The sequence below is a fragment of the Microlunatus phosphovorus NM-1 genome (assembly GCF_000270245.1).
GTDB classification, from domain to species: domain Bacteria; phylum Actinomycetota; class Actinomycetes; order Propionibacteriales; family Propionibacteriaceae; genus Microlunatus; species Microlunatus phosphovorus.
This window is the reverse complement of sequence record NC_015635.1, coordinates 3,629,827-3,745,169: the sequence shown is the minus strand read 5'-3', so window position 1 is coordinate 3,745,169 and position 115,343 is coordinate 3,629,827. Positions and strand designations below refer to the sequence as shown.

The window sequence follows — 115,343 nt, the reverse complement described above, 5'->3', positions numbered from 1 at the left end:
CGACGTCGTTGCCGAAGGCGAACGAGTAGCCGTACAGGACCCAGAGGATGGCGATGATGGCCATGGCGCCGAAGCTCATCATCATCATGTTGAGGACGCTCTTGGCGCGGACCATGCCGCCGTAGAAGAGCGCAAGGCCTGGTGTCATCAAGAGCACCAGAGCCGCCGAGGTCAGCATCCAGGCGGTATCGCCCGAATTCAGTTCGAGTGGACTCATGCTTGTGACTTTCGGTGAGAGGAGTTGGAGCTGGACATGAGGGGTTGTGGCTGGACAACTGGAGTGTGCGCGCCCGGATCCGTGAACACGCGCGGTTGTGCCAACTCTGCTAGCCCTGTGTTGCGCCGAGGTCGCTGCAGGTTACGAGCGGGTGACACCTTCGGCTGGCATGTGACAGCTCTGTTTCCTGCGGTTCCGGTCCGATTTCAGCGGCGTCTTATTCAGGTCTTGCTTATATAAGTCATAACGAATATAGTGACCTGAAACCAACTCCTGCACTCCCGAGAGGTTTCACTCATGACCACACCCACCGAGGATCCGATCGCGCTGGTCGGTGCGATCGAGCGTCGCGTCGTCCCCACCGAGGTCAGCGGCCAGCCGGCCCGCGTCGTCACTGCCCGCCGGACCTACCGTGGCGCGGCCGTCGACGATGTCTGGGACGCGCTGACCAACCCCGAACGGCTGCCGCGCTGGTTCCTGCCGATCAGCGGTGAACTGGCCGTCGGGGGCCGCTACCAGCTGGAAGGCAATGCCGGTGGAGAGGTCCGCAGCTGCGATCCGCCGCGGGAGTTTCAGGTCACCTGGGAGGCGATGGGTGCGATCAGCTGGCTGGCTGTCGAACTCTGCGAGGTCGCCGACGGGACGCAGGTGGAACTGCGGCACACCCAGCACAGCGACCATGATTTCTGGCGGCAATACGGTCCGGGCGCGACCGGCGTGGGATGGGACCTCAGCCTGATCGGGCTCGGGTTGCATCTGGCCGGTGCGGCCCAGCTCGATCCAGCCGAGTTCGAGGCCTGGTCGATTTCTGAGGCCGGCAAGGTCTTCGTCACCGGCAGTGCCGAGGGTTGGGCCGAGGCCGACATCGCCGGCGGTGCCGACGAGGATGCGGCTCGGGCGGCGGGGCGCAACACGGGTGCCTTCTATCGCGGCGAGTCGGGGGAGTCGCACTGACGTGCAGGCGCTCGACGCACTGGGCGAGCCCGTACGCCGGCGCATCCTCGAGATCATCGCCGACACAGAGGTGGCGGCCGGCGTGATCGCCGACGCCCTGCGCGACGAACTCGGGCTGTCGCAGCCCGGATGTTCCCAGCACCTGAAAGTGCTACGCGAGTCCGGGCTGCTGCAGATGCGAGCTGTGGGCACGTCGCGCCTGTATCGGATCGATGCCGAACGACTCGCCGACGCGGCAGCCTGGTTCGATCAGTTCAACCGGTTCGGAGACCAGTGGCGGCAGCCCCTCGACGCGCTGGAAACCGAGCTCGCCCGTGGCCGCCGGGAGCGCCGTCGATCGACTGGTGATGCTGCGGGCGGTGACCCGCCGCGGGCCGCGCGTACGTCCTGCGCCGCCGGGCCATAGCTGATCGCGGGGCAGGCGGGCGGCGGGAACGTTTCGCGCCCCCGGGCCACACATGGACGCGAGCCAGTCGGGCCGCGCGTACGTCCTGCGCCGCCGGGCCATAGCTGATCGCGGGGCAGGCGGGCGGCGGGCACGTTTCGCGCCCCCGGGCCACATATGGACGCGAGCCAGTCGGGCCGCCGGTACGTTTCGCGCCGGCGGGCCACACATGATCGCGGGGCAGGCGTGCAGCGGGCACGTTTCGCGACCCCGGGGCCACAGACGATCGCGACACATGCGGGCTGTGGGTACGTTTCGCGCCCGCGGGCCACAAACGATCGCGTGCCAGGCGGGCCGCCGGTACGTTTCGCACCCACGGGCCACAGACGACCGCGAGCGGATCCAGCATCCCACGGGAACCCGCCGACTTGCCCAGGCGGATGACAAGTGTTTTCCGTGTGTGGACAGGAAAAACGTGGGCTCAAACACTAGTCATCGTACACTTGTTCGACTAGAATGGGTGACATGTTCGAGGATCGGTTGGAGGCGGCGCTCGGGGACCGGCGCGTCCTGGCCGACCTCGCCGCCCGGGCCGAGCAGCAGTCGAAACGGTGGGGGTGTCGCAAGCTTGTGGTCGCCGCCGCGTGGGCCGATGCGCATTCGGAGGTGGATCATCTCGAGGGTGGGGTGTTGGTCGAACGGCTCGTCAAGATCGGGCCGGTCGGGACACCGCCGGTGGCGGAGTTCGCCCCTGAGGGATTGATCGGCCCGTTCGGCACCTCGACCGGCTCCGCCCGGTCTTGGATGTCTGATGCCTTGACGGTCCGGCACCGACTCCCCAGGTTGTGGGAACGCGTCCAGGCGGGTGAGATCCATGCGTGGCAGGCCCGGAAGGTCGCGAATCTGACCGCCCACCTGTCGATCGCGATCGTGGGGATGGTGGATGAGCAGACCGCCGGCTGGGTCACCCAGTTGCCGTGGCAGACGTTCCTGAAGAACTTGGATGCCACCATGCTCGAGGTGGATGAAACCTCCTATCGGGAGCGGGAGAAGATCATCGCCGCGAAACGTGAGGTTCGCGCCACCCAATCCGAAGACGGGCTCCGCACCCTGATTGCTCGGGGTGAGGCCGGGGATGTGGCGATGCTCCTCGCCCTGCATCAACGTGTCGCGGAATGCTTAGCCGACGAGGGTGATGAGGACCCGTTGCCGGTGCGGATGTCGAAGGCGATGGGTTGGATCGCGCATCCCGCCCGGGTCCTGGACCTGTTGGCTCGGCACGCGACCGATCCGGACCCGCACCGGGATCCGTGGGAACAGACTGCTGCGCACGCCGCCGACGACACTGATCCGTGGGCGGATGACCTTCCGGCTGCAGGCTGGGAGACCGCCCAACACGGCAACTATCATCAGCCCGCCTTTGATGAGGATGAGTGGTGGACCCAACCCCGCCCCGGCCAGCCCGGACCCGGCCCCGACGGCGAGCCTGACTATTGGCCGGCGGATCCGCCGCCCGATCCCGACGACCTGGCCTGGTTTCAGCACCAGCACGACGGCACCAGTGACGGTGATGCCGGCCGCGACAGTGCCAGCCGTGACAGTGCCAGCCGTGACAGTGCCGGCCGTGACAGTGCCAGCGACGACACCCCCGCGGTCGACCAGCCGAGCAGTGGCGCCGATTCCGGCCAAGCAGACCCCAGTCGAAGTGGCGGTGGTCCAGGCGACACCGGACCGAACAATGCCGGCCAAAGTGGTCCCGGCAGCGTCGGCACCAGTCCGAACGGCGGGGATCGCCCTAGCACCAAGCAGACCAGTCGCGACTGGACGGGCGCCACAACGGCAGGCGACCAGAACACCACCGGTCACGACAACCCGCGACGCAGCGATCCCGATGATCCCGACACCAGCGACACCGACCCGACCGGCCCGGCACGGACCGGCCCAGTGCGACCACCGCTACCGGAGGGGTTCCGGCCACCCGGTTGGCGACCCTTGACCCCGGCCCAGTTGGCCGCGTGCGCGCCCACGGTGGTGTTGCACGTCCACCTCAGTGAGCAGACCCTGCGGGATGGTCACGGGGTGGTGCGGACCGACTGGGGACCGATCCTGATCGAACAACTGCAACGGTTCCTGGTCCAGCACGAAGCCCACCTCACGGTGTATCCCGTCGTGGATCCGGCCGAGACCGCGTCCGCCGACGGATATGAGACGCCGCTCCGGCTGCGTCGTGCCATGCAGATTCGGCATCCCCGATCGGTGTTCCCGCACTCACCCACCACCGGACGTACCGATCTCGATCACACCCCCGCCTACCTCCACAACGGGCCACCCGGACAAACCGGCATGCACACCCTCGGACCCCTCGCCCGATGTGAACACCGGGCCAAAACGATCGGGAACTGGCGGTCGAAACAACCCGAACCAGGCACCTACCTGTGGCAATCACCCCAAGGCTGGATCATGATCACCACCAACCAAGGCACCCTCACCCTCGGCCACACCGACTGGGCCACCCACCTCTGGGAAACCACTGCCTAGATCAGTGGGCGATCCGAGCTGACCGCGATTGCTAGGTCGGCGCAGCCAGCCGCTGGCGGAGGATCGGCCAGGTCTTGGCGAAACCTGGATGCAGGTCCAGCGAAGCCACCTCCGGCACGGGCACCCAGCGCAGTTCTGCGGACTCCTCCTGCGGCACCAGGGTCACCGGTGCCGCCAGCTCGGCGAGCACGGTCGTATAGGACCAGCTCCCGTGGTCGTCGAGCAGCTCGCCGCCGATCCGGATCCGGACGGCTGCCGAGCCGATCCCGGTCTCTTCGTGGGCCTCGCGAAGGGCGCCCTCGGCAGGAGTCTCATGGGAATCGCGGGCGCCGCCGGGAATGCCCCAGGTGTCCCCGTTGGCCGTCCACGCCGCGCGGTGTTGCAGCAACACGAGTGGCTCGCCGGCGGGCGTTCGCCGGTCGACGAGCAACAGCCCGGCCGCGCCGTAGCGTCCCCAGTGCCGGTGACCCAGATCGCAACGAACCCAGCCGTTGCCGTCATGCTCCACGGGATGAGTGTGCCTGCCGTCACCGATGCCGACCAACGCGACCAGACGGACGTCTCACATCAGGTGACCCGGACCGCGTGAATCTCAAGATCCAGCACGGCTGCGAGGGCGGCAACCGCGTCGTCGAACGCTGCCTCGCGCAGTGGCCGATGCGGTGGCAGCATCGTCACCTCGATCCGGACGCGGCGTCCGGTTCCGACAGTCTTCCAGCGGGCTACGATTCGACCGTCATGCAGCACGGTCGGGGCGCAGACCGCGTTCTTTGCATTCCAGACCAACGCCAACTGTTCGGGGGTGCAGAAGCGCAGCCGCCCCGGGCCGGCATAGCCCAGCAGGCAGCCGTCGAAGTCCGCGAGCAGCCGCACCCCACTGGCAGCCTCCGGATCACCAGTCGACTCAGAGAGATCATCGGCCCAGTCGCACATCAGCCGGCCGTCCGGTCCCTCGCCGACCAGCACTCGGTCGCCCAAGGCGGCCAAGGCTTGGTTGAGCGGGGTCTTGCGGATACCCAGATAGAAGCAGCTGTCGTCCTTGGTCACCGGCCCGTACGCCCTGAGGTGCTGCCCCACCATCGCGACCACCGACTCGTCGAACCCGACGGTCGGCAGCTCCGGCAGCGCCACCCGAGCCGCGCGGCGGAGCACGTCAGTGCGTTTGTGCCACGCCGCATCGGGCGGTCGGCGGATCAGCCCGGCCTGACCCCACAGCAAGAACCTGACCTGATCGACCCGGGAGGCCAGTTCGGGCGGGCCCGCGGTCATCAGCCCGCGGGCATGGTCGAGCAGATCCTCCCAAGCTCGCCAGTCCGCGGCCTGCTCCTCGACCGCGGTCAGCAGCTCACCGACGTGCTCGACCGGCACCTTCGTCAGCGCAGCCAGCAGTTGTTGTCGACCTTCTCGCGCGATCCGCTGCGACCAGGCGAACTGCTGGAGATCGCTGGTGAACACCGTGCCGCGCAGGGTGCTGGCCTTGATCAGCTGGTGCGCCTCGAACAGGGTGACCAGCTCCGCGTCCGTGGTGCCCGGGCGGCGCGAGGCCATGGTCAGGAACGGCGCCCGCGGCACCTGGGATTGAATCGGCGCCAGATCGGCCATCAAGTCGAGCACGCTGGTGGACTCGGGGAACTGGCGCCGAAGCGTCGCCCGCCGCAGATCGTCGCTACTCCACCGCCGCATGCCGGGCAGCGTAGACGGCCGGGGCCCGATAGGTTCTCGACCATGACTGGTGTCCTCGACACGTTCTCGCTGGCCGGCAAGAAGGCTCTGGTGACCGGCGGCAACCGCGGCATCGGGTTCGCCTTGACCCAGGGGCTGGCCGAAGCAGGCGCCTCGGTCGCCTTCGCGTCCCGTAGTGCGGAGGCAAATCAGGCGGCTCAGCAGACGCTCGGCGACGCCGGACTCGAGACCGTCGCTCTCGTCGGTGACGTCACCACCTCCGCGAACGATGTCGTGCAGCACGCGGTCGATGCGCTCGGCGGTCTCGACATCGTGGTCAACAACGCCGGGATCTGCTATCACCGGCCGGCGTTGGAGGTGCCGGACAGCGAGTGGGACGACGTCTTCGATCTCAACGTCAAGGCGCTGTGGCAGGTGTCCCGCGCGGCGGCGCGGCACTTCAAGGACCACGGTGGCGGCGCCATCGTCAACATCGGATCGATCTCGGCGATCATCGTCAACCGACCGCAGTGGCAGCCGGCATACAACGCATCGAAGGCGGCGGTGCATCAACTCACCAAGTCGTTGGCCGCCGAGTGGGCGCCGTACGACATCCGGGTCAACGCGCTGGCACCCGGCTACATCAAGACCGAGATGGCGCCGGTCGACCGACCTGAGTTCAAGGCCCGTTGGCTCGACGACGCTCCGCAGCAGCGGTTTGCGCTGCCGCAGGAGTTGGCGCCGGCCGTGGTGTTCCTGGCCTCGGAGGCGTCGGCGTTCATGACCGGCTCGGTGCTGGTGATGGACGGCGGCTACACCGTCTACTAAGCCTACGAGGCGGTGTTTGTCCAGGGTCGAACGGCCCGCAGAAACATAGTGTGCAAACATGGCCCCGGTGTGCTGCCAGCGGCGTTAGCACGGCACGACACGGAGGTCAAGATGTCGGATTTCTCGGCACAGGCATACAACGCCTGGTGGCAGGCACGCCTCGATGCGTGGTCACAGGTCGAGGAGGAAGCCGATCGACGCGTGAGATCGGTCGATCCGGCCCGTGCCGCGGCCATGACCGCCGCGATCGAGAAGGACCTCGACCTGCTGGCGACCATCGAGCGCTACTGGGCCTACCCGGGCAAGGATGGGTTCCTGCGGATCCAGGAGCTCTTCCGGACCGGTGGCCCGGTCGAGTTCGCGCGGGCGGTGGCCCAGGTCAAGCGGATGCTCAGCGCGGACTATTCCTATGGCGCCACGGAGGTCCGCACCTCCACCGACGCAGTGTCGGATCCCGTGGGCGCCGAGCAGAACGAGGCCGGGAGCGGGCGTCAGCGCTACTTCGAGGTACTGGTCGTCGAGCGGATGACCGTGGAGCAGGAGCGCGCGCTCCGCGAAGACCTGCGCCGTTGGCGCCGGCCGGATGACGAGTTCATCTACGACATCGTCGTGGTCGGCAGCGGCGAAGAGGCTGTCGTCGCAATGTGGATCAACCCGACGATCCAGGCCTGTGTCATCCGGCGCCGGTTCGGCCATGCCTCGGCCAACGATCTGAGCCGGCTCGCGCAGTTCCTGGATCCATCCGTACGCGAGCGCCTGGACCGGCACTCGCCGCACGAGCGAGCGGAGATCCTGGCCAACGAACTGGCCAGGATCCGCCCCGAGATCGACCTCTACCTGATGACCGAGGTCGCTGTCGAAGAGGTTGCCGGCAGTCTCAGCCCGAACTTCCGTCGGGTCTTCCATGCTCGGGAGGGGCTGCTGGAGTTGCATCTCAGCATCCTCGATGGGGTGGCGCACCGCTATCGCACGCCGTTCTTCGACGCGCTGCGCTCCTATGCGCATCGACCCACCGGCTCGTTCCACGCACTGCCGATCGGCCAGGGCAAGTCGGTGGTCACCTCGCACTGGATCAAAGACATGGTCGACTTCTACGGCCTCAACATCTTTCTCGCCGAGACCTCGGCCACGGGCGGCGGGCTCGACTCGCTGCTGGAGCCGACCGGACCGCTGCGTGATGCCCAACAGCTGGCGTCGGAGGCGTTCGGCTCGGCGCGGTCGTACTTCGTCACCAATGGCACCTCGACCGCGAACAAGATCGTCGGCCAGGCCAATGTGGCGCCCAACGACATCGTGCTCGTCGACCGCAACTGTCACCAGTCGCATCACTACGGACTGATGCTCGCCGGTGCGCAGGTCAGCTACCTCGACGCGTACCCGCTCAACGAATACGCAATGTATGGAGCGGTGCCGCTGTCGGAGATCAAGGGCAAGCTGCTGGACCTGAGGCGGGCGGGCAAGCTCGACCGGGTCAAGATGTTGATGCTCACCAACTGCACCTTCGACGGGATCCTCTACGACGTGCAGCGGGTGATGGAGGAGTGCCTCGCCATCAAGCCCGACCTGATCTTCCTCTGGGACGAGGCGTGGTTCGCGTTCGGCCGCTTCCACCCCGTGTATCGCACCCGGACGGCCATGTACTCGGCGGAGCGGCTCGTCGATGATCTGCGCAGTCCCGAGTTGCGGGCGCGCTTCGAGCAGCAGTCCGCGGCGCTCGGCGACGACGCCGACGACGAGACCCTGTTGAACACCCGACTGCTGCCCGATCCCGATCGTGCTCGCGTGCGGGTGTATGCCACGCAGTCGACCCACAAGACGCTCACCTCGCTGCGGCAGGGGTCGATGATCCATGTGTTCGACCAGGACTTCAGCGGCAAGGTCTCCGAGGCCTTCCATGAGGCGTACATGGCGCACACCTCCACGTCGCCGAACTACCAGATCCTGGCCTCGCTGGACATCGGCCGTCGGCAGGCGGCGCTGGAGGGTTACGAGCTGGTGCAGAAGCAGCTCGAGTTCGCGATGCGGTTGCGCGATGCGATCGACCACCATCCGCTGCTCAGCAAATACATGCGGTGCCTCTCCACGGCGGATCTGATCCCGGAGGTCTACCGTCCGTCCGGCATCGCGCAGCCGCTGCGGAGTGGTCTGCGGAACATGATCAACGCCTGGGATCACGACGAGTTCGTGTTGGACCCGTCCCGGATCACGCTCTTCATCGCGGCCACCGGCATCGACGGCGCCACCTTCAAGAGCCAGCAGTTGATGGACCGGTTCGGCATCCAGATCAACAAGACCTCGCGCAACACGGTGCTCTTCATGACCAATATCGGCACCTCGCGCAGCTCGGTCGCGTACCTGATCGAGGCGCTGGTCGCGATCGCCCGGGATCTGGAGCGCAAGTTCGACGAGATGAGCCCCTGGGAGTTCGATGCCTACCGCCGCGCGGTGACTCGACTCACCACCGCGTCGGCGCCGCTGCCCAACTTCGGCGGCTTCCACGAGGCGTTCCGTAGCTACTCCGACCCCCAGACCCCCGAGGGCGATATGCGCAAGGCCTTCTTCGGGACCTATGTCGACGGCTCGTGCGAGTACGTGCTGCAGGCCGATGTCGAGAAGCGGGTCGCGGCGGGCGAGAAGCTGGTCTCGGCCACCTTCGTCACCCCGTACCCGCCCGGATTCCCGGTGCTGGTGCCCGGCCAGGTGATCACCGAGGACGTGCTCGAGTTCATGGCGCGCCTCGACACTCCGGAGGTGCACGGCTACGAGGCTGAGGTCGGCTACCGCGTGTACCGTCCCTCGGCGCTGCCCGGTGCGCAGGCGCCGGCTGAGTCGACTTCGGTGTCCGCTCCGGCCGCGACCAACGGCGACGCCGGCGGGGCATCGGATGCCGATGGTGCGGGAGCCGCGCCTGCGGCAGCGCCGAAGCCCGCGCGTTCGGGTCGAGCCCGTGCCGGCGCTGGAGCCAAAGCCGGCAACGACGGGAAGTAGCGCGGGGTCTACCGGTCCGACTCGTTGGTGTCGACGGGCCTGGCTGGTGGCGTGCCAGCGGGCTCGTCGGCTCCCGGGACGGCCTGGTGTTCCAGGGCCGTCTGCTCCCGTACGGCTTGCTCGGCCGCCCAGGTCAGGTACGCCTTCTCCATGACGGGCAGCGTCGGGAACATCATGTCCTCGCCGATCAGCTCGACCAGCCCGGCCCGCTCCAGCGGAGTCCGGAGATCCTGCTTGACTCGGGCCAGACCGAACCGGATACCACGCTCCGACAGGTCGTCGTGGAGTGCCTTCAACCCGTCGGTGGCAGAGATGTCGATCTCCACGTTCGCCTCGGCGTTGAGGATGAACCAGCGGACCGGATGGTCAGGGTCGCCCTCGTTCTCCTTCTCCACGGCCAGCAGGGCCCGGCGGCGCAGATCGCCCACGTTGATGAAGAACAGCGGCGCGTCGTAGCGGTAGACCACCAACCCGGGCAGCGTGGTGGCCTGGTCGTAGTCGTCGACGTCGTGCATGCCGGCTATGCCTTCGACCCGACCGAGCACACCTTCGTGCGGGCGAGCCAGTCGCTGCACCATCTCCAGGATCGACAATGCGATGGCGATCCCCACGCCGGCCAGGATGCCGATCAGCACGGTGCCGAGGCAGGCGACGATGGCCAGCACCAGCTCGGAGGTACGGAACCTGGCCAGTCGCTTGATGTCGGGGATGGAGACCAGCTTGCTGGCCGCGTAGATGACCACCGCGCCCAGGGCGGCCGACGGCAGAGGCTCCAGCAGCGGGCCGGCAAAGAACAGCACGGCGATGATGCAGACGGCGGCAACCAGGGAATAGACCTGAGTTCTGGCGCCCGAGGCGATGGCCAGTGCGGTCCGCGAGCCCGACGATGACATCGGGAAGCCGCCGAACAGCCCGGCAGCGACGTGGACACCGCTCATCGCGACCAGCTCCTGCTGGGGATCGACGTCGGGCACCGACTTCTCGCCGGGCTCGGTCTTGGGCTTGAAGGCCCGGCCGATCAGGGTGTTGTCGCTGTAGGCGACCACCGCGACGCCGAGACCAGCCAGTAGCAGGGTCTGCAGGTCCGCCCAGCTGATGATCGGCAGGTGCGGCAGCGGCAGGCCGACCGGCACCGGTCCGGTCTCCGCAACGCCGTACGCCGGCAGATCGAGCACCACCGCGGCGATGGTGGCCGCGGCGACCGCGATGAGCGGCCCAGGCCAACGCGGCCGCAGGATCACGATTGCCAGCAACAGGGTCAGCGTGCCGGCCGCCACGGCGAGGGTAGGCAAGTGGGTGTCGCCCACCACAGAGAAGAAGGACCGCAGCTGGGCGACGATGGTCTCGCCCTCGACGTCGGTGCCGGTCACGCGGCCGAGCTGGCCGACGACCATCAGCACGGCACCGCCGGCCAGATAGCCGACCAGCAGCGGCTGGGACAGCAGATCGGCGATGATGCCGAGCCGGAAGAGCCGGGCGAGCAGGCACCAGCCGGCGACCACCAGACACAGCGCGGAGCTGAGCACGATGGCGCGCTCCGGGTCGCCGCCGGCCAGCGGCGCGATGGCGGCGCCGGCCATCAGCGCCACCGTCGACTCCGGCCCCACCGACAGCACCCGCGATCCGCCGATGATCGCGTAGACCACGCAGGCGGCGAGGGCAGTCCACAGGCCGACCACAGGTGGGACGTTGACGATGGCCGTGTACGCCATCACCTGCGGCACCATGTAGGCGACGACGGCGATGCCGGCGAAACCGTCCAGCCGGAGCCAGCGGCGTTCGTAGTGTCGCAGCACGCCGAGACCGGGGGTGAGCGTGGGAAGGGTCTGCCACAACGAGCGGCGACCGCCCGCATCCAACTCGTAGTCGATATGGGGTCGTCGGCGGATAGGGTTCATGCGCTGTTAACGTCCTCGTGGTTGGGAACGGCCACTGACGTCAAATGCTGATGGTAGGCGTGCGCTCGGGTCAAGGACAGCAGGCCCAAGACGCGCGGGCCAGAAGTCCCTTTACGGGCTTACGAGCGGCAGGAAGATCTCATCCACGATCGCGATGATGGTGGCGTCCTGGACCGGCTCCAGGGTCATCAGCAACTCGTGCCGGATCAGGTCGAAGGCGACGGTTCGGACCCGCGGGGTCAGCCGGTCCGGGTCGATCTCGCCGCGGGCCACGGCGCGATCCAAGATCTCGTCCATCGCGCCGCGGGGCTGCTCGCCGAACGCCTTCTGTCGCAGGTCGGCGAAGCTGCGGCCGGACTCGGCGAAATAGCTGCCGACGAACACACTCATCAGCGGGGCGAGGGGGGCACGCGTGGCGTTCGAGCGACGTAGCACCTCGAGCACATCGCCGCGCAGGCTACCGGTGTCCGGCGCCGTGACCCGATCGCGTCGCAGACCGTAGCCGAGGGCGGCCTCGAGCAGGTCGTTACGGTCGGTCCAGCGGCGATAGAGAACGGATCTGCTGGTGCCGGCGCGTTCGGCGATGGCGTCGATGGTGAAGCTGCCGTAGCCGCCGTCGATCAGCTGCTGCCAGGCCGCTTCGAGGATCGCTTCCTCCAGGGCGGCTCCTCGGCGACGACGTACGCCGTCATGACGAGCATCCTCCGTAAGATCCACTTGCGTATCTTAACACGGCGACGTACCCTCTCAATTAGATACAGATGCGTCTCTTAAGGAAGTGAATGATGTCTACGACGTCGGCGCCTGCCGTTCCTCGGCAGGCGGTGGTGACAGCGCTCGTGCTGTTGGTCGGCGGTCTGGCGGTGATCTTCGACAGCACGATCATGAGCATCGCGCTCAAGACTCTCGCGATCGAGCTGCAGGTGTCGGTCAGCACGATTCAGTGGGTCGTGACGGGCTATCTGCTCGCGCTCGCGGTAGCCATTCCGGTGGTCGGCTGGGCACAGGCGCGATTCGGCGGCAAACGGCTGTGGTTGGTCGCGCTGACCGTCTTCGGCCTGGCCTCGATCGCCTGCAGCCTCGCCTGGGATGCCCCCAGCCTGATCGCCTTCCGAGTGGTGCAGGGGCTCGGCGGCGGTCTGATGATGCCGCTGATGGCGACGCTGGCGATCCAGCAGGTGCCAGGTGGCGTCGGACTCGGCCGGCTGATGGCCGTGGTCAGCCTGCCTGCCGCGCTGGGGCCGATTCTCGGGCCGACCATCGGCGGCCTCATCTTGACCTGGCTGGATTGGCGGTGGCTGTTCTGGGTGAACGTGCCGCTGTGCCTGATCGGCTTCCTGCTCGCCTGGAAGGTGCTGCCTGCCGACGAGCCACGCGGCAAGTCGGTGCTGGATTGGACCGGGCTCGCGTTGATCTCGCCGGCGCTCGTCGGGATCTTGTACGGGTTGTCCAACGTCAGTCGGGTCGGTGGGCTGGGCTCGATGCAGGTCTGGCTGCCCGTGGCCCTGGGACTGGTGCTGCTGACCTTGTTCGCTCTCACCCAGCTGCGCCGCCCGGCTGCTGCTCTGGTGGATCTGGGTCTGCTGAAGCGTCGCCCGGTGGCGTCCTCGTCGGCGGTGCTGTTCCTCTCCGGTGCCTCGCTGTATGGCGCGATGCTGCTGCTGCCGTTGTTCTTCCAGGTCGTCCGGGGGACCGATGCCCTGACCGCGGCCTTGTTGCTGATTCCGCAAGGCGTTGGTGCGCTGCTCAGCCGGACGCTGGCCGGTCGGCTCACCGACTCCATTGGTGCTCGGGTGGTCGCCATCGGTGGCTTCCTGGTGATGGGGCTGGCGACCATCCCGTTCGCCCTCGCCGGTGCCGGCACCAATCAGTGGTGGCTGATGAGCGTGCTGCTCGTCCGCGGCCTCGGCCAGGGCGCGGTGATGATCCCGGTCATGTCCGTCGCCTATCTCGGGCTCGAGCGCGACGAGGTGCCGCATGCGAGCATCATCACCCGGCTTGCGCAACAGCTCGGCGGTGCCTTCGGTACGGCGATCCTGGCCGTGATTCTGGAGCGGGCGACGTCCGGCGCGACCGGGTTGGCCGACCTGGCGTACGGCTTCGACATCGCCTTCTGGTGGGCCGTCGGCTTCACCGTCGTCGCCATCGCCGTGTGTCTGATGTTGCCCGCTCGTCCGAAGAAGGTGGCCGAAGCCAAGGAGCCGGCTGAAACGTAGCGGCGCGGGAAGCACACCCTGCGCTAAGGTGAGGGCATGCATCGCCGAGTGCTCCTTACCTAGCCGCGCAGTCGCAGTTCTGCGCGGCAGCCCCTCACGCCGAAAGTCGGCCGGAGGGGTTTTTTCATGCCCGATGACCCCAGGGCGGGGGAGCACGACGTACGAGGAGAGAGATGACGGAGCAGAGCGTGGTAGAGCCAGTCACGGAAGCACGGCGTTACGACCCGGTCGCCGCGCAGCAGCGTTGGCAGGAGTATTGGGCCGCCGAGCAGACGTTCGTGCCGGCCGACGACGGCAGCCGTGAGCGGCGCTATGTGCTGGACATGTTCCCGTACCCGTCGGGCGATCTGCACATGGGCCATGCCGAGGCCTTCGTGATGGGCGACATCGTGGCCCGGCACCTGAAGCTGCGCGGCTACGACGTGCTGCACCCGATCGGCTGGGACTCCTTCGGGCTGCCGGCGGAGAACGCCGCGATCAAGAACGACACCCACCCGGCCGAGTGGACCGATCGCAACATCGAGACCCAGGCGACCTCCTTCAAGCGCTACGGGCTGAGCTTCGACTGGAGCCGTCGGCTGCACACCTCCGATCCCGAGTACTACCGCTGGACCCAGTGGCTGTTCCTGCGGTTCCGGGAGCGGGGGCTGGCGTACCGCAAGGGCAGCTATGTGAACTGGTGTCCGGTCGATCAGACGGTGCTGGCCAACGAGCAGGTGGTCAACGGAGCCTGCGAGCGGTGCGGTGCGACGGTCACCAAGCGGCAGTTGACCCAGTGGTATTTCAAGACCACCGAGTACGCGCAACGGCTGCTGGACGACATGGCCGACCTGGAGGGCGGCTGGCCGGAGCGGGTGCTGGCCATGCAGCGCAACTGGATCGGCCGGTCCGAGGGGGCCTACGTCGACTTCGAGATCGACGGTGTCGACGAGCCGGTAACGGTGTTCACCACGCGTCCCGACACCCTGTATGGCGCCACCTTCTTCGTGGTCGCTCCGGAGGGCGAACTGGCGTCGGCCATCGTCGCGGACGGTCAGCGGGCGGAGTTCGAGGCCTACCTGGAGCGGGTGAAGCTGGAGACCGAGATCGAGCGTCAGTCGACTGACCGGCCGAAGACCGGGGTGTTCCTGGGCGTCTATGCGACCAATCCGGTGAACAACGAGCGGATCCCGGTGTACGCCGCCGACTACGTGCTGGCCGACTACGGCACCGGCGCGGTGATGGCCGTTCCGGCGCATGATCAGCGCGACCTGGACTTCGCCCGGACGTACGATCTGCCGGTGGTCGAGGTTGTCTCGACCGGCGAGCCGGATCCGGCGGACTCCGGGATCGCGACGCCCGGCGACGGTACGTATATCAACTCGGGCCCATTGGACGGGTTGACCGACAAGGCGACCGGGGTGTCGACCATCATCGGCCAGCTGGAGGAGGCCGGGGTCGGCAAGGGTGCGGTCACCTACCGCCTGCGCGACTGGCTGCTGAGCCGGCAGCGCTATTGGGGCGCGCCGATCCCGATCGTCCACTGTGTCTCGTGCGGTGAGGTGGCCGTACCGGACGATCAGCTGCCGGTCGAGTTGCCGCCGCTGACCGGAGCGGCACTGGCGCCGAAGGGGATCTCCCCGTTGGCGTCGGCAACCGAGTGGGTGAACGTCGACTGCCCGTCCTGCGGCGGCCCGGCGACCCGGGACACCGACACGATGGACACCTTCGTCGACTCCTCCTGGTACTTCTTCCGCTATTGCTCGCCGGGCGATGTCGAGGGCCCGTTCGATCCCGAGGACGTACGCCGCTGGATGCCGGTGGCGCAGTACGTCGGCGGCGTCGAGCACGCGATCCTGCATCTGCTGTACATGCGGTTCTTCACCAAGGTGCTGCACGACATGGGCATGGTCGACTTCGACGAGCCGATGCGCCGGCTGTTGAACCAGGGCCAGGTGATCAACCAGGGCAAGTCGATGAGCAAGTCGCTGGGCAACGGGGTCGACCTGGGCGAGCAGATCGACCTGTACGGCGTCGACGCGGTCCGGCTGACTGTGGTGTTCGCCGGCCCGCCGGAGGACGACATCGATTGGGCCGACGTGTCACCGGGAGGGTCGGCGAAGTTCCTGCAGCGCGCGTACCGGCTGGCCAGTGAGGTGACCTCGTTGCCCGGTGTCGACTTTGCCGGCGGCGACGCTGCGCTGCGGTCGACCACGCACAAGCTGCTGACCGAGATCGACGACTGCCTGGCCGGGCAACGCTTCAATGTGATGGTGGCCCGGGTGATGGAGCTGGTGAACGCTGCCCGCAAGGTCGTCGACACTGGTGCCGGTCCCGCGGATCCCGCCGTGCGTGAGGCGGCCGAGGTGGTCACCATCGTGCTGAGTCTGGTGGCGCCCTACATCGCGGAAGAGATGTGGGAGGCCCTGGGGCACGCTCCTTCGGTGGCCGATGCGTCGTGGCCGATCGTGGATCCGTCGCTGCTGATCACCGAAGCGGTCACCTGCGTTGTCCAGGTGCAGGGCAAGGTCCGCGCCAGGTTGGAGGTGTCGCCCGACATCTCCGACGGCGAGTTGAAGGAGCTGGCCCTGTCGGCGGACGGCGTCGTACGCAGCCTGGCCGGCCGGGACATCGCCAAGGTGATCATCCGCGCGCCCAAGCTGGTCTCGATCGTGCCTGCGTGATTCGTCCCTCGCTGGCGCTCGTGACGGCGTTGGTTCAGTAAGTTTGTCTTGTGACGCGCACTTTGCTCCTGCTGCGACATGCCGAGGCCGAGACGACCCGGCCTGGGTTTCGGGACCGGGATCGGCGGCTGACGGAGCGCGGGCGTGAGCAGGCCAAGGCGGTAGGTGACGCGATCCGCGCCGAGGGCTGGACGGTCGATCAGGTGCTGTGCTCGCCGGCCGTACGCACTCGGGAGACCCTTGGCGGCCTGGCGCTGACAGGAGATCCGGTGGTCGAGGTCGTCGACAGCCTGTACAACGCGGGCAGCGACAGCATCGTCGAGTTGATCGAGACGCTGCCGGACAGGGTCCATTGCGTGCTCGTGGTCGGTCACGCGCCAGGGATCCCCAGTGTGCTGTGGGAACTGGTCGAACAGACAGCGGCGGACCCCTCTGCCTCGTCGGTGGTCTCGACCCGTTTCCCGCCCGCGACACTCGCTGCGCTCACCGTTGATGACTGGTCTGAGCTGAGGGGCGCGCGGCTGGCTCGTGCGTTAACCGCTGCCGGCGATCACGGCACGGACGCCGAGGTGATCAGTGCCGGGCACATTGAAGGTCTCGAATGACGTCGCGGTGAGCTTGCTGTTGAGCAGCACATGGTCGATGCCGATCAGCGGTGGAATCCGTCGGTTGGCTGGATAGGTCCGGATGAACCCGGCGCCGGCCAGATCGGCGGCGCTGCGCCACCCTTCGGCATAGAGGGTGCGCATCGGCCCGTGGTCGTCGACGGCATTGAAGTCGCCGGCTACGACGGTCGCCAGGTCATCTTGCCGCTCCAGCCAGTTGCGCAGCTCGGTGTGCTCGGCGGTCCACAGCCCGGGTCCGCAGTAGGGGTTGCACGGATGCACCGAGACCATTCGCAGCGGGCCCAGCTGTGGCGTGTCGACGATCGCCGACCACTGCTGGAACGAGCTGGCGGGCAGCGCCTCCGACGACGTGATGGGATAGCGCGAGAAGATCACGGATCCGTTGTCGTACTGCAGCGGCGCCCCGACGGCGTGCGGAAACTCATGACCAAAGCTCTCCGGGAGTGACTGCACCCAATCGGGGGTCGCCTCGACGAACATCACCACATCAGCGCTGACGGTGCCGGCAGCTGTCGCCTCGGGATCGGCACCGCCGTGCCGGACATTCAGACTGACCACGGTCACGGATTCCGTGCTCGTCGCGCCGCCGTTGGGGATGAACGCGGGCACTTCCCAGGCTGCTGAGGCAAGCAGGCCGACGATCGTGACCAGTGCGAGCAGCAGCAGGCTCACTCTGGCGAACGCGCGACTACGACGAGCGCGTACTGCTGCGATGGTCAGGAACAATGCGGCGGGCAGCCAGAACACCAGCCCGTACGGGACGAAGGACGCCAGCAGGGCAGGGAGCGCGTCGGTCGGTGGGAAAGTCCGCAGGCCGGTGGCCACGGCTGCCGGGATCAGCGAGAGGAGCCCGAGAACGACCAGCAGCCCCTGACCGGCACGCACCCGCGGCGGTGCATCCCACGTCCCGCCGGGCCGCCCGGTCCGGGCGGTCTGCGACTGGTGGCTCACGCGCTTCGCCTCGGCGCCTTGGGATTCGTGTGCACCATCTTGATCTGAGACGGATGCGGTGGATACTCGCTCTCCGAACGCTCCTCGGTGTCACGCCACCCACGACTGCGATAGAACCCTCGCGCCGCGAGATTGTCTTCGAGCACCCACAGCGAGAGTTCAGGCGCGCCGCCGAACATCAGCTCCTCGGTGGCGTACTGCAGCAGCAGGGAACCGTGCCCCTGATGGGCGTACTGCGGGGGAACTGCCAGCTGCCGCAGATGACCGTCGCCGTCCCAGACCACCAGACCAGCCGGTTTGCCGTACTCCTCCAGGATGCGGATGTGCGTCCGCCGATCGCGGAGCAGTCGGCGCCAGCGGCGCCGGACCTCGTCGGTGGGGTACGGGTGCTTCGCCGGATCGAAGATGTGCTTCAGCGCGGCTTCGCTGGCGGCGCGCTCGATCGAGGTCAGCAGGTCGAGATCGGCCTGTCGTCCCCGGCGGATCGTGATGCCGGTCTGCTCGTCCTCCAGCGGCGGATCGAAGCGGTCCTGCAGCTGCTCGAGTTCGGCGACGACGGCGTCCGCCCGGGTGCTTCGCCCTTTCCGGGCGGCCGACCTGGACTTCTGGATGCACCAGGCCTCGCTGCGGATGTCTTCGGTGCCGAGGATCAGCCCGTTCTCGCCAGGAGCGATGACGGTCAGCTCGTTCCAGTCGATGTGGGCCGGACGACCCGGGTTGACGACCTCGATGCCGTTGGGGCTGGCGACGAGGCGCGGATGCAGGCCGAACCGCCAGCCGTAGATCACTGCTCCGGCACCGAGCAGCACGAGAAAGACGGCAATGAACGGTTCGTCGGCCCGGAGCCAGGCCAGGACCGCCAACAAGGGGACGCCAACGCCGGCGGCCACGACAAAGATCCAGACCACGGTGAGAGTCGTCGGCGACACGCGCCAGACGCGCCGGGTCCGGACGGCCATGCCTGTGTCTCCTCGTGTCCGTGCCTGACTGATACCGCTCCGCTGGCCTAGGGTTGCGCCATGTCCGGCGTAGCGGTGGTCACAGACTCTACGTCGTCTTTGGTGCCATCGGCCGCAAACGAGGCGGGGCTGGTGGTCGTCCCGCTCCAGGTGATCGTCGACGGCAGGAGCCGACCCGAGTCCTTTCGTCCGGACCACGGATCGATCACGCCCGGTGCGGTTGCGGCCGCGCTACGGGAGGGCCGCTCGGTGTCGACCTCGCGGCCGGCACCCGAGGCGTTCACCAGCGCGTACGAGTCTGTTGCGGCTGCCGGTGCTTCGGCGATCGTCTCGGTGCACCTGAGCGCGGGGATCTCCGGTACGTGCGATGCGGCCATGACGGCGGCGCGGTCAGCATCGGTGCCGGTGATCGTGGTGGATTCGAGGACGGTCGCGCCGGCGTGCGGCTTTGCTGCCTTGGAGGCTGCCCGGGTGGCTCGTGCCGGCGGATCACCGGATGAGGTGGCGGAGACGGCTCGACGTCGAGCGGCTGCGGCGTCGACCTGGTTCTGTGTGGAGAATCTGGACTACCTGCGGCGGGGTGGACGGATCGGTGCCGCGCAGGCGATGCTCGGCTCAGCGCTGGCGGTGAAGCCCCTCTTGACGGTGACCGACGGCAAGATCGCGCCGTTCGAGCGGGTACGGACCATGTCGCGAGCGCTCGGCAGGCTCGAGCAGTTGGCGATGAGCGTGCTGGACGAGTTGGAGGGTGTTGGCGCGGATGTCGCGGCGGTGCACCTGGACAATCGATCGGCCGCGGATCGGCTTGCTCGGGCACTGACCGGGCACACTGCGCTGGTTCCGGGGGCTGTCACCGTGTCAGAGGTCAGCGCGGTGCTCGGTGTGCACTGCGGGCCGGGAACGGTCGGCCTGGTGGTGTCGCCGCGGACCTGACCCCTTATCCACAAGCTGAAAGGCGACCTCGAGCCTCGTCCACAGGTCTGTGATCGGCCCGTACGAGATGGTGTCGACGTCCTTAGTGTCCGGGCATGGTGCGTCGCGAGCGGATAGACCCTGACACCGCCCGAGTGGTGGAGCAGCGGCTCCAACGGCTGCTGCAGGAGAACGGCCCGGGGCCAGCGGCCGAGGCTGACGAAACCCCGATCCCGCCCAGGCGGGTTCCCCGGACCACGTCATCGCCGAGCACGAGAGCCGATCGGGCCGGTGCCGCCGTGGTGAGCGTCTTCGGGTCGTTTCGTCGACCGCATGTGATCATCGTGGCCGCGATCGTGGTGCTCGGCATCCTGCTGGCTGGGTGGGCGGTGCTGCGGGCGAGACCGGTCGCCGTCGCGGTCACCCCGCCCACGGCGGGGCCGACAGCATCCGCGTCCAGCGCTCCGAGCGATCCTGCCCCCTCGGCGAACACCGCCGAGTTGTTCGTGCACGTGCTAGGAGCGGTGAAGAAGCCCGGTGTCGTCAAGCTGGCCACCGGGAGCAGAGTCCAGGACGCACTGCAAAAGGCAGGTGGGCTGACCGGGAAGGCCGATCCTGGCGAACTTAACCTCGCCCAGCCCGTGTCGGACGGCCAGCAGATCGTGGTGGGCACGAAGGGTAAACCCAACGGCGAAGTGCGTGACGGTACGAGCGGCGGTGGTTCGAGCGGCACGACTGGATCGAGTGGCTCGTCGGGCGGCGCCGCCGGTCCGCAGCCGGTGAACCTGAACACGGCCACCCAGGCCCAACTGGAGGAGCTACCCGGTGTCGGCCCGGTGATGGCGGGCAAGATCATCGCCTGGCGCACGGAGAACGGCCGCTTCAGCCGGGTCGAGGAGCTGCAAGAGATCTCCGGTGTGGGTCCGAAGACATACGCCAAGCTGGCGCCGCTGTGTCGAGTCTGACCATGTCGCCTCCGACCAACGCAGACAGCCCGGCCCATGATCTCCGTCTGGTCCCGATCGCTGCGGCAGCCTGGGCCGGTGCCTGGTTCGGCACGAGTCTCTCGAGCGCTGATCGCTGGTCTGCTCTCGTCCTGCTCGGTGTACTGGTTGGCGTAGTCGTGCTCATGGTCTTCGCGGTCCGGCGCCGCGTGCTGATCGCCGGTGCGGTCGCGGTGGCGCTGGTCGGCACGGTCACGGTGGGCACGCTCGCTGCCTGGCGGGTGGGATCGGGGCCCGTTGCGGATCTGGCGCCGACTCGGGCCGTGGTGACCGTCGACGCGGTGGTGCGCACTGATCCGCAGGTCCGTACGGGACAGTTCGGTGACTACGCAACTGTCAGGGTGCGTGCCAGCGAGGTCTCCGGACGTGGCCAGACGTGGCAGGTTCGGACTCCGTTGCTCATCATCGTCAGCGGGGACAAGACGGTCGGGGCCTGGCGGCGGGTGATCGTGGGGAGCACCGTGCGGGTGACCGGCCGGCTGGAGACCACAGAGCGAGGCTCCGATGTCGCGGCCGTGCTCCGGGTCCGCGCCGGACCGGACATCCGCGCCCCGCCCGGTCGCTCCCTGCTACTGGTCGAGCGGGTGCGCACCGGACTCCGGGCAGCCGTGGCCGGCCGTCCGGCGGAGCCGCGTGCTCTGGTGCCGGCGCTGGTGCTCGGCGACACCTCGGCGATCACCGACGACCTGCGGCAGAGCTTTCAGACCACCGGTCTGACTCATTTGACTGCTGTCTCGGGTGCCAATCTCTCGCTGCTGTTGGCGTTTGTGCTGTTTGGTGCCAAGTGGCTCGGTGTGCGGGGTCGCTGGTTGCGGGTCGTGGGATTGGCCGGGGTAGTCGTGTTCGTGGCGCTGTGCCGGACTGAGCCGAGTGTGCTGCGCGCGGCGGCGATGGGCCTGGTGACCTTGGCCGCGCTGGGTGCTGGTGGCGGGCGCAAGGGTCTGCTGGACTTCCCCCCGTTTGACGGACACCTGACCTGAGGTGGCCACTGGTCACCAGGGAGGATGTCGTTGTGCCTGCTCCTCACCCGCCTGAGTTCCGCCGTCGTGCGGTCGAGCTTGCTCGTGAGCGGTCCAAGCCAGTTGCTGAGTTGGCGAAAGATCTGGGAATTTCCGAATCGTGTCTGCGTCGCTGGATGGAGCAGTCCGAGACCGACGCTGCCGGTGGTAGCGAGACGGCGTTGACCAGTCGGGAGAAGAAGGAGCTGGTCGAGCTGCGCCGGGATAAACGGCGCCTGGAGATGGAAGTCGAGATCTTGAAAAGGGCGGCCGCCTATTTTGCCCAGGAGAATGTTCTCCCAAAATAGTGTACGGGCTGGTCCATGAAATGGCCGATGACGGGATTGATGTCGCGGTGGCTTGCCGGGTGCTGAATGTGTCGCGGTCGGGATACTACGACTGGCGCGGCCGGCCTGCATCGGCACGGGAACAGGAGAACACGCTGCTGTTGAAGCTGATCGAGGAGATCCATGCCGATGAGGACATGAAGACGTACGGGGCGCCGCGGGTGCACGCCGAGCTGGTCTTGGGGCACGACCTGCAGGTGAACCAGAAGCGGGTCGCCCGGCTGATGCGCCAGGCCGGCATCCAGGGCCTGTACCGGCGGCGTCGGTCGTGGACCACGATCCGGGACCCGCACGCCATCCCCGCCAAGGACCTCGTCAACCGCCGGTTCACGGTGGACGGTCCGAACCGGTTGTGGCTGACCGACATCACCGAGCACCCGACGGTGGAGGGCAAGGTGTACTGCGCCGCGGTCATGGACGCCTGGTCCCGCCGGGTCCTGGGCTGGTCCATCGACGACAACATGCGGAAGGAGCTCGTGGTCGACGCGCTCGGGATGGCGGTGCTGCGGCGCAACCCGATGGACGTCGACAATAACACGATCATGCATTCCGATCACGGGTCGCAATTCACATCGTGGGCATTCAGTCAGAAAGTCTATGATGCCGGGCTGGTGCCGTCGATGGGCAGTGTGGGCGACTGCTACGACAATGCGATGATGGAGTCCTTCTGGGAGAGAATGCAACTCGAGCTGCTCGATTCGCAGGTATGGTTCACCCGGGACGAGCTTGCCAACGCGATGTTTCGATGGATAGAATCATGGTATAATCGGAGACGTCGGCATTCGAGTATTGGAATGCTGTCGCCGATAGAGTTTGAAACCCGTTCCACAGGGTCAGACCGTCCGGGCTGACCCTCAACCCCGAGTGTCCGTGGAACAGGGGGAACCTCACTGCGGCATCTGGCGGTGGCGGTGTTGCTCTTGGTGCTGGTGGATCCGTTCCTGGCTCGGACGATCGGGTTCGCGCTGTCGGTGCTGGCCAGTGCCGGCATCGTGTGGTGGGCGTCTGCCTGGGCGGCGGTGGCGACCTGGTGTCCGCGGCCATTGGCGGAGGCGATCGCGGTGCCGTTGGCGGCGCATTTGGCCACGTTGCCGGTGGTGGCAGCCATCTCGGGTGCGGTGAGTGTGTCCGGCCTGCTGGCGAACGCGCTGGCCGGACCGTTCGTCGGTCCGGCAACGGTGCTGGGGTTCGCCGCGGCAGGGCTGTCGCTGGTGAGTCCCTGGCTGGCCGGGATCGCGGGATGGGGTGCCTCGTGGTGTGCCCAGCTGATCATCTGGGTCGCCCACGCGGGTGCGGCGTTGCCGGGGGCCGCTTGGAAGTGGCCAGCGACCCCGATCGCGCTGGGAGTTCTCGCGCTGGCGGCGATCGTGCTGGGCATGTCGGTACGGCTGCTGGCCCAGCATCGCTGGCTGGCGGTCGGCGCCTCGGTGCTGCTGGTGGCATCGATGCTGACCGGCCCGGTACGACCGGGCTGGCCGCCGCGGGACTGGCGGATCGTTGCCTGCGATGTGGGGCAGGGCGACGGTCTGTTCCTGCGGGCCGGCCCGCGGCAGGCGGTGGTGGTGGATGTCGGGCCGGACCCGGCTGTGATCCGACGCTGTCTGGCTGAGCTGCGGATCCGTTCGGTTCCGGTGGTGGTGTTGACCCACTTCCATGCCGACCATGTCGGCGGGCTGTCGGGGGTGGTGGGTCGGGTGCCGGTGGGTCAGGTGTGGGTGAGCCCTCATGCGTCTCCGGTTGCGGAGGCTGCGGAGGTTCGTGAGCTGACCCTGGCGGCGGGCGTTGCGCTCCGGTCGCCGGCATTGGGGGAGACCGGCAGAGCGGGCGAGGTCTGGTGGCAGGTGCTGGGACCAGTGGGCGCGGTGTCGGGGGAGACTGCCGAGGTCGGGGAGTCGGCGGAGTCCGGCGCGGAGAACGATGCGAGTCTGGTGCTGCGAGTCGGCGTCGCTGGACTGACGGTGTTGTTGACCGGGGATGTGGAACCGGCCGGGCAGGCGCGGATCCTGGCGACCGGTGTCGATCTGCACGCGGACGTGTTGAAGCTGCCACATCACGGCTCGAGTCGGCAGGATCCGAGGTTCTTCGCCGCGACCGGTGCGAGAGTGGCGATCGCCAGTGCCGGGAAGGACAACTTGTACGGGCATCCGGCGCCGAGCACGGTGCGGCTGGCCACCGGCCTGGGGATGAGCGTGCTGCGCACCGACCAGCAAGGCAGCGTCGCGATCACCGAGCGTGACGGCCAGCTCGGCGCGGTCACCACGATCAACGCCAGATAGTCCACGTAAAGCTGTTGTCACGATCAACTCTGATGCGACAACCTGATCGGATGATGACTCGCCGAGCCCAGCTGGCGCAGTTGCGCCGCGTAGCTGTGGCTGCGATCGAGCAGTATCCGTTGCCGGCTGGGCGGCTCGAGTTCGTGTCGCACGGCGAGAACACCACCTATCGCCACGACAGCGCGGCAGGTCGCCATCTCATCCGGGTCCACCGGCCGCAGCGACATGGCCGGGGTGTCGATTCCGCTGCAGCTATTCGCTCCGAGCTGGCCTGGCTTCGTGCGATCCGGGCCGACACTGAGCTTGCCGTCCCTCAACCGCTCGACGCACTCGACGGCTCAGCGACCGTCGAGGCATCCGCGGACGGAGCGACCCGGACCTGCTCCGTGCTCCGCTGGATGGACGGCCGCATCCACGAGTCGTCCCCGCGTCCGGTGCATCTGCGCCGTCTCGGCGAGGCCATGGCCCAGTTGCATGAGCAGGCTGATGCGTGGACGTTGCCGGCAGAGTTCATCCGGATGCGATGGGATCAGGAGACCTTCTTCGGATCGGTCATGGTGTACGGCAACATCACGGCCGGACGCTGTTGGGAACTGCTCCCGGCCGAGGTCCGGGTCCGGTTCGAAGGCGTGGGGCGTCGGGCCTCGACCCTGTTGGAGCAAGCTGGTGACGTCGGGCTGATTCATGCCGACCTGCACCTTGGCAACGCCCTGTTCGCTCGGCGTCAGGTCAAGCTGATCGATTTCGATGACTGCGGAATCGGGCCACGCCCGTACGAGCTCGCGGTGGCTCTCTGGGAGTTGCGAGAGCGTCCCGACTATCCGGCGTACCGAGATGCCCTCCTGGGCGGCTATCGCTCGCGGCGGGACATCGACGTCGCCGATCTGGACGAGTTCATCGCCATCAGGCAGGTGGCCTTCGATCTCTGGTACACCGGCACTGCGCAGGTCAACCCGGCCTTCGCGGCGCGACTCGACCAGGTCCATCGCTGGTCCCTGTCGATGCTGGACTTGCTGGAACGCCGCTGAAGCGGTGCCGCCGGCCAAAGGTACGCCCGGCAGCACCGCACTCGAATCGAGTCAGCGAGCCGCGTCGTCGTCCCGCCTCAGGGCGTCGCCGGCGTCCTGAGCGGCGTCCTTGATGTGCTCTCCGGCCTGCTTGGCTTGGGCAGCCGCCTGCTCACGCTGGCCCTCGGCCTGCAGCCGCTCGTTGTCGGTGGCATCGCCGACCTTCTCCTTCGCCTGACCGGCGATGTCCTCGGCCTTGTTGCGAACCTTGTCACCGAATCCCATCGGGTCCTCCCTCTGTTGGTGGCTCCGGAGAACGATTCCCCGGTATTCGCTGGAGGTCGTACCCCGTCTGGACGACACGCAAACTTCGCTGCGTGTGACATAGACCCCACCCTCTGACGAGGCGAGAACCACTAGCGCGTGAGTTCCTTGCCTGTCTGGGGATCGAGGCTCACGGTGCCGTTACTGCAGGCCGCGACGACCGATGGCGGTTCGGCCAGGTCGGTGACTCGTCCCGTTGCTGGGTCGTCGCCACCGTCAGCCTCGGCGAACCGCAGGCGCAGACCGCCGTCGTCGTCGCAGCGGAAGGTCCACAGGCGCTGTCCGTCGGCGATCCGGATGCCTTGGAGTTGGTCAGGTCCGGCTTGGAAGCCCTTGCCGTCAGTGCTGGCGACGACCACGACCGCGCCGTACTGCGCGCCGACCACCCGCCCGGAGATGGCCGCCTCATCGGGGGTCTCGGCGCGCAGCGGGGAGAGCTTCTGCTTCAGTGTGTGCTGGCCGACCTGGGCGAATCCGCTGAATGCGGTCACGGTGTTGCAGCTGGTGCCCGAGAAGGCGACCGTCTGCGTCGGCTTGTTGCTGAGCTGCTGCTCCCACGACGCGCAGGTCAGGGCGAGATCGGCTGCCGGGCTGCCGACCTCGATCTGCTGCGCGCGGGCCTGACCGGCGTACGAGGCAGTCGCTCCGGTGAGCGCCAGGAACACCACGCTGACCGCGAGGAGCACCAGTCGTGGCCCGAGCACACCCGGTGACTCCGAGCTGGATGACGGACGCTTCCACGGTGTGCGGATCGGTTGCCACGGCGGCACCATCATGTACCAGGCCCAGGCGACCAGCACGACCGCGACGCCGCTGAGATAGATCGGGATCGTCGCCGGAGCGATCAAAGCCGCGTTCAGCAGCGCGTCCTGGCCGCTGGTCTGCAGTTCGGAGACGGCGGTACGCAACTCAGGCGCGAAGACCCGCCGACCGATCGCGATCGCCAGCGGATGCAGCAGCGCGACGAGCACCACGATCCACAGCACCTTCGTCGGCCGGCGAGGCAGGTCGTCGGTGTTCACCCAGAACAACCGGCGGATGGTGATCCCGATGGCGGTGACCCAGGCCGCGATCAGCAGCAGGCCGATGAAGGTCGCTGGCAGCTGGCGCCGCGCCAGCAGGCTGAGGAAGTTGATCAGCAGACCCATGGCGCCGACATAGCCCAGCAGGGCGGGCACGGCGAGCCGCAGCTGCCAGGAGCGCGCCCGGAAAAGTGCCGGCAGCGGCAGTGAGGCCACCAGCAGGAAGGTCGCGATCACGGACCCTCGGGTGGCCTGCACGGCCGAGACGGGCTGCCCTTGGCTGGTGAGCGATGCCGAGGCCAGTGGGGTGAGCTGGTTGTAGAGCCACTCGTGGCCGGGGAAGCGAGCGAACTCCGGCACCCACCAGGCGACGAAGAAGATCGCGTTCACCGACAAGGTGATGACCATCGGCAGATAGGCCCAGCGCAGGGCGCCGCGGGGATCGCTGTGCTTCCGATTGTCGGGCGTCCGGCCGGTGTAGTCGATATCCGGCAGGTCGTGGGCGTCGAAGCTGAGTGTGCTGCTCATCGCCGGTGTCCTCAGTCGCTGATGAGCTCGAGGTGCCGATGGGGGAGCAGTCGCCGCAACGCCTCGACCTCGGACCCGGTCTGGCTCGGCCGGCCCGGGTGCGCCTGCTCGGGGCTGGCCAGCGGCCGGTCGAGCGTGATCCGCAGCAGGTCCCCGTCGCGGAGCGACTCGACGTTGCGGAGCACCACGTTGTCGTCGTCGACCTGTTCCAACCAACTGGCGATGAGATTCTCGTAGTCTCGTGCGTCGCTGACCACCAGACAGGTGGAACGTTCGCCGTACAGCTCGGTGAATGCACCGCGCAGTCGGACCAGCTCGTGCTCGGCAGGCGGTCTGTTGCAGACCGCCACGACGGTCGCCTCGGCGCCGACGGTGGCCCCGGAGATGCCGATCAGCGGCGCCATCGAGCCGGACCGCCAGACTCGGCGCAACCGCGCGTCAAGCGACAGCTCGAGCTGTTCGGACACGGGGTCGGCGCTGGACGCGGCCGACCGGGGCTGAGCCGGAAGACTGCTACGTGGACTCGCGGTGGATCGGCTGCTGTCCGGGCGCGGCTCCGTACGGGTCGGGGCGGTGGTCTCGGCAGTCTCGGGCCAGGCGACGTCGATGACGGTCAACCCGCGGCGAATCAAGGTGCCGTTCGCGAAGGACACCGGGATCCAGCGATCCTCCAGCACCGCGGCAACGGTGTGTCGGCGGAGATCGGCCAGCCGGTTCATCCGGAAGGCGCCTCGTACGCTGCTCTCGATCTTGGATTGCAGTTGCTGCAGCAGATAGGTGCCGAAGGTGTCGCCGAACTCCGCCGCAAGATCGGCCACCGCCGCGAACTCCTCGACGTCGGCCAGCTGCACCATGATCTTCAGCGTCACCTGATCGATCGTGTGATGGTCCAGTGTGGTGAGCTCGTTGATCGTCATAGTCAGCGGCACGACACCAGTCGTCACCGGCAGGGCAAGAGATGCGTACTGGAAAGGATTCCAGGTAGGCAGCACCGTCTCGCCCGGGTGGCGCACCTTCGGGCGCTCCCCGGGAGGGAACACGACTAGCACGGTGCCAGGCTGCACCCGGATGAGACGGTTCAACTCGCGGGTCTGACCGGTGAACGGCTGCTCCACGGGAGCGTCGGTGGTCATGACGGGATGCCTGTCCCTTCGGTGTTGGAACTTGGGGCATGTATACCAACGCGACCCCCGGAATCGCCGTAGGTCACGGGCAATCTGCGAGTGTCGTGACCGACTGGCATGCTGAGCGTGTGGTGAGCCCGAAACGCAGTTCTGCGCCGATGTCCCCGTACGGGGCCGTGACGCTCGTGCTCGGTCCTGAGCGGCTGCTGGCCGAGCGGGCCGTCTCCGCGGTCCTCGATCGGGCACGCGAGGAGTGTCCCGAGGTCGAGATCGACCGAGCCTCCGGACTGCAGCTCGATGCCGGCCGGCTGGCCGAGCTGACCGGCCCGTCATTGTTCTCGGCCAAGCGCGCGGTCGTGTTGGACGATCTCGCCGAGCTGCCCGGCGATCTCGTGGCGCAGGTCTCTGGGTTGGCGAAGGCTGTCGACGCCGACCTCGGACTGATCCTGGTGCACTCGGGTGCGGCCCGGAACAAGAAGCTGGTCGATGCGATCAAAGCCATCAGACCCGAGCTGGTCGATTGTCCGGCGATCAAGACCTGGGAGTTGCCACAGTTCGTCAGCCGCGAGATCCGCCAGCTCGGTGGTTCCGCCGATCCGGAGTCGCCGCAACTGCTGGTCGAGGCTGTCGGTCACGACTTGCGGGCGCTGGCGGCCGCGGTCTCCCAACTGCTCGCCGACAGCGAGCACGGTGCGATCACGGCGGCTCAGGTCCGCCGCTACTTCGGTGGCCGCGCAGAGGTGACCAGCTTCGCCGTGGCCGATGCGACTCTGTCCGGCCGGACAGGGGTGGCGATGGAACAGCTGCGATGGGCACTCTCCACCGGGGTCGCGCCGGTGCTGGTGACCAGCGCATTTGCCTCCGGCGTACGTGGTCTGGGCAAGCTGATCGGGGCCCCCTCCGGGATGCGCGAAGGTGACCTGGCGCGCGAGGTCGGCGTGCCGCCGTGGAAACTGAAGTCCATGCGGTCCCAGGCCCGCGGCTGGGATCAGCGCGGACTCGCGCGAGCACTGCAAGCGGTGGCGACCGCCGACGCCGCGGTGAAGGGTGCGGCGGATGATGCCGAGTTCGCCCTGGAACAGCTCGTCCTCGCCGTCGCCAACAGCCGTCGCTCCTGATCTGTGGCAACGACGAGATCCTCGGGCCGTCGCCCCGATTCCGGCTCATCCGTGGATTGCGCACCAGTGCGTGATCTCGGCCAGGGCGCGCTCTCGGACGTCTGCACCGGAGAGCAGGAGATCGTGCATGGCGCCCGGCAGCCGGACCACTGTCACGTGGTCGCCGAGCTGGAGGGCGCGGCGGGCGACATGGTCGACGTCGATCACGGTGTCGACGGTCCGCAGGTCCGCGCGCCACCGGCGGGCGATCGTATGCCGGGCGGCCAGCAGTGCGAGCACCGGCATGGGCAGCCCGAGCCCGGCCGCGACGCGGGCATGACCGGCGCGCATCGCGCGGAGCCAGCCCAGCCGGAGCGGTGGCGACGGTGATGCCTTGAGGCTCAGGTCGTAGTCCCACTCGCCGCCGAAGCTGCGATGCACGCTGCGGATCGACAGCTCGGCGTCTGGCAGGCGGAGCGCGCGAGTCGGGATCCGCGTGGCGGCCAGGTCGACGAGCCGGGTGGCAGCCGCTGCCACCGCAACCGGGCGGTGCAGATCCAGCCACGGTGAGGTCAGGACGAGCGCGTGGACCTGCTCGGGCCGGCGGGCTGCCCAGAGCGCGGCAACCAGCCCGCCGGCGGATTGGCCGAAGACGGTCAGCCGGTCGTGGTCAGCGCTGATGATATTGGCGGCCTGGCTGAGTTCGTCGTCGTAGTCGTCGAGATCCTCGATATAGCCGCGTAGTTGTCCGGTGCGCAGACTCCTCCCGCAGCGCCGCAGATCGATGGTGAAGAAGTCGTATCCCAGCTCTGCCAGGCGATCGGCCAGGTGGGTGAGGAAGAAGTAGTCGTTCCAGCCAGGCAGATACAGCACCGCTGCCCGCGCCGCTGACGCAGGCAGCCGCCGCACGAGGGTGGCGACCAGTGGGTCAGTCGTGGGCTCGCCAGGCGCCGGTGCAACCCCAGGCAGCGGCAGGTCGGTGGCCTCGTAGCCGTCGAGGATGTCGGGCCGCCAATGCTGATTGGTCATGGGCGGAGCGCGAGGGATATCTCGGTCATCGACGTGGCTCAGACGAGTCGGCCCAGGGGAGTGTGCGAGACGAGGACCGAGCCGAGACCGAAGGAGCAGACGATCGCGAGGATGCCGACCGCGGCGGCCTTCACCGTGATCGGCACCGGCAACGGTCGAGCGGCGATCTCCAACGAGAGCAGTACCGGCACCTGGAGCATGAACGCCGCGTACGCCGCCCGGGCGATCCGCCGAGCCAACGGGGTCTGCCACGTGAGGTGACGCTGGGCGAGCCACAACATCCCGACGGACCCGGCGACGACCAAGGTCGCTTCGACGACATCGAACGAGACCGCCTGCAAGCGCCAGCCGCCGAGGAATGTCGGCTCCGCCTGCACGAAGCTGGTGATGCCGAGAGCCCAGACAGCGATGGGTGCCAGGATGAACGTGGCGGCGACGACGATCCAGCATCGCCGAGCGAGCGACGCCGGAACGGTGGCCGCCCAGCCCTGGTTGGCGACCATGGCACCGAGCGCGAACATGCAGATCAGCTGCGGCCACTGCCAAAGGTGGAGGTCGAGGATCTGCTGGCTGCGGGCCGGGAACTCGAGTCTGAGCACGAACGAGCTGGCGGCAACAAGGATCCCCAGGAGCACCAGGTGCCGTCCTCGGACGACGGTCGGTGTCAGCCGAGAGCCCCAACCGAGTCGATGCCACAGCGCGTAGCCGAGTGAGGTGTACATCAGCACCTGGATGAACCAGATCGGTCCGGAGTCCAGGAAGGGCGTCCGACCGAGGAACGCCTGCCAGAAGGTGAGGTGGTAGCCGGCCGAGAGATAGGCGAGCCACATGAAGAACGGCCAGATGAGCAACATGAAGACGAGCCAGGGAATCCCGAGCCGGATCAGCCGACTGATTGCGTATTCGCCGGGGCCGGCCTTGGCGATGGCTCGTGGTGCAAACAGTCCGGAGATGAAGAAGAAGGTCCCCATCGCGAACAGCGCGCCTGGACCGAGCAGCACCGACAGCACGAACTCGAGGATCGGCGGCAGCGTGCCCTCCTGGACCTCGTCATACGGCCAGCCGCCGATGGCCGCGTAGCCGGCCAGCGTGTGCCCACCGATCACCCAAGCGACCAGCAGGGCCTTGAGGTTGTCGACGGCGACGAGTCGGCCCTGTGTGGTCGACTCGATCGGGTCCGGGTCACCCAGCGTGGAGTCGCGCGCCGGGTTGAGCTTCGCTCTCGACATAGGCGGTCACCCCCTGGTGATGACTCCGCCCCCAGGCTAGGTCGCTTTTCTGGTGACGCAGAACGTCCCGACCACCAGAGGTGATCGGGACGTGATACGGACTTGCCGCGGCGGGTCAGCCCAGCTTGGCAGCCTGGGCAGCGATGGCCGACTTGCGGTTTGCCGCCTGGTTCTTGTGGATGACGCCCTTGGACGCGGCCTTGTCCAGCGCGCGGTTGGCGGCCCGGGCGTACTCCTGCGCCTTCTCGACGTCGCCTGCGGCAGCAGCCTCGCGGAACCGACGAGTGTGCGTGCGCAGCGAGGACTTGACCGCCTTGTTGCGCTGACGCGCCTTCTCGTTGGTGTTGATCCGCTTGATCTGGGACTTGATATTCGCCACGGGGTTAGCCTCGGAAGATCTCTCGTGTGTGTTGACTCAAAGGCACCCGCGTGTGGGCGCGACCGCCAACTCTAGCAGCCACGTCGGAGCGGCCAAAATCGTCGTTGGGTCAGCCTCTGCAGCTCCGCGGATTTGTTGAGAGAACCCTGAAACGTGATCGGAACTAATTCGACACCGGTTGGAGATCGGGCCGCTTGAGGATGGCGCCGAGGACCGCAGCCCAGCGGTTCGGGAGGAGCCCGCCATGTCCGAGATCACGGCCGACGCAGCCGTCGTCTCCAGCGTCATCACCGATGCGCCCGAGACCATCCACCAGCATCATGTCCTGGTCGGCAAGGAGGCGACCAAGGAGACGTTGGAGGACTACACACTCCGCTTCGCTCCGCGGCACTACCGCCGCTGGACGCCGGGCGTGGTGGCGATCTCGGCGTTGGGCGGCATCGCGTACCTCGCCGACTTCGCCATCGGCGCCAACATCGGGATGGCGTACGGCACCACGAACGCGCTGTGGGGGATCGCCGTTTTCGCCGTGGTGATCTTCCTGACGTCGTTCCCGCTGGCCTACTACGCGGCGCGCTACAACCTGGACCTCGACCTGATCACTCGAGGCGCCGGCTTCGGCTACTACGGTTCGGTCGTCACCAACGTCATCTTCGCGACGTTCACCTTCATCTTCTTCGCGCTCGAAGGCTCGATCATGGCCCAGGGCCTCTACCTCGGTCTCGGAGTGCCGCTGTGGGCCGGGTACGCGGTCTCGACGATCATCATCTTCCCGCTGGTGATCTATGGGATGAAGGTGCTCTCGAAGCTGCAGTTGTGGACCACTCCGCTGTGGCTGGTATTGATGGTGCTGCCGTTCGCGTACCTGCTGATCTCCCACCCGGCGTCGATCGAGACCTTCTTTGCCTACGAGGGTGAGAAGGGCAATGGCGCGACCAGCCTCGGCTCGGTCATGCTGGCCGCGGGCGTGTGTCTGTCGCTGATCGCCCAGATCGCCGAGCAGATCGACTACCTCCGCTTCATGCCGCCACGGACTGCGGAGAACAAGCGACGCTGGTGGACTGCGATGGTGCTGGCAGGCCCGGGCTGGGTGATCTTCGGCGCGATCAAGCAGGTCATCGGTCTCTTTCTGGCCGTCTACATCATCGCGAACGTGGCCGACGGGGCGACGGTGGCGAACGAGCCGGTGCACCAGTTCCTGGAGATCTACCGCGACTTCCTGCCGGCGCCGGTGGCACTGGGTCTGGCGGTGGTGCTGGTCGTGATCAGCCAGGTCAAGATCAATGTCACCAACGCCTACTCCGGCTCGCTGGCCTGGACGAACTCCTACACCCGGATCACCAAGCGCTACCCGGGCCGGGTCGTGTTCCTCGCCTTCAACCTGCTGCTGGCGTTGATCTTGATGGAGGCGAACATGTTCGACTTCCTCAACACGATCCTCGGCTTCTACGCCAACTGCGGCATGTCTTGGATCGTGGTGGTGGCCACCGACATCGCGATCAACAAGTACGTGCTGAAGCTGTCGCCGAAGAAACCGGAGTTCCGGCGCGGCATGCTGTATGCGATCAACCCGGTCGGCTTCGTGTCCATGCTGGTCTCCGCCGGGGTGTCCATCGCGGTGTTCTTCGGTCTGCTGGGTGCCACCATCCAGCCGTACTCGCCGCTGGTCGCCATCGGTCTCGCCTTCGTGCTGCCGCCGATCATCGCAGTGGCAACGCAGGGCCGTTACTACCTGCGTCGCACCGATGACGGCATCGACCTGCCGATGTACGACGCGGACGGCAACCCGTCCGATGCGATCCTCACCTGCCACGTCTGCCGACAGGAGTTCGAGCGTCCCGACATGGTGGCCTGCGCGACCCACGACGATGTCGTGTGTTCGCTGTGCCTCAGCACCGACAAGGTCGCCGATCACGTCCTGCCCGCTCAGTGAGGTAACGGAGGCATACGGGCGCTAGGGCGGCGCGGGATGGAATGATGGGCGCTTGACCCGTCTGACCCATCCGATGGACCTGGAGACCAACCTCGTGACCTCGATCTCGCCCGGCCGCGGCCGTACCGGCGCACCTCAGCCCGGACGGACCGACCCGGCGATCATCCGCAACTTCTGCATCATCGCTCACATCGACCACGGCAAGTCCACGTTGGCCGACCGGATGCTTCAGCTGACCGGGGTGGTCGACGCCCGCTCCATGCGCGCGCAGTATCTGGACCGGATGGACATCGAACGCGAGCGCGGCATCACCATCAAGTCCCAAGCCGTCCGGATGCCCTGGCAGCCACCTGGGGACGACAACACCTACATCCTGAACATGATCGACACCCCTGGCCACGTCGACTTCACCTACGAGGTGTCGCGGTCGCTGGCCGCCTGCGAGGGCGCCATCTTGCTGGTCGACGCGGCGCAGGGGATCGAGGCGCAGACGCTGGCCAACCTCTATCTGGCCATCGACGCCGACCTGCACATCATCCCGGTGCTCAACAAGATCGATCTGCCGAGCGCGCAACCGGAGAAGTACGCCGCCGAACTGGCTCACATCATCGGCTGCGACCCGTCCGACGTGCTCAAGGTCAGCGCGAAGACCGGCGAGGGCGTGGCCGACCTGCTGGACGAGATCGTCGCCCAGATCCCGCCGCCGGAGGGCAACGCTGACGCCCCTGCCCGGGCGCTGATCTTCGACTCCGTGTACGACACCTACCGCGGCGTGGTCACCTACGTGCGTGTGGTCGACGGCGAGCTGTCGCACCGCGAGCGGGTGCTGATGATGTCGACCAAGGCCACCCACGAGACCCTCGAGGTCGGAGTCATCTCCCCGGAGCCCACCAAGGCCGGGGCGCTCGGGGTCGGCGAGGTGGGCTATCTGATCACGGGGGTGAAGGAGGTCCGGCAGTCCCGGGTGGGTGACACGGTCACCTCGGCCGCCAAGCCGGCCACTCGCGATCTCGGCGGCTATCGGCACCCGAACCCGATGGTCTACGCCGGGCTCTACCCGATCGACGGCGCCGACTATCCCGATCTGCGCGAGGCGCTGGACAAGCTGCAGCTCAACGACGCTGCGCTGGTCTACGAGCCCGAGACGTCCGGGGCGCTGGGCTTCGGATTCCGGATCGGATTCCTCGGACTGCTGCACATGGAGATCGTTCGGGAGCGGCTGGAGCGGGAGTTCAACCTCGACCTGATCTCCACCGCGCCGAACGTGGTCTACCGGCTGCAGATGGAGGACGGCCGCGAGCTGACCGTCACCAACCCGAGCGAATACCCGACCGACGGCAAGATCGCCGCCGTCTACGAGCCCACGGTGAAGGCAACGATCCTCAGCCCGGCGGAGTACATCGGCACCATCCTCGAGCTGTGCCAGAACCGGCGGGGCATCCAGCAAGGCCTCGACTATCTGTCCGAGGACCGGGTCGAGATCCGCTACACCCTGCCGCTGGCCGAGATCGTCTTCGACTTCTTCGACGCGCTGAAGTCGCGGACCAAGGGGTACGCCAGCCTCGACTACGAGCCCTCCGGAGAGGAGCAGGCCGACCTGGTCAAGGTCGACATCCTGCTGCACGGCGACCCGGTCGATGCGTTCTCCGCGATCGTGCACAAGGACAAGGCGTACTCCTATGGGCTGCTGATGGTCGGCAAGCTCAAGGAGCTGATTCCGCGGCAGCAGTTCGAGGTGCCCGTGCAGGCCGCGATCGGCTCCCGGGTGATCGCGCGGGAGACCATTCGCGCCATCCGCAAGGACGTGCTCGCCAAGTGCTACGGCGGCGACATCACCCGCAAGCGCAAGCTGATCGAGAAGCAGAAGGAGGGCAAGAAGCGGATGAAGATGGTCGGCCGCGTCGAGGTCCCCCAGGAGGCCTTCGTCGCCGCGCTGTCCACCGCTGAGCCCACCAAGGCCGACAAGAAGTAGTACTGCGGTGCCGGCCAGGGTCTGTGTCCTCGGTCCGGTCGAGTTGCTCGCTGCCGACGGGACAACCGTCGTGCTGGCGCCCCGCGTACGCCGGCTGCTGGCCGCGTTGGCCGCCCATGCCGGTGGGGTGTCTTCGGCCGACCGGTTGGCCGGCATCGTCTGGGGCGACGACCTCCCCGATCACCTGGGCAACGCGGTACAGACCTTGATCTCCCGCCTGCGGCGAGCCATCCGGGGTGCGGGTGGGGGACCGGAGGTGCTCACTCATCCGGAGGGGTACGCCCTGCGCGTGACCGCGGAGTCCCTCGACGCGTCGGCCTTCCGTGGCCTGTTGTCCCGGGCACGAGCCACCGCTGTCGCCGAGGATCGAGTCGCGGTGCTGATCGAGGCGCTCGGTCTCTGGCGCGGCGACGCGTACGGTCTGTTGGCCGACGAGGGCTTCGTCCGCGAGGAGGCTGTGGCGCTGACCGAGCTGAGGGCCGGCGCGGTCGCCGACCTGGCCGAGGCCGAACTGGCGGCGGGCCAGCCCAGCACGGCGCAGGAACGGCTGACGGTGCTGATCGTCGATCGCCCGTACGACGAGCGTCCCGTCGTGCTGCTGATGCGGTGTCTCGACGTTTCCGGCCGCACCGGTGAGGCGTTGGCCGTCTACGCCGACCTGCGTCGGAGGCTCCGCGACGACCTCGGCTTGGAGCCGTCTCCTGGAGCAGCCGCGGCGCAGCGTGCGCTGCTGCGAACCGGTTCGTCACCGCGGACGATCGGTCTGCCGCCGGTCACGGAGGTGCTCGGTCGGGGCGCGGATGAGCGTGCTCTCGCCGCGCTGCTGGCGACCGCGCGATTGGTCACCGTCCTGGGTCCTGGTGGTATCGGCAAGACGACCCTGGCGAACCGGGTCGCACGCCAGGTTGCCGACGGGTACGCCGACGGGGTGGTGGTGAGCGAGCTCGCCCGACTGGAGCCAGGTGACGACCTGGCGGCGGCGATCTGCACCGTGCTGCAACTGCCGGTCGGCCGGGCCGGACCACGGTCACAGCTGTTCGACCGGTTCCGCGCCCAGGAGGTGCTGCTGGTGCTGGACAACTGTGAGCACCTGGCCGTCGAGATCGCCGACCTGGTCGATCGGCTGCTGGCGGAATGTCCGGGCCTGCGGGTGCTGGCCACGTCCCGCGTGGCGCTGCGGCTCTCGGCCGAGCATGTGCTGCGCTTGGGCCCACTGGCGCCAGGGGCGGCGGCCGAGCTGTTCCGCCGCCGGGCACGTCGGCGGCAGCCCGACTTCGCCACGGCCGACGATGTGGTGGAGGAGTTGTGTCGCCGGCTGGATGGGCTGCCATTGGCCGTCGAGCTGGCGGCCAGCCGAGTCGATGTGATCAGCCCGGCCGAGCTGCTGGAGCGCTGGTCGTGGCATCAATCCGTGTTGCGTGGGGGTCCGGGCGGCGATCCACGGCACCGGAGCCTCGCCGCGTTGATCGACTGGTCGTACCTCCGGCTGGCGCCCGAGGCGCAGCGGGTCTTCGAGGCGGTGAGCGTGTTCGCCGGAGAGTTCTCCCTCGGCGACGCGACCGACCTGCTCACCCGGCTCGGCGAGACCAGTGATCCGGGCTGGTCGCTGGCCACCCTGGTCGACTCGTCGATGGTCGCCCGCGCGCCGGCCACCGGTCGGCTGCAGCTGCTGGAAACCGTCCGCGAGTACGGCCGGACGCGGCTCGCCGCTCGGCCTGACGAGGAGGCTGTCCATGCCGCGCACGCGACGTTGTATGCCGACCGGGCGGTTGCCGGACGAGCCGAGCTGTACGGCCCGGGTCACCCTCGAGAGGTTCGGCGCTTGCTGGCGGCGGTGGACGAGCTGCGAGCCGCTTTCGGCTGGGCTGTGGAGCATCGACCCGAGCTGGTGTCCCGGATCGCCGGCGGCGCTGTGCTGCTCGTCGAGCATGCCTTGCTCGGCGAGGCGGTCGGCTGGGCGGAACTCGTTCTGGCCCATCCGGATCCACCCCGGGACCCCTGGGTGGTGGCGGTTGCGGCCGCGGGCGCCCGTTTCACCAGCCACCTGCCGCGTGCGGCCGCATTGGCCGACGAGGCGATCGTGCTGGCCGGTGCCGACGCATCCTGCCTGGCGTACGGGTTGGCGGTCCGGGCCGACGTGGCCTTGTTCGCCGGCGAGCTGTCGACCGTGCTGGAGTGCCGGGATCGGGTGACCGAGCTGGTGACCGCACATCCCGAGGTGGTCGGGACGGCGCAGATGATGGAGTGCACCGCGCTGCTTGCGCGGCGCTACGGCGGGGGCACGGTGCCGCTCGGCGAGGTGGTGCAGTTGCGCGTCGCCGCCGAGCGCGCCGGTCGGGCGAGTGTCGCGGACTGGGCCAGATATGTCGAGGGCGAACTGCTGCTGTCCGACGACCCGTCTCGGGCGTACGGCGTGCTGGACGATGCCCTGGGACGGGCCCGCGCCTCCGGTGACGAGTATCTGACCGGGGTCACGCTCGTCTCCGCAGCCTCCGCCGCACACCGGTCCGGCCGGCTCGATGTCGCTCGCCGACTGTTCGCCGAGGTGATCCGGCACTGGCGGCTGCGCGGCGACCTGACTCACCAGTGGACGACGCTGCGCAACGTGGTGCAGGTCCTGCGTGCCGACCAACGGGCGGATGCCCTCGTCCTGGCCGCCGCACTGCTGGTCACCGAGCGCGGCGCGGCCGGATACGGCGACGACGCGGCGCTGTTGACGGTGACCGCTCGGCGCCTGAGTGAGGAGCTGGGAGCGGCGGCACGCGACCGGTTGACCGACGGCCGCGGGCTGCGCGACGAGCAGGTCATCGACTTCGCCCTGCACGCTCTCGCTGCTCCTCCCGACTCAACTCAGCTCAGCCGATAGAACCGGAAGAACCCGAAGTCGCTGATCGGCAGCACCGTCACTGCGCTGAAGCCGGCGTGCCGGGCATAGTCCGCCAGCGTCGATGGCCGCATCACGGTGCCCGTGCCTGCCGAGGGAGACGATGACAGGCCGTCCGGCAGGCAGATGAACAGGCTGAAGGCATACATGCACTGGTCGATCTCGCCGGCCGGTGCGCGGAACTCGTCGTCGACGGCCTCGTCCATGATCACCACCGGTCCGCCCGGTCGCACCGCGTCCCGGATCGCCGTCAGCACCTCCACCGGTCGCGGCATGTCGTGCAGGCACTCGAAGGCGAAGGCCGCGTCGAACGGTCCGAGCTCGGTCAGGGTCGCGCCGTTGGCCAGCACGAAGCTGACTCGGTCGGCCAGTCCCTCCGCCTCGGCGGCGGACCGGGCGGCGCTGATCGACGGCTCGTCGACGTCGAGTCCGATCACGGTGGCGTCGGGATAGGCGCGGGCCAGGGCGAGAGCCGACCAGCCACCCCCGCAGCCGACATCGGCGATCCGGGCGCCCGCCCGGCCGAGCTCAGCGTGCAGGTCCGGCACGTCGGCCAGCGCTGGTCCGAGGCGCCGGGTGAACCAGGGACGGTTCAAAGCCGCCTGAGATTCGCGAGCATCGTTGCCCAGGTCGGCCCAACTGACCCCGCCGCCGGTTCGGTAGGCGTCCAGCAGATCGTCGATCCGGCGGCCCGCCGCGACCGCCATCCGCCCCAGCGGCCCGAGATAGTTGAGGCTCTGCTCGTCCAGCAGCACCTCCGCCGGTCCGGGCGGCAGTGCGAACCGTCGGCTCGTCGGTGAGCCGGTGGTGACGGTCAGTGTCCCCAGGCTGGCCATGAACTCGCAGAACTCCCGGCAGTAGCGCTCCTGGGTGCTGGTGCGCTCGGCGAGCTCAGTGCTGGTCAGCGACTCGTCGGCCAGTGCCGCGAACCAGCCCAGCCGCAGCCCGGCGTACACGCCGAACGTCTCGTACGTGCTCATGCTCGCGGCGAACAGCCGCTCGGCGTAGGTCTCGGCATCACTCATGAGCAGACCGTACGACTGACCGCTGTCAGATCGCTGTCACTCGCGTTGAGGTTGAGGATGTCTCGGCGGCAGCAAACCGGCAGATTTCTTCACTGTCACAGCGCTACTCCGTTCAGAATAGGGTAGTCGCCCTATGCAATAATGCAGACCTCGCGGAGGTCGTCTTGTCGGCGATCTCGACGGGCGTCGAGATCGCCAAGAATAACTATTGAATAAGTGGCTCGAAGCTCGATATGGTGCTCTCCGTATCACCGTTCTTCGACGGTTAGGACAAGCTGATGCTGAGTTCACAGGTGCTGGAAACGGGCATTGGCATAGCATTCCTGCTGTTTGTGTTGGCGACGGCAGCATCGGCTTTTCTGGAACTTGTACGCCGGCTACTGAACTCTCGGTCAAAAGATCTCGAGGCGGCACTCAAGTCCTTCCTCGCGGGCAGTCCAGGGGAGGGAGGGGTGAAGCGTGCCCTCACGCATCTGGTGCAGACCGTAGGGGCGCCGAAGCTTGATGATTCCGCGGCCCGGGCCTGGGACTCGTTTAAGGAGACATCGGTCTACCAGGGAGCCGTCGCGGCACGAGGGCAGGTTCGACCGGCCTACATGTCGGCCAAGTCGTTTGCTGAAGCGGTCGAGGAGCAGCTGCGGGGAGGTGCCCAGCTGACCGGGCCGCTGGGCAAACGGGTGGCTGTGTTGGAAGAAAGTGTCGGGAATGACGCTGTGGCATTCCGAGCGGGACTGGAACGATGGTTCGACGAGGCGATGGCGGGTCTGTCATCGCGCTACCGCAAACGCAGTGCTGTCTGGCTCTTCGTCCTGGGCCTGGTTCTCTGCGGAGCTCTCAACGCATCCGTTCCGCATGTAGCACAAGAGTTGTGGCGCAACAGCGCAACTCGTACGGCGGTCGTTGCCGCCGCCGAGGGGTCTGGCCAATCGACGACCACAGGCACTGACGAGACATTGGCAGAGACCATCGAATCGGTCGCTGACAAGGCCGATCAGCTGTCCCAGTTGGGTATCCCGATCGGGTGGGGTGAAGAATCGTCCGGCGACGCGGTTTGGGCGCTTCGCATCTTGGGGTGGATCCTCACGGCCGCGCTGATCTCACTCGGTGCACCCTTCTGGTTCGATCTGCTCGGGCGAATGACAGCCATGCGCTCACCAAAGCCGACGCTCGCAGCAGACGACAAGACCTCCGCTACGGTGCTCTCCGCCGACATTGCGAGCCGGAACCAGGCCGCCAACTCGGGACAGCCGTACCCATGAAGAGATCAGACCGGACGGGTGACGAGCATGGCTGAGGCTAAGGGAACTCGGTCAAGGACGTCGGGTGGGGCAACTATCCAGCCAGCGGCCGTGGCGGTACTCAGATGGCAGGTGGCGGCGGCGAAACAGTCGTCCTTCGGTTCGGAGTTGCAGAAGGTGCTGCCGAAGATCGCAGAGCGGGGACTCGTCGCGGTCCTAATGCAACCGGTCAACTCGACGGAAGACCCGGTCTGGGAACTGCGGATCGAGGCTCCGAGTTTCGCGTCGCTGGCGTCGCTGCTTGACGACAGTATCGCGACCGCCGATGTTGACAAGTCGTCACTGTTGGACGCGATTGGCGTTGCCGCGCGAGATCGAACCACCGGTCCAGAACCCAATCGATCTGGCGGTGCTGACCTGTTCAGGGCGTGGGTGTCTGAGCCAGTCCAAGGACGGACAAAGGGTGTCAACGATCAATCGGTCCCCGGATAGCGCCTCGCGACCCACGTGGTGGGCTCGGGTAGGGGATGCGCTCCGAGGTGAACTCAGTGATGTGGTGCAGTTCGTGTCGGGGTCATTCTCGATCGTTGCCTCTGTCGCAGGCATCATCTTGACACTCTGGGCATTCGTGAGGTTGGTCGCCTTCGCCGGCTTCGATCCGACGATCATGCTCGAGGTCGTGCGACACCAGACATTGGGCGACTTGGGGGTCGCACTCATTGTCTCGACCTTGCAGCCCCTGGCGATCCTCAGCGTCGTGGCCATGGGTCTCTTCTTCCTGGCGGGCCCGGGCCGGGCAAGCACGAGACGTCACCGGTGGATCGGCTGGGTCATGTTCCCCACGGCAGTCTTGCTCGGCATGGTGTTTCTGCCAATCGGACTCGTATTGGTTGCGGTCCTGTTTGTGGTCCTTGTCCTGCTTAGCCTAGTCCTTCAGGAAAAGCAGAGACTCGCAGTCATGGTTGGCGTGATCGCCGGGCTGGCACTGGTGGGGGTGACGATAGGGGTGCTTCTTGTGATCCAGTTGTTCTCGGCGTCGTGGTTGCCGCGGGAGCAGATCGAGCGCATCAATCCAGAAGGGCTGATGAGCGGATGGGTCCTTGGAGAGACGGGTGACTTCACCTCGTTCTTGGCGGACGGCGAAGTGACGAACCAGAACGAGGATGATCAGAAGGAGGACAAGCAACCAGACCGCTCAATCCACCTCATTCGCACCGAAAGGATAGTCAGCCGGCAGATCTGCGCACCAAGCCCGTCTGCATTGTGGTTCCTGCCTGCCGGCGTTGTCGGTTTTCTTCAACCAACTCCAGCCGCCCTGTTCTTCGGCACGACAACGAAGCCATGTATGAACAATCCCGCTGACCTCCCAGTCCAATCTGGTGCGATCATCCTGTGCGTCGCGAAGGACACGGCCACCGTCAAGGTCGGTGCCACCAAGGAGGAGTGTGCGTCCGAAGGCTCGGAGCCCATCGTGGTGATGCAGCAGGGACCAACTGGCAGGACGGGCGAGAAGGGAGAGAAGGGCGACCAGGGAGACCCCGGAACGAATGGGACCAATGGCACGGACGGGACCAATGGCACGGACGGGACCAACGGTAAGGACGGGACCAACGGTATCGACGGAACCAACGGGAAAGACGGCCAACCCGGCAAAGATGGGGTTGACGGCAAATTGGGCCAACCCGGCAAGGACGGGACCAATGGTAAGGACGGGCGGGATGGTAGTCCCCAGGTCTGGGCGGTGGTCAGCGCATCCGGCAAGGTCGTCGACTCGTCCACCAAGGTGAAGATCCGCCGGCCATCGGACTCGGCCGGTCGTTACATCGTCAAGACCAATGCCGTGAAGTTGCCCAACTGCGGTGTGGCCGTACAGTCCATGCGCCTCGGCTCAGAGGGACCGCGCAAGTTCCTGGTTTCTACCGAGTCGCGCTCTACCGGTCCGCGGCTGCGTTCGGGCGAGATCCTTGTCGAGGGTTTCCAACATGGTCAGCGGCGGGACGGCGGTTTCGCTCTCCTCGCGACTTGCGACTAGCTGTTGCCAGCCGCTCAGTGCACCCCCTCCATCAGCCGCGAGATCGCCTTCCGGAAGACCAGCAGGGCCACGCCGACCACGATCGAAGCGCCGCCGAGGAAGGCGAAGTACGGCACCTCGTTGGACGAGTCATAGAACTCGGCCAACGAGCCGGCGCCGGCGGTGCCGACCGCGATGGACAAGAAGAACAGCGCGATCATCTGGGTGTGGAACGCCTTCGGTGCCAGCTTGGTGGACAGCGACTGGCCGACCGGTGACAGACACAACTCGGCCATCGTGAAGAAGAACAGGATCAGCACCATCCACAGCAGCGGAGTGCTGCCTGGGCCCCCGTCGGCGTACGGCAGGAAGAGCAGGAACGCGACGCCCATGATGATGGTGCCGAGTGCGAACTTGACCGGGGTGCTCGGCTGCCGGTCTCCGAGCTTGGTCCACATCCCGGCGAACACGCCGGCGAAGATGATGATGAAGACGGGATTGATCGACTGCACGACGCTCGGCGGCAGCGTCATGCCGAACACGTTCAGATCGAGGCGCTGGTCGGCGTAGAGCGCCACCACGGTGAACTGCTGTTGGAACAACGACCAGAAGATCGCCGAGGCGATGAACATCGGGATGAACGACTGCACCCGATGGCGTTCCACGGTGTCGATGTTCTTGCTGGTGAGCATGATCGCGAAGAGGGCGATGGCGGCGGCGAACGTGATCATGACGACAATGCCGGACAGTCGGGCCGCCGTGATCACCCCGACCAGCGCCAGAATCACGATCACCGCGAGTACGCCCAAGGCAATCAGACCATAGCGGACCCGGCCGGCGCGATCGAGCGGGTTGGTCACCTCGTGTCCCGCATCGCCGAGGGTGGAGCGGCGCATCAGCAGATACTGGGCGAGACCGAGCGCCATGCCGATCGCCGCGAGCCCGAAGCCCCAGTGGAAGCCCTTCCAACCCCACGCCGCGCTGGTCAGCAGCGGCCCGAAGAAGGCACCCAGATTCACTCCCATGTAGTAGATCGAGAACCCGCCATCGCGACGGGCGTCGGTCGGTGCGTACATATCGCCCAACACCGAGCTCGTGGTCGCCTTCAGGGTGCCTGACCCGACCGCAACACAGATCAGACCGATCCCGACGCCGGTGATGCCGGGGAAGACGGCCAGCGCGATGTGCCCGATCATGATCAGCGTGGCGGCGTAGGTGAGGGTCCGCTCGGCGCCGAACAGTCGGTCGGCGACCCAGGCGCCGAGGATGGCGCTCAGATAGACCAAGCCGCCGTACGCGCCGACGATGGAGGTCGCCGTCGGTTCGGGCAGGCCGAGCCCTCCGTCGGTGAGGGAGTAGTAGAGGTAGTAGACGAGGATCGCCTGCATCCCGTAGAAGCTGAATCGCTCCCACATCTCGACACCGGCGAGGTTGGCCAGCCCCCAGGGGTGGCCGAAGAACGTCCGGTGCCGGTCGGCGCTGGTCGTGCTCAGCCCCCATCAGAACTCCTTCGGATCGTGGCACAGTTCGATGCCGTGGCACAGTTCGATGCTGAGGGTTAGTTTGGCCCTGCGAGGAGCCAACCGGGAGGACGACATGCGGGCATTGCGGATCCATGCGTACGGCGGACCAGAGCAGCTGAGGATCGACGACGTGCCCGAGCCGCACGCCGGGCCGGGAGAGATCCGGATCAAGGTCGGCGCGGCGAGCATCAACCCGTTCGACGGAAAGGTGCTGCGTGGTCTGACGTCCGGCGGTCGGCCACTCGCCCAGCCGATCGGCTTGGGGCTGGACGGCGCCGGTGTGGTCGACGAGATCGGTGATGGTGTGACCGGCGTCGCGATCGGCGACGACGTCTTCGGGTTGGGTCGCCAGACTCAGGCGGAGCATGCCGTGCTGACCAGTTGGGCACCGAAGCCGGCTTCGCTCGACTGGGGTGTGGCGGGTGCCGCGGGCACAGTGGTCGAGACGGCTACGCGCGGTCTGGAGCTGCTTGGCGTCGGTCCGGGGTCGACCGTGTTGATCGATGGAGCCTCCGGTGGGGTCGGTGCGGTGGCGGTGCAGATCGCCAAGGCTCGGGGCGCGACGGTGCTCGGCAGCGCCAGCGAACGGAACGCCGACTATCTGCGTGAGATCGGCGCCATCCCGATCACGTACGGCGATGGGCTGGCGGCGCGGCTTGCCGATGCCGGCTATTCGAGGCTCGATGCGGTTTTCGATGTGGCCGGCAAGACGCCGATCGCTGATCTCACCGGTCTGGTGAGTGACCCGGCCCAGGTGGTCTCGATCGCCAATTTCTCCGCTGGGGATGCCGGGGCACGGGTCACCGGCGGAGGGGAGATCGACAAGGCGGCGGCGCTCGCCGAGTCGGCTCGGCTGCTCGCGGAGAGTCGGGTGGTGATCAAGGTCCAGACGTTCCCGCTGGAGCGGGCTGCGGAGGGGTACGCGGCGGTGTTGTCCGGGCACACTCGCGGCAAGATCGTGCTGCTGCCCTGAGGCTCACCTATTCTGAGTCGTCATGCCCTCTGCACTGCCTCCCGGTGACCCGGCGCCCGTCAACGGAGCGCTTCCCGGAGCGTCGCTGCTGGAGGTCGGGGACCGGCCGCTGGGCATCTATCTGCACGTGCCGTTCTGCCGAACGCGCTGCGGCTATTGCGACTTCAACACCTATACGCCGAGTGAACTGAGAACCGGCTCCGCCGTGGCAGAGCTGCAGGTCTCGTCAGATCTCGGTGAGACGGGTGATGCGTACCTCGATGCGGCACTGGCCGAGATCGATCTCGCGGCACGAGTGCTGGGGTCGTACGCACCCGAAGTGTCGACCGTGTTCGTCGGTGGCGGGACGCCGACGCTGCTGGCGGCCTCGGACCTGGTCAAGCTGCTCGCCCGGATCCGCGTCGTGTTCGGGCTGGCCACCGACGCCGAGGTGACCACCGAGGCGAATCCCGAGTCGGTCACGCCGGCCTCCCTGGCGGAACTGCGGGCGGGCGGGTTTACGCGGATCTCGTATGGCATGCAGTCCGCCGTCTCGCACGTGCTCGCCACCTTGGACCGGGTGCACTCGCCGGGCCGGCCGATCGCCGCGGTGGCGGAGGCGCGGGCCGCGGGCTTCGACCAGGTCAGCCTGGATCTGATCTACGGCACACCGGGGGAGACACTGACCGACTGGCGGCACAGTCTGGACGTGGCGCTCGGCGCCGATCCTGACCACGTGAGCGCGTACGCCCTGGTGGTGGAGGAGGGCACCAAGCTGGCGGCCCGGGTGCGGCGTGGTGAGCTGCCGTTGCCGGATGACGACGACCTCGCCGACAAGTACCTGTTGGCTGAGGAAGTGTTGACTGGCGAGGGTTTTCACGCGTACGAGGTGTCGAACTGGGCGGCCCGGGCCGACGCGGTCTGCCGGCACAACCTGGGCTACTGGCGTGGTGATCACTGGTGGGGCATCGGACCCGGCGCCCACAGCCATGTCGGCGGCACCCGGTGGTGGAACGTCAAGCATCCGGCCGCGTACGCGACTCGGCTGGGGGCAGGGGAGTCCCCGGCCCAGGCGCGGGAGATCTTGACCGCTGACGACCGCCGGCTGGAGCAGGTGCTGCTGGAGATCCGGCTGGCGGAGGGGATGCCGCTGGATCGCCTTTCGGCACGCGGCCGGGGACGGGTTGGTGATCTCGGCGTGCGTGGGCTGGTGACAGTGGCTGACGATCGGCTCAAATTGACGCTGACTGGGCGGCTGCTGGCCGATGCCGTCGTACGCGAGTTGGTGGACTGACTCTGCCTTTGCCTTGCCTGGTTCGCGGTCGTTTGTGGCCCGTGGGCGCGAAACGTACCCGGGTGCCGCCTGGTTCGCGGTCGTTTGTGGCCCGTGGGCGCGAAACGTACCCGGGTGCCGCCTGGTTCGCGGTGGTTTGTGGCCCGTGGGCGCAAGGCGTACGCGTTGCACGCTTGGTTCGCGGTGGTTTGTGGCCCGTGGGCGCAAGACGTACGCGGCGCCCGCCTGGCCCGCGGTCGTTTGTGGCCCGTGGGCGCAAGACGTACGCGGCGCCCGCCTGGTTTGTGGTCGTTTGTGGACCGTGGGCGCAAGACGTAGGTGGGCGACACCTGACTCGCGAACGTTGGTGGCCCGTGGGCGTCAGATGCGCGGGCCGGCAGGGAGGCCGTGGCCGGATCTGTACAGCAGGTCTCGCGGAGTCGAATCTCATAGCGAATCCTCAGGTCAGATGAGGCGTTTGAGTCGAACATAGAGCCGAAATTGTCAGTGGTCTGCTCTACCGTCATGGGTATGAGTGCAGCGGCGGTGTTGGAGGCGGTCGAGGGGATCGACCTGCCCGACACTGCTGCGCCTGACGATACTGCTGCGCCCGACGATGCCGCTGCCACCGAGGACACGCCAACGACTGCGGCGGCGGCTGATGGTGTGACGGTTCGGTTGGATGAGACGTTGGACTGGCTGCACGGCCTGGTGTCGGCCCGGGGTATGGATCAGGGTCTGGCCGGGGATGCGGCGCGGATTGATCGGATCGCGGTGTGTGAACGCTTGCAGGCGAGTCTGGAGGCGGTGAAGGCGGTGGAGATGGTCGCCTTCGCGCAGTCCCAGTCGGCTGAGCAGCTGCGTCTTGGGGTGCATCCGAGCAAGATCGGTGCCGGGATCGGTGAGCAGATCGCGTTGGCGTGCAAAGTGTCGCCGTCGGAGGGATCCCGCAGGTTGCATGTCGCCCGGGATCTGGTGCTCGATATGCCCCTCCTGCTGGACCTGCTCGCTGTCGGGGAGATCGGCGGCTGGACGGCCCGCCTGATCGTCGGCCAGTTCTCGCATCTCGATCGGGCCACCCGGAGCAGGTTGGATGCTGAGTTGGCGGGCAAGGAGTTGGGGTCGATGGGATCCCGGCGAGCCGAAACCACGGCGAAGCGACTCGCCTATCAGGCGGATCCGGTCGCCGCGACCGAACGAGCGAGGAAAGCACGCAAGGACCGCCGGGTGACGTTGCGGCCGGCGCCGGACACGATGAGTCTGCTCACCGGCCTGCTGCCGGTGGAGCAAGGGGTCGCCTGCTACGCCGCCCTGGATGCCGCCGCCAAATCGGCGAAAGCGGCTGGTGATCAACGGTCGCGGGGTCAGATCATGGCCGACACCCTGGTCGCCCGGTTGACCGGCCAAGAAGCCGCCGACGACACCGGCTTCGAGGTCGGGGTGATCATGCCGCTGGGCACCCTGCTCGATCCGAACGATCCACGACCCGCCGAGATCATCGGCACCGACGTGCTCCCTGCCGACCTGATCCGTCAGTTGATCAAAGATGCCGAGGCGAGGTGCTGGTGGCGCCGGTTGTTCACCCGACCCACCCCCGATGGCGGCCAGTTGATCGTCGACGCGGACAAGCGCAAGCGTCGGTTCAGCAGTTGGCTTGCCCATCTGATCCGCTGCCGCGACCAAGTCTGCCGCGACCCCTTCTGTGGGGCGCCGATCCGGCACCTCGACCACATCCACCGTCACACCGACGGCGGACCCAGCACCGCGACCAACGGACGTGGGGTGTGTGAACGCGGCAACTACATCCGCGAGATGCCCGGCTGGACAGTCCGAGTCGTCGACACCAACACCCACACCGTGGAGATCGTCACCCCGACCGGGCACCACTACCGCAGCCGACCACCCCAACCACCCTGAGCCGCGCCAAGCCCGGCGAAGCCGCGTGGTGGATGTGAGACTGTGTCCAGCGTGGGTTCCAGTGTGACGGTCATGGCAGAGGTGGAGTGAGTGGCTCGCATCCTCATCACCGGCATGTCTGGCGCTGGGAAGTCGACGCTGCTCGAAGAGTTGCGTCGGCGTGGGCATCTGACCGTGGATACGGACTACGACGGCTGGAAGTTACTGGACGCTCGTTGGGACGAGCTGCGGATGAGTGATCTTCTGGCTAGTCACCACGATGTGGTGGTATCGGGGACCGTCGAGAACCAAGGCCGTTTCTATGACCGGTTCGAGCATGTCGTGTTGCTCAGCGCTCCGGTCGAAGTGCTGATTGAGCGGGTGGGGACTCGGACGAGCAACCCGTACGGTCGTTCGGCAGAACAACAGGCCGAGATTCGCAAGTACCTGGTCGAGATCGAGCCATTGCTACGACAGGGTGCGGGTGTCGAGTTGGACGGCCGCCGTTCCCCCTCGGAGCTGGCGAGTGCTGTCGAAGCGCTCATGTGAGGAGCGTCAGCGGTTGTGGGATGCGTCCGCCTCGAGTTCGCGATGGATCTGATCATCCGAATCTCAGGGCGAACTCTCGGGTGCGGTGGCTGGTTCACGGCTGGGATGTGGCTGCATCAATGCCCGAAGACCCAGCCCGAGCCTCAAGACGAGCGTGTTTGGCGCCGCCGGGCCGCAGGCGGCCGCAAGTCGAGTGGACCGGAAGTACGTCTTGCGCCTGTGGGCCGCAGACGATCGGCGGCTGGGCGTGCCGGGAGTACGGTTCGCGCCCGCGGGCCACGAACGACCGGCCGTGACGCATAACGCCCGTACGTGTGACGCCCGCGGGCCAAAAGCGGTCACCACTCCGACCGGACACCACTATCGCAGTCGACCACCCGAACCACCCTGAGCGGCGTGAGCGGCGTGCCAGTTCGCTGTCGATGAAGCTTTCGGGCGGCGGAGGAACAGCACGGCCACGACGCCGATCAGCAGCACGCAGGCCGGCAGCAACACCGCTTGGGACATTGCGGTGGAGAATCCGTCGACCACGAATGCGGGGAGGGCACCTTGGCCGAAGCCGCCGCTGTGCTCTGCGGCTCCCGGCAGGTTCGCCACCAGCCGGCTCTGCATGAAGGCGGCGATCGCCGCGGAGCCGATGACGGAGCCCATGGTGCGGGTGGTGTTGTAGATGCCGGCCCCGGCGCCGGCCTGTCGCGGCGGCAGGTTCCGGGTGGCGATGGTCGCCAGCGGACCCCACATTCCGGCGTTGCCCAGGCCCATCAGGGCCGACGGCAACAGGAACATCCACACGGGCGTGTCGGGTTTCATCAGCCACGCGTACCAGAACAGCGAGAGCGAAGTGAGCAGCAGCCCCGGCACGAGCAGGAATCGTGGATCTGTCCGATCGAGCAGCCGGCCGGCGAAGGGGGCGAGCACCCCCGAGATCACCGCCATCGGGATCATCAGCAGGGCAGCGCGAGTCGGCGTGAGTCCGATGGCGAGCTGGATGAAGAACATCAACGGCAGCGACATGCTGGTGACGGTGAAACCCACGGTCGCGATCGCCAGGTTCGAGATCGAGAAGTTCCTGTCACCGAACAGCTCCAGCGGCACGAGCGGCTCCCGCTTGGTCCGAGACTGTGCCCAGACGAACAGCACCAGGACGACGACCCCGGCGATGATCATGCCCCAGACAGTGATCGGACCCCAGATCGTGCCCCAGTCGTAGGCCTCGCCCTCTTGCAGGCCGAAGACGATGAGGAACAGGGCGAGCGCGCTGAGCAGGACGCCGAGGACGTCGAAGCGATGCGGATGGGTCGGCAGCTTGGGCACGAGGATCCAGGCCAGCACGAAGCCGATCACGCCGACCGGAAGATTGACGAAGAAGATCCACTCCCAGCCGAAGCCGTCCACCAGCAGACCGCCCGCGAGCGGGCCGACCAGTGTCGCCACTCCGGCCGTCGCGCCCCAGAGTCCCATGGCGGCGCCGCGTCGGTTCGGTGGAAAGGTGCGGGTGATGACAGCCATCGTCTGCGGGGTCATCAGCGAGGCACCGAGACCTTGGACCGCGCGCATCGCGACCAGCGCGCCGAGCGAGGCAGACAACCCGCAGCCGAGCGAGGCAAGGGTGAAGATGGCGAGACCGATGAGATAGATGTTCTTCGGTCCGAACCGGTCGCCGAGCCGGCCGGTGATCAACAATGGCACGGCATAGCTGAGCAGATAGGCGCTGGTGACCCAGACCACGTTGTCGAGATTGTTGGTGTTCGGGTCGAGCGCGGCCTTGATGGCCGGATTCGCCACCGAGACGATCGTCGTGTCGACCAAGATCATGAAGAAGCCGATGACCAGCGCCCACAGCGCCGGCCAGGGGTTCTTGTGTGTGGTTGCGGTGGTCGGGGTTGTGGTGGTGGGGTCGGTCATGGCCGGATGGCCTCTCGTTCTCGGTGGTGGCGATGTGAGTCGGGGATCTCGGCGACACCCCACGGCAGGGTGTGCCGCTCGAGGCGGTCGATCAGGGTGTCGATCCAGTGCAACTCGGCCTCCAGCAGCAACTCCGAGCGCTCCACCTCGATCAGGAACTGCTCGGGTGTCCCGAGGGCGCGAGACTTGTCGCGACCGGTGCGATACAGCTGGTGGGCCTCGGCGAGCGCGTCGCGGCGACGGCGCAAGAGCTCCGCGACCTCGAGCCGGTCCAGGTTGTGGGCCTCGGCCAGCGCCACCCGGAACTCGGCTGGGCGGTCGATGCGGACGAGTTCGCGACGTACCCACTCACTGACGATCGCGCGGCCGGCTTCGGTGAGGGTGTACGTGGTGCGCTCGGGTCGGTTGCCATCGCGGTCGACACCGACCTCGCCGAGCAGTCCGACCTTCTCCAGCCGCCCCACGGTGTGATACATCGTGCCGTTGGTGATGGCGACCAGGCGATCGTGGTGCCGCTGGCGCATCAGTCGCAGCATCTCGTACGGGTGCATGTCGCCCTCGCGCAACAGTGCGAGCACCATGACTCCCAGCGGAGTCAGCCGGTCGACGGCATCCTTCATCGGCAGTCCCACCCATGGTCTGGACCAAATGATCCGTATTGATTAGTCCACGTGGACTATAGGCCGCCCAGAACCCATACGCAAGCGGATGCCGACCCGTCGATAAGTCGATAGCCTGCTCGGATGACGGCTCCAGAGGGTCTTCTCAACTGGTTGCTGGATTCAGACGCGACTCTGCGCTGGCAGGTCGAGCGTGATCTGGCCGGTGCGCCGCGCGAGGTGTGGGAGGCGACTCGCGCTCGGATCGCCACGGAGGGCTTCGGTCGGCGACTGCTGGCGCACCAGGATCCAGACGCCCAATGGGCGGGAGGCGCGTTCTTCCCGGCGGACTTCGATTTCGGGGGACCGGAGTCGGGTGAGGGCGCGGGGCAGCCGTGGACCGCCACCACCTGGTCGCTGAACACCCTGCGCGACTGGGGTCTCGACGCGCGGGTGCTGGCCGGGACCGCGGAGCAGTTGGCAGCGAACAGCCGTTGGGAGTACGACGGCCTGCCCTATTGGGGCGGTGAGGTGGATTGCTGCATCAACGGCTACACGCTGGCGAACGGCGCGTGGCTGGGCGCCGATGTCTCCGGTATCGCGCAGTGGTTCGGTGACCACCAACTCGCCGACGGGGGATGGAACTGCGAGTGGGTCGAGGGCTCGACCCGGTCGTCCTTCCATTCCACCCTCAACTCGCTGAAAGGCCTGCTCTACTACGAGACGGCGATCGGCGATGACACGGTGTGCGGGGTTCGGCGGACCGGTGAGGCGTATCTGCTGGAGCGTCGGCTGATGCGCCGGCTGGCTGACGGAGAGCTCGTCGGCCCGTGGGTGACCGGGTTCGCCTATCCGTTCCGCTGGTTCTACAGCGTCTTGAAGGCGGTGGACTACTTCCGGGACGCGGCACTGCACGACAATCGAGCACCGGATCCTCGGCTGGCGGAGTCGGTCGAGGCGATCCGAAGGGCCCGCCGACCCGATGGCACCTGGCTGCAGGAACGACGTCACCCCGGGCGGGTGTGGTTCGAGGTGGACGTGCCGCCCGGCGAGCCCTCCAAGTGGCTCACCTTCTACGGCACGCGGGTGCTCGCGTGGTGGGACGCCGCCCATGGTTGAGCCTGGCGGTAGGTCAAGCACCGACAGGTAGCGACATGTACAGGCTTCTCACAGGTAACCATCATCGGATCGCTATGGCACTTCGTCACCATCGTTCCATGCCTCGACTTCGCACCGGAATCGCTGCCGCCACCTTGTCCCTCGCCCTGTTCCTGAGCGGATGCTCGCTGGCCGACATTGCCGCAACCAGCAACTCGGTGACGGCCGGCGTGACCGACAACGTCCTCGACGAGAGCAAGCTGCACACGATCAGTGTCGAGGTCGACGAGGCCACGCTGAGGGAGATGATCCAGACCTATCTCGACCAGGGCGACAAGGAGTGGATCAAAGCGACGGTCACCATCGACGGTGAGACCTTCGACGATGTCGGGATCAAGTTGAAGGGGAACTCGTCGCTGCGCAACATCACGGTCGACACCCCGGCTCAGGAGCTGCCGTTGCGGATCCGCCTGGACAAGTACGTCGACGGTCAGAATGCCGACGGCTACAGCGACTTCACCGTTCGGTCGAACTCCAGCGAGACGGCGATCAACGAGGCCGTCGCGCTGGATCTGCTGAGCGACGCCGGCCTGGCGTCGGAGGAGGCGATCAGCACGCGGTTCTCGGTCAACGGCAGCGACGAGAAGCTTCGTCTCACCGTCCAGAATCTCGACGACACCTGGGTCGAGCAGAACTTCCCCGAGGCCGGCGCTGACAGCGTGCTCTACAAATCCGAAGCCGACGGCGACTGGTCCTGGCGTGGCGAGGACGGTGACTACACCAGTTCGTTCGAGGTCGAGGCCGGCGAGGAGACCTACGCACCGCTGATCGAGTTGCTCGACCTGGTGAACAACGGTACGGCCGCCGAGATCGCCAAGAAGCTCCCGACCCTGCTGGACGTCGACTCCTTCGCCAGCTACCTCGCGTTCGAGGACCTGATCGACAACTTCGACGACATCGACGGACCCGGCAACAACTCGTACCTGCTCTGGGACTCGGCCACCAAGAAGTTCACGGTGGTCGCCTGGGACCACAACCTGGCCTTCGGTTCCTCACCCGGCGGCGGGGGCGGCCGAGCCGACGGTGGTCGGGGCGGCGGTATGCCGGCAGGACAGCGGCCCAGCGGGATGCCGGAGGGACGTGGGTCGAAGACCAAGGAGAATCCGTTGTCGACCGCCTTCCTGGCCAACGCCGAGTGGAAGACGCTCTATCAGCAGGCCACGACGGACCTCCAGGCCAAACTGATCGACAACGGCACGCTGACCGAGACCGTGGGCGACTGGTCCCAGCTGCTGACCACTGGTGCCTCAGACCTCGTGGCCACCGACACGCTCACCACCGAGGCCGACAAGATCCGCTCGTACGCTGCCTGACGCATCCGGCCAGGCAGCCCAGCGATGAGTTAGCGTGAAGGATGTCGATGACCACTGGGCAGCCGGCCGACCAGATCCCCGAGGCGCTGCGCACGATCACGCCTGATCAGTTGCGCGGTATGCAGAGTCAACTGCAGCGTTTCATCCTCGAGTACGAGTTCGCGCTCCGCGAGATCGACACCAAGATCGAGATCCTGCGGGACGAGTTCGAGACGATGCACGACTACAACCCGATCGAGCACGTCTCCAGCCGGGTCAAGTCCGCCGACAGCATCATGGCCAAGGTCGATCGACGGGGGATCCCACGTGATCTGGCCGCGATCCGGGCGCAGATCACCGATATCGCCGGCCTGCGAGTCACCTGCAGCTTCACCGATGACGTCTACCGGCTCTTCGATCTGCTCACCCAGCAGGAGGACATCGTCCTGCAAACGGTGAAGGACTACGTCGCCGAGCCGAAGCCCAACGGTTACCAGAGTCTGCATGCGATCGTCTGCGTACCGGTGTTCCTCTCGACCGGAAAGATCAATGTCCCGGTCGAGATCCAGTTCCGCACCATCGCGATGGACTTCTGGGCCAGCCTGGAGCACAAGATCTACTACAAGTACGACGGCTCGGTGCCCGCTCAGCTGCTTGCCGAGCTCAAGGAAGCCGCGGACATCGCCGCTGCTTTGGACGCGAGGATGCAAGGTCTCCACCATCAGCTCCACGGGATCCGTGCCAGTGGCAGTTGAGGGTCGATCCAACTCTGCAGCTAGCACTGCTCCGAGATGCTGGTTGCCAACCGAACCGCGACGGCGTACTCGGCCTGTTGATCACGGTCGGCGGCTCCGGACGTACAGGATCGGCAGCAGCACGGCGCCGACCAGTGCGCCGGTGCTCGGCAGCGCGGCCAGGAACCGCCAGGAGAAGGGCGACGGGCGCTCGGCACTGAACACGGCTCCGGCGATCAGACCGACGACGATCTCGAGCAGCAGGGCGACGACCGAGCCCGCGATGGCGCCGAGCGGGATCATGGCGATGGTGATGCCGGTACGCGGTCCGCGCGCCGGGGCCGGCGGCGGGGAACTGTCGGACATGGTTCTCCTGTCGATTCGATGTGGGTTGGTCAGGGTCAGTTGTGGTCATGGGCGCGCGGAAGACTTCGCGGCGCGCTCGCGACCTGGTCGGCATCGACGACGGTGAACTGCGCCATCATTCCCTCGTCCTCGTGCCAGAGCAGATGGCAGTGGTACATGTACGGAGTCAGCGGGTCGCTGAACGACGGGAACCGGATCGCCAAGGTGACCGTCTGCTCGGCACCGAGGAGCACGGTGTCCTTCCCGCCGAGCGCCGGATCGGGCCCGCTCGCCTCGCCGGGCACGATCTGGAACGACACCCCGTGGACGTGGAAGTTGTGCGGCTGGTTGTGGGCGTTCCGTACGGTCCACAACTCCGTGCTGCCGGCGGCGATCACCGCATCGATCCGGCCCAACTCCATCGGCCGGCCGTTGATGGTGCGGCCCTCGAGAACGATCTCGCGACGCTCGGCGACCTCCGCGATGCTCAGCGCGGACACCGTCGTCAGTCTGTGAGGCACCGTCGGGTTGGTCGTGAGCTGTGGATCGGCCCGCAACTGCAACAGGTCGAGCCGATCATTGCCGCCGGAGCCGTCGGTGAGCGGAGCGATCATCCCGAGATCCCACGGCAGTGATCGCAGGACTCGTCGCTCGCCGGGTCGCAGCTCGACGACGATCTCGGCTCGTTCTCCGGGGGAGAGCAGCAGCCTCCGCATTCGGGCGGGCCGCGGAAGGAACCCGCCATCGGTGGCCACCACGGTGAACTCGTGATCATCGGACAGTGCCAGGTGATAGATCCTGGCGCTCGACCCGTTCAGGATGCGGAGCCGGACCCGCTCGGTGGACACCGGGAGGTGCGGATTGTGGGTGCCGTTGACCAGGATGGTGTCGCCGACGTAGCCGGTCACCGACCGGCCGCCGAGATCGAACCGGCCGGTCACCTCGAAGCGTCGATCCTGCAAGATCACCGGGATGTCATCGATCCCGTAGCGTGACGGCAGCTCGGGGCTCGCCTCATCCGTGACGTAGAACAGCCCGGCCAGGCCCTGGTTGACCTGCCGCTCCGTCTGACCGTGCGGATGAGGGTGGTACCACAAGGTCGCAGCCGGCTGGTCGATCAGCCACTCCGGCGCCCATTCGCCACCTGCAGGAATCGCCTGGTGCGGGCCGCCATCCTGCGTCGCCGGCAGATGCATGCCGTGCCAATGGACGGTGGTCGTCTCCGGCAGTCGGTTGTTGATGCGAACCCGGACCCGCTCCCCGCGCCGAGCCCGCAGCGTCGGTCCGAGATAGCGCGCCGCGGATCGACCGTCGTCGTACGCCAGTGTCGGTGTCGAAAGACCTGGGAGGAACTCGGCCGAGGAGCCCGTGACGTTCAGCTCGAACAGCCGAATCCCGTCGCGGACCACCGACGTGGCGAGCGGCGGGATGCGCAACTGATTGGCGAAGTCGAGAGTGTCGACGGTGCTGATTGGTGCCGCGGTCGTCCGGTCCTGGGAGCAACCGAGCAACGCGGTCGCCGGAAGGGCTGCGAGACCGGCGAGCAGGGTACGACGGGACAGGCGAGCAGACACGGGAACAGATCCTTCGTGGGTGGAGATTCAGCAGCAGAAACGCTAGAAATCGGCTGCTGCGACGCCCACTCCCCGGAGGCGACGGCCGATGTCGCCTTTGGACGTACCGAGGTCAGGGTCGGGGTCGGGGATCACCTGTCAGCGCAGCCGGATCGGCCCACCTACAGTGAGCGAATGGCCGCTGCTGCAGAGCCGACCCGGCGTCGGTGGATCCGGCTGTCGCCGATGCTCGTCGACACGCTGCTCGGCTATCTGGTGGCGATGGCAGTGTCTGCGGCCGTTCTCACCAGCCCATTGGCGGTCGGGAGCGCGAGCTGGCCGGCGTACGTGTTTGCGCTGGGCTTCGGTGTCGTGCTGCTGTGGCGTCGGCGCCATCCCGTACCGGTGCTGTTGGTCACCTTCCTGGGCATCTGCGTCTACTACACGCTGGACTATCCGCCGATCGGGTTGGCGCTGCCAATGGCGGCGGCGTTGTTCTCGGTCGCCGAGGCCGGACGGGTCCGGATCGGCGTCGTCGTCTCGCTGGTCCTGGTCGGGCTGGCGGTCTACTTCCAGGTCGCCGAGGGGCGTGCCGCCGGGGAACTGCTCGGTTATGAGGTGCCACCGGTGGTCGCGCTGATGGGAGCGTCGTTGGCGCTCGGCGACGGAACCCGATCCCGCCGGTTGCTGCAGGCCTCGCAACGAGAACGCGAGCGACAGACTCGGCTGGAGCAGCAGCACCGGGCCGAACAGCTTCGAGCGGAGGAGCGGTTGGTGCTCGCGCGGGACCTGCACGACACCCTCGGACATGCGTTGGCCGTGGTGTCCCTGCAATCGGCGGTCGCAACCGAGTCGTTGCCCGAGCGGATCCCCGCCGCGCAACAGGCGGTGGGCGAGATCCGCTCGGTCAGCCGGCAGGCGATGGCCGAGCTGCGGGACACGGTCACCCGGCTCCGGTCACTCGACTCGACCGACCGAACGGCGGTCGGTCTGGACGGGCTCCCGACGCTGGTCGAGCTGGCCCGCGGCAGCGGCCTCCAGGCGACGCTGCGTGGGGATGAGATCGAGGTGTCGGATGAGGTGGGTCTGACCGTCTATCGGATCGTGCAAGAGGCGCTCACGAACGTGATCCGGCATGCCGATGCGACCGCGGTCGGCATCGAGCTCCGATCGCGGGGCGATCGACTGATCGTGACGATCGCCGACGACGGCCGCGGGGTCACCTCGGCCGCTGAGCTGGTTGCCGGCAACGGAATTCGGGGGATGCGTGAGCGAGCTGAGAGCTGCGATGGTCAACTCAGCGTCGCCGGCTCCGGGCCGGAAGGCGGTGTCACCGTGTGTGCCGTGCTGCCGAGCCGGCAGGCTGATCAAGGGCGGCCGTGATGATCACCGTCGTGCTGGTCGACGATCAGGGACTGGTCCGCAGCGGGCTGCGCGCGCTGCTGGCCAATAGTGACGATATCCAGGTGGTCGGCGAGGCGGTGGACGGTCGGGACGCCTTGGCGGTCGTTGCCCGCACGAAGCCGGACGTCGTGCTGATGGACATCCGGATGCCACGACTGGACGGGATCGCTGCGACCCGCCGGATCGCCCGGACCCCGGAGCTGGCCCGGGTGGCGATCGTCATGCTCACCACCTTCGACGGCGATGACGAGATCTTTGCCGCCATCCGGGCCGGCGCGGCCGGCTATCTGCTGAAGGACGCAGAGCCCGGTGAGCTGCGCGACGGGATCCGCGCCGTCGCCGCCGGCGATGTGTTGCTGTCGGCGTCGGTGACCCGGAAGGTGATGATCGGCATCGTCGCCGGGACCTGTGGCCCGGTCGACGACCACCGGATCGCCGAGTTGACCAGTCGGGAACGCGAGGTGCTCGCCGGCGTCGGCCGTGGTCTGTCGAACGCGGAGATCGCCGCCGAGATCCACATCAGCCCGGCCACCGCGCGCACCTACGTCAGTCGCATGCTGTCCAAGCTCGGTGCCCGTGACCGGGCCCAGTTGGTGGTGATCGCGTACCAGACCGGGCTGGTCGCGGTCGGCGGCTGAGATCTGCCGACGCGTAGTGTCGTTGCCACCGACACACGAGTCTCTGGAAGCACGGAGGTGCCTATGCCGACCCCACGCGTCTGCTACCTGCAGATACCTGCCGAAGACTCGAGGGTCTCGGCCGACTTCTATGCCACCGTGTTCGACTGGCGCATTCGTGAGCGAGGAGATGGCGCGGTCGCCTTCGATGACGGCGGCGAGGTGAGCGGCGCCTTCGTCACCGGCCGCTCGCCGCAGGATGAGGACGGAATCAGGATCTACATCATGGTCGACGATGCGGTTGCGACCGTGACCCGGATCGTCGATGCCGGTGGCGTGATCGTGGCGCCGCTGGGGCACAGCACTGAGACCATCGCGCTGTTCGGTGATCCGTTCGGCAACGTGCTCGGCATCTATCAGGAACCGGCATGAGCGCGCTGACCGAAGAACGCCTGGGGCGTCTGAGCCTGCGGATCGACGCCGCCTATTGCGCGCTGCTGGGGCTCGGTGTGATCATCACGGCACCGCTGCTCACCGAGGCGCTCGCGATGTGCGAGCCGGTCATCGTGAACCGGTGACCAGGAGTGCGGCGAGCCCGTCGGCCCCTGTGCCGATCGAGTTCCCTTTCCGTGGACGCTGGCAGGCACGCAACAGTCCGGCACGGCGGGTGCCGAGCCATGGCACGCATCGATTCGGCGTGACCTACGCGATCGACTTCGTCGCCGTCGACGATCGTGGGCGGTCTGCTGTCCGCAGCTGGCGGACGCTGCTGTCGGCCGAACCACCGGAGATCTTCCGTGGCTTCGGCGCTGCGATCCTGGCACCGGTCGCGGGCACGGTCGTCCTCGCCCATGACGGTGAAGGTCGATCATGAGGCGCGACGCTCGCAGCTCGCCCTGGTGCCGTACGCGCTCGGTCAGGCAGCACGGGTCCGGGCGGGTGTCGGGGCCATCGCCGGCAACCACGTAGTGCTGCGGGTCGGGCCCGATGGTCCGTACGTGTTGCTTGCTCACCTGCGCGCCGGCACGGTCCGCGTCGGGCTCGGGGATGTGGTGACCGTCGGTCAGCAGATCGGGGAGTGTGGCAACTCCGGCAACAGCACCGAGCCGCATGTGCATGTGCAGGCCACCGACTCGGTCCGGTGGGATGCCGCCGTCGGCCTGCCGATCGTCTTCCGTCGGTCGTCAGGCGGCGAGGCTTGGGTTCCCGCGGAGTCGGAGATCGTCGACGTCTGACGTTGTCAGTGGATGTGATCCTGGGTGACGAAGTCGATCAGCTGCTCGACCGGGGTCAGCAGCCCGCGTTCCAGATCGTTCCAACTGGTCACGGTGGCGAGGATCCGTTGCCAGGCACGGGCGATATCGGCCTGGTCGCGGTGCGGCCAGCCGAGCGCGGCACAGGTGCCGTGTTTGATGTCGGTGCCGCGGGGCACGTGCGGCCAGGACTGCAACCCGACTTTGGCCGGTTTCACCGCTTGCCAGATGTCGATGAACGGATGCCCGGCCACCAGCACGAACGAACCGTACGGCCCTTTCGCGACACCGGCGGCGATTCGGGACTCCTTGCTGCCCGGCACCAGGTGGTCGGCGAGCACGCCCAGCCGCCGTCCCTTCTCCGGACGGAAGTCGGAGACGATGTCGTGCAGGTCGTCGATGCCGTCCATGAACTCGACCACCACACCGACGTGGCGCAGGTCGTCGCCCCAGATCTTCTCGACCAGCTCCGCATCGTGCCGGCCCTCGACATAGATCCGGCTGGGCAGGGCGACCTTCGCCTTCTCGGCCGGCCCGGCGACCGAACCGGATGCAGTGCGCCCTGTGACCGCACCAGCACGACCAGCAGCCCGGGGCGGTGCCTTCACCGCCACCGGCTTGCCTTCCAGCAGGAATCCGTAGCCGATCGGGAAGCTGCGCCGCTTGTCGCCACGCCCCTCCAGCACGACCAGACCGTTCTCCCAACGGGTCACGGCGCCACAGAAGCCGGTCGTCGCGTCCTCCAGCACCATGCCCCGTTCCAGCGCGATCTCGGGCACGACCTTCTTCGACTTCTGTTGCCAGCCGGCTGCCAGCACATCGCCGTCATAGCGGTTCACGGGCTGCTGGGGACGGTTCTGCGTACGGGATCGATCCTGAGGCGGCACCGTCGCAGAGTAGGCGTTTGCCGCGGTGTTGCCGCGGATTGGCGCGCAGGTAGTTGCGTGCTGGCCTACCTCGGGCGCCGAGGCGCGGCCGTGCTGCCCCGGATCACCAGCTCGATCGGCAACAGGACCTGACGTGGCTCCAAGTCCTTGTCCAGCAGAAGCTCGCCGACCCGACGACCCTTCTCCCAGATCGGCTGGCGTACCGTCGTCAGTCCCATTTCGGCGGCTGCCGGGACATCGTCGAACCCCGAGACGGACACGTCGTCGGGAACCCGCAGCCCACGGGCTTCGACGGCCTGCAGCACCCCGATGGCAACCACATCGCTCAGACCCACGATCGCGGTCGGTTGCTTCGGATCATCGAGCAACGCCCCACCGGCAGCGGCCCCCGACTCGCGCGTGTTGTGCCCCCCTGACACGATCATCAGCTCATCCACGGTGCCGGCCAGACCGCGCAGCCGGGCATTGCAGACTGTGCAGCTGATGTCGTCGATGCTCAGCCCGGTGGACACGGTGCCCGACGGATAGCCGGTGTCGGCGATCACCCCGACCCGCAGGTGGCCCAGCTCAGTCAGATGCCTGCCGACCAGCGCGCCCGCTTCCACGTCATCGATGGCGACCCAGCTCGAGTTCGGATCTGGGTCGATATCGGTGCCGATGATCCGGATGCCGCGCGCCTTGGCGAGCTCGATCGCTGGATGTGCCGCTTCGAGGCAGAGGGTGGCGATCGCGTCGACGTGGGCCTGTCGAACGGCCGTGACATCAGGGGTGCGGAGACCACCGGCGTGCGGCGCCTCATAGCCGATGGGCATCAGCACCAGGCTCGTCTGATAGCGCTCGAGCACCGCAGTCAGGGCGGTGAGGAAGCCGATGGCGTACGGGTCGGAGAACGCATAGGACAATCGCTCGGTGAGCAGCACGCCGACCGCTTCGGCTCGGCCGCTGCGCAGCATTCGCGCGGCAGCGTCCGGACCGGCATAGCCGAGGTTCGCGGCGACGGTCAGGATCCTGGTTCGCAGCTCGGCCGACAGCTGGTCGGGTCGGTTGTAGGCATTGGACACCGTCGACGGCGAGACGCCGACCGCCTGGGCGATCGTCTTGACCGTCACCCTGCCCATCGCGCCTCCGCTCGCCCCTGCCCAGTCTCCCGGCTGGGACGATACCGAGTGCTCCCGCCGAGCAGAGGCCCACCCTACGGCGCTACGGCATGGCCCCCTGCAGCCCGAGCAGCTCTGGAACGACACCCCTCCTAGACCAGGGGCAGCTGCCGGACCGGGGCAGCTGCCCTTGCCTGTTTGACCCCGACGGCATATCCCTCGCGCACGGCGGCAAACGGCAACGCCCACTCGGTGCGGTCCTCGGCATCCTCGACGCTCACTCCGAGGCTGCCCAAGCGGGTGATCTCGCCCGACACGGCAGCGACCCGGCTGCGCTGCTCGAACACATCATCGCGGGTCATCACCGGCCCGTGACCGGGGACGATGACACTGTGATCGAGGGTGATCCCGACCAGGCCGTCCAAGGTCGCCGGCCACTCGTGGGGATAGGAGTCCGGGCCGTACTGCGGCGGCCCCGCGGACTCGACCAGATCGCCGGCGAACACCACCTGGACATCCGGCACCACGACGATCAGATCCCCGTCGGTGTGCCCCCGGCCCAGATGCACCGCCTCCACCCGTACGCCGCCGCCGAGATCGATGGCCGCCGCTACCGATACAGCACGGCTGGGGAGCGTCGGCGTCGCCGGATCGAGCGCCAGCCGATCCCGAGTCGACTCGTGCGCGATCGAGGTTGCTGTCTCGATGCCGGCCAGGCCGTGAGCATGGTCGGCATGCGCATGCGTCAACACCACGGTGGTCAGTGGCAGCTCGGTGATCTCCGCGGCTGCCTGCTGCAGCAGTCGCCCCTGCTCGGCCGTCCCGCCGGCATCGACCAGCAGGGCCGCCTCACTGCCGACCACGAGTCCCACATTGATCTCGCCGGTCTCGCCGTCGAGGCTGAAGCCCGCGGTGGCGACGTACGTGTGGTCAGCCACCGGGCGGAAAGGTCCAGCGCTGGATGGATCGGGCAATACCGTCATGGGACTAGACTGGCACTCGGTCTGCCTGAGTGCCAAAGGCGGCCCCGTAAGTTGACCAAGCCGGGACCTGGAGGGGAGGGCGAGGGTGAGCGTGGACGAACGCAAGCTGCAGGTGCTGCGCGCGATCGTCACCGACTACGTCTCCAGCCAGGAACCGGTTGGCTCCAAGGCGTTGGTCGAGCGGCACAACCTCGGCGTCTCCCCGGCGACGGTTCGCAACGACATGGCGGCGCTGGAGGAAGAGGGCTACATCACCCAGCCGCACACCAGCGCGGGGCGGATCCCCACCGACAAGGGCTACCGGCTGTTCGTCGACCGGCTCGGCTCGGTCAAGCCGCTCTCCCTGGCCGAGCAACGGGCCATCCACACCTTCTTGTCCGGTGCCGTGGATCTCGACGACATCCTGCACCGGACCGTACGACTGCTCGCCCAGGTGACCCAGCAGGTTGCCATCGTGCAGTATCCGACGCTGAGTCACTCCGAGGTCCGTCACGTCGAGCTGGTCTCGCTGTCCAGTCAGCGGCTGCTGGTCATCTTGATCACCTCGACCGGCCGGATCGAGCAGCGGGTCGTGGAGAACGAGCACACCGACGACGAGCTGACCAGGCTTCGGTCGCTGCTGAACGCGGCAGCGGTGGGACACAGTTCGGCCCAGGCGGCCGCTCGGCTCGGCGGCCTGCTGACCGAGCTGCCGGAGGCGCTCTCGCCGCTCGGCCGCAGTTGCATCGCCACGCTCCTCGACATGCTCGGTAACGATGCGTCCAGTCGGGTCGTGGTCGGCGGGATGCCCAATCTGACCCGCTTCGGCGACGAGTTCGAGACCACGGTACGGCCGGTGCTGGAGGCGCTCGAGGAGCAGGTCGTGCTGCTCAAGCTACTCGGTGAAGCGACCTCGACCGATGTCGTGACGGTCCGGATCGGCCGTGAGAACCCGTACGCCGAGCTGCGGTCCACCTCGCTGGTCGCCAGCGGGTATGGCACCGCCGCAGACAGTTGGGCGACGCTCGGCATCGTCGGGCCGACCCGCATGGACTACCCCTCGACCATCGCCTCGGTCAGAGCCGTGGCCCGTTACGTCGGCCGTTTCCTGGCCGAAGGCTGATGTACCGCTCCGCAGAGAACCCCACCCAAGAGAATCCACCGCAGAGAACATGGACACGATGAGCACCGACTACTACGAGATCCTCGGGGTGCCCCGCGATGCGACCCCCGAGCAGATCAAGAAGGCGTATCGCCGGAAGGCGATGAAGCTGCACCCTGATGTCGCCACCGAGCCGGACGCGGGGGAGCAGTTCAAGAAGGTCGCCGAAGCCTATGAGGTGCTCGGTGATGCGAAGAAGCGCGACCTGTACGACCGCGGCGGCGACCCGCTCGGCGGTGGCATGGGTGGCGGCTTCAACGGTGGCTTCGGTGCCGGAGGCTTCGACTTCACCAATCTGGTCGATGCCATGTTCGGTCAGCAGGCCGCCCGCGGGCCGCGGTCCCGGGTCCGGCGCGGGCAGGATGCGCTGGTCCGGTTGGATCTGGAGCTGGCCGAGGCAGCTTTCGGCACCACCAAGCCGCTGCGGGTCGACACGGCGGTGCTCTGCCCGCGGTGCAACGGCTCGGGTGCGCAGGAGGGCTCGAAGCCGGTCAAGTGCAGCACCTGTCACGGGCAGGGTGAGGTCACCCACGTGCAGCGGTCCTTCATCGGCGATATCCGCACCACCAGCCCCTGCCCGACCTGCCACGGCTACGGCACGGTGATCCCCGATCCCTGCCTGGAGTGCGCCGGCGACGGCCGGATCCGGTCGAACCGCACGATCAACGTCAAGATCCCGCCGGGCGTCAGCTCCGGAAACCGGATCCATCTCGCCGCGCACGGCGAGGTCGGGCCTGGCGGCGGTCCGGCCGGCGACCTGTATGTCGAGCTCGACGTCTTGCCGCATGAGATCTTCAGGCGCGACGGGGACAACCTGGAGATGGTGCTCAGGATCCCGATGACGGCCGCTGCCCTCGGCACCGAGGTCGAGATCGCGACGCTGGAGGCCGACCTCGAGAGCGCCGATGCCGAGGACACGACCGCCACGGTCGTCATTCCGGCGGGTACGCAGTCCGGCACCAGGGTCGCCCTGGACGGCAAGGGTGTGCCACGGCTGCGTTCGCACGGTCGCGGGCAGCTGGGTGTCACCTTGTTGGTGCAGACGCCGACCAGACTCGATACCGAGCAGCGCCGGTTGCTCCGTGAGCTTGCCGAGCTGCGCGAGGAGACGACGATCGAGGGAGCGGTGCAAAAGCACAGCCAGGGCTTCTTCGGCCGGCTGCGGGATGCGTTCGCCGGTCAGTGAGCGACCCGGTCTTCCACGCCGAGCTCGCTGATCCGCTGCCCGGCGTCGGGGCAACCGTCCTGCTGGACGGTCCCGAGGGGCGGCATGCCGCTATGGTGCGCCGGATCCGGGTCGGTGAGCAGGTCCAGCTGAGTGACGGCGCGGGGCGCGGGATCGTGGGTCCGGTGGTGGCGGTGAGCAAGCAGAGCATCACGGTCGAGGTCGCCTCGCAGCTGGTCGAGGAACCGCCGGCGCTCCGGTTGGTGGTGGCTCAGGCGCTGGCCAAGGGCGATCGGGGCGAACTGGCGGTCGAGTTGCTGACCGAGGTCGGGGTCAGCGAGATCGTGCCCTGGCAAGCATCCCGGTCGATCGTCCGGTGGACCGGGGAGCGAGGCGCCAAGGGTTTGGCTCGCTGGCGCTCGACCGCGCGGGAGGCGGCCAAGCAGTCGCGGCGGCTGTGGACACCAGTCGTGGGCGACCTGGTCTCCACCGCGGGATTGGCGGCCCGGGTGGCAGCCGCCGACCTTGCGCTGTTGTTGCACGAGTCGGCGGCGACGCCGCTGGCCGAGATCGAGCTGCCGAGGTCGGGCGAGGTGCTGCTGGTGGTCGGACCCGAGGGTGGCATCTCAGCCGAGGAGCTGGAGATCCTGAGTAGTGCCGGTGGCCGGCCGACCCTGCTCACCCCGCACGTGCTGCGCACCTCGACCGCGGGTGTCGTCGCCTGCGCGGGCCTGCTGCTGCGCTGACTGGGTGGTGGGCGCTGATGAAGTGAGCGCTCACTCACTGGTGCGCAAGGGTTGCTTCGATTGACATGAAGCCACCCCAGCGCACCAGTCGATGAGGGACTGGTACCGGATGGCGGGCAGCTCCCAAGTCGATCGTGAGTTGCGCCGGGAAACCGGCACCGGGTCGGGGCGTATCGTGGGCCCATGTCGATCGCCACGTCGGGAGGGCCGCACCTGCTGACGGTCGGGCAACTAGCCGAGTTGCCCGACGACGGCTTGCGTCACGAACTCATCGAGGGGGAACTGACCACCATGCCGCCTGCTGGAGAAAGGCATGGTTCGGTCGCCGGCAGGATCGCTGCCTACGTTGGCCACCACATCCTGGTCAACGGGTTGGGTCGGATCACCGGCGCCGAGACCGGATACCTCCTTCGACGCAACCCAGACACAGTTCGGGCCCCCGATTTCGCCTTCACGTCGATCGATCGACTGTCAGGCCCGCCGGACCGCACCTTCTCGCCGATCGTGCCCGACCTTGTTGTCGAAGTCGCATCACCGTCCGACCGGCTCGCTGACGTCACCCGGAAGGCACTGATGTGGCTGGACGCCGGAGTCCGGCTGGTATGGGTGGTCGAGCCGGAGACAGAAGTGGTCATCGTGCACAGGCCGGGAGACGCCGTGACCTTGCTCCGCGGCGCAGACGCGATGCTGTCCGGCGAGGACGTGGTCCCCGGCTTTGCCGTCCACCTCCATGAAATCTTCGGCTGACGCGTCGGACGAATCTCTATTCACAGGTCGCATATGATCGTGTGTATTACGATTGTATGCATGGCGGTGGACAGGCTTTCGGTGACATTTGATCCCGAGTTGGGTCACGCGGTGCGGGCGGCGGCGTCGCGGTCGGGGGTCAGCGTGTCGCGCTGGCTCAGCAACGCCGCCGGCGACCAGCTCCGAAACGAGATGCTCGGTGCCGCACTGGACCAGTGGGAGGCAGAGGACGGGCCTTTCAGCCCCGCTGATCTCGAAGCTGCGGCGCGCTCGCTCGGTGTCGCAGCGCCTCCCAGCGCCTGATGGCACTCGTTCTCGACGCCGGTGCGCTGATCAGAACCGATCGGGGCGACGCGCGTATTGGCGCACGACTGCGGGTCGCTCAGCAGCACCGAATCCGGGTGGTGTCGAGCGTCGCGGTGGTAGCACAGGTCTGGCGTTCGGGTACGCGGCAAGCCAGACTCGCCCGTGTACTCCGCGGCATCGCCATCGGGGAGATCGACGACGAGGAATCCCGCAGGATCGGCGAACTTCTCGGCCTGAGTCGCACGGCTGACATTGCCGACGCCCACCTCGCCCTGGTCGTTCGTCCCGGCGACCTGGTTCTGACCAGCAACCCCGACGACATCGAGCACCTTCTCGCCGTGCGAGGGGTGTCCGCCAGCGTCGAGCGAGTGTGATGCTGCGAAACTGACGAAAATCGGACTCTCAATGCCGCGACACGCCGGTGACACGCCGCGTCAGCGCCATTGAGAGTCAAATTCCCGCCACGAAGAATTCCAAACTGGCAGACTTCCCGCGTGCTTGACCAACGACAGCAGGCCAGGGGATTCGGTTTCGAGATCGGTGACCGGCTCCCCGACGCGCTCGGGCGCACCGGCCGAATCACCACCCCGCACGGCGTGATCGAGACGCCGGCGTTCGTGGTGGTCGGCACCAAGGCGACGGTGAAGACGGTGCTGCCGGAGAGTGTCGCCCAGCTGGGCGCCCAGGCGGTGTTGGCTAACGCCTACCACCTCTATCTGCAGCCCGGCTCGGAACTGATCGAAGAGGCCGGTGGTCTGGGCCGGTTCATGAACTGGCCGGGCCCGACCTACACCGACAGCGGCGGCTTCCAGGTGATGAGCCTCGGGGTCGGTTTCAAGAAGGTGCTGGCGATGGACACCACCGGCCTGCGCAGCGACGAGGTGGTCGCCGAGGGCAAGAGCCGGCTCGCCCGCGTGGACGACGACGGCGTCACCTTCACCTCGCATCTGGACGGCAGCCGCCACCGGTTCACCCCGGAGGTGTCGATGCAGGTCCAGCATCAGCTGGGCGCCGACATCATCTTCGCCTTCGACGAGCTGACCACCTTGATGAACACCCGCGGCTATCAGGAGAGCTCGGTCGAGCGCACCCACGCCTGGGCCATCCGCTGCCTTCGCGAGCATCGCCGGCTGACCGAGGAACGGGTCGGTCGGCCCTACCAGGCGTTGTTCGGGGTGGTGCAAGGCGCTCAGTACGAGGATTTGCGCCGCCGGGCGGCCCGGGGGCTGGCAGAGCTCGAGGTGGACGGGCAGACCTTCGACGGATTCGGCATCGGTGGCGCCCTGGAGAAGGAGAACCTGGGCACCATCACCGGCTGGGTGAGCTCGGAGCTGCCGGAGAACAAGCCCCGGCACATGCTGGGCATCTCCGAGCCCGACGACCTGTTCACCTGCGTGGAGAACGGTGCCGACACCTTCGATTGCGTCTCGCCGTCCCGAGTGGCGCGCAACTCGGCCGTCTACTCCCGCGACGGCCGCTACAACGTCAGCGCGGCCACATCGCGGCGGGCGTTCGAGCCGATCGACCCCGAGTGCGACTGCTACACCTGCGCCAACTACACGCGGGCCTACCTGCACCATCTCTTCAAGGCCAAGGAGATGCTCGCGGCCACGCTGTGCACGATCCACAACGAGCGGTTCGTGATCTCGCTGGTGGACCGGATCCGGTCCAGCATCGGTGACGGGACTTATGCAGAGCTGAAGGCCGAGACGCTCGGCCGCTACTACGCGGGCCGGTCTTTGTCGGTGTCGTCGGGGACCACCAGATAGCCCGGCTCACGCTTCTTCACCTGCCGGATCACCAGGTAGGTGACCGGCAGCATGATCACCTCGACCAGCACCTTGTAGATGTAGCCGGTGATCACATAGTTGGCCAGCACGCCACCGGTCAGGATGCCGCCGAAGGCGACCAGGCAGAACACGAGCGTGTCGGCCGCCTCACCGACCAGGGTGGAGCCGATCAGCCGCGCCCACAGCTTGCCCTCCCGGGTGCGCTGTTTGATCTTGACCAGCACGTACGCGTTCAGGAACTGGCCGGCCAGATAGCCCAGCAGGCTGGCCAGCACGATCCGCGGCACGAAGCCGAGGACCGCGGCCCAGGCGTCCTGGTTGTCCCAGCCCGGTGCCGGCGGGGTGATGCTGACCAGCCAGAAGCACAGCGAGGCGATGCCGGCCAGCACGAAGCCGATCAGGATCGCCCGACGGGCCTTGCGCATGCCGTACACCTCGGCGAGCACGTCGCCGAGCACATAGGTGAGGGGGAACAGGAAGGCCCCGCCGTCGGTGACGATCATGCCGGGCCACGCGGTGGGAGTGGTGAAGGCGATGGCCTTGGTGGCGCCGACGTTGGAGATCAGCAGCAGGCCGCAGAAGACGGCGACCACGATGTCGTAGTTGCCGTGCAGCTCGGCGGCGTACCGGGCGGTGGACCGGGAGGGTGATGTCGTGGTGGAACTCACGGGCGACGATCATAAGCCGGGACCATGGGCCTGAGCTTCCGCGACGCAGACGTGGCAGGCTGGGGGCATGAACGAGATGTGGGAAGAGGTGCCCGAGGAGTCCGAGCAGCTCAACCAGCTGCAGCCCGAGGACACCCTGGACGACCGTGGGATCGACGATGTCCTCGATGAGGGTTACAGCCCGCCGGAGCGGCCCTCCAGCTTGTCTCGTTACGGCGAGCACGAGACCTTGGACCAACGGCTGGCGGAGGAGGAGCCGGAGGTCTGGCAGCGCGAGGAGGCCGGCGACTATGTCGACGACGGCGAGGTCGGTGACCGTCGCGCAGGCCGCCTGGTCGATCCCAACGGCGGCAGCGGCGAGGACGTCGACTCCGAGCTCCTGGGCGCTGACGTCGGCATCGACGGCGCCGGAGCGAGCGCCGAGGAGGCCGCCGTCCACATCATCACCTTCCTCTGACCGGCCCGGGACCGGCTGCGTAGATGAGGGCGGGGTATCCGCCGATCGAGCCGTACGCGAGCGGTCTGCTCGATGTCGGCGATGGTCAGCAGATCTACTGGGAGGAGTGCGGATCGCCCGCGGGCAAGCCGGTGGTCTTCCTGCATGGTGGCCCGGGTGGCGGCAGCAATCCGGGGGTGCGGCGGCTCTTCGACCCGGCTCGCTATCGGATCGTGCTGCTCGATCAGCGCGGTTGCGGGCGAAGCCGACCACATGCCAGCGAGACCGGCGACCTGTCGACCAACACCACCTGGCACCTGGTCGCCGATCTGGAGCGGCTGCGGGAGGCGCGGGGGATCGAGCGCTGGCAGGTATTCGGCGGCTCCTGGGGGAGTGCGCTGGCACTGGCGTACGCGGAATCGCACCCGGAGCGGGTCACCGAGCTGGTGCTGCGCGGCATCTTCACCCTGCGCCGCTCCGAGCTGGACTTCTACTACAACGGCGGTGCTGGGCAGCTGTTTCCGGACCGGTACGAGACCTTCCTCGGCCCGCTGGGCGGTCGGGACTTCCGTGGCGACGCCATCGCCGCCTACCACGACCTGCTCTTCGACCCAGACCCAGCCGTGCACGGCCCGGCAGCCGTGGCGTGGTCGACCTGGGAAGCGGCGACCATCACGTTGCTACCCGATGAGGAGCTGATCGCGTCGTTCGCCGAGCCGTCCTATGCGCTCGCCTTCGCCCGGATCGAAAACCACTATTTCGTCCACGGTGGCTGGTTCGCAGAAGGGCAGCTGATCGCCGATGCCGGTAGGTTGCGTGATATCCCCGGGGTGATCGTGCAGGGTCGCTATGACGTGGCCACCCCGGCGGTCACCGCCTGGGACCTGCACTGGGCCTGGCCAACGGCGGAGTTCTGCCTGATCGACGATGCCGGCCACGCCTACTCCGAGCGAGGCATCACGGCCGCCTTGGTAGCCGCCACGGACCGGTTCGCCGGCTGATTCATCGGCCGGACCCGCGACTCCGGCAGCCGAGAGTTCGGCCAGCGCGCGAACGGTCACCGATCCAGCGGGCAAGACCGTGCAGATCCCCGGGGATATTCAGCGGGCGTTCGGGATGTACACCAGCGACCTGGACTACGCGATCACCCTCGGTCTCCCATTGGCGCCGGTGCAATCGATCCGAGAGGGCTCGATCGGATTCCCCGACTTCTTCCCGCAGGAGCCGCTGCAGGGCATCGAGCCGTTGGTCAACTTCCCCGAGTTCGAGTACGAGAAGATCGCCGCGGCCGAGCCCGACGTCATCATCAACGGTCTTGGGTACGAGGGCGGGCCGGACGGCGCGAAGCTGGCGGCGATCGCGCCGACGTTCACCTACGACGGCTTCGACGGCGACTGGCGGGATGACTTCAAGGCTGTGGCCGCGGCGTTCGGCAAGGAGCAGGTGGCCGAGGACTTCCTCCAGCAGGTGAACACCCGGACCGGCGAGGTGAAGGCCAAGGTCGCTGCGCTCGGCGAGGCGCCGACGGTGGCGTACGGCTACTACTATCCGGGCGGCAATGGTGAGTTCATCGGCTCCGAGCCGGACAATCTGATCGGACAGATCTTCGCCGAGGTCGGCATCAAGCCGCCCAAGGCGGTCGGCAAGGAGTGGACGGAGATCTCCGCCGAGAAGATTCCCGAGCTGTCGGACGTCGACCTGCTGATGATCGCGGTGGAGACCGACTCCGATCCGGACAAGGAGCTGGCGGCACTCCGCAAGGACCCGATCTGGTCCCAGCTCCCGGCGGTCAAGGCCGGCCACGTGGTGGCGGTCAACAACGAGCTCTCGTACGCCTCCCCGCACGCGCACCTGGAGTTCTTGGATGTGTTGGAGCCGAACCTGGCGCTGCTCGCGGGCGAGTGACGCGATGACGCGGGCGGGTCTGATCCGAACTGGGTATCGCCGCCACCCCGGCTGGCGCTAGTCCTCGACGACGTCCAGACCCAGATAGCGGCCCAGGTCGCGGAGCTCGCGGTCGACGGCAGCGGCCGTGACTGCGGTGAAGCCGTCGTCCTGGTGGACAGCGTGCACCCGCAGCGCGCCGGCCTCGCGATCGGCAGTCGCGTCCAGCTTTCCGACCAGCCGGTCGCCGGCCAGGATCGGCATCGCCCAGTAGCCCCAGCGCCGTTTGGCCGCAGGCTTGTACATCTCCAGCAGATAGTCGAACTCGAACACCTCGGCCAGCCGGACGCGGTCGAACACCAGCAAGTCCAGCGGCGAGAGCAGCGCGCAACGTCCTCGGAACGGCTCGTCGAGCCGCGCGAGTTGGACCGGGTCTGCGTGCCAGGTCCCCCGGACGCCGGTGATCTCGACCTCGACGGCGTCCGGGCTCGCTACCTGAGATGCGATCGGTCGCTCCAGACCCAGCGCGCGAAGCCGCCGTCGCCCCTGCTCGGCCAACGCCTCATCCAGACCGGGCGCCAGATCCGGATCGTCGGGCCAGACCCGTTCGGCCAGATCCCAGTGCCGCACCCGGCCCTCCCTGGACGCGACCGCGACCTCGCCGCGGGCCTCCATGATCTCCAGCATCTTCATCACGTTCTTGCCGTTGGTCCATCCGGACGAGCGCCACGGGAGATCGCAGGTGTCCGGAATGGCCTGGGCCGGTAGCGGCCCCTCGCAGCGGAGTTCGTTCAGGATGTCCTCCCGGGCCGTCTCGTTGGCCGCCAGCCAGGTCTGCGACTCCGACCGCCAGTCATCCAGCGGGTCGGCGCTGCGCCAGACCGCCATCTCGGCCCGGTAGAGCGCGACGTCCTCCACGGGGCGGAGCCGGGCGCCACGCTCCACCAGCGAACCGTCGCCGAGCACCTCGTCGAGGTCGTCTGCGGCGAACCGGCGGGAGCCGAGACGCGACCACAGCACCAGGCCGGCGTTCGGAGCCACGGCGGCCGTCAGATCCACCTGGAGCCCGGTCAGGTGCCGGACGACCGTCAACAGGTCGGTAGGCCGGGGCGCATCGAGAAGCTGGGCCCGGACGGCGATCCGTCGGGCCTGGCGACGGGTCAGCTGCTGCATTCACCGATCATCGCCCCGAGGTCTGACACGACTTGTTCCCGGGTCCGGCACGCGGTGGCGCAGCGGGCGCAGATATCGTCTTGGGGCTGTCGGCGAGGTTCACTAGGATGGGCTAGTACAACGATCCCTGCCCGAGGTGGACTCCCTGACCAGTCAAGAAAGACCCGCACCATCGGCGCCCACGCGGAGTGGACCCGCGCGCATCACAGCCGAGCAGGCGGCCGTCGTGCGTCGGATCAGCGTTCCCTCCTCGATCGACATGGTCAATGTGCTCGGGCCGCGCGATGAGTTCCTCCGGATTCTGGAGCGCGAGCTCGACGCAGACATCCATGTTCGAGGCAACGAGGTCACCCTCACCGGCACCCACACCGCGGTCACTCTGGCTGCCGATGTGCTCAACGAGATGGTGACCGTGCTGCGCACCGGCCAGGGTCTGACGCCCGACGGAGTGGAGCGGATCTGCTCGATGATGAACGCGGCGGAGGAAGCCCGGCCGGCCGATGTGCTGACCCACAACATCTTGTCCTCGCGGGGCAAGACGATCCGGCCCAAGACCCTCAACCAGAAGCGGTACGTCGACGCGATCGACAAGCACACCGTCGTCTTCGGCATCGGCCCGGCCGGCACCGGCAAGACCTACCTGGCGGTCGCCAAGGCGGTCCAGGCGTTGCAGAACAAGGACGTCAACCGGATCATCCTGACCCGACCCGCCGTCGAGGCGGGCGAGCGGCTCGGCTTCCTGCCCGGCACCCTGAACGAAAAGATCGACCCCTATCTGCGGCCGCTCTACGACGCGCTGCACGACATGCTCGACCCGGAGTCGGTTCCCAAGCTGCTGACCGCGGGCACCATCGAGGTGGCGCCGCTTGCATATATGCGGGGAAGGAGCCTTAACGATGCGTTCATCATCCTCGACGAGGCGCAGAACACCTCGATGGAGCAGATGAAGATGTTCCTGACCAGGTTGGGCTTCGGGTCCAAGATCGTGGTCACCGGCGACATCACCCAGGTGGATCTGCCCGGCGGCACGCGGAGCGGGCTGCGCGTGGTGCAGGGCATCCTGGACAATGTGGACGACATCGCGTTCTGCCACCTGACCAACCACGACGTGGTCCGGCACAAGCTGGTCGGCCGCATCGTCGCCGCGTACGACAGGTTCGAGGCCACCGACGCCCCCGTGCCGCCGAGAACTCGTTAGGAACGAAACCCCAAGTGACCGTAGAGATCAACAACGAGTCCGGTTTGGAGGCCGACAGTACCGGCCTGCTCCGGCTGGCCGACTTCGCGCTGGAGCGACTGCGGATCCATCCGCAGGCCGAGCTGTCCATTGTCCTGGTCGACGAGGACACCATGAGCGCGTACCACGAGAAGTACATGGACGAGCCGGGGCCGACCGATGTCTTGTCCTTCCCGATGGACGAGCTCCGGCCGCCGGCCGAAGACGAGGATCCGCCGGAGGGTCTGCTGGGCGACATCGTGCTGTGTCCCGCGGTGACTGCCCGGCAGGCGGCCGAGCACGGTCGTACGCCGGATGCCGAGGCCGAGTATCTGCTGGTGCACGGTCTGCTGCACCTGCTCGGCTACGACCACGCCACCGCTGAGGAACGGATCGAGATGTTCGCCCTGAAGGATGAACTGCTCGAGGATTGGGCTGCGGAGCGTGCTCAGCGCAGCAGCCGGGGGACGCGAGTCCGGTGAACCAGGCCGACTGGATCCAGCTGAGCATCGCGCTCGTGCTGGCGATGCTGGCCGGACTGATGGCGGCCGCCGATGCCGCGCTGTCAGCGATCACCCGGGCCCGTGCCGACTGGCTGGTCGAGGAAGGCCGTCCGGGAGCGCGACGGGTCCGACAGATCGCCGAGGACCCACCGCGATTCCTCAACACCGCGCTGTTCATCCGAACGGTCTGTGAGATCTCGGTGATCGTGCTGGTCGCGCTGGTGGTGTTCGGGATCTTCGACGCGACCTGGGAACGGATCCTGATCACGGCCGGTCCGATGATCGTGGTCTCGTACGTGCTGTGGGGTGTGGCGCCACGCACGGTCGGGCAGCAGAACCATGACCGCGTGGCCTGTGGAGTGGCCGGGCCGCTGATGCTGCTGACCAAGGTGCTCGGCCCGCTGCCCCGGCTGCTGATCCTGCTCGGCAATGCGCTCACCCCGGGCAAGGGTTTCGAGGAGGGACCGTTCGCGACCGAGGCGGAGCTGCGAGAGCTGGTCGATCTGGCCGAGCGCAGTGAGCTGATCGAGTCCGGCGAACGGGAAATGATCCACTCCGTCTTCGATCTCAGCGACACGATCGCTCGCGAGGTGATGGTGCCGCGGACCGACATGGTCTACATCGAGCACTACAAGACCCTGCGGCAGGCTGTCTCACTCGCCCTCCGCTCGGGGTTCAGTCGGATTCCGGTGATCAAGGACGGGCTCGACGACGTGGTCGGCGTCCTCTACCTCAAGGACGTGATCAAGCGGGTCTACGACTTCCCGGACTCGCAGACCACCGAGCGGGTCGAATCGATGATGCGCAAGCCGCTGTGGTGCCCGGACTCCAAGCCGGTCGACCAGTTGCTGAAGGAGATGCAGGCCAAGCGCGTACATCTGGTGATCCTGATCGACGAGTTCGGTGGCACCGCCGGGATGGTGAGCATCGAGGACATCCTCGAGGAGATCGTCGGGGAGATCACCGACGAGTACGACGAGGAGAACAGCGACGTCATCCAGCTGGCCGGTGGCCGCTTTCGGGTCTCGTCCCGGCTGTCGGTCGATGATCTCGGCGACCTCTTCGGACTCGAGCTCGAGGACGAGGACGTCGAGACGGTCGGCGGCCTGATGGCCAAGCTGCTGAACAAGGTGCCGATCGCCGGTGCCACCGTGAGCTACGGCGGACTGCAACTCGTCGCCGAGCGCGCGACCGGGCGACGCAACAAGGTCGGGTCGGTGCTCGTGTCCCGGATAGCCGAGAATGACGACGAGACCGAGGACGACGCCGAAAGGAACTCGGCGGAAGAGGCCGGCGTGGACGCGGCGACCGGACTGGCGTCGGATCGCCAGGCAAGGGCATCATGAGCTGTGTTGAATTGTCGCGCTCCGCGCTCCGCGGTCCTGGGCTCCGCGAGATCTCGCTCGTTCGTCGCGGTTTTGCGTGACGAAAAGCATGTCACGCAAAACCGCTCCTGCACTCCCGAGAGGCTCCGCCCATGACCGGACATCACCCTGACGATCGCGAGGTACTCGACCCCGAGGATCGCAAGATCATCACCTTGGCGCGCGCTGCCCGGGCGCGGACCAACGCCGCCCAAGGCGCTTGCGTACGCGACACCGACGGGCGTACGTATGCCGCCACCAGCGTTGCGCTGCCCAGCCTCCAGCTGTCCGCCGTTCAGGTGGCCGTGGCGATGGCGGTCTCATCCGGTGTCGCTGGACTGGAGGCGGTCGCGCTGAACGGTGCCTGGGCTCTGGCTGAGACCGACCGGGCGGCGATCGCCGACCTCGGCGGGGAGCAGATCGTGGTCTGGCTCACCGATCCCGCCGGTGCCGTCGTCGAGCGGATCCAGATGTGACCGACGGCGTCTTGTCGCCCACGCCGCAGGAAGGATTCCGATCGGGCTTCGCGTGCTTCGTCGGTCGGCCCAATGCGGGCAAGTCCACGCTCACCAATGCGCTGGTGGGCCGCAAGGTCGCGATCGCCTCGTCCAAGCCGCAGACCACGCGGCACGCCATTCGCGGCATCGTGCATCGGCCGGATGCACAGCTGGTGTTGATCGACACACCCGGGCTGCACAAGCCTCGTACTCTGCTGGGCGAGCGGTTGAACGACCTGGTCCGCGGCACCTGGACCGAGGTCGATGTGGTGGGCGTCTGTCTGCCTGCCAGCCAGAAGATCGGCCCCGGCGACACCTATCTGGTGGGGGAGATCGCCGCCCTGCCGAAACGGCCCAAGCTGGTCGCGATCGCCACCAAGTCCGACCTGGTCAGCCCGGATCGGATGGCGCAGCACCTGTTGGCGATCGCCGCTCTGGAGGAGACTCTCGGGGTTTCCTGGAGTTCGATCGTGCCGGTGTCGGCGACCCAGGGCGAGCAGTTGGACGTGCTCGCCGATGAGCTGGTGGCGCTGCTGCCCGAGGGCCCGATGCTCTATCCGGACGGCGAGATCACCGACGAGCCGGAGGAGACCCTGGTCGCCGAGCTGATCCGCGAGGCGGCGCTGGAAGGCGTCCGCGACGAGCTGCCGCACTCCATCACCGTGCAGGTCGAGGAGATGGGTCTGCGCGAAGGGCGACCGGAGAACAAGCCGCTGCTCGACGTGTACGCGACCATGATCGTCGAGCGGGATTCCCAGAAGGGCATCGTGATCGGCCACCGTGGCAGCCGTCTCCGTGAGATCGGTGCCGCCTCGCGACAGCAGATCGAAGCGCTGCTCGGCACCCCGGTCTACCTGGACCTGAAGGTCAAGGTGCTCAAGGAGTGGCAGCGCGACGCCAAGCACCTCAACCGACTCGGCTTCTAGCCGGCCGTCCGCGTGGTCGTCTGTGGCCCCGCAGCGCAAGACGTCCGCACCACCCGCGGGACCTACGGTCGTTGTTGACCACCCCGACTGCCATCGAGAAGCGGCCGTCACCTCGCCCTCCGGGGGTGAAAGCTCACCTGGACTCGGGCGACCATCGACGTTTCTGCTGGCGGCGCAGCGCCGGCAGTGCCAAGGTGTCTTCACACATTGAGGTGAGGAGCATCGAGGATGAGCGTTGGCACCGTCGATGGCGCGGCAGCGGCCAGGCCGGCCGGTCGCACGATGGCGCATCTGACGCCCGAGGAGCGTACGGCTCGGGGGAAGGCGGCCCGGAACGAGGTGCCGCGCTCGAGCCATGGGCGGTGGGTCCCGGCCGACCACCGGCCCGACCCGGTGGCGCTGCTCGAGCAGCAGGCGGCCACGCGAGTGCCGGAGCTGGTGCCGATCCGCTACGGCCGGATGCTGGTGTCACCGTTCACCTTCTACCGCGGTGCGGCGCTGATCATGGCCGCCGACCTGGCGGCCACCGCTCGCTCGGGGTTGAACGTCCAGGTCTGCGGCGACGCGCACCTGTCGAACTTCGGCGTGTTCGCCTCACCGGAACGCCAGCTGATGTTCGACATCAACGACTTCGACGAGACGCTCCCCGGACCGTGGGAGTGGGACGTGAAGCGGCTCGGCGCGAGCTTCGAGATCGCCGGCCGGGACCGGGGATTCAGCGAGGCGCAGCGACGAGAGATCGTGCTCGCCGGAGCCGCGGAGTATCGGGTGCGGATGAGGCAGGCCGCCGAGATGAGGAACCTCGAGCTGTGGTACACCCACGTCGAGGTCACCCAGCTGTTCGAGCAGATGAAGGCCGACCTGAGCAGGAAGCATCTGGCCAAGGCCAAGGCCACGGTGGCCAAGGCCAGGACTCGGGACAGCATGCAGGCGTTCGCCAAGCTCACCCATGACCTGGACGGCGAGCGGCGGATCACGTCAGACCCGCCGCTGGTCGTGCCGATCGAGGAACTGCTGCCGGAAAGGCGGCAGCGCGACGAGGTCGAAGCGGAGATCCGCGGCCTGATCAGGTCCTATCGCCGAACGCTGGAGACCGATCGACGGCATCTGCTGGAGGAGTTCGAGCTCGTCCACCTCGCCCGGAAGGTGGTCGGCGTCGGCAGCGTCGGCACCCGGGCCTGGATCCTGCTGCTCCGCGGGAGGGATGACCAGGATCCTCTGTTCCTGCAGGCGAAGGAGGCACAGGAGTCGGTGCTGGAGCGCTTCGTGGGGAAGAGCCGGTACCAGAACCATGGACAGCGGGTGGTCGCTGGTCAGCGACTGATGCAGGCCGCCAGCGACATCTTCCTCGGCTGGCAGCGGGTGAACGGACTCGATGGTCAGGTGCGCGACTTCTACGTCCGTCAGCTGCGGGACTGGAAGGGCTCCGCCGATGTCGACAACATGGCGCCCGCGGTGATGACGGCGTACTCCCGGGTCTGCGGCTCGACTCTGGCCCGCGCTCATGCGCGATCCGGCGATCGCATCGCCATCGCTGCCTATCTCGGCAACGGTGACGTGTTCGACCGGGCGATCGCGGACTTCTCCGCCGCCTATGCCGACCAGAACGAGCGCGATTACCAGGCCCTGAGAGCTGCCGTGGACTCCGGCCGCGTGACCGCGAGGACCGGGCTGTGACCCCGCTCTGGATCACGATCACCTCAGCTGTCGTGATCTTCGCGATCAATGTGGTCGCTCTCGGCCTGGTGCCCGAGCGGCGCCGACCGTCCTCGGCCATGGCCTGGCTGCTGCTGATCTTCTTCCTGCCGGGCATCGGCCTGTTGCTGTTCTTGCTGATCGGCAGTCCGTACGTACCGGAGAAGCGACGGGAGGAACAGCGGGTCACCGGCGATCTGATCCGGTCCCGCTTGACGGGGATGCCTGCGCTGCCGCCATCTCCGGACCGGCCCGGTTGGCTGGATACGGCGATGACGTTGAATCGCACCCTCGCCTGGCTGCCGAGCATGCAGCACAACCGCGCTCAGCTGTTCAGCAACTACGAGGAATCGATCCAGGCGAAGGCCGACCTGGTACGCACCGCCGAGCGGTTCGTGCACGTCGAGTACTTCATGATGTGCCGCGACGAGACCACCAAGGACTTCTTCGCTGCGTTGTTCGAGGTGGCCGGGCGCGGCGTGAAGGTCCGCGTGCTCTTCGACCACATGTCGACCTTCGGACTGCCTGGTCACAAGCAGCTCCTGGCCGAGTTCGATCAGGCCGGTATCGAGTGGCGGCCGATGCTGCCGATCCAACCCCTGAAGGGGGAGTGGCGGCGACCGGACCTGCGGAACCACCGCAAGATCGTCGTGGTCGACGGGCGGGCCGGGTTCGTCGGGTCCCAGAACATGATCGACTCCAGCTATCACAAGAAGAAGCACGAGGCCGCCGGTCGCCATTGGCACGAGCTCACCACCCGGGTCGAAGGACCGGTCGTCCAGACGCTGAACCTCGTCTTCGCCTCGGACTGGTTCATCGAGTCCAAGGAGATCCTTCGCGACTACGTCCAGCCGGTGGACTTCCCCGACGACCTCGGCGATCTCACGTGTCAGATCGTGCCGAGTGGCCCCGGCTTCCCCGACGAGAACAACCTGCGGCTGTTCAACACCTTGATCTACGGCGCCCAGCGGCGGCTGTCGATCACCAGCCCGTACTTCGTGCCCGACGAGTCATTGCTGTACGCGATCACGACCGCGGCCCAGCGCGGCGTCGCGGTGGAGCTGTTCGTCAGCGCAGTGGGCGAGCAGTTCATGGTGTCGCACGCTCAGAACTCCTACTACCGGTTCCTGCTCGAGGCGGGCGTGCGGATCTTCCAATATCCGTATCCGGCCGTCCTGCATGCCAAGCACATGTCGGTCGACGACAACACGGCGGTCATCGGCTCCAGCAACATGGACATCCGCTCGTTCAACCTCGATTTCGAGGTGTCGATGATGTGCATCGGTGAGTCGTTCGTGGCCCGGATGCGCGAGGTCGAGGACGAGTACCGTTCACTGTCCCACGAGTTGACCTTGGCAGAGTGGAAGCAGCGGCCGCTCACGAAGCGATGGGTGGACAACGTGATGCGGTTGACGTCGGCCGTCCAGTGATCCGCCAGAGCGGCGCCACCTCACGACCGGTCTGACAGGGATCGTTCGTACGCCGCGAACACCCGGGACAGCCGATAGCCGATGGCCTCGTTGACGTCGATCATGTAGCGATTGTCGGCGTGGTTCCAGGTCGTGATCTCGGTGATCTGCGGCTCGGCCTCGGCCAGCCAACGCATCATCTCGATCTTGAGCAGCAGCCCGAGCCGGTGCCCCCGATGATCCCGGTGTACGGCGGTGTCTCCCTGGTGGGCATGGGTCGGATCGAGCGGGTGGAGCCCGACCAAGGTGTGGCCGCCGATCACGCCGGTTCGGCGGTGCCGGGCTGCGATCCGATAGATCCGGTCACCGCGGCCGACGCGGGCCGTCTCGATGTCCTGCAGCCGGGCCAGGTCGAAGACCTCGTCCTCGAAGGTGAGGTCGCCCATCGGGGCGTCGTTGATCGCCGCGGTGACCTCGACCAGCTGTTCCAGCACCTCGTCGGGGACCGGCGGGACGAGCCGTTCGAGAACGTAGTCCTCGGCTGCCTCGCTCGCCTGGGCGTGCAGCCGGGCGACAGCGTCCTGGTCGACGTCGGCCAGCACCTGCCTGCGTCGTGCATCGTGACTGGCGTAGTGGAAGCCGTGGTGCTCGAGGAAGGTGCGAGCGCCCAGGTCGTCCTCTCCGGTGCCCAACCAGAGGGTGTCTCGGTGCTCGGTCTCCGCTCGCCGGACCAGCCCGGCGAGCAGCTCCGAGCCGTGGCCATGCCTTCGGTGGCCCGGATGGACGACGATGTTTCCCCAGATCAGGTGACGGTTGTCGCGGGTCGGCAGCGCGACATCCAGAATTCCGACCGGCTCGTCGCAGTGGGCTGCGTACGCCAGATAGCGCTCATCGGGCTCGAGGTCCCAGCCGAACTCCAACCAGCCGGCGACCAGTTCGGGAATGGCTGGATGGTCGCCGGGGTCGTCGATGCGCTGGGCGGCATTGAGCAGGTCGACCGAAGCGGTGACTGCCGTCCGGTCCTGGGGGTCGACGCGGACCACGCGCAACTGATGAGCCTCGGTCCGGGACTGGATGGCAGGAGCAGACATGTCTCCAGGGTGACCCGCTCACCGCGCCGGCGCCACCGATTTTGTGCCTTGGGCCACGCCGGAGGGGGACCAGGGCACAAAAACTGCGGTGTCAGAGCCGTACGCCGCCGAAGACCGCCATCGAGACCAGGAAGATGATGAAGGTGCCGATGGACCATTTCGCCGCGGTTCGTTGCCAGGCGCCCATCTCGACCCCGGTGAGATGGAGCAGCAGATAGATGAAGCCCACCAGGGGCGAGAGCAGGTGGAATGCCTGCCCAGCGGTGGAGGCGACGCCGATGTCCATCGCAGTGAACCCGTAGTTCGCGCCGGTCTGGGCGAGGACCGGCAGCACACCCAGATAGAAGGCGTCGTTGCTCAGCATGAAGGTGCCCGGGGCCGAGGCGAGCGCGGTCACCAGTGCCCAGTGATTGCCCATCGACGACGGCACCACGTCGGCGAGCCAGACGCCCATCGCCTCCGACATCCCCGAGCCGTTCAGGATGCCCATGAAGACGCCGGCAGCGAGCACCATCGTGATCACGTGCATGACGTTCGCGCCGTGCTCCTCGATGATCTGCCGCTGGTCCTTCAGCCTCGGATAGTTGAGCAGCAGCGCGATGGCGAAGGCGACCTCGAAGATGATCGGAGCCGGGAGCTTGGGAATGAACGCCATGCCGCCGAAGACCAAGAGGATCATCACCACAGAGGTGAGGGCGAGGTTGGCCCAGATCATCTTCGGCCGCTTCAGCTTGTCCCCCTCGGCGTGATCGCCGCCGGTCACCTCGTTCACGTGCAGGTTCTTGATCTCCTCCGGCGTCAGCTCCACGATGCCGAGCCGCTTGCGCTCGGAGAGGCCACGCAGGAAGGCGACCACGATGACCCAGAGGATCGCGATGATCATGCCGGGCAGCAGCCGGCGCAGCAGTTCGCCCTCGTCCACCTTCAGTGCGGCGATGATGCGTGCGGTCGGTCCGCCCCAGGGCAGCAGGTTCATCACGGAGTTCGCCATGATGATGATCACCGCCAGGTCCATCATCTTCATGCCGAGCTTCTTGTAGACCGGGATCATCGCCGAGCAGACGATCATGGTCGTGGTCGAGCCATCGCCGTCGACCGAGATCGCGGCAGCCAGGATCGCCGTACCGACCAGCACCCGCAGCGGATCGCCCTTGGCGACCCGGAGGATGAAATGCACCAGAGGGTCGAAGAGACCTGCGGTCAGCATCAGGCCGAAGTACAAGATGGCGAACAACAGCATGATCGCCGTGGTCGCCACGCCCTGGACGCCTTCCAGCGCGAAGACCCCGATCTGGGCGGCGAAGCCGGCGAAGATCGCGATCACGACAGGAGTGAGCACCAAGGAGGTGAAGGGGGTGACCTTCTTGCTCATGATCAAGACGAGGAAGATGACGACGATCGACAGTCCCCAAATGGCGAGCATTCAGATCTCCCTTGTCTCCGGTGCGGCGTTGGTATCCGGGCGGCATAGTGCCAAATCGGAACGATAGGTACGGCGCTCGGTTCAGGTCCAGACTTGTGCGCGCATGTCGGATTGTGCGCGCTAGATCGCATTCTGCGCATTCTGCGCACTGGCCATCGGGTTCTACGATCAGCTTCGTGGAAGCACCGACCCGGCGGAGGAGATCTCGCCTGCTGACCTGGCGAGGCCAGGTATCGGCGGTGTTCTTCACCGTGGTGGCTGCGGCGATCATCGCCTCGCTCGCCGGCTCGCTGATCGCTGCCCGTCAGATCATCGAGGAGCAGGGTGAGGACAACGCACTGGCTATCGCCCGCGCCGCTGCCAGCGATCCCCGTTATGCCGGCTGGGTGATTGCCGGACCGCCGGACCCGGACGGACCGGTCCAGGTCGCCGCCGAGCAGCTGCGCAAGCGCACCGAGGCGTTGTATGTGGTCGTGACCGACGACCGTGGCCGCCGCTACAGTCACCCGAACAGCGAGCTCATCGGTCAGGTCGTCAGCACCGACCCCTCGGTGCCGCTTTCGGGGCAGGACACCGACGGACTCGAGCAGGGCACCCTCGGCTGGTCGGCACGAGGCAAGGTGCCGCTGCGCGACCAGGCCGGTCGGGTCGTGGGCTCGATCTCGGTCGGCATCCCGGTGAGCGCGGTGAGTGAGCTGCAGCGAGGTCTTGGTTTGGTGATGCTCGGCGTCGGGGCCGTCGCCGTAGCCGCGAGCCTGCTCGTCACCGTCTGGCAGACCCGCCGGCTCCACCTGATCACCCATGGTCTGGAACTGGAGGAGATGGCCGACCTGTTGCGCGAGCACGCCGCCGTCCTTGGCGGGGCATTGGAGGGCGTGGTCGCGGTCGACGCCACGGGACTGGTGCGGTTGGCCAACGAGGTTGTCCAGCAGCATCTCGGAGCCGAGGTGCGGGTCGGGAGGCCGGTCGTCGAATCGGGGCTGCCGACGGCGCTGGTCGCGCTGCTGGGTCCGGCCGGACGGGACTGGCCTGAGGCCGGCCGACTGCTGGTCATGAATGGCCGGATCCTGCTGGTCCGCCGGATCACGGTGGAACGCCAGGGTCATGACCTCGGGGTTGTGCTGGTGATCGCCGACCGTACCGACCTCGACGACCTCGGCCGTGAGCTGGAGGCGACCCGCGGGCTGACTGACGCATTGCGAGCCCAAGCGCACGAGTACACCAACCGGTTGCACGTCCTGGCAGGGCTGTTGCACCTCGGTCACGTCGACGAGGCGGCGGACTACCTGGCGCAGCTGACCGGTGCCGAGTCGTGGAGCCGCGGGGTCGAGGACCCGTACCTGAACGGGATCTTGGAGGCCAAAGGCGCGACCGCATCGGAGTTGGGCGTGGAGTTGCGGATCGCCGAGGCCACCTGGGTGGAAGGATCGCTGATCAGCCCGCTGGACACCATCACCGTGGTAGGGAATCTGCTCGACAACGCGATCCGGGCGGCCGCCGGTGGGCGGCGGCGCCCGGCCTGGGTCGATGTGTCCCTGCTGGGCGATGGTGACGACCTGGTGGTTCATGTGATCGACAGCGGCGACGGTGTGCCGCCCGGACGAGAGGTGGAGGTCTTTGCCGGAGGCTGGACGACGAAGGGACGCGATCGCGAGGCCCATGGGCTCGGCTTGGCACTGGCTCGCACCACGGCGCGGCACCACGGCGGCGAGGTGGAACTGCTCGCGGGGCGCGGGGATGATCACGGGGCGACCTTCGGCGCGCGGCTGCGCGGGGCACTACGGCAGGTGGCGGTGCGCGGATGAGTGAGTTGCTGCGGGTGTTGGTGGTGGACGACGACTTCCGGGTCGCCGCGATGCATGCGGCGGCGCTGGAGCGGGTACGCGGGTGCCAGGTCGTCGGCAAGGCCAGGACATTGGCCGAGGCCCGGGAACTGCTGGCGACCCGGTCGGTCGATCTGGTGCTCGCCGACGAGTACCTGCCCGACGGCAGCGGCGCAGACCTGGTGGGAGCGAGCGACGCCTCGGTGCTGATGGTGACCGCGGCCGATTCCTGGGAGCGGGTGCGACGTGCCCTTGCCCGGGGAGCGGTCGGCTACATCGTGAAGCCGTTCGCGATGTCTCAGCTGCTGGAACGGATCGCCGACTACAGCCGATTCCACGAGGCCGCGGTGCGCGCTGATCGTCCCGCCACCCAGGCCGAGATCGATGACCTGACTGCGCTGCTTCGTTCTCGGCCACTCACCCGAATGCCCAAGGGACGCTCGACCATCACCGCGCAGGCGGTCGCGGCGCTGCTGCGTACGCACCAAGGACCGATGACCGCGATCGCCGTCGCGGAGGAGGTGGGGGTCTCGCGCGCCACCGCGCAGCGCTATCTGGCCGATCTGGTGGACGAGCAGCTGGTCACACTCTCGTTGCGCTACGGAACCCACGGGCGTCCGGAACACAGCTATGAGTGGTCCCGCTGAGACTCGCCGGGCGCGACGCATCGACAAGGGTTCGCATGCTGGGTTATGGTTACCGCATGGCTGGCACCGAGCGCGCCTTCGCGCTGCTCCTCCTTCGCTGCCGCAGCAGGGCCCACTAGGGCCGGCGCCCTCGCTGCGGAGTTTGTCGTGCGTCCGGCCCGGCAACCAGCACTCACAGCGAGGACAGCATGACCAGCAGTAGCCCCACCAACTCCTTCGGCACTCGCGTACAGGCTGTGCCGACCCAGCAGCCGAGCCCGATGCCCTTCCAGCGCTACCGCGCATTCTCCGGCGTCGACCTGCCCGACCGCACCTGGCCGAGCAAGCGGATCGAGCGAGCCCCACGATGGCTGAGCACTGATCTGCGGGACGGCAATCAGGCCCTGATCGACCCGATGACCCCGTCGCGCAAGCACAAGATGTTCGAGTTGCTGGTCAAGATGGGCTACAAGGAGATCGAGATCGGCTTCCCGTCGGCCAGTCAGACCGACTTCGACTTCGTCCGGCAGCTGATCGAGGGTGACAAGATCCCCGACGACGTGACGGTGTCGGTGTTGACCCAGGCTCGGGAGGACCTGATCGAGCGAACCGCGGAGTCGCTGGTCGGTGCCAAGACAGCCACCATTCACCTGTACAACGCGACAGCGCCGCTGTTCCGTCGCGTTGTCTTCCGGGTGGACAAGGCCGAGTGTCTGGCGATCGCCACCCGCGGCACCGAGCTGGTGATGAAGTATGCCGAGCAGCACCTGGGCGACGTCGAGTTCGGCTACCAGTACTCGCCGGAGATCTTCACCGGCACCGAGCCGGAGTTCGCCGTCGAGGTCTGCAATGCGGTGATGGACGTCTGGCAGCCCGGCGCGGGCCGCGAGATCATCCTGAACCTGCCGGCCACGGTGGAGATGGCCACACCGAACACGTATGCCGATCTGATCGAGTGGTTCGGACGCCAGGTCCACAACCGCGAGCACGTGGCCATCTCCCTGCACCCGCACAACGACCGCGGCACCGCCGTCGCTGCCACCGAGCTGGCCATGATGGCCGGGGCCGACCGGGTCGAGGGCTGCCTGTTCGGTCACGGCGAGCGGACCGGCAACGTCGACCTGGTCACCCTGGGGATGAACCTGTTCTCCCAGGGCATCGATCCACAGATCGACTTCTCCGACATCGACGAGATCCGTCGCACGGTGGAGTACTGCACCAACCTGCCGGTCCACCCGCGCCACCCGTACGCGGGGGATCTGGTCTACACCGCCTTCTCCGGCTCCCACCAGGACGCCATCAAGAAGGGACTGGAGGATTTGGACCGGCAGGCCGCCGAGCGAGGCATCCCCGTCGCGGAGCTGGAGTGGGAGGCGCCCTACCTGCCGATCGATCCACATGACGTGGGCCGGACCTACGAGGCCGTGATCCGGGTGAACAGCCAGTCCGGCAAGGGCGGGGTCGCCTACATCATGAAGACCGAGCACAAGCTGGATCTGCCACGGCGGCTGCAGATCGAGTTCTCCCGGGTCGTCCAGGCGTACACCGACGCCGGCGGTGGTGAGGTGAGCGCCGATGCGCTCTGGGAGGTGTTCCAGCAGGCCTACCTGGCGCCGGACCAGCCGCTGCAGCTGGTCGAGGTGTCCAGTGCCAGTGGCGCCGGCCGGACGTACGAGGTGAGCGCGAGCGTGGTCGACCGCGGCCGGGCTCGGAACATCAGTGGCGAGGGCAACGGCCCGGTATCGGCGTTCGTCGATGCGATCTCGTCGCTGGGCTATCACGTCCGGGTGCTGGACTACGCCGAGCACGCGCTCTCGTCCGGCGGCGATGCCTTGGCTGCCGCGTACGTGGAGTGTGAGGTCGGGGACGGCGAGAACGCCCAGGTGCTGTGGGGGGTGGGTATGGACGCCAACATCGTCACCGCCTCCCTGAAGGCGGTCACCTCCGCCGTGAACCGCGTGATCAGCTGAAGCCGTTGGCCTTGGTGCGGGCGGGCGCGTCGGGGTCGGAGAGCCACTCCTGGAAGAACGGGCCGAGGTCGATGGTGGTGTGGGCCTGCGCAGTCGCCATGAAGTCCTCGAGGCTGCGCGGTCCGCTCTTCTGCTGGGCCCAGCTACGGATCAAAGTGTCGAAGGCGGCGTCGCCCATCACGTTGTCGAGGGCGGCCAGTGTCATCGGGCCGCGGACGTACACCGTATTGAACAGTTCCTCCTTGCCGGGGTCGATCATCGTCGCTCGCCAGAACTCCTGATCACGTTTGGTCGCACGATAGGTGCGGTCCAGCTGTGCGTCGGTGGAACGGTCACCGCGCCGGGCGACCACCTCCCAGTGAGCCCACGACGCGAAGGCCTCGTTGGTGAAGATGTCGTTCCACTGCAGCAACGTGACGTGGTCGCCGAACCACATGTGCGCCAGTTCGTGCACCAGCAACTCGTCGCTGTACTCCTCGTCGAGCAAGGCGCCCCGGTGGTAGACCGGCCGGGTGGCGGTTTCCAGCCCAGCGAACCAGAGGTCGATCGCGGGCACGATCCCGCCGATCTCGGTGTACGGGTACGGGCCGGCGAACGCTTCCAGCTCCCGGATCGCCGTCGGGGTGCGTTCGAGTGCGACGAAGATCCGCTCGCGATCCTGCTGCGCGATCTGCTCACTGACCGCGTAGAAGGATGGTCGACCGTCCGCCTCGCCCTCCCGGATGCTGTAGCGACCGATCGCCAGGAACGTCGCGTACGTCGGCGCCGGCTGACTGGTCTGCCATCGCCAGGTGTCGAACTCGGCCTCGTCGCCGGTGTCCCGGCTGACCAGCCGGCCGACGCTGATCGCCTGATAGGTCCGTGGCACCCGGATCGAGACGTCGAGCAAGGCCGGATCGGAGGGGTGGTCGTTGGCCGGATACCACCAGGCCGATGCCTCGGGCTCACCGGCGACCAGCCACTCGTCCTTGCCGGTCCGCCAGGGCGATTCATCGAAGCCAGGCTGCGGCAGCGAACCCGGTGTGCCGGCGTACTCCACGGTCACGCTGAACTCTCGGCCGGCCTTCACCGGTGCGGACGGCGTGATCCGCAGGTCCTGGAAGCCCTCCAGCGCAAACGTCGCTACGGCGTCGTTGACCAGCACCTTGCTTGCCGGCAACGCGAGATCCAGATAGAAGCTGTTCAGCCGCGCGGTGGCCCGGGCCGTGATGACGGTACGTCCGGTGAGCGTCCCGTCGTTCGGATCGAAATCGACGTCGACCGCGTACTTGACCGCGTCGTAGCCGCCGCTGCCGTAGTCGGGAAAGTATGGGTCTCCGACGCCGCGCGTGCCGCCGATCGTCAGCGGCGTCTGGGTGGATTGCCCCGGAGTTGATTGGCGCGGGGTGGACTGGCCGGGCGCCGGCGGCTTGGCGCTGGGATCCGGCGGCACCGTGGTGGAGTTGGTGGACGTCGCGATCGCCAACGAGGCCAGCGCCAGGGACACGACGACGACCAGGAGGAGGGCAAGTCTCAACAGCCGCGACACAGTCATTCCTCCGCAGATCCATGGGGGTCGTCACCGCTCCGTATCCATGGCGGCGGTCATCGCTCGACGTGTACGAGGGAGCGCAGTCCCCGATCGAGGTGCCAGATCAGGTATGCCGAGGTCAGGCTGCTCGCCTCCTTGGCGGTGGCGGCCGCGACATCGCGGGTTACGGTCCAGCGGCCCTCGAGCAAGGCACCCAGCAGCTCGAAGGTCGCCGGCGACGGGCGAGCCGAGCCTGCCGGACGGCAGCGTTCGCATACTGCGCCGCCGGTGGCGGGGGAGAACGCCTGGTGCGGACCGACCACGCCACATCGGGCGCAGTGACTGAACGAGGGCGCATAGCCGGCGATCGCCAACGCGCGCAGCAGATAGGAATCCAAGATCATCGTGGCCGGTCGCGGGCCGTCAGAGGTGCCCTCGCCCAATGCTCGCAATGCCCCGACCAGCAACTGATACTGCTGGATGGCGGGCTCGCCGACCTCGGGCACCAGCCGGTCCGCGGTCTCCAGCATTGCCTGGCCGGCGGTGTAGGCGGGATAGTCGCCGGTCAGCGGCTCGCCGAACGCGTGCAGGGAGACGACCTGGGTGACCACATCCAGCGTTCGCCCCTCGGCGAACTGCAGGTCGATGTGGGAGAACGGCTCCAGCCGGGCACCGAACTTCGACGAGGTCCGCCGTACTCCCTTGGCGACCGCGCGCACCTTGCCCCGACCGCGGCTGAGCATCGTGATGATCCGGTCGGCCTCACCCAGCTTGTGGGTGCGGAGCACGACGGCTTCGTCACGGTAGGTGGGCACCTCGCTATTGTCCCCATCATGGCCAAGGAACCCACTCGACGCGCCCGGTCGCAACCGCCGGCTCCGCCCACGCCGCATCCGAGCGGGGCTCGGCCGCCGCTGATCCCGGCCAAGAAGGTGCCGCAGCACGTGGCGATCGTGATGGACGGCAACGGCCGTTGGGCGAAGGCACGCAACCTGCCGCGCACCGAGGGCCATGCGATGGGGGAGGCGTCGCTGTTCGACGTGATCGAGGGCGCCATCGAGATCGGGGTGAAATACCTGTCGGCGTACGCGTTCTCCACCGAGAACTGGAGCCGGACCCCGGATGAGGTGCGGTGGCTGATGGGGTTCAACCGAGACGTGATCCGGCGCCGGCGCGACCAGATGGATGCGATGGGGGTTCGGGTCCGCTGGGCGGGTCGGCGACCGCGACTGTGGCGCAGCGTGATCAGCGAGCTGGAGGAGGCCGAGCGGCGCACCATCGACAACGACGTGCTGACCCTGCAGTTCTGCGTGAACTACGGCGGCCGGGCCGAGATCGTGGACGCCACCCGCAAGATCGCCGAGCTCGCCGCGGCCGGCCGGCTGGATCCGAGCAAGATCACCGAGGCCCGGTTCCGCCAGTTCCTGGACGAGCCGGGCATCCCTGATGTGGACCTGTTCGTCCGCTCATCCGGTGAGCAGCGCACCTCGAACTTCCTACTGTGGCAGTCGGCGTACGCGGAGCTGGTGTTCCTCGACCGGCTCTGGCCGGACTTCGACCGGCGGGACCTGTGGCGGGCGATCGAGCTGTATGCCGACCGCGACCGGCGCTACGGCGGTGCGGTGCCCAACCAAGTGACAGGGCCAACCAAGTGACAGGGCCCAACCAGGTGACAGGGCCCAACCAGGTGACCTGACCGGATTCTCAAGATCGACTCCATTTCGACTGTGGATCGGCTGAATTCGACACGAGCACCGGGAACGTTCACCTACCCTTGAGCCGTTCTCGTCGTACTTTTCGGGGGAAAGGACGCCACAGTCTCGTGGCCGAGATGTCTGGTTCTGTTGTGCCCAAGGCCGCCGCGCCGCGTCGGCGCCGGCGGGTCGTCATCCTGCTCATCGTGCTCGGCATCCTCATTGCTGCCGGGCTCACCGCGTACGTCGGTCGGCAGGCCCTGGCGGCCAAGAAGTCGATGGAGCAGGCCCAAGACCAGCTGCAGGTGTTCCGGTCGGCGCTGGGCAAAGCGGACCAGGATCTGCCGGCCCTCTATGCGCCGCTCCGCGCCAGCGCTGACGAGGCCGCGAGCAAGACGGGTGGACCCGTCTGGGCCGCTTATGAGCATGTCTGGTGGATCGGCCCCAACCTGAAAGCGTTCCGGCAGACGACCGAGCTGGTCGATGCCCTGGTTCGTGACGGGGTCGGGCCGTTGGCGACCGGTGCCAACGGAGTGGGCATCGACAACCTGAAGCCCAAGAACGGCCGGATCGACATCGAGCCCATCAAGCGGCTGGCTCCGGTGACGACCGAGGTCAACGAGGCGATCCAGGCGGCCAACACCGCGGCAGCCGACATCGACACCACGCGGGTCGTACCGCAGCTGAGCGCGCCCGTCGAGAAGCTGCAGGATCAGCTGAGCGAGCTTGCGCCGATCAGCCAGGAGCTGAGTGCCACGCTGCCCCTGCTCCCTGGAATCCTCGGCGGAGAAGGCACCAGGCACTATCTGCTGATCTTCCAGAACAACGCCGAGGAGCGCGCCAGCGGCGGCAACCCGGCCTCGATGGCCATGCTGGTGGTCGATGACGGCAAGATCACCCTGGGCCGGCAGGCCAGTTCGGCGAGCTTCCCGCATCCCTACAAGAAGGCGCCGTATGTCCCGCACGGCAAGCGAAACTCCGATTGGGACAAGATCTACACCGAGCGCTCGATCAAATTCGTCGCCAACCTCACCATGACCCCGGACTTCCCGACCACGGCGAAGATGGCCACCGCGATGTGGCAGGACCGGTTCGGCGGGCAGGTCGACGGCGTGATCTCCTTCGACCCGGTTGCCCTCGCCTATCTGCTGAATGTCACCGGCCCCATCAAGCTCGCGGACGAAACGACCCTCACGCCGGGCAATGCGGTGCCATATCTGCTGTCGGAGGTCTATGCGAAGTATCCCGACGGCGAGACCCAGGACAAGGTGTTTGCCTCCGCCGCCCAGACGATCTTCAGCGCTGTCACGAGCGGGAAGGGAGACCCGCGGGCCTATCTCGCGCAGCTGAAGCCGATCGTGGCCGAGCAGCGGCTCAAGGTGTGGAGCGCCAGGACCGAAGAGCAGTCCGTGCTGCTGACGACACCGGTGGGGACCATGCTGCCTGCCGACAACGAGTCGGCCACTGTGCTCGGCGTCTACAACAAGGCGGACTCCACCTCGAAGATGAGCTACTACATGGACGAGCAGATCAAGGTCTCGACGAACACCTGCGAGGCGACGCCGACGCACACGGTGACGGCGACGGTGGTCAACACACTGCCCAAGGACCAGATCGATGCATTGCCGGAGTATGTCCGGGCTCACCAGAAGCACATCCCACCGGGCGGTGACCGTCAGCTCGTGCAGGTCTACGGCCCGGTCGGAGGCAAGCTGAAGTCGGTCACCATCGACGGCAAACCGGTGGTGTGGGGAACCAGCGCCAACTACAAGAAGAACACCGTTGCCGACGCGACCGGTGCCGACATTCGGCGTCCGGCCGCGCACGGCACGATGTACGGGCGGCCGGTCGGGACGGTCCCGATCACGATTCCTGCCGATTCATCGGTGACCGTGAAGGCGGTGTTCACCGGCAGCGCGGAGGACAGCGCGACGGTGCGGGTGTCGCACACGCCGAAGGTGCGCGAGGTGCCGGTGAAGATGAAGGCGGCGACCTGCCGCTGAAGTGCGTCGTCCCGAAGTCAGCAGTTGCTGCAGGTGCCGAAGATCTCCAGGTCGTGGCTGACGTCGCGGAATCCGTGCTCGGTGGCGACGGCGTTCGCCCAACGCTCCACGGCCGGACCGGACACCTCGACCGTACGGCCGCAGGTGCGGCACACCAGGTGATGGTGATGACCGTCGGAGCAACGACGATAGGCAGTCTCGCCCTCGGCCGTGCGCAGCGCATCCAGTTCGCCGGCCTCGGCCAGTGACTGCAGCGTCCGATAGACGGTGGTCAGGCCGATGCTGTCGCCACGCTTGCGTAGCTCGTCGTGGATCTGCTGGGCGGTGCGGAACTCGTGCAGCTCGCCCAGCACTTCCTGGACGGCCGCCCGCTGACGGGTACGGCGCTGTGGGGTCGCTGCGTGTTGAGTGACCATCAGTGCTCGTCGTAGTGGTCGCCGTGCTGGGCGTGTCGATGGCCCTCGTGCACGTAGTCGGTGTGGTCACCGTGCCGGATCGCCGGATGCTCGCAGTCGGGGCCGTGTTTGTGGGGATGGGCCTCGGGCACCGCAACGTGTGGCAGCAGGGTCTCGTCGTCAACCAGCTCCGGTAGCACGGGTGCCACTCTACGTCGCTTTGAGATCAGTGCCGAGTACGGCCAGCTGAGGACGAACACCACGATGGCGAGGACCACGATCAGCGCGCCGGGCGGCGTGTCCAGATAGAACGAGCCCATCGCGCCGCCGACGGTGACGCTGACCCCGACCACCATCGCCGTGATCAACGCTGCATAGAAGCCGCGGACCAGATTCTGCGCGGCAGCCACCGGAACCACCATCAGTGCGCTCACCAGCAGCAGACCGACCGTACGCATCGCGAGAGTCACCGTGACGGCGGCGAGGACCACGATGAGGATGTTGTAGAGCCGGACGCGCAAGCCTTGGGTGCGGGCGAACTCCTCGTCGGTGCTGACGGCGAACACCTGGGGCGCGAGTCCGAGAGTCGGGACCAAGACGAGGACGGCCAGCACGCCGATCACGGCCAGATCGGCGGCGGTGACCGTGGTCAGCGATCCGAACAGATACTGCGAGAGCGCGGCGGCGCCTTGTCCGGCGATGCCGGACATGAGCACGCCGGCGGCCAGCCCGCCGTAGAACAGGATGGCCAGACCGACATCGCCGGTCGCCTTGCCCTGCTGTCGGAGGATCTCCACGACCACCGCACCCGCGACACAGACCGCGACGGCCCACGGGATCGGTGCCTGGCCGGTCATCAGGGCCAGCCCCACGCCGGCGATCGCCACGTGACCGAGTCCGTCGCCCAGCAGACTGAGCCGGCGCTGCACGATATAGATGCCGATGGCCGGCGCGATGATCCCGGTGAGGAGCGCCGCGAGCAACGCGCGCTGCATGAACGGATAGGCCAGGATCTCCATCAGTGGTCAACCGTCCCTTCGAGCCAGCCCTCGGGCTCCGGGTCGACGTGCTCGTGGCCGGTCCGGCGGTGGGCCAGCAGCTGACCGGTCGTGTGCTGGAGCTCAGCCAACGGGCCCTGGGCGATCACTCGGCCCTCCCGCAACAGCACGCCACGATCGATCAGCGGAGTCAACGGGCCGACCTCGTGCAACACCACGACCACTGCCAGACCGGCGTTGACCCGGGCCGAGATCACGTCGGCCAGCACATGCTGATGCTCGAGGTCGACGCCGGCGGTCGGCTCGTCGAGGACCAGCAGCTCCGGTTCGCCGGCCAGGGCGCGGGCGATCAGCACCCGCTGCTGCTGCCCGCCGGACAGCTCGCGTACGTCGGATTTGGCCCGTCCGCCCATGCCGACCAGCTCCAGCGCGTCGTGCACGGCTCGCTTGTCCTTCGCCGAACGGGGGATGAAGGGCTTGCGCAACGCCAGCCGACCGGAGGAGACGACCTCGGCGACGGTGGCGCCGCTGGCGGGCGCGGTGGAGCGCTGCGGCACGTAGCCGATGCGCGACCAGCGACGGAACGTGCCCAGTGGGCTGCCGAACAGGCTGATCGAGCCGCGCTCGACCGGCAACAGCCCCAGTGCAGCTCGGACCAGGGTTGACTTGCCGGAACCGTTGCCGCCGAGCAGCGCGACTGCTTCGCCGGCACGGACCGACATCGAGATCCCGCGCAGCACCGGCAGCCCACCGAGGAAGACCGAGAGGTCCTCAACCCGCAAGACCGGGTCGGCGCTCGCGCCAGACCCGGTCGACTTGCTGTCGGCGGGGGAGCTCAGTGGCATCCGTTCGCTTTCTCCAGCGCGGTCAGATTGCTTTGCATGACGGCAATGTAGTTGTCTCCGGCCGATTCCGGAGTAATCGCCTCGATTGGATCGAGAACGTCGGTCTTCAGTCCGAGGTCACCCGCGATCGACTTGGCGACGGCAGGGGAGACCAGGGTCTCGTAGAAGATGGTGGTGATCCCGTGCTCTTTCGCCTCCTGCTGCACTGCAGCGATCCGAGCCGGCGACGGTTCGGCGTCCGGCGACAGACCGCTGATGCCGATCTGGGTCAGCTTGTACTGCTCGGCGAGGTAGCCGAACGCGGCATGGCTGGTGATGAACTCGCGGCGGTCGCAGGTCTTGAGCCCTTCCGCGTACGAGGTGTCCAGCGTGTTGAGCTCACCGACCAGAGTCTTGCCGTTCGCCGCGTAGTCGGAGGCATGATCCGGGTCGATCCCGGACAGCTGGGCGACGACGGCGTCGGTGATCTTGACCATGTTCACCGGGTTGAGCCAGACATGCGGATCGAGACCACCGTGCTCGTGCTCTTCGTCGCCGTGCTCGTCGCCCTCTTCCTCGGCGTGCTCGTCAGCGGGGGAGTCGTCGGCGTGCTCGTGGTCATGCTCCTCGGCCTGCGTCTGGAGCGGCACGACGGAGGTGGTGTCGAGCACCTGCTGGTTGCCGCTCTGCGCCACCGCCTCGTCCACGGCTGGCTGGAAGCCCTTGATGTAGACGACCGCGCTGGCATCGGAGACGGAGGCGACCTGCATGGGAGTCAGCTCGACGTCGTGCGGCTCGGCACCGGGTGCGGTGAGGCTCTCGACGGTGGCATGTTGACCCGCGACGCGCTCGGCGACGAACTGCAGGGGATAAAACGCCGTGACGACCTTCAGCTGACCAGGCTCGGCCGATTTCGGCTCCTCAGCAGTGCTGCCGCAAGCCGCTGCAAGGAGGAGAGTGCAACCGAGGGCAGCAGCGCCGAGCGCGCGCGGGATGTTCAACATGGCAACCATTATCAGCCTAAGTGAGAATGGTTTTCAAATCGATGGTCTGTTGAGCGTGGCTGGTGGACGTTCGGCGCCCACGGGCCAGAAACGTACGCGGGGTGCGCCTGGTCCGGGTACGTCTTGCGCCCACGGGCCAGAAACGTACGCGGGGTGAGCCTGGTCCGGGTACGTCCTGCGCCCACGGGCCACGAACGTACGCGCGGTGCGCCTGGTCCGGGTACGTCCTGCGCCCACGGGCCACGAACGTACGCGGGGGCCACCCCATTCCCCACTTCGCACCATTTGATGCGACTCCGCACCGCGTAGACGTGGTGCGGAGTGCAACTAAATGGTGCGGAGTCGAATCGGGGGCGATGGATGTGGTGCGGAGTGCAACTAGAGATGCGAAGTGGGGGTTGGACTGGTGCGGGCATGCCGGCGGGCGGGCGCTCCCGGGCACGCCGGCGGGCGATCACGGGCGATCACGGGCGACGCACTCCGCAGGCTCATAGGATTGAGGGATGGCCGAACCCAGCAGCACTCGCCGGCAGATCGAGCAGGCGAGTCGACCCGCGCTCGTGCGGCTCAGCAGCATGCCCAAGCCCCTGCTGCCGTTGGCCACCGTGCTGCTGGTCGCTCTCGGTCTGTTCGCACCATTGCCGATCGCGTTGCCGGCGCTGGCACTCGTGCTCCTCTTCTTCCTCTGGATCGCCTATCTGTCCTGGCCCGTGGTGAGCACCAGCGGCAAGGTGTTGCGCGGTGTGATGGTCGGCCTGGTGATCGCGATGGCGGCCACCAGGTTCTGAGGCGCGTCCTGATTCAGGCAGCGGTGATCTCTGCCAGCCTCGGCTGCTCCACACGACAGAGCAGTCGGTCCAGGACGAATGCCCGGTCGAACTGCATCGCGTAGTCACGTGCCCGCCGAGCCAGTTCCTGGCGCTCGCCCTCAGACATCAGCATCGCGGTGTCCAGGGCGGCCGCGATCGCGTCGGGAGCGTCGGTCGGCACGATCAGGGCCGTGTCGCCGACCGCCTCGCCGACGCCGCCGGTCTCGGTGGTGATGACGGGTCCGCCGCCGGACAGCATCTTCTCCACCAGGGCGATGCCGAAGGTCTCGGTGAACTCCGGTCGCGGCTTGGTCGGCAGCACAAACGCCGCGCAGCCGGCCATCAGCGGCGACCGCTCGGCGTCAGTCACATCGTCGAGGAAGCTGATCCGGTCTGCCGCTGGGGAATCAGCGGCGTACTCCTGCAGCAGGCGAGCCTCGGGACCGTTGCCGGCGATCACCAGTCGGAGGCCCGCGCACTGCTGGCTGGCCGCGAAACCGTCGATCAGATCGTCCACTCCCTTGGCGCGCGCCAATCGGGACAAGAACAGCACATACTCGCCGGTCCGCAGTCCGCGCCGGGCGAGCGTCGCCTCCACCTCGATCGGGTCGGGATCGAGGAACTCGGTGGTGTCGATCGCCGGATAGGAGATGTCGACCCGCTCGGCGCACTGCATGGCGAAGCGGGTGCCGTGCCGGGCGTCGATGGCGGCGGCCGACTCGATGATCAACTGCCGGGTGTACTCCGACACGGCCACCGGTACGTCTGAGCTCAGGTATGACGACAGCACATGCGCGGCCGCGCCGAAGCGGTTCTCCTCGACGCAGGAGCGCACCACGTTGGTGATGTCGGAACCGACGGCCTCGGCGATGGTCGTGACGTTCACCGGCAGCCCGGTCGCCTCGGCTGCGCGGACGGCATCGGTGACTGCCACCGTGTGCGGGCTGAGATAGAGCGACATCGCCAGCGTTGGTACGCCGTCGGTGAAGAGCTCGACCAGACGTCCGGTCAGGCCGGCGAGATAGCGTCCGTCGGGCACCTTGTAGTCACCGACCGGCTCGGGCCGCTCGACGATGATGCCGTCGCTGTAGGGCGCGATGCCGTCCAACGGCTTCAGCGGCAGGCCCGACTCGATCAGCTTGGGGATCGGCCAGCTGATGATGCGCACCTCGGTGAAGCCGCGGGCCAGGGCGGCCTCCGCCAGGTTGCGTGCCTCACCGGAGTGACCACAGATCACCGGGTCGGCGCGGACGACGATGACGAGTCGACGGGGGGTCTGGTGCTTCATGGTGTTACCTCCACTCAGAGGGCGGTGCTGGACAACATCTCGGGGCTGGCTTGACGGGTGTTGGATCGAAGGGCGTCGGGTCGGTGGTCGTGACCCCAGCCGCTGGGCTCGGGGCCGAGGGTGACGACCAGCCGGCCACCGGCGTGCAGCTCTTGGGCGGACAGCCAGGACCGGGCCAGCGGCTGGCCGTTAAAGCTCGCCGACTGGACGTAGGAGGCCGGACCCTCCGGTTCGGGCTCGACGAAGCCGATCGTCTCGATCTCCAGATCTCGGCCGCCGATCGTCAGCCGTGCCTCGGAGAAGGAGGGGGCGTTGAGCAGATAGCGGCTCTGGCCGGCGATCGGGAACAGGCCGAGGCTGGCCCACACATACCAGGAACTGAGGCCGCCGGAGTCGTCGTTGCCGGGAAGCCCGCCGCGACCCAGACCGAACTGGTTGTTGACTGCGGCGTGCACGACTTCTGCGGTCCGGTCCGGCCGACCGGCGTAGTGATAGGCCCACGGTGCTTCCAGGTCCGGCTCGTTGTTGAGTCCCTCGAACCGGTTGAGGGCCGAGCCTGCGGCCAGCTCCTCGAGTCCGGGCCGCTCACCGGGCGGCTTGACCGGATCGGCGCCGTACCCGAAGAACGCGTCCAGCAAGGACACGAAGCGCTCATCCCCGCCGGCCAGCCCGATCCGGGTCGCCATGTCGGGCAGCAGACGGAAGGAGTAGTTCCAGCGACCGCCCTCGTAGAAGGTCGAGTCGACCAAGAGTCCGGTCGCCGGGTCGTACGCATTCACCCAGCGAGTCGCCAGAGCTTCGAGCTGTTCGGCATGCCGGTTGTCGCCGAGGTGGCGGGCGACCACCGCGGTGCTGCGATAGCCGACGGAGAGATCCAAGGTGTGGGTCACCGGGTGCGTGATCCCGTGCAGCAGGTACTCCTCGCCGTACGACCGGCGGAGGTCGGCATCGAGGTGGCAGAGGGCCCACTCCCAGTCGATGCCAGGCATCCCCAGCTGACAGAGATCGGCGAGGAACGTGTGCGCGAGCGCGCTGCCCTGGCGAGAGAACCGATCTGCCCCTTTGGCCATCCGATAGCCGATCGGGAGATTGCCCTCCTCCTCGCAGATGCTGAGCAAGGCGTTGGCCAGTTCGACGGCGCGCTCCGGGAAGAGCGCGGTGATCAGCGGTAGCTGAGTCCGGTAGATGTCCCACATCGTGCAGATGTCGAACACGAAGGGCCCGTCCGACGGCCAGAACGGGCTCTCGCCGGAGGCAAAGCAGGGCTTGATCAGCGAGTGGTAGAGCGCGGTCGAGAAAACTCTCCGCCGACTGTCGGAGCCGGTGTCGACGGCGACCGTGTCGAGATGTTCTCGCCAGACGGCGGCGGTGTCGGACCGGCGGGCGTCGAAGCGGTACGCCCCGGTGCCGCAGTCGGTGCGGAGATTCTCGGTCGCCTGCCCGACACCACGGAGGGAGAAACCGAACCGTAGCTCCACGACCTGGCCGGCTTGGGTCGGACCACGCCACATCAGGCCGAACGGACGCAATGTGGTGGGTCGGATGCGGTCGAAGTCGAGCCGGGTGCCGCCCGGGACCAGCCGCCGGTCGTACCAGAGCAGTTGGTGGAAGCCCGGGCTGTCGCATTCCATCCGGACCGCGAGGGGTGCGCCCTCGAGCACCACCTCGGCCTGAGCCGCCCCCGGTCCGACCGTCTCGAGCAATGCCCGCAGCGGGACTGTGGCGCCGTACGGGATCTGCAGGCCACCGAGGGACAGGTCGATGACGATCCGGGCGTCGTGATGCTCGGGAAAGGTGTAGCGGTGCACCGCGCTGCGTGGGCCGACGGTCACCTCGCAGCGGATCCCCGAGGACAGCGTGGCCGCGTAGTAGCCGGGCTCGGCGACCTCGTCGAGCAGTTGCCAGGTGCTGCCCAGGGCGTCGAGCGGCTCCAGCATCGGCGTCACGCGGAAGTAGTTGTAGTACTTGCGGATCGCCCCGGTGCCTGATTGGTGAAAGTGGGTGAACCCGGAGGCGATCAGCTCCTCGTACATGCGCGGTGGCACGCCTTCGGTGTTCAGCTCGTACAGGCCGTAGCCAGTCGGATAGGCCCCCGAGTAGGCACCGGCCGACACCATCCCGAAGGGGTACGTCGCGCTCGGGTGGGTGTTGCCGATCTGGGGTTTCGGCGACCACCAGGTTGCGGCCAGCCCGTGCGGAGAAGGCAGATCGGACGCGCCGGAGCCGACGAACGGATCCACGTACTCGAACATTCCGCCTCACTCTCGGCTGGCTCGTTCTCGGCTGGCTGGTGACGTTGGTGCTGGTCTGTTCCTCTCGATGCCTCGGCATCGGTGCTTGGTTGACGTCGAACGTAGGAGGCGGTCGTTACGTCGGTGTATCGGCGAGATGAAGGTTGATGTAGTGGGTCCCGTCGCGAGTGGCCGAGCAACGAGTGACAACTGACGCCGTGGCGTGCGTCACATGGGGAACCGGTGGACAAGGCAAGCCGTTGGTGTCGAGTGAAAAGTAAATAGATGAACGATCAACCATTGAGGACGAAGACCCCCCTTCCCTCCCCGCTCTGGTGACCAGCCGTCGCCCACCCCCGAGGAGTTTCGGTGCCCCCGTCCAAGAAGAAGCGCATCCTGATCGCTGTCCTGTCCGGCGTCGTCGTCGTGATCCTGGCCGCGATCATCGGCCCGATCATCTATGCGCGGACCCAATCCGCGGCGCCGCCGCCGCTCTCGGTGACCAGTTCACCGACGGCCTCACCAACCGGCAGTGCCGATGCCTCAGGATCGCCGAGTGCGGCCGACACTCCGAGCGCGAGCGCGGCCAGTGACGACGACGGAACCTGGGAGGTCTCCGACGGGTCGGAGGCCGGCTACCGGGTGGATGAGGTGCTCAACGGACAAGACGTCACGGTGGTCGGCCGGACCGACAAGGTGAGCGGCACGATCGAGATCGCCGGCAACGAGCTCACCGCTGCTGAGATCGAGGTGGATGTCGCCTCGGTAGCCACCGACACGGACCGACGAGACACCTACTTCCGTTCGAACGCGATGCAAACCGACGAGCACCCCACGGCGACCTTCACGCTGACCAAGCCTGTCGAGCTGCCCGAGATCGGTGCCAAAGCGGTCAAGGTCAAGGCCACCGGGAACCTGGAACTGGCCGGTGCGTCCCGTCCCGTGACCGCCACCATCGAGGTCGTGCGGGCCGGCGACTCGGTCCGGGCCTCCGGTTCGATCGACGTCACCTTCGCCGACTGGGGCATCCAGGCGCCGAACCTCGGGTTCGTCAAGGTCGAGGACTCCGGCCAGGTCGAGTTCCTGGTCGAGCTGGAACAGCAGTAGCCGACGACCTCCCGCCAGGTGGTCAGACCTGCTGGATCCCTGCCGGGTGATCGGTGTGCCGCGCCAGGCTGCGTAGGTCCTCGGGATCGGACGTCCAGATGTCGGCCCGCTCGTCCGAGGCGACAAGCGCTACGTGGGCATCGATGACATCGGAAGTGCCGGTCGCGGCGAGGAGTATGCCGATCCGATGCGCGTCGTCGGGAGTAAGGGCGACCAGCCGGCAGCCACGAAGAAATCGCCGAAGTTGGACCTCGCGTGGTGACCGGCTGACCTGAGCAACGACTGGCGCCGTGGTGATCGGCTCGATCCCCAACTCAAGGCGGGCTCGGTGTTCGGCCCAGATGCGTCGGTTGTTCGATTCGGCCGCGATCAGGGCGGCGGCGTCGTACACGGTGCTCATTCGGCATGCACCGCGGTTTACGCCGAGGCGCGCAACGTCGAAGCTCCGGCGATCCGTGCTCGGGCGGCGGCCATCTCCTCATCGGTGAGTTCGCCGTGCTCCCGTTCCCACTCAGCCACGGCGGCGAGGCCATCGCGGATCCGTAGCGCTCGACGCGCGGCCTCGGTCATCCAGGCGGACACGCTCACGCCATCCTCGGCGGCCGCGGTCTCCACCTGCCGGGCGACACCAGATTCGACGCTGATCGCAAGCTTGCGCGATGGGTTTCCACGAGGCATGGCAGAAGTCTACTACTGCGGTAGGAGGCTTTGCGGGGGTATTCAGAGGTACTGTCAAATCCGCAGTAACGGATAAGGGCCACCGACAGGGGAGAACCCCGCGTTGCATCGGCTGCGGGAGGCTGGATGGTCGATACGGATCAGCCGGGTCTGCTGGAACGCTCCGGCGCGAGATCCGAACTCGCCGCGGCCACGGACGTCTTGGACCGTGGCGGTGGCCGGCTGGTGCTCGTGCACGGGGAGGCCGGGATCGGAAAGACCAGCCTGATCCGCGCTTACTGCGCCGGATTGGACTCGGACCGCCGGGTGCTGCTCGGCCGTTGCGACGACCTCGCCGCCGCACCCCCGCTGGGTGCGGTCCGCGAACTCGTCGACGGCCTGGCCACGCGCGGTGATCGTGTCGAGCTGGGCGATCATCCCGGCCGAGCCCTGTACGACGCCTTGCGGAGCGAACCGACCATCTGTGTCATCGACGACGTCCACTGGGCCGACCAGGCGACACTGGACGTGCTGACCTATCTCGCACGGCGGGTGTCGGAAATGCGGTTGCTGCTGCTGTTGACGTTCCGCGACGACGAGTTGCCCGCCGATCACCCGCTGCACCGCACCTTGGCCGCCGCGCCACCTTCGCACTGCCGGCGGATCGGCCTGGCGCCGCTCAGCTTGGCCGCGGTACGTCGACTTGCGGCACCCGGAGTCGACGCGGAAGCGGTGCACCGCGTCACCGGAGGCAACCCGTTCTTCGTCACCGAGGCGCTGACGGCGGGGACCAGCCGGGTGCCGGCCAGCGTCCGGGAATCGGTGCTCGGTCGGTTCGCTCGGCTTCCCTCCGGCGCCCGAGCCACAGCCGAGTTGGTGAGCGTCGTGCCCGGCCGGGCGGAGCAGTGGCTGGTCGAGGCATGCCTCGAAGGGGCCGCCGATGTCGCGGCGGGTGAGAGGTACGGACTGCTGGTCGTCACGCGCGAGGGCATCAGCTTCCGGCACGAGCTCGCCCGGCGAGCCATCGAGGAGTCGCTGTCCGGGCAGCAACGCACCGAGCACAACCGTGCGGTGCTGCGCGAGCTGGTTGCTGCCGATGCGCCCGATGCCCGACTTGCCCACCATGCCTGGCGGGCCGGCGACGCGGCCGCGGTGATCCGGCACGGTCTCGCCGCCGCGACGAGCGCCGCCGCGTCGAACTCCCACCGGGAAGCGGCCGACCTGCTGGGTCAGGTGCTGGCGCACGCGACGATGCTGGCTCCGCGCGTATTGGCCGATGTGCTCGAGGACTATTCGACCGAGTCGTATCGGGCCGGGAGGCAGGAGCCTGCGGTGCGTGCTCGCGAACGTGCGCTGGCCATTCGGCGTGAGCTGGGCGATCCGCGCCGGGTCGGCCACACGCTGGGCTGGCTCGCGCGGGTGCGGTGGGTCTATGGCGACCGAGCCGGTGCCGAGGCTGCGGCGGATGAGGCCGTCGCGGTGCTCGTAGCTGCGATCGGAGACGATCCCCCGTGCCGTGAGCTCGCCATGGCGCTCAGCATTCAGTCCCAGCTCGCGATGCTCGCCCAGCGCGACGACGAGGCCATCCGACAGGGCGAGCGTGCAGCGGTGATCGCGCAGGCGGTCGGCGACGTCGAGACCCTCACCCACGCCCAGGTCAACATCGCCAGCGCAGTGGCTCAGCGCGATCTCGACGCGGGGTTGGAGCAGTTGAAGCAGACGGCCCGATATGCGGCTGCGCTCGGCCACGACGACACGGCATGTCGCGCGCTCACCAACGCCACCTGGCGCTGCATGACCAACCACCGGATCCCCGACGCGATGGAGTTGGTCGAGCAGGCGATGGCGTTGGCCCGGGAGCGAGAGATGTCGATCTACATCGACTATCTCCAGGTCACCCGCGCCCTGCTGGCGCTGGCGCGCGGCGAGCTGGCGTTGGCGGCGACGTTGGTGGAACAGGCGCCCAACGCCAATCGTGCACCGTCATTGTTCGTGCGCGCGGCCATCGCCGTACGGTGTGATGTCGACGATCCGGTCGCGCTGCTGGCCGAGGGCTGGCGTGTCGCCCAGGCGACGGACGAGCTGCAGCGGCTGCGGCCGATGGCGAGCCTCCGCGCCGAGTGGGCATGGCTGCACGGCGACGGGGCAGCGATGGACGAGGCGACTCGCGACACGTACCGGCTGGCGCTGCGACGCGGCACGCCGTGGGAGTTCAGTGAGCTGGCTGAGTGGCGCTGGCGCGCCGGGGTGCTCGACGCCGTGCCGGATCGGCTGGCCGAGCCGTACGCGCTCGCGGTAGCGGGTCGGGCACGCGAGGCCGGCGCAGTCTGGGCGATGCTCGGCGAGCCGTACCAGCAGGCGCTCGCGTTGCTCGGCTCGGACGATGCCGGCGATGTCACCGACGCCATCGAGCTGCTGGACCGGATCGGTGCCGTGGGGGTGCTTCCGTTCGCACGGGCGCGGCTGCGCGAGCTCGGTGTGGCGAGTGTCCCGCGAGGACGGGCGCGCAGCACCCGCGTCAATCCGGCGGGCTTGACCGACCGGCAGCTCGAGGTGCTCCGGCTGCTGGAGCGGGGCATGTCCAACTCCGACATCGCTCGGCGCCTTGTACTCTCGCCGAAGACCGTCGAGCACCATCTCGGCGCGGTGTTCGGCAAGCTGGGCGTCACCTCGCGCGCGGACGCTGCCGCCGTCGCCCGCCGGCTCGGAATCGACACGGGCCGGCCAAAACCTGGGTGGCGCCGGGCCATCTTGGGGGGTGCCCTCCCGATACCGGTGAGGTCGGTCGGTTCCTAGCGTCATGGACATGACGACAGACCTGACCACTCACACATCGCCGAACGCCGCGTCCCGGGTCGAGATCCCGGGGTTTCGCGGCGAGTTGATCGAGCCCGGGGACGCGGGCTACGACGCCGCCCGCGCGGTCTACAACGGCGCGATCGACCGGTACCCCCGACTCGTCGCCCGGTGCGTCGACGCCGCGGACGTGATGGCCGCCGTCAGGGCCGCACGTGCCGCCGACCTCACCATCGCCGTCCGCGGCGGCGGCCACAACGCCGGCGGTCTCGGGGTGTGGGACGACGCCCTGGTCGTCGACCTCACCCCGATGCGGTCGGTCCACGTCGACCCAGCTGAACGCCTGGTGCGGGTCGACGGCGGAGCCGTCTGGGGCGACGTCGACCACGCCACGCACCCGTTCGGGCTGGCGGTGCCGAGTGGCTTCATCTCCTCCACCGGTGTCGGCGGTCTCACCCTGGGCGGCGGCATCGGCTACCTCAGCCGGCAGTTCGGACTCACCATCGACTCCCTGCTGGCCGTCGACGTGGTCTTGTCCGACGGCACGCTGGTCACTGCCGATGCCGATCGTCGCCCCGACCTGTTCTGGGCGGTCCGCGGCGGCGGTGGCAACTTCGGGGTCGTCACCTCCTTCACCTTCGGTGCCCATCCGGTACGAACCGTCGCCGCGGGACCGATGTTCTTCGATGCCGCCCGCGGCGCGGAGGTGCTGCGGGCCTGGGACGAGCTGCTCGACTCCGCATCGGAGAGCTTGAACGGCTGGTTCGGGTTTCTCAGCGTGCCGGCCGTGGACGACTTCCCGGCGGACCTGCGCGGACGCACGGTTGCGGCGATCATGTGGTGCCACAATGGTCCGCTGGCCGAGGCGAGACAGCTGCTGGCGCCGTTGCGAGACCTCGACCCGCTGCTGGACGGGGTCGGCGAGGTGCCATGGCCGGCGCTGCAGTCGATCTTCGATCCGCTCTTCCCGGCCGGGCTGCAGTGGTATTGGCGGACCGACTTCGTCGACGAGCTGACCGACGAGGCGATCGCGGTGCACCTGGAACACGGAACCGAATTGCCGTCGCCGCAGTCGACGATGCATCTCTATCCGGTCAGCGGTGCCGCCGGACGCGTGCCAGCTGGCGCGACCGCGTACGCCCATCGGCAGGCGAAGTATGCCCAGGTGATCGTCGGGGTCGATCCGGACCCGGCCAAGCTCGCGTCGGTGGCGAGCTGGGCCCGCGACTACCACGACGCCCTTCATCCGCATTCGGTCGGCGGCGGCTATGTCAACATGATGATGGATGACGAGGGCCTGGACCGGGTGCGCGCCAGCTACCGCGACAACTTCGCCCGACTGGTCGAGGTCAAGCGCCGCTATGACCCGGACAACACCTTCCACATCAACCAGAACATCCCCCCGGATGCGATCTCATGACCTCGCAAGCGTCACGACGCGCGCGTGGTGTCTACCGCGTTCCATACGTCAACGGCACCCGCGTCCGGGTGAACGGCGACGCCGGATCCCACTACCCGCCGACCCGCTACGACCTGGTCGGGATGGGTCGAGACGACGGGGTCTATCGGATCGCCGCCGCGGCAGACGGAATCGTCCGCAGGCTCGTCGACCAGTTCAACCAGAACCGGCCGGATGGCAACCCGTGTGACAACAACCACGTGTGGCTGGAGCATCCGAACGGCGAATGGACCAAGTACACCCACTTGCGCCAGGGCAGCGCCACCGCGGCCGGACTGGTGCTCGACGGCCCGGTGGCCGCGGGTGCCCCGCTGGGCATCGAAGGCGATGTCGGCTGTGCCCATGGGCAGCATCTCCACTTCGAGGTGGCCGTTCCGGACCCCAACTTGAGCGATCCGATCACCCCCGACGGCTTCATCATCCCCGACCACCGCCGCAATCGGATCCCGTGGATCTGTGGGATCCCCGGCCGACAGTTCGTCGAAGGCCGGACCTTCACCGCAGTGGCGTACCCGTCGAGGGACATCGCCGTGCTTCCCGAATCGGTCACCTTCGCGAAGGTGCCGATCGGGCACGGCGAGACCGAGATCTGCACCGTGGTCAACCTCGGCCGGACGGCTGCCACCGTCGCCGTGAGCGGTTCGCCAGGCGGGTCGGTGCTGGCCTGGTTCCCGGTCCGTGCCACTCGGCTGGCCCCGGGCGACTTCATCGACATCCCGATTCGCTTCACTCCGGTGTCGGTGCTGCCCGCCCGGGAAGCGTTGACGTTGACCGTCGACGGCGAGAAGACGCAGGTGAATGTCATCGGCATCGGCGCCGGAACCGGTCCGTGGCCGGCGATCGTGGCGGTGCCCGGCTCGCTCACGTTCGGGTCCGTACCCCTCCGCGGCCGGGCCACCGACCCGATCACGCTGACCAACCGCGGTGCCGGCCGAGCGAAGATCACCACGCCCGGTACGCCGTCGGGTTCGGTGTTCCATCGGTTCGCGCTGAACACGACCCTCGAGGCCGGCGAGTCGGTGGGGATGCCGATCCGGTTCCGGCCGACCAGTGTTGGGCCCCGGCGGGAGACCCTGGTGGTCAGCGTGACCGGCGGTGACCCCGTCGAGGTGCCGTTGCTCGGGTCCGGTGCTCCGCTGATCGAGTTCGAGCCTGCCGAGCTGGACTTCAAGGGGCTGCCGCTCGGACGCACCGCGACCAAGACGGTCAGCATCGTCAATCCATCGCCGGATGATGGGGTCTCGGTCACGATCCCATCGGCGAGGACGAACGGCTTCCGTTGGCCCGCCGTCTCGACCGTGATCCCGGCCGACGGCCGCCTCGCGGTCACGGTCACCTTCGCGCCGCTGCGACAGGGACCGCTCAGCGCCACGCTGCTGGCAACGGTCGCAGGCCCCGCTCCGTACACCCGCCGCCTCAGGATCGTCGGCACCGGAACGGGAGGTCCACACGTGCCATGACGACCGCACGCCGCATCGTGCTCACCCGGAATTCCATCGTCGCAGACCAGGGTGGCCCCGTACTCTGTCGCGGGTGTTGGTGATCACCCGCTTCCGTGTCCACGACGTCGAGGGCTTCCGCGACCGCGCCGCTGCTGCGCTCGAGGTGTTCCAGGCCAGGAAGGGTTTCCTGGCCGCGGACTTGGAGCGCAATCTGGACGACGAGGAGCTGTGGGTGCTGGTCACCCGGTGGCGTGATGTCGGATCCTACCGGCGGGCGCTGCAGGGCTATGAGTCCAAGTTGGTCGTCGTGCCACTGCTGTCGGAGGCGTTCGACGAGCCATCGGCGTACGAGGATCCGGCCCTGCTGTGATCATCACCATCAGCGTCGGCGCTACCGGGCTCGGGCCTGCTTCCGACCTGGGATTCCTGCTGCACAAGCATCCCGACAAGCTGCAGTCGTTCGCGTTGTCGGTCGGGACGGCGTACGTCTGCTATCCCGAAGCCAGCCCCGAACGCTGCACCGCTGCCTTGTTGCTGGAGGTCGACCCGATCGGTCTGGTCCGCGGTGGGTCGCGCTCGCGACCGGGGCCGCAATCACTGGCGCAGTATGTCAACGACCGCCCGTACGCCGCGTCGTCGCTGCTCAGCACCGCGTTGACCAAGGTCTTTCGAACGGCGATGACGGGCCGCTGCGATAGTCGTCCGGAGTTGGCCGCGACCTCGCTGGAGCTGGAGATCGTCTTGCCGGCGCTGCCGTGTCGGGGTGGCGTGGGACTGGCGTTGCGGATCTTCGAACCGCTCGGCTGGACCGTGGCGGCCACCCCGATCCCGCTCGATCCGACCGTGCCGGAATGGGGCGACTCCCGCTATCTGTCGTTGCGGTTGACCGGTCGGCTGCGGTTGGCAGATGCGCTCAACCACCTGTACGTGCTGCTGCCCGTGCTCGACGACGCCAAGCACTACTGGGTGAGCACCGACGAGATCGACAAGCTGATCCGGGCCGGGGAGGGTTGGCTGGCCGGGCACCCGGAGAAGGCACTGATCACCAAGCGCTATCTGCGGCACCGTGGCTCGCTGACTCGGACCGCGCTCGGGCGGCTGGCCGAGGTCGACGATCTTGATCCCGACGACGTCGAGGTTACGGAGCCGGTGCCGGAAAGGATGCCGAGCCTCGCCGAGCAGCGCCGCGGCGCCGTCCTCGCGGCGGTGCATGCTTCGGGAGCACGTCGGGTCGGTGATCTCGGCTGCGGTGAAGGAGCGCTACTGCCGGCATTGCTGGCCGACCGCTCGATCGAACACGTGACCGCGGTCGATGTCTCTTCGCGGAGCCTGGAATTCGCCGCCCGGCGGATCCGACTGGACCGGATGAACGAACGACAACAGGCTCGGATCTCGCTGTTGCATGGCTCGCTGACGTACGCCGATCAGCGGCTGGCCGAGCTGGATGCGGCGATCCTGATGGAGGTGATCGAGCACCTTGACGAGTCCCGGCTGCCTGCGCTGGAACGCTGTGTGTTCGGCACGGCGGCACCGGACACCGTGATCGTCACCACCCCCAATGCCGACTACAACGTGCGCTACGAATCCTTGCCGGCGGGGGAGTATCGGCATCGCGATCACCGCTTCGAATGGGGCCGCGCCGAGTTCGCTGCCTGGTCGGAGCGGGTCGCGGCGACGTACGGGTATGAGGTCCGGCTGCTGCCCGTCGGACCGGTCGATCCCGAGGTGGGCTCGCCGACCCAAATGGCGATTCTGAGTCGCGCTGCCGCACCCAACGTCGGGGTAGGTGAGGACCATGTCTGAGCAAAGAGCGCATCAACTGGCGATTCCCGAACTGAGCCTGGTGGTGCTGATCGGGGTGTCCGGGTCGGGGAAGTCCACCTTCGCCGCGCGGCACTTCAAGGCCACCGAAGTGGTCTCCTCCGATGTCTGCCGCGGACTGGTGGCCGACGACGAGAACGATCAGGCGGCGACCAAGCCCGCCTTCGAACTGCTGCACACCATCGTCGGGATCCGGCTGCGTGAGGGCCGGCTGGCGGTGGTCGACGCGACCAATGTGCAGCCGGAAGGGCGCAAGGCGCTGGTCGCCCTGGCCAAGGAGCACGATGTGCTCCCGGTGGCGATCGTGCTGGACGTGCCGCCGGCGGTGTGCCGGGACCGCAATCGGAGTCGAGCCGACCGGCCGTTCGGTGAGCACGTGATCCGGCGCCAGCATGACCAGCTGCGGCGTAGCCTGCGCGGCCTGGAGAAGGAGGGTTTCCGAACCGTCCATCGGCTGACCGACCCGGCCGAGATCGAGCAGTCGGTGATCGTTCGCAGCCGGCTCTACACCGACCGGCGCGACGATCATGGCCCGTTCGATGTGATCGGCGACGTACACGGCTGCCGGGCTGAGCTGGAGACGTTGCTGATCGAGCTGGGCTATGTGATCGGGCGCGACGGCCAAGGGCGGGCGATCGGGGCGCACCACCCGGACCGGCGGGTGATCTTCGTCGGTGATCTGGTGGATCGGGGTCCTGACTCGCCCGGGGTGCTTCGGCTGGCGATGGGCATGGTCGCGGCCGGCGATGCGCTGTGCGTTTCCGGCAACCACGAGGCCAAGCTGCTGCGGGCCCTCCGCGGCCGGAAGGTGCAGGTCAGCCACGGACTGGCCGAGACGTTGGCTCAGCTCGATGCCGAGCCGCCGGAGTTCCGGGCCGAGGTGGAGCGGTTCGTGGACTCCTTGATCAGCCACTATGTGCTGGATGACGGCCAGTTGGTGGTCGCCCATGCCGGTCTGATCGAGCGATATCAGGGCCGGGCGTCGGGCCGGGTCCGCTCCTTCTGTCTGTACGGCGACACCACCGGGGAGACCGACGAGTACGGGCTCCCGGTCCGGTTGCCCTGGGCTCGGGACTATCGAGGTGCGGCGATGGTCGTCTATGGCCACACGCCGACCCCGGACGCGGAGTGGGTGAACAACACCATCTGTCTGGACACAGGCTGCGTGTTCGGTGGCCGGTTGACCGCGCTGCGCTATCCGGAGCGCGAACTGGTGGCCGTCGACGCGGGCGAGGTCTACTACGAGCCGGCCCGGCCGTTGGCGAGCAGCGCTCCGGCGGCAATCGGAGCGGGGCGTGATCCGGAGGTGTTGGATCTCACCGATGTGACCGGCTCGCGGGTGCTGCACACCGGCTATCTCGACCGGATCGGAGTCCGCGCCGAGAATGCCGCGGCTGCGCTGGAGGTGATGAGCCGGTTCGCCATCGATCCGCGGTGGCTGATCTATCTGCCGCCCACGATGAGTCCAGTCGCCACTTCGAGCGAGCCTGGACTGCTCGAGCATCCTGCGCAGGCGTTCGATGCCTATCGAACCGATGGCGTACCGGCGGTGATCTGCGAAGAGAAGCACATGGGCTCGCGGGCGGTGGCGCTGGTCTGTCGCGATCTGGCGGCTGCCCGGGCTCGGTTCGGCGCGCCCGATGATGCCCTGGGTGCGGTGTGGACGCGTACCGGACGGTCCTTCTTCTCACCCGAACTGACCGCTGAGCTGGTGGAGAGACTGCGTACGGCGGCGGAACGAGCCGGTCTGTTCGACGAGTTGGACACCGGCTGGCTGTTGTTCGACGCGGAACTGCTGCCGTGGAGTGCCAAGGCGGGAGATCTGCTGCGCAGCCAGTACGCCGCCGTCGGTGCCGCCGCTGGTGCGGCTCTGCCTGTGGCGGTGGAGGCCCTGGCGCAGGCACAAGCGCGTGGGGTCGGGGTCGGCGAACTGCTCGGTCGCACCGAGTCCCGGTTGGCCAACGCGGAGCTGTTCCGCGCGGCGTACCAGCGTTATTGCTGGCCGACCGACGGTCTGACTGGGGTACGGCTGGCGCCGTTCCAGCTGCTGGCCGGCGAGGGCCGGGCCTACCACGATCAGCCGCATTCGTGGCACCTGAGTCTGGCCGATCGGCTGGTCGAGGCCGACCCGGAGCTGATCGCCCAGACCCGCCGGCTGGTGGTCGACCTGACCGATGAGACGAGCCTGCAGGCGGGGATCGACTGGTGGACCGAGCTGACCGACGCCGGAGGCGAGGGGATGGTGGTCAAGCCGCTATCCAACCTAGTCCGGACCAAGTCGGGTGTGCTGCAGCCTGGGCTCAAGGTCCGCGGCCGGGAGTATCTGCGGATCATCTACGGTCCCGACTACACCGAGCCCGCCAACCTGAGCCGGCTGCGGGATCGCCGGCTGGGGCACAAGCGGTCGATGGCCCTGCGCGAGTATGCGCTGGGCCTGGAGGCGCTGGATCGGGTCGCTCGCGGCGAGCCGCTCTGGCGCGTGCACGAATGCGTCTTCGCCGTCCTGGCGCTCGAGTCGGAGCCGGTCGATCCTCGCTTGTAAGCAAGGTCAGAAGTCGCTCGGGTTCCGTGTTGTCGCGCTATCTGGAGATGGAGCGACAACCTCAAACCCGAGCGACTTCGAGTCAGGACTTGGGAGGCTGCCGGAGCAGGCGGGAGAGCCGGGCTTGTCGCGATGGGTCACGAATCGCCTGGGCGAGCGCGGTGCCCGGGACGATCACGAGGTCATCGGTCTCAGGTGGATGATTCGGCCTGGGCTTTCAAGCCCGCAGTCTCCATGGTCAGGTAGCGATTCGTCAGGCCCTTGGTGAGTGTGCCGATCAACCAGCCGCCGGGACCGTTCTGGTCGAGTCGGGAGATCGCTCGCGACCCGTCGCCGGATGCCTCGACATAGTGTCCACCGACGGTCGTCACACCGGGGGCCTTGGCAACCCAGATGAAGTGGCTGCCGTCGACGAGTTCGGTGACCTCCCAGACCGCCGCGGGCAGCTTCGGCTGCCTGATCCGGGCTTTGGAGCCGACTCGCAGTGGACCGGTGTCGAGCCGCTCGACCGACGTCACCGAGGCAGTCCATTCCGGCCAGCGCTCCACATCGCTGAAGACCTCGAACACCCGCGCCGGTGGCGCGTCGATCTGGGTCGATGATTCGAATCTCATGCATCCATGGTCCCATCGACTCGGGCGGCGAATTCGGTGGGAATCAGGCGATCGAGAAGTAGTTTGCTGTGCCAAAAACTGCGATTTCGGGACCGCACACTACTTCTCGATCCGCTCGCCAGTGCATTGCCGCTCTTCATCTGTACAAGTCATGAGTTCAAACGTACAGTTGAGGTATGTCGACGATCAGCGTGACCGAGGCGCGAGCGCAGCTACCCGGGGTGGTGGAGCGCAGCGTGACCGAGGCGGTGCTCCTGGAGCGCCGCGGTCGAGTCGTCGCGGTGGTGGTAAGTCCCGAGTTCTATCACCGGGCGCTGGATGCCCTGGAAGAGGCGAACGACGTGGCTGCCTTTGATGCCGCGATGGCCGAGGAAGGTCCGAATCTGCCGTGGGCCCAGGTCAAGGCGGATCTCGGCTGGAGCTGAGCCCATGCCGACGTACGAGGTTCAGGTCCGGCCGGCTGCCATACGCGCCTTGCGGAGGATCGCTCATGCCGATCGCGATCGGATCCAAGCGGCGATCGGACTGTTGGCAGCAGATCCCCGGCCACCTAACTCACACCGGTTGGCCGGACGTCCCGCATACCGGGTCAGGGTCGGCGACTACCGGATCATCTACACCTGTGATGATGGGCTTCTCGTCATCGTGGTCGTCACGTTGGGCCACCGCAGGGATGTCTATCGACGCTGATCGGAGTTCGGCGATGACGATCCCCGCCACGGGGTGAGCCGAGGGATCCAGCCGGGCACCGCACGCAGATATTCCTCATACTCCTGGCCGTACCGCTCCCTCAGGGTGGGCTGCTCGTAGCCGAGGACGAATCCGACCACCGCGATCGCCACCACCAGCGCGTACCCGAACAACACTGGCCGGCCGAGCACCAGACCTTGCCCGAGGATGGTGGCCAGGACCGCGACGTACATGGGGTTGCGCACGTAACGGTACGCACCGCCGATCACCAGCCGCTCGGTCGGCGCCACGGGCGCGGGCGTGCCGCGGCCCTCGATGACGAAGCGTACGAAGGCGTGCACCAGAAGTATCGCGCCGGCGACAGTGAGCACCGCGCCGACGAGCCGGATCGGCCACCATAGGGGCTGCGAGTGCCACCCGGTCAGCGCGAACGGGATCACGCCGGCAACCACCCCTGGCGTCACGGCGAAGAAGATCGCACTCCCGGCCGCTGCCGCCCCTGTGCGCATGTGGACCCTCCACTGTGTTGAGCCCAGGCTAGCCCCGCCAGGAATCCCTCGGGTGACCAAGCACACGGCGTCAAGAACTCGGCGGCGGACCAAGATCTGGGCGGCTAGGCTGGACCGTCGCGCCCTCCCAGCCGGGGAGGGTTGATGGACAGATACTCAGGAGCGAAGTTCCCGTGGCAGCGACCAGCCGACTCGACAACGTCATCAGCCTCTGCAAGCGGCGGGGGTTCGTGTTCCCCGCCGGCGAGATCTACGGCGGCACGCGGTCGGCCTGGGACTACGGCCCCTTCGGCGTGGAGTTGAAGGAGAACATCAAGCGGCAGTGGTGGAAATCCGTCGTCACCGGCCGCGACGACGTCGTCGGCATCGACTCCTCGATCATCCTGCCCAAGCAGGTCTGGGAAGCCTCCGGCCACCTGACCGCCTTCGCCGACCCGCTGGTGGAATGCCTGAAGTGTCACCGCCGCTATCGCGCGGACCATCTGCAGGAGGAGTTCGCCGAGCGCAAGGGACTGCCCGATCCAGACGCCATCGCGCTGACCGAGATCCCGTGCCCCAACTGTGGCACTCGCGGGGAATACACCGAGCCGCGCCTGTTCAACGGCCTGCTGAAGACCTTCCTCGGCGTGATCGAGGACGAGACCGGGCTGCACTACCTGCGGCCGGAGACCGCGCAGGGCATCTTCGTCAACTTCGGCAACGTCGTCCAGGTCTCGCGCAAGAAACCGCCGTTCGGCATCGGGCAGGTCGGCAAGTCCTTCCGCAACGAGATCACCCCGGGCAACTTCATCTTCCGGACCCGCGAGTTCGAGCAGATGGAGATGGAGTTCTTCGTCGTGCCCGGCACCGACGAGGAATGGCACCAGTACTGGATCGACGAGCGCACCAACTGGTACGTCGACCTGGGCATCTCCCGAGACAACCTGCGCCTCTACGAGCACGCGCAGGAGAAGCTGTCGCACTACTCCAAGCGGACCGTCGACATCGAATACCGCTTCCAGTTCGCCGGCAGTGAGTGGGGCGAGCTCGAGGGCATCGCCAACCGGACCGACTTCGACCTCACGACCCATTCCGAGCACTCCGGCACCGACCTGTCGTTCTTCGACC

Annotated in this window: 105 protein-coding genes (2 of these 105 only partly in view); 67 read left to right on the top strand and 38 right to left on the bottom strand. The window is 67.5% G+C overall.

The window, feature by feature from the left end:
* On the bottom strand, positions 1 to 217 hold the start of the coding sequence (locus MLP_RS16795; protein ID WP_013864349.1) for an ammonium transporter. 1,142 nt of this gene lie to the left of the window's left edge; the window shows 217 of its 1,359 coding nt (coding positions 1-217); its start codon is at positions 215 to 217; its stop codon lies off the left edge, out of view.
* Positions 218 to 514: 297 nt separating this feature from the next.
* Between MLP_RS16795 and MLP_RS16790 the strand changes: the two genes are divergently transcribed.
* The 3 genes from MLP_RS16790 (at position 515) to MLP_RS16780 (ending at position 4,094) form a co-directional block, all read left to right on the top strand.
* Complete coding sequence (locus MLP_RS16790) at positions 515 to 1,171, top strand: SRPBCC family protein (protein WP_013864348.1); 657 nt, start codon at positions 515 to 517, stop codon at positions 1,169 to 1,171.
* Position 1,172: 1 nt separating this feature from the next.
* On the top strand, positions 1,173 to 1,577 hold the full coding sequence (locus MLP_RS16785; protein WP_013864347.1) for an ArsR/SmtB family transcription factor: 405 nt from the start codon (positions 1,173 to 1,175) through the stop codon (positions 1,575 to 1,577).
* Positions 1,578 to 2,081: 504 nt separating this feature from the next.
* On the top strand, positions 2,082 to 4,094 hold the full coding sequence (locus tag MLP_RS16780) for a hypothetical protein (RefSeq protein WP_231851333.1): 2,013 nt from the start codon (positions 2,082 to 2,084) through the stop codon (positions 4,092 to 4,094).
* 31 nt (positions 4,095 to 4,125) lie between these two features.
* On the opposite strand, the gene MLP_RS16775 is transcribed toward MLP_RS16780, so the two are convergent.
* Both MLP_RS16775 and MLP_RS16770 read right to left on the bottom strand, forming a co-directional pair.
* Positions 4,126 to 4,602 carry an NUDIX hydrolase gene (locus MLP_RS16775; protein WP_041792779.1) on the bottom strand — a complete coding sequence of 159 codons (477 nt, stop codon included), beginning with the start codon at positions 4,600 to 4,602 and terminating at the stop codon, positions 4,126 to 4,128.
* A gap of 59 nt (positions 4,603 to 4,661) precedes the next feature.
* Positions 4,662 to 5,777 (bottom strand): DNA glycosylase AlkZ-like family protein, encoded by a 1,116-nt coding sequence (locus MLP_RS16770; RefSeq protein WP_013864344.1) that lies wholly within the window; start codon positions 5,775 to 5,777, stop codon positions 4,662 to 4,664.
* A gap of 42 nt (positions 5,778 to 5,819) precedes the next feature.
* On the opposite strand from MLP_RS16770, the gene MLP_RS16765 reads away from it, so the two are divergent.
* Positions 5,820 to 6,584, top strand: coding sequence for an SDR family NAD(P)-dependent oxidoreductase (locus tag MLP_RS16765; RefSeq protein WP_013864343.1), 765 nt, complete (start codon positions 5,820 to 5,822; stop codon positions 6,582 to 6,584).
* Positions 6,585 to 6,695: 111 nt separating this feature from the next.
* Positions 6,696 to 9,572: an aminotransferase class I/II-fold pyridoxal phosphate-dependent enzyme gene (locus tag MLP_RS16760; RefSeq protein ID WP_013864342.1), complete on the top strand. Its 2,877-nt coding sequence runs from the start codon at positions 6,696 to 6,698 to the stop codon at positions 9,570 to 9,572.
* A gap of 8 nt (positions 9,573 to 9,580) precedes the next feature.
* Here the strand turns inward: MLP_RS16760 and MLP_RS16755 are convergent, their stop codons facing one another.
* A complete protein-coding gene (locus tag MLP_RS16755; RefSeq protein ID WP_013864341.1) occupies positions 9,581 to 11,470 on the bottom strand; it encodes a SulP family inorganic anion transporter in 1,890 nt (629 codons plus the stop codon).
* Positions 11,471 to 11,581: 111 nt separating this feature from the next.
* Positions 11,582 to 12,187, bottom strand: coding sequence for a TetR/AcrR family transcriptional regulator (locus MLP_RS16750; RefSeq protein ID WP_013864340.1), 606 nt, complete (start codon positions 12,185 to 12,187; stop codon positions 11,582 to 11,584).
* Positions 12,188 to 12,255: 68 nt separating this feature from the next.
* Between MLP_RS16750 and MLP_RS16745 the strand changes: the two genes are divergently transcribed.
* The 3 genes from MLP_RS16745 to MLP_RS16735 all read left to right on the top strand — a co-directional run bounded on the left by MLP_RS16745 (position 12,256) and on the right by MLP_RS16735 (position 16,954).
* Complete coding sequence (locus MLP_RS16745; RefSeq protein ID WP_041792775.1) at positions 12,256 to 13,686, top strand: MDR family MFS transporter; 1,431 nt, start codon at positions 12,256 to 12,258, stop codon at positions 13,684 to 13,686.
* 188 nt (positions 13,687 to 13,874) lie between these two features.
* Positions 13,875 to 16,349: a leucine--tRNA ligase gene (gene leuS / locus MLP_RS16740; protein ID WP_041792773.1), complete on the top strand. Its 2,475-nt coding sequence runs from the start codon at positions 13,875 to 13,877 to the stop codon at positions 16,347 to 16,349.
* Positions 16,350 to 16,399: 50 nt separating this feature from the next.
* Positions 16,400 to 16,954, top strand: coding sequence for a SixA phosphatase family protein (locus MLP_RS16735; RefSeq protein WP_013864337.1), 555 nt, complete (start codon positions 16,400 to 16,402; stop codon positions 16,952 to 16,954).
* Here MLP_RS16735 and MLP_RS16730 read toward each other — a convergent pair.
* Positions 16,883 to 17,926 carry an endonuclease/exonuclease/phosphatase family protein gene (locus MLP_RS16730; protein WP_013864336.1) on the bottom strand — a complete coding sequence of 348 codons (1,044 nt, stop codon included), beginning with the start codon at positions 17,924 to 17,926 and terminating at the stop codon, positions 16,883 to 16,885. The genes MLP_RS16735 and MLP_RS16730 overlap by 72 nt on opposite strands.
* Entirely contained in the window at positions 17,923 to 18,885 is a 963-nt protein-coding gene (locus MLP_RS16725) for a GNAT family N-acetyltransferase (protein ID WP_013864335.1), read from the bottom strand. Before MLP_RS16725 ends, MLP_RS16730 begins: the two co-directional genes overlap by 4 nt.
* A 60-nt stretch (positions 18,886 to 18,945) precedes the next feature.
* Between MLP_RS16725 and MLP_RS16720 the strand changes: the two genes are divergently transcribed.
* The 7 genes from MLP_RS16720 to MLP_RS16690 all read left to right on the top strand — a co-directional run bounded on the left by MLP_RS16720 (position 18,946) and on the right by MLP_RS16690 (position 25,450).
* Positions 18,946 to 19,818, top strand: a complete 873-nt coding sequence (locus tag MLP_RS16720; RefSeq protein WP_013864334.1) for a DegV family protein — start codon at positions 18,946 to 18,948, stop codon at positions 19,816 to 19,818.
* Between the two features lie 95 nt (positions 19,819 to 19,913).
* The gene (locus MLP_RS16715; RefSeq protein ID WP_013864333.1) at positions 19,914 to 20,762 is read left to right on the top strand and encodes a helix-hairpin-helix domain-containing protein; all 849 of its coding nucleotides are present in this window, start codon (positions 19,914 to 19,916) and stop codon (positions 20,760 to 20,762) included.
* Between the two features lie 2 nt (positions 20,763 to 20,764).
* Positions 20,765 to 21,781 carry a ComEC/Rec2 family competence protein gene (locus MLP_RS16710; protein ID WP_049804572.1) on the top strand — a complete coding sequence of 339 codons (1,017 nt, stop codon included), beginning with the start codon at positions 20,765 to 20,767 and terminating at the stop codon, positions 21,779 to 21,781.
* A 32-nt stretch (positions 21,782 to 21,813) separates the two neighbouring features.
* Positions 21,814 to 22,107, top strand: a complete 294-nt coding sequence (locus MLP_RS16705; protein ID WP_013861031.1) for a transposase — start codon at positions 21,814 to 21,816, stop codon at positions 22,105 to 22,107.
* Positions 22,108 to 22,127: 20 nt separating this feature from the next.
* A complete protein-coding gene (locus MLP_RS16700; protein WP_041790759.1) occupies positions 22,128 to 22,997 on the top strand; it encodes an IS3 family transposase in 870 nt (289 codons plus the stop codon).
* Between the two features lie 39 nt (positions 22,998 to 23,036).
* On the top strand, positions 23,037 to 24,422 hold the full coding sequence (locus MLP_RS16695) for a ComEC/Rec2 family competence protein (RefSeq protein WP_407939015.1): 1,386 nt from the start codon (positions 23,037 to 23,039) through the stop codon (positions 24,420 to 24,422).
* 50 nt (positions 24,423 to 24,472) lie between these two features.
* Positions 24,473 to 25,450, top strand: a complete 978-nt coding sequence (locus tag MLP_RS16690) for a phosphotransferase enzyme family protein (protein WP_156821190.1) — start codon at positions 24,473 to 24,475, stop codon at positions 25,448 to 25,450.
* Positions 25,451 to 25,501: 51 nt separating this feature from the next.
* Here MLP_RS16690 and MLP_RS16685 read toward each other — a convergent pair whose 3' ends face one another.
* The 3 genes from MLP_RS16685 to MLP_RS16675 form a co-directional block, all read right to left on the bottom strand.
* Positions 25,502 to 25,714, bottom strand: a complete 213-nt coding sequence (locus tag MLP_RS16685; protein WP_013864329.1) for a CsbD family protein — start codon at positions 25,712 to 25,714, stop codon at positions 25,502 to 25,504.
* A 131-nt stretch (positions 25,715 to 25,845) separates the two neighbouring features.
* Positions 25,846 to 27,303: a hypothetical protein gene (locus MLP_RS16680; RefSeq protein ID WP_013864328.1), complete on the bottom strand. Its 1,458-nt coding sequence runs from the start codon at positions 27,301 to 27,303 to the stop codon at positions 25,846 to 25,848.
* Positions 27,304 to 27,314: 11 nt separating this feature from the next.
* Positions 27,315 to 28,436, bottom strand: a complete 1,122-nt coding sequence (locus tag MLP_RS16675) for a hypothetical protein (protein ID WP_013864327.1) — start codon at positions 28,434 to 28,436, stop codon at positions 27,315 to 27,317.
* A 119-nt stretch (positions 28,437 to 28,555) separates the two neighbouring features.
* Between MLP_RS16675 and holA the strand changes: the two genes are divergently transcribed.
* Complete coding sequence (gene holA, locus MLP_RS16670) at positions 28,556 to 29,545, top strand: DNA polymerase III subunit delta (RefSeq protein WP_231851332.1); 990 nt, start codon at positions 28,556 to 28,558, stop codon at positions 29,543 to 29,545.
* Positions 29,546 to 29,590: 45 nt separating this feature from the next.
* Here holA and MLP_RS16665 read toward each other — a convergent pair whose 3' ends face one another.
* The 3 genes from MLP_RS16665 to rpsT form a co-directional block, all read right to left on the bottom strand.
* Positions 29,591 to 30,553 (bottom strand): alpha/beta hydrolase, encoded by a 963-nt coding sequence (locus MLP_RS16665; protein WP_013864325.1) that lies wholly within the window; start codon positions 30,551 to 30,553, stop codon positions 29,591 to 29,593.
* A gap of 38 nt (positions 30,554 to 30,591) precedes the next feature.
* Positions 30,592 to 31,782 (bottom strand): acyltransferase family protein, encoded by a 1,191-nt coding sequence (locus tag MLP_RS16660; protein ID WP_013864324.1) that lies wholly within the window; start codon positions 31,780 to 31,782, stop codon positions 30,592 to 30,594.
* Positions 31,783 to 31,897: 115 nt separating this feature from the next.
* On the bottom strand, positions 31,898 to 32,161 hold the full coding sequence (gene rpsT, locus MLP_RS16655; RefSeq protein ID WP_013864323.1) for a 30S ribosomal protein S20: 264 nt from the start codon (positions 32,159 to 32,161) through the stop codon (positions 31,898 to 31,900).
* 244 nt (positions 32,162 to 32,405) lie between these two features.
* Here rpsT and MLP_RS16650 point away from each other — a divergent pair, with 244 nt between their 5' ends.
* The 3 genes from MLP_RS16650 (at position 32,406) to MLP_RS16640 (ending at position 38,932) form a co-directional block, all read left to right on the top strand.
* On the top strand, positions 32,406 to 34,094 hold the full coding sequence (locus MLP_RS16650; RefSeq protein WP_083844041.1) for a hypothetical protein: 1,689 nt from the start codon (positions 32,406 to 32,408) through the stop codon (positions 34,092 to 34,094).
* Between the two features lie 73 nt (positions 34,095 to 34,167).
* Positions 34,168 to 36,066, top strand: a complete 1,899-nt coding sequence (gene lepA, locus MLP_RS16645; RefSeq protein ID WP_013864321.1) for a translation elongation factor 4 — start codon at positions 34,168 to 34,170, stop codon at positions 36,064 to 36,066.
* Positions 36,067 to 36,073: 7 nt separating this feature from the next.
* Entirely contained in the window at positions 36,074 to 38,932 is a 2,859-nt protein-coding gene (locus tag MLP_RS16640; RefSeq protein ID WP_013864320.1) for a BTAD domain-containing putative transcriptional regulator, read from the top strand.
* Here MLP_RS16640 and MLP_RS16635 read toward each other — a convergent pair.
* Positions 38,917 to 39,975 carry a class I SAM-dependent methyltransferase gene (locus tag MLP_RS16635; protein WP_013864319.1) on the bottom strand — a complete coding sequence of 353 codons (1,059 nt, stop codon included), beginning with the start codon at positions 39,973 to 39,975 and terminating at the stop codon, positions 38,917 to 38,919. The genes MLP_RS16640 and MLP_RS16635 overlap by 16 nt on opposite strands.
* A gap of 278 nt (positions 39,976 to 40,253) precedes the next feature.
* Here MLP_RS16635 and MLP_RS16630 point away from each other — a divergent pair, with 278 nt between their 5' ends.
* Together MLP_RS16630 and MLP_RS28630 are read left to right on the top strand one after the other, a co-directional pair.
* Entirely contained in the window at positions 40,254 to 41,234 is a 981-nt protein-coding gene (locus MLP_RS16630; protein ID WP_013864318.1) for a hypothetical protein, read from the top strand.
* 532 nt (positions 41,235 to 41,766) lie between these two features.
* Positions 41,767 to 43,245 (top strand): collagen-like protein, encoded by a 1,479-nt coding sequence (locus MLP_RS28630; RefSeq protein ID WP_041790170.1) that lies wholly within the window; start codon positions 41,767 to 41,769, stop codon positions 43,243 to 43,245.
* A 14-nt stretch (positions 43,246 to 43,259) separates the two neighbouring features.
* On the opposite strand, the gene MLP_RS16615 is transcribed toward MLP_RS28630, so the two are convergent.
* A complete protein-coding gene (locus tag MLP_RS16615) occupies positions 43,260 to 44,717 on the bottom strand; it encodes a peptide MFS transporter (protein WP_041790168.1) in 1,458 nt (485 codons plus the stop codon).
* Between the two features lie 70 nt (positions 44,718 to 44,787).
* Here MLP_RS16615 and MLP_RS16610 point away from each other — a divergent pair, with 70 nt between their 5' ends.
* The 4 genes from MLP_RS16610 to MLP_RS16595 all read left to right on the top strand — a co-directional run bounded on the left by MLP_RS16610 (position 44,788) and on the right by MLP_RS16595 (position 49,417).
* A complete protein-coding gene (locus MLP_RS16610; RefSeq protein ID WP_197536426.1) occupies positions 44,788 to 45,720 on the top strand; it encodes an NADP-dependent oxidoreductase in 933 nt (310 codons plus the stop codon).
* 22 nt (positions 45,721 to 45,742) lie between these two features.
* The gene (hemW, locus tag MLP_RS16605) at positions 45,743 to 46,993 is read left to right on the top strand and encodes a radical SAM family heme chaperone HemW (protein WP_013864313.1); all 1,251 of its coding nucleotides are present in this window, start codon (positions 45,743 to 45,745) and stop codon (positions 46,991 to 46,993) included.
* A gap of 480 nt (positions 46,994 to 47,473) precedes the next feature.
* Positions 47,474 to 48,889 (top strand): DUF222 domain-containing protein, encoded by a 1,416-nt coding sequence (locus tag MLP_RS16600; RefSeq protein ID WP_083843854.1) that lies wholly within the window; start codon positions 47,474 to 47,476, stop codon positions 48,887 to 48,889.
* Between the two features lie 90 nt (positions 48,890 to 48,979).
* The gene (locus MLP_RS16595; protein WP_013864311.1) at positions 48,980 to 49,417 is read left to right on the top strand and encodes an AAA family ATPase; all 438 of its coding nucleotides are present in this window, start codon (positions 48,980 to 48,982) and stop codon (positions 49,415 to 49,417) included.
* Between the two features lie 360 nt (positions 49,418 to 49,777).
* Here MLP_RS16595 and MLP_RS16590 read toward each other — a convergent pair whose 3' ends face one another.
* Together MLP_RS16590 and MLP_RS16585 are read right to left on the bottom strand one after the other, a co-directional pair.
* Positions 49,778 to 51,322, bottom strand: coding sequence for a DHA2 family efflux MFS transporter permease subunit (locus MLP_RS16590; RefSeq protein WP_013864310.1), 1,545 nt, complete (start codon positions 51,320 to 51,322; stop codon positions 49,778 to 49,780).
* Positions 51,319 to 51,942, bottom strand: coding sequence for a PadR family transcriptional regulator (locus MLP_RS16585; protein ID WP_041790166.1), 624 nt, complete (start codon positions 51,940 to 51,942; stop codon positions 51,319 to 51,321). The genes MLP_RS16590 and MLP_RS16585 overlap by 4 nt, the downstream gene beginning before the upstream one ends.
* Before the next feature lie 123 nt (positions 51,943 to 52,065).
* Between MLP_RS16585 and MLP_RS16580 the strand changes: the two genes are divergently transcribed.
* The 3 genes from MLP_RS16580 to MLP_RS16570 all read left to right on the top strand — a co-directional run bounded on the left by MLP_RS16580 (position 52,066) and on the right by MLP_RS16570 (position 55,126).
* Entirely contained in the window at positions 52,066 to 53,040 is a 975-nt protein-coding gene (locus MLP_RS16580) for a hypothetical protein (protein ID WP_013864308.1), read from the top strand.
* Positions 53,041 to 53,138: 98 nt separating this feature from the next.
* On the top strand, positions 53,139 to 54,392 hold the full coding sequence (locus tag MLP_RS16575) for a CotH kinase family protein (protein ID WP_049804571.1): 1,254 nt from the start codon (positions 53,139 to 53,141) through the stop codon (positions 54,390 to 54,392).
* 47 nt (positions 54,393 to 54,439) lie between these two features.
* Positions 54,440 to 55,126 (top strand): GTP pyrophosphokinase, encoded by a 687-nt coding sequence (locus MLP_RS16570; protein WP_041792760.1) that lies wholly within the window; start codon positions 54,440 to 54,442, stop codon positions 55,124 to 55,126.
* A gap of 81 nt (positions 55,127 to 55,207) precedes the next feature.
* Here the strand turns inward: MLP_RS16570 and MLP_RS16565 are convergent, their stop codons facing one another.
* Both MLP_RS16565 and MLP_RS16560 read right to left on the bottom strand, forming a co-directional pair.
* Entirely contained in the window at positions 55,208 to 55,471 is a 264-nt protein-coding gene (locus tag MLP_RS16565) for a hypothetical protein (RefSeq protein WP_013864305.1), read from the bottom strand.
* Positions 55,472 to 55,506: 35 nt separating this feature from the next.
* On the bottom strand, positions 55,507 to 57,024 hold the full coding sequence (locus MLP_RS16560; RefSeq protein WP_013864304.1) for a multicopper oxidase family protein: 1,518 nt from the start codon (positions 57,022 to 57,024) through the stop codon (positions 55,507 to 55,509).
* Positions 57,025 to 57,198: 174 nt separating this feature from the next.
* Between MLP_RS16560 and MLP_RS16555 the strand changes: the two genes are divergently transcribed.
* The 6 genes from MLP_RS16555 (at position 57,199) to MLP_RS28620 (ending at position 60,259) form a co-directional block, all read left to right on the top strand.
* Complete coding sequence (locus tag MLP_RS16555) at positions 57,199 to 58,386, top strand: sensor histidine kinase (RefSeq protein ID WP_013864303.1); 1,188 nt, start codon at positions 57,199 to 57,201, stop codon at positions 58,384 to 58,386.
* Positions 58,386 to 59,045, top strand: coding sequence for a response regulator (locus tag MLP_RS16550; RefSeq protein WP_041792757.1), 660 nt, complete (start codon positions 58,386 to 58,388; stop codon positions 59,043 to 59,045). Before MLP_RS16555 ends, MLP_RS16550 begins: the two co-directional genes overlap by 1 nt.
* A gap of 63 nt (positions 59,046 to 59,108) precedes the next feature.
* Complete coding sequence (locus MLP_RS16545) at positions 59,109 to 59,456, top strand: VOC family protein (protein WP_013864301.1); 348 nt, start codon at positions 59,109 to 59,111, stop codon at positions 59,454 to 59,456.
* Positions 59,453 to 59,602, top strand: a complete 150-nt coding sequence (locus MLP_RS28070) for a hypothetical protein (RefSeq protein WP_156821189.1) — start codon at positions 59,453 to 59,455, stop codon at positions 59,600 to 59,602. The genes MLP_RS16545 and MLP_RS28070 overlap by 4 nt, the downstream gene beginning before the upstream one ends.
* Complete coding sequence (locus tag MLP_RS28625; RefSeq protein ID WP_197536425.1) at positions 59,599 to 59,898, top strand: hypothetical protein; 300 nt, start codon at positions 59,599 to 59,601, stop codon at positions 59,896 to 59,898. Before MLP_RS28070 ends, MLP_RS28625 begins: the two co-directional genes overlap by 4 nt.
* Positions 59,876 to 60,259, top strand: coding sequence for a M23 family metallopeptidase (locus tag MLP_RS28620; protein WP_013864299.1), 384 nt, complete (start codon positions 59,876 to 59,878; stop codon positions 60,257 to 60,259). Before MLP_RS28625 ends, MLP_RS28620 begins: the two co-directional genes overlap by 23 nt.
* A gap of 5 nt (positions 60,260 to 60,264) precedes the next feature.
* Here the strand turns inward: MLP_RS28620 and MLP_RS16535 are convergent, their stop codons facing one another.
* The 3 genes from MLP_RS16535 to MLP_RS16525 all read right to left on the bottom strand — a co-directional run bounded on the left by MLP_RS16535 (position 60,265) and on the right by MLP_RS16525 (position 63,199).
* Positions 60,265 to 61,116: a DUF3097 domain-containing protein gene (locus tag MLP_RS16535; protein ID WP_013864298.1), complete on the bottom strand. Its 852-nt coding sequence runs from the start codon at positions 61,114 to 61,116 to the stop codon at positions 60,265 to 60,267.
* Between the two features lie 113 nt (positions 61,117 to 61,229).
* A complete protein-coding gene (locus tag MLP_RS16530; protein ID WP_013864297.1) occupies positions 61,230 to 62,282 on the bottom strand; it encodes a LacI family DNA-binding transcriptional regulator in 1,053 nt (350 codons plus the stop codon).
* A 131-nt stretch (positions 62,283 to 62,413) separates the two neighbouring features.
* Positions 62,414 to 63,199 (bottom strand): MBL fold metallo-hydrolase, encoded by a 786-nt coding sequence (locus MLP_RS16525; protein ID WP_013864296.1) that lies wholly within the window; start codon positions 63,197 to 63,199, stop codon positions 62,414 to 62,416.
* A 130-nt stretch (positions 63,200 to 63,329) separates the two neighbouring features.
* Here MLP_RS16525 and hrcA point away from each other — a divergent pair, with 130 nt between their 5' ends.
* The 7 genes from hrcA to tgt all read left to right on the top strand — a co-directional run bounded on the left by hrcA (position 63,330) and on the right by tgt (position 69,118).
* Positions 63,330 to 64,346: a heat-inducible transcriptional repressor HrcA gene (hrcA, locus tag MLP_RS16520; RefSeq protein ID WP_013864295.1), complete on the top strand. Its 1,017-nt coding sequence runs from the start codon at positions 63,330 to 63,332 to the stop codon at positions 64,344 to 64,346.
* A 58-nt stretch (positions 64,347 to 64,404) separates the two neighbouring features.
* On the top strand, positions 64,405 to 65,571 hold the full coding sequence (dnaJ, locus tag MLP_RS16515; protein WP_041792752.1) for a molecular chaperone DnaJ: 1,167 nt from the start codon (positions 64,405 to 64,407) through the stop codon (positions 65,569 to 65,571).
* Positions 65,568 to 66,296: a 16S rRNA (uracil(1498)-N(3))-methyltransferase gene (locus tag MLP_RS16510; protein ID WP_013864293.1), complete on the top strand. Its 729-nt coding sequence runs from the start codon at positions 65,568 to 65,570 to the stop codon at positions 66,294 to 66,296. Before dnaJ ends, MLP_RS16510 begins: the two co-directional genes overlap by 4 nt.
* Before the next feature lie 183 nt (positions 66,297 to 66,479).
* Positions 66,480 to 67,043 (top strand): Uma2 family endonuclease, encoded by a 564-nt coding sequence (locus MLP_RS16505; protein ID WP_013864292.1) that lies wholly within the window; start codon positions 66,480 to 66,482, stop codon positions 67,041 to 67,043.
* Between the two features lie 60 nt (positions 67,044 to 67,103).
* On the top strand, positions 67,104 to 67,346 hold the full coding sequence (locus MLP_RS16500) for a hypothetical protein (protein WP_041790164.1): 243 nt from the start codon (positions 67,104 to 67,106) through the stop codon (positions 67,344 to 67,346).
* The gene (locus tag MLP_RS16495) at positions 67,346 to 67,723 is read left to right on the top strand and encodes a hypothetical protein (RefSeq protein WP_013864290.1); all 378 of its coding nucleotides are present in this window, start codon (positions 67,346 to 67,348) and stop codon (positions 67,721 to 67,723) included. The genes MLP_RS16500 and MLP_RS16495 overlap by 1 nt, the downstream gene beginning before the upstream one ends.
* Positions 67,724 to 67,843: 120 nt before the next feature.
* Positions 67,844 to 69,118: a tRNA guanosine(34) transglycosylase Tgt gene (gene tgt, locus MLP_RS16490; protein ID WP_013864289.1), complete on the top strand. Its 1,275-nt coding sequence runs from the start codon at positions 67,844 to 67,846 to the stop codon at positions 69,116 to 69,118.
* Here tgt and MLP_RS16485 read toward each other — a convergent pair.
* Positions 69,073 to 69,807, bottom strand: a complete 735-nt coding sequence (locus tag MLP_RS16485) for a queuosine precursor transporter (RefSeq protein ID WP_013864288.1) — start codon at positions 69,805 to 69,807, stop codon at positions 69,073 to 69,075. The two genes, tgt and MLP_RS16485, sit on opposite strands and share 46 nt — an antisense overlap.
* Before the next feature lie 67 nt (positions 69,808 to 69,874).
* On the opposite strand from MLP_RS16485, the gene MLP_RS16480 reads away from it, so the two are divergent.
* The 3 genes from MLP_RS16480 to MLP_RS16470 all read left to right on the top strand — a co-directional run bounded on the left by MLP_RS16480 (position 69,875) and on the right by MLP_RS16470 (position 72,148).
* Entirely contained in the window at positions 69,875 to 70,264 is a 390-nt protein-coding gene (locus tag MLP_RS16480; protein WP_013864287.1) for a DUF5709 domain-containing protein, read from the top strand.
* 23 nt (positions 70,265 to 70,287) lie between these two features.
* Entirely contained in the window at positions 70,288 to 71,244 is a 957-nt protein-coding gene (gene pip / locus MLP_RS16475) for a prolyl aminopeptidase (RefSeq protein WP_013864286.1), read from the top strand.
* Positions 71,245 to 71,359: 115 nt separating this feature from the next.
* Positions 71,360 to 72,148 carry an ABC transporter substrate-binding protein gene (locus tag MLP_RS16470; RefSeq protein ID WP_041790162.1) on the top strand — a complete coding sequence of 263 codons (789 nt, stop codon included), beginning with the start codon at positions 71,360 to 71,362 and terminating at the stop codon, positions 72,146 to 72,148.
* 57 nt (positions 72,149 to 72,205) lie between these two features.
* Here MLP_RS16470 and MLP_RS16465 read toward each other — a convergent pair whose 3' ends face one another.
* Positions 72,206 to 73,300: a DNA glycosylase AlkZ-like family protein gene (locus MLP_RS16465; protein ID WP_013864284.1), complete on the bottom strand. Its 1,095-nt coding sequence runs from the start codon at positions 73,298 to 73,300 to the stop codon at positions 72,206 to 72,208.
* A 259-nt stretch (positions 73,301 to 73,559) separates the two neighbouring features.
* On the opposite strand from MLP_RS16465, the gene MLP_RS16460 reads away from it, so the two are divergent.
* The 7 genes from MLP_RS16460 (at position 73,560) to cls (ending at position 80,931) form a co-directional block, all read left to right on the top strand.
* Positions 73,560 to 74,498 carry a PhoH family protein gene (locus tag MLP_RS16460; RefSeq protein WP_083844039.1) on the top strand — a complete coding sequence of 313 codons (939 nt, stop codon included), beginning with the start codon at positions 73,560 to 73,562 and terminating at the stop codon, positions 74,496 to 74,498.
* A gap of 14 nt (positions 74,499 to 74,512) precedes the next feature.
* Entirely contained in the window at positions 74,513 to 74,998 is a 486-nt protein-coding gene (ybeY, locus tag MLP_RS16455; RefSeq protein ID WP_013864282.1) for an rRNA maturation RNase YbeY, read from the top strand.
* On the top strand, positions 74,995 to 76,365 hold the full coding sequence (locus MLP_RS16450) for a hemolysin family protein (protein WP_013864281.1): 1,371 nt from the start codon (positions 74,995 to 74,997) through the stop codon (positions 76,363 to 76,365). The genes ybeY and MLP_RS16450 overlap by 4 nt, the downstream gene beginning before the upstream one ends.
* A gap of 131 nt (positions 76,366 to 76,496) precedes the next feature.
* A complete protein-coding gene (locus tag MLP_RS16445; RefSeq protein WP_013864280.1) occupies positions 76,497 to 76,859 on the top strand; it encodes a hypothetical protein in 363 nt (120 codons plus the stop codon).
* Positions 76,856 to 77,806: a GTPase Era gene (gene era / locus MLP_RS16440; RefSeq protein WP_013864279.1), complete on the top strand. Its 951-nt coding sequence runs from the start codon at positions 76,856 to 76,858 to the stop codon at positions 77,804 to 77,806. The genes MLP_RS16445 and era overlap by 4 nt, the downstream gene beginning before the upstream one ends.
* 228 nt (positions 77,807 to 78,034) lie before the next feature.
* Positions 78,035 to 79,483, top strand: coding sequence for a DUF2252 domain-containing protein (locus tag MLP_RS16435; protein ID WP_013864278.1), 1,449 nt, complete (start codon positions 78,035 to 78,037; stop codon positions 79,481 to 79,483).
* Positions 79,480 to 80,931 carry a cardiolipin synthase gene (gene cls, locus MLP_RS16430; RefSeq protein WP_013864277.1) on the top strand — a complete coding sequence of 484 codons (1,452 nt, stop codon included), beginning with the start codon at positions 79,480 to 79,482 and terminating at the stop codon, positions 80,929 to 80,931. The genes MLP_RS16435 and cls overlap by 4 nt, the downstream gene beginning before the upstream one ends.
* A 20-nt stretch (positions 80,932 to 80,951) precedes the next feature.
* Here cls and MLP_RS16425 read toward each other — a convergent pair whose 3' ends face one another.
* Both MLP_RS16425 and MLP_RS16420 read right to left on the bottom strand, forming a co-directional pair.
* A complete protein-coding gene (locus tag MLP_RS16425; RefSeq protein WP_013864276.1) occupies positions 80,952 to 82,001 on the bottom strand; it encodes a GNAT family N-acetyltransferase in 1,050 nt (349 codons plus the stop codon).
* A gap of 91 nt (positions 82,002 to 82,092) precedes the next feature.
* Entirely contained in the window at positions 82,093 to 83,424 is a 1,332-nt protein-coding gene (locus MLP_RS16420; RefSeq protein ID WP_013864275.1) for a CitMHS family transporter, read from the bottom strand.
* 176 nt (positions 83,425 to 83,600) lie between these two features.
* Between MLP_RS16420 and MLP_RS16415 the strand changes: the two genes are divergently transcribed.
* The 3 genes from MLP_RS16415 (at position 83,601) to leuA (ending at position 87,843) form a co-directional block, all read left to right on the top strand.
* Positions 83,601 to 85,229 (top strand): sensor histidine kinase, encoded by a 1,629-nt coding sequence (locus tag MLP_RS16415; RefSeq protein ID WP_013864274.1) that lies wholly within the window; start codon positions 83,601 to 83,603, stop codon positions 85,227 to 85,229.
* Complete coding sequence (locus tag MLP_RS16410; protein WP_013864273.1) at positions 85,226 to 85,894, top strand: response regulator; 669 nt, start codon at positions 85,226 to 85,228, stop codon at positions 85,892 to 85,894. Before MLP_RS16415 ends, MLP_RS16410 begins: the two co-directional genes overlap by 4 nt.
* A gap of 188 nt (positions 85,895 to 86,082) precedes the next feature.
* Positions 86,083 to 87,843, top strand: coding sequence for a 2-isopropylmalate synthase (gene leuA, locus MLP_RS16405; RefSeq protein ID WP_013864271.1), 1,761 nt, complete (start codon positions 86,083 to 86,085; stop codon positions 87,841 to 87,843).
* Here leuA and MLP_RS16400 read toward each other — a convergent pair.
* Positions 87,836 to 89,377, bottom strand: a complete 1,542-nt coding sequence (locus tag MLP_RS16400) for a M1 family metallopeptidase (protein WP_013864270.1) — start codon at positions 89,375 to 89,377, stop codon at positions 87,836 to 87,838. The genes leuA and MLP_RS16400 overlap by 8 nt on opposite strands.
* A gap of 50 nt (positions 89,378 to 89,427) precedes the next feature.
* Positions 89,428 to 90,168 (bottom strand): DNA repair protein RecO, encoded by a 741-nt coding sequence (recO, locus tag MLP_RS16395; RefSeq protein ID WP_013864269.1) that lies wholly within the window; start codon positions 90,166 to 90,168, stop codon positions 89,428 to 89,430.
* Between the two features lie 18 nt (positions 90,169 to 90,186).
* On the opposite strand from recO, the gene MLP_RS16390 reads away from it, so the two are divergent.
* Together MLP_RS16390 and MLP_RS16385 are read left to right on the top strand one after the other, a co-directional pair.
* Positions 90,187 to 91,008 carry an isoprenyl transferase gene (locus MLP_RS16390; RefSeq protein ID WP_013864268.1) on the top strand — a complete coding sequence of 274 codons (822 nt, stop codon included), beginning with the start codon at positions 90,187 to 90,189 and terminating at the stop codon, positions 91,006 to 91,008.
* Between the two features lie 176 nt (positions 91,009 to 91,184).
* Positions 91,185 to 93,050: a DUF4012 domain-containing protein gene (locus MLP_RS16385; protein WP_156821186.1), complete on the top strand. Its 1,866-nt coding sequence runs from the start codon at positions 91,185 to 91,187 to the stop codon at positions 93,048 to 93,050.
* Positions 93,051 to 93,067: 17 nt separating this feature from the next.
* Here MLP_RS16385 and MLP_RS16380 read toward each other — a convergent pair whose 3' ends face one another.
* From MLP_RS16380 to MLP_RS16365, 4 genes are read right to left on the bottom strand one after another with little or no spacing between them, the layout of a single operon-like run.
* Positions 93,068 to 93,466, bottom strand: a complete 399-nt coding sequence (locus MLP_RS16380; RefSeq protein WP_013864266.1) for a Fur family transcriptional regulator — start codon at positions 93,464 to 93,466, stop codon at positions 93,068 to 93,070.
* Entirely contained in the window at positions 93,466 to 94,464 is a 999-nt protein-coding gene (locus MLP_RS16375) for a metal ABC transporter permease (RefSeq protein WP_013864265.1), read from the bottom strand. The genes MLP_RS16380 and MLP_RS16375 overlap by 1 nt, the downstream gene beginning before the upstream one ends.
* Entirely contained in the window at positions 94,464 to 95,288 is an 825-nt protein-coding gene (locus tag MLP_RS16370; RefSeq protein WP_013864264.1) for a metal ABC transporter ATP-binding protein, read from the bottom strand. The genes MLP_RS16375 and MLP_RS16370 overlap by 1 nt, the downstream gene beginning before the upstream one ends.
* Positions 95,279 to 96,271, bottom strand: coding sequence for a metal ABC transporter substrate-binding protein (locus tag MLP_RS16365; protein WP_231851329.1), 993 nt, complete (start codon positions 96,269 to 96,271; stop codon positions 95,279 to 95,281). Before MLP_RS16365 ends, MLP_RS16370 begins: the two co-directional genes overlap by 10 nt.
* A gap of 503 nt (positions 96,272 to 96,774) precedes the next feature.
* Here MLP_RS16365 and MLP_RS16360 point away from each other — a divergent pair.
* The gene (locus MLP_RS16360; RefSeq protein WP_013864262.1) at positions 96,775 to 97,059 is read left to right on the top strand and encodes a DUF6703 family protein; all 285 of its coding nucleotides are present in this window, start codon (positions 96,775 to 96,777) and stop codon (positions 97,057 to 97,059) included.
* Positions 97,060 to 97,072: 13 nt separating this feature from the next.
* On the opposite strand, the gene MLP_RS16355 is transcribed toward MLP_RS16360, so the two are convergent.
* Positions 97,073 to 98,368, bottom strand: coding sequence for a glycosyltransferase family 4 protein (locus MLP_RS16355; RefSeq protein WP_013864261.1), 1,296 nt, complete (start codon positions 98,366 to 98,368; stop codon positions 97,073 to 97,075).
* A gap of 14 nt (positions 98,369 to 98,382) precedes the next feature.
* Positions 98,383 to 100,620, bottom strand: coding sequence for a glycoside hydrolase domain-containing protein (locus tag MLP_RS16350; protein WP_013864260.1), 2,238 nt, complete (start codon positions 100,618 to 100,620; stop codon positions 98,383 to 98,385).
* A gap of 348 nt (positions 100,621 to 100,968) precedes the next feature.
* Here MLP_RS16350 and MLP_RS16345 point away from each other — a divergent pair, with 348 nt between their 5' ends.
* Positions 100,969 to 101,706, top strand: a complete 738-nt coding sequence (locus MLP_RS16345; RefSeq protein ID WP_013864259.1) for a YceI family protein — start codon at positions 100,969 to 100,971, stop codon at positions 101,704 to 101,706.
* A gap of 22 nt (positions 101,707 to 101,728) precedes the next feature.
* On the opposite strand, the gene MLP_RS16340 is transcribed toward MLP_RS16345, so the two are convergent.
* Entirely contained in the window at positions 101,729 to 102,106 is a 378-nt protein-coding gene (locus MLP_RS16340) for a hypothetical protein (protein ID WP_013864258.1), read from the bottom strand.
* A gap of 17 nt (positions 102,107 to 102,123) precedes the next feature.
* Complete coding sequence (locus MLP_RS16335; protein ID WP_013864257.1) at positions 102,124 to 102,384, bottom strand: hypothetical protein; 261 nt, start codon at positions 102,382 to 102,384, stop codon at positions 102,124 to 102,126.
* A 126-nt stretch (positions 102,385 to 102,510) separates the two neighbouring features.
* Between MLP_RS16335 and MLP_RS16330 the strand changes: the two genes are divergently transcribed.
* The 6 genes from MLP_RS16330 (at position 102,511) to MLP_RS16305 (ending at position 112,423) form a co-directional block, all read left to right on the top strand.
* Positions 102,511 to 105,159 (top strand): helix-turn-helix transcriptional regulator, encoded by a 2,649-nt coding sequence (locus MLP_RS16330; protein ID WP_013864256.1) that lies wholly within the window; start codon positions 102,511 to 102,513, stop codon positions 105,157 to 105,159.
* Positions 105,160 to 105,169: 10 nt separating this feature from the next.
* On the top strand, positions 105,170 to 106,579 hold the full coding sequence (locus MLP_RS16325; protein ID WP_197536424.1) for an FAD-binding oxidoreductase: 1,410 nt from the start codon (positions 105,170 to 105,172) through the stop codon (positions 106,577 to 106,579).
* A complete protein-coding gene (locus tag MLP_RS16320) occupies positions 106,576 to 108,078 on the top strand; it encodes a choice-of-anchor D domain-containing protein (protein WP_013864254.1) in 1,503 nt (500 codons plus the stop codon). Before MLP_RS16325 ends, MLP_RS16320 begins: the two co-directional genes overlap by 4 nt.
* A 73-nt stretch (positions 108,079 to 108,151) precedes the next feature.
* Positions 108,152 to 108,430, top strand: coding sequence for an antibiotic biosynthesis monooxygenase family protein (locus tag MLP_RS16315; RefSeq protein WP_013864253.1), 279 nt, complete (start codon positions 108,152 to 108,154; stop codon positions 108,428 to 108,430).
* Positions 108,427 to 109,863, top strand: a complete 1,437-nt coding sequence (locus MLP_RS16310; RefSeq protein WP_013864252.1) for a 3' terminal RNA ribose 2'-O-methyltransferase Hen1 — start codon at positions 108,427 to 108,429, stop codon at positions 109,861 to 109,863. The genes MLP_RS16315 and MLP_RS16310 overlap by 4 nt, the downstream gene beginning before the upstream one ends.
* Complete coding sequence (locus tag MLP_RS16305) at positions 109,856 to 112,423, top strand: polynucleotide kinase-phosphatase (protein WP_041790158.1); 2,568 nt, start codon at positions 109,856 to 109,858, stop codon at positions 112,421 to 112,423. Before MLP_RS16310 ends, MLP_RS16305 begins: the two co-directional genes overlap by 8 nt.
* 191 nt (positions 112,424 to 112,614) lie before the next feature.
* Here MLP_RS16305 and MLP_RS16300 read toward each other — a convergent pair whose 3' ends face one another.
* Positions 112,615 to 113,037, bottom strand: coding sequence for an SRPBCC family protein (locus MLP_RS16300; RefSeq protein WP_013864250.1), 423 nt, complete (start codon positions 113,035 to 113,037; stop codon positions 112,615 to 112,617).
* A 176-nt stretch (positions 113,038 to 113,213) separates the two neighbouring features.
* Between MLP_RS16300 and MLP_RS16295 the strand changes: the two genes are divergently transcribed.
* Positions 113,214 to 113,462, top strand: a complete 249-nt coding sequence (locus tag MLP_RS16295; protein ID WP_013864249.1) for a type II toxin-antitoxin system prevent-host-death family antitoxin — start codon at positions 113,214 to 113,216, stop codon at positions 113,460 to 113,462.
* Positions 113,463 to 113,466: 4 nt separating this feature from the next.
* Positions 113,467 to 113,727 (top strand): type II toxin-antitoxin system RelE family toxin, encoded by a 261-nt coding sequence (locus MLP_RS16290; RefSeq protein WP_013864248.1) that lies wholly within the window; start codon positions 113,467 to 113,469, stop codon positions 113,725 to 113,727.
* On the opposite strand, the gene MLP_RS16285 is transcribed toward MLP_RS16290, so the two are convergent.
* Positions 113,715 to 114,236: a methyltransferase family protein gene (locus MLP_RS16285; protein WP_013864247.1), complete on the bottom strand. Its 522-nt coding sequence runs from the start codon at positions 114,234 to 114,236 to the stop codon at positions 113,715 to 113,717. The genes MLP_RS16290 and MLP_RS16285 overlap by 13 nt on opposite strands.
* 173 nt (positions 114,237 to 114,409) lie before the next feature.
* On the opposite strand from MLP_RS16285, the gene MLP_RS16280 reads away from it, so the two are divergent.
* Positions 114,410 to 115,343, top strand: partial view of a glycine--tRNA ligase gene (locus MLP_RS16280; protein ID WP_013864246.1) — the 5' portion only. 458 nt of this gene lie beyond the right edge of the window; the window shows 934 of its 1,392 coding nt (coding positions 1-934); it begins with the start codon at positions 114,410 to 114,412; the stop codon falls past the right edge of the window.

Coding starts and splice junctions, on each gene's coding strand:
- MLP_RS16400 (WP_013864270.1), bottom strand. CDS start 89,377: ATGACTGTGTCGCGGCTGTTGAGACTTGCCCTCCTCCTGGTCGTCGTC.
- MLP_RS16435 (WP_013864278.1), top strand. CDS start 78,035: ATGAGCGTTGGCACCGTCGATGGCGCGGCAGCGGCCAGGCCGGCCGGT.
- MLP_RS16765 (WP_013864343.1), top strand. CDS start 5,820: ATGACTGGTGTCCTCGACACGTTCTCGCTGGCCGGCAAGAAGGCTCTG.
- MLP_RS16630 (WP_013864318.1), top strand. CDS start 40,254: ATGCTGAGTTCACAGGTGCTGGAAACGGGCATTGGCATAGCATTCCTG.
- MLP_RS16375 (WP_013864265.1), bottom strand. CDS start 94,464: ATGGAGATCCTGGCCTATCCGTTCATGCAGCGCGCGTTGCTCGCGGCG.
- MLP_RS16580 (WP_013864308.1), top strand. CDS start 52,066: ATGACGGCTCCAGAGGGTCTTCTCAACTGGTTGCTGGATTCAGACGCG.
- MLP_RS16330 (WP_013864256.1), top strand. CDS start 102,511: ATGGTCGATACGGATCAGCCGGGTCTGCTGGAACGCTCCGGCGCGAGA.
- MLP_RS16305 (WP_041790158.1), top strand. CDS start 109,856: ATGTCTGAGCAAAGAGCGCATCAACTGGCGATTCCCGAACTGAGCCTG.
- MLP_RS16570 (WP_041792760.1), top strand. CDS start 54,440: ATGACCACTGGGCAGCCGGCCGACCAGATCCCCGAGGCGCTGCGCACG.
- MLP_RS16575 (WP_049804571.1), top strand. CDS start 53,139: ATGCCTCGACTTCGCACCGGAATCGCTGCCGCCACCTTGTCCCTCGCC.
- MLP_RS16660 (WP_013864324.1), bottom strand. CDS start 31,782: ATGTCGAGAGCGAAGCTCAACCCGGCGCGCGACTCCACGCTGGGTGAC.
- MLP_RS16720 (WP_013864334.1), top strand. CDS start 18,946: ATGTCCGGCGTAGCGGTGGTCACAGACTCTACGTCGTCTTTGGTGCCA.
- hemW (WP_013864313.1), top strand. CDS start 45,743: ATGCCCTCTGCACTGCCTCCCGGTGACCCGGCGCCCGTCAACGGAGCG.
- MLP_RS16745 (WP_041792775.1), top strand. CDS start 12,256: ATGTCTACGACGTCGGCGCCTGCCGTTCCTCGGCAGGCGGTGGTGACA.
- MLP_RS16565 (WP_013864305.1), bottom strand. CDS start 55,471: ATGTCCGACAGTTCCCCGCCGCCGGCCCCGGCGCGCGGACCGCGTACC.
- MLP_RS16530 (WP_013864297.1), bottom strand. CDS start 62,282: ATGGGCAGGGTGACGGTCAAGACGATCGCCCAGGCGGTCGGCGTCTCG.
- MLP_RS16390 (WP_013864268.1), top strand. CDS start 90,187: ATGGCCAAGGAACCCACTCGACGCGCCCGGTCGCAACCGCCGGCTCCG.
- MLP_RS16325 (WP_197536424.1), top strand. CDS start 105,170: ATGACGACAGACCTGACCACTCACACATCGCCGAACGCCGCGTCCCGG.
- MLP_RS16340 (WP_013864258.1), bottom strand. CDS start 102,106: ATGAGCACCGTGTACGACGCCGCCGCCCTGATCGCGGCCGAATCGAAC.
- MLP_RS16690 (WP_156821190.1), top strand. CDS start 24,473: ATGATGACTCGCCGAGCCCAGCTGGCGCAGTTGCGCCGCGTAGCTGTG.
- MLP_RS16505 (WP_013864292.1), top strand. CDS start 66,480: ATGTCGATCGCCACGTCGGGAGGGCCGCACCTGCTGACGGTCGGGCAA.
- MLP_RS16635 (WP_013864319.1), bottom strand. CDS start 39,975: ATGAGTGATGCCGAGACCTACGCCGAGCGGCTGTTCGCCGCGAGCATG.
- MLP_RS16480 (WP_013864287.1), top strand. CDS start 69,875: ATGAACGAGATGTGGGAAGAGGTGCCCGAGGAGTCCGAGCAGCTCAAC.
- MLP_RS16725 (WP_013864335.1), bottom strand. CDS start 18,885: ATGGCCGTCCGGACCCGGCGCGTCTGGCGCGTGTCGCCGACGACTCTC.
- MLP_RS16495 (WP_013864290.1), top strand. CDS start 67,346: ATGGCACTCGTTCTCGACGCCGGTGCGCTGATCAGAACCGATCGGGGC.
- MLP_RS28620 (WP_013864299.1), top strand. CDS start 59,876: ATGACGGTGAAGGTCGATCATGAGGCGCGACGCTCGCAGCTCGCCCTG.
- MLP_RS16380 (WP_013864266.1), bottom strand. CDS start 93,466: ATGGTCACTCAACACGCAGCGACCCCACAGCGCCGTACCCGTCAGCGG.
- MLP_RS16370 (WP_013864264.1), bottom strand. CDS start 95,288: ATGCCACTGAGCTCCCCCGCCGACAGCAAGTCGACCGGGTCTGGCGCG.
- MLP_RS28070 (WP_156821189.1), top strand. CDS start 59,453: ATGAGCGCGCTGACCGAAGAACGCCTGGGGCGTCTGAGCCTGCGGATC.
- MLP_RS16790 (WP_013864348.1), top strand. CDS start 515: ATGACCACACCCACCGAGGATCCGATCGCGCTGGTCGGTGCGATCGAG.
- MLP_RS16410 (WP_013864273.1), top strand. CDS start 85,226: ATGAGTGAGTTGCTGCGGGTGTTGGTGGTGGACGACGACTTCCGGGTC.
- MLP_RS16590 (WP_013864310.1), bottom strand. CDS start 51,322: ATGACCGACCCCACCACCACAACCCCGACCACCGCAACCACACACAAG.
- MLP_RS16555 (WP_013864303.1), top strand. CDS start 57,199: ATGGCCGCTGCTGCAGAGCCGACCCGGCGTCGGTGGATCCGGCTGTCG.
- MLP_RS16460 (WP_083844039.1), top strand. CDS start 73,560: ATGGTCAATGTGCTCGGGCCGCGCGATGAGTTCCTCCGGATTCTGGAG.
- MLP_RS16770 (WP_013864344.1), bottom strand. CDS start 5,777: ATGCGGCGGTGGAGTAGCGACGATCTGCGGCGGGCGACGCTTCGGCGC.
- MLP_RS16290 (WP_013864248.1), top strand. CDS start 113,467: ATGCCGACGTACGAGGTTCAGGTCCGGCCGGCTGCCATACGCGCCTTG.
- MLP_RS16355 (WP_013864261.1), bottom strand. CDS start 98,368: ATGAAGCACCAGACCCCCCGTCGACTCGTCATCGTCGTCCGCGCCGAC.
- MLP_RS16465 (WP_013864284.1), bottom strand. CDS start 73,300: ATGCAGCAGCTGACCCGTCGCCAGGCCCGACGGATCGCCGTCCGGGCC.
- MLP_RS16425 (WP_013864276.1), bottom strand. CDS start 82,001: ATGTCTGCTCCTGCCATCCAGTCCCGGACCGAGGCTCATCAGTTGCGC.
- dnaJ (WP_041792752.1), top strand. CDS start 64,405: ATGAGCACCGACTACTACGAGATCCTCGGGGTGCCCCGCGATGCGACC.
- MLP_RS16300 (WP_013864250.1), bottom strand. CDS start 113,037: ATGAGATTCGAATCATCGACCCAGATCGACGCGCCACCGGCGCGGGTG.
- MLP_RS16365 (WP_231851329.1), bottom strand. CDS start 96,271: ATGTTGAACATCCCGCGCGCGCTCGGCGCTGCTGCCCTCGGTTGCACT.
- MLP_RS16470 (WP_041790162.1), top strand. CDS start 71,360: ATGTACACCAGCGACCTGGACTACGCGATCACCCTCGGTCTCCCATTG.
- MLP_RS16755 (WP_013864341.1), bottom strand. CDS start 11,470: ATGAACCCTATCCGCCGACGACCCCATATCGACTACGAGTTGGATGCG.
- MLP_RS16665 (WP_013864325.1), bottom strand. CDS start 30,553: ATGACCAATCAGCATTGGCGGCCCGACATCCTCGACGGCTACGAGGCC.
- MLP_RS16335 (WP_013864257.1), bottom strand. CDS start 102,384: ATGCCTCGTGGAAACCCATCGCGCAAGCTTGCGATCAGCGTCGAATCT.
- MLP_RS16420 (WP_013864275.1), bottom strand. CDS start 83,424: ATGCTCGCCATTTGGGGACTGTCGATCGTCGTCATCTTCCTCGTCTTG.
- MLP_RS16710 (WP_049804572.1), top strand. CDS start 20,765: ATGTCGCCTCCGACCAACGCAGACAGCCCGGCCCATGATCTCCGTCTG.
- MLP_RS16780 (WP_231851333.1), top strand. CDS start 2,082: ATGTTCGAGGATCGGTTGGAGGCGGCGCTCGGGGACCGGCGCGTCCTG.
- MLP_RS16320 (WP_013864254.1), top strand. CDS start 106,576: ATGACCTCGCAAGCGTCACGACGCGCGCGTGGTGTCTACCGCGTTCCA.
- MLP_RS16350 (WP_013864260.1), bottom strand. CDS start 100,620: ATGTTCGAGTACGTGGATCCGTTCGTCGGCTCCGGCGCGTCCGATCTG.
- lepA (WP_013864321.1), top strand. CDS start 34,168: ATGGACCTGGAGACCAACCTCGTGACCTCGATCTCGCCCGGCCGCGGC.
- MLP_RS16445 (WP_013864280.1), top strand. CDS start 76,497: ATGACCGGACATCACCCTGACGATCGCGAGGTACTCGACCCCGAGGAT.
- MLP_RS16360 (WP_013864262.1), top strand. CDS start 96,775: ATGGCCGAACCCAGCAGCACTCGCCGGCAGATCGAGCAGGCGAGTCGA.
- MLP_RS16715 (WP_013864333.1), top strand. CDS start 19,914: ATGGTGCGTCGCGAGCGGATAGACCCTGACACCGCCCGAGTGGTGGAG.
- MLP_RS16545 (WP_013864301.1), top strand. CDS start 59,109: ATGCCGACCCCACGCGTCTGCTACCTGCAGATACCTGCCGAAGACTCG.
- MLP_RS16500 (WP_041790164.1), top strand. CDS start 67,104: ATGGCGGTGGACAGGCTTTCGGTGACATTTGATCCCGAGTTGGGTCAC.
- MLP_RS16685 (WP_013864329.1), bottom strand. CDS start 25,714: ATGGGATTCGGTGACAAGGTTCGCAACAAGGCCGAGGACATCGCCGGT.
- MLP_RS16550 (WP_041792757.1), top strand. CDS start 58,386: ATGATCACCGTCGTGCTGGTCGACGATCAGGGACTGGTCCGCAGCGGG.
- MLP_RS16585 (WP_041790166.1), bottom strand. CDS start 51,942: ATGAAGGATGCCGTCGACCGGCTGACTCCGCTGGGAGTCATGGTGCTC.
- leuA (WP_013864271.1), top strand. CDS start 86,083: ATGACCAGCAGTAGCCCCACCAACTCCTTCGGCACTCGCGTACAGGCT.
- MLP_RS16680 (WP_013864328.1), bottom strand. CDS start 27,303: ATGAGCAGCACACTCAGCTTCGACGCCCACGACCTGCCGGATATCGAC.
- MLP_RS16285 (WP_013864247.1), bottom strand. CDS start 114,236: ATGCGCACAGGGGCGGCAGCGGCCGGGAGTGCGATCTTCTTCGCCGTG.
- MLP_RS16675 (WP_013864327.1), bottom strand. CDS start 28,436: ATGACCACCGACGCTCCCGTGGAGCAGCCGTTCACCGGTCAGACCCGC.
- MLP_RS16700 (WP_041790759.1), top strand. CDS start 22,128: ATGGCCGATGACGGGATTGATGTCGCGGTGGCTTGCCGGGTGCTGAAT.
- MLP_RS16650 (WP_083844041.1), top strand. CDS start 32,406: ATGTCCGAGATCACGGCCGACGCAGCCGTCGTCTCCAGCGTCATCACC.
- pip (WP_013864286.1), top strand. CDS start 70,288: ATGAGGGCGGGGTATCCGCCGATCGAGCCGTACGCGAGCGGTCTGCTC.
- MLP_RS16295 (WP_013864249.1), top strand. CDS start 113,214: ATGTCGACGATCAGCGTGACCGAGGCGCGAGCGCAGCTACCCGGGGTG.
- MLP_RS16385 (WP_156821186.1), top strand. CDS start 91,185: ATGTCTGGTTCTGTTGTGCCCAAGGCCGCCGCGCCGCGTCGGCGCCGG.
- MLP_RS16760 (WP_013864342.1), top strand. CDS start 6,696: ATGTCGGATTTCTCGGCACAGGCATACAACGCCTGGTGGCAGGCACGC.